General features: G+C 58.2%; 101 protein-coding genes (2 of these 101 cut by a window edge). 52 read left to right on the forward strand and 49 right to left on the reverse strand.

The window, feature by feature from the left end:
• Positions 1–761 carry the 5' portion of a lipid asymmetry maintenance ABC transporter permease subunit MlaE gene (gene mlaE, locus C7436_RS06400; protein ID WP_011786153.1) on the reverse strand. It extends 22 nt beyond the left edge of the window, so 761 of the gene's 783 nt are visible here — the first part of the coding sequence; the start codon lies at positions 759–761; its stop codon lies beyond the left edge, outside the window.
• Positions 758–1,570: an ATP-binding cassette domain-containing protein gene (locus C7436_RS06405; protein WP_011786154.1), complete on the reverse strand. Its 813-nt coding sequence runs from the start codon at positions 1,568–1,570 to the stop codon at positions 758–760. Before C7436_RS06405 ends, mlaE begins: the two co-directional genes overlap by 4 nt.
• Before the next feature lie 174 nt (positions 1,571–1,744).
• Between C7436_RS06405 and C7436_RS06410 the strand changes: the two genes are divergently transcribed.
• From C7436_RS06410 to yjgA, 12 genes are all read left to right on the forward strand, one after another.
• On the forward strand, positions 1,745–2,734 hold the full coding sequence (locus C7436_RS06410) for a KpsF/GutQ family sugar-phosphate isomerase (protein ID WP_011786155.1): 990 nt from the start codon (positions 1,745–1,747) through the stop codon (positions 2,732–2,734).
• Positions 2,734–3,303 carry a KdsC family phosphatase gene (locus tag C7436_RS06415; RefSeq protein WP_014422104.1) on the forward strand — a complete coding sequence of 190 codons (570 nt, stop codon included), beginning with the start codon at positions 2,734–2,736 and terminating at the stop codon, positions 3,301–3,303. The genes C7436_RS06410 and C7436_RS06415 overlap by 1 nt, the downstream gene beginning before the upstream one ends.
• Positions 3,300–3,899: an LPS export ABC transporter periplasmic protein LptC gene (gene lptC, locus C7436_RS06420; protein WP_121207120.1), complete on the forward strand. Its 600-nt coding sequence runs from the start codon at positions 3,300–3,302 to the stop codon at positions 3,897–3,899. Before C7436_RS06415 ends, lptC begins: the two co-directional genes overlap by 4 nt.
• Positions 3,883–4,449 carry a lipopolysaccharide transport periplasmic protein LptA gene (gene lptA, locus C7436_RS06425; protein ID WP_121207121.1) on the forward strand — a complete coding sequence of 189 codons (567 nt, stop codon included), beginning with the start codon at positions 3,883–3,885 and terminating at the stop codon, positions 4,447–4,449. Before lptC ends, lptA begins: the two co-directional genes overlap by 17 nt.
• Positions 4,427–5,152: an LPS export ABC transporter ATP-binding protein gene (lptB, locus tag C7436_RS06430; RefSeq protein WP_014422107.1), complete on the forward strand. Its 726-nt coding sequence runs from the start codon at positions 4,427–4,429 to the stop codon at positions 5,150–5,152. The genes lptA and lptB overlap by 23 nt, the downstream gene beginning before the upstream one ends.
• Before the next feature lie 188 nt (positions 5,153–5,340).
• Complete coding sequence (locus C7436_RS06435) at positions 5,341–6,870, forward strand: RNA polymerase factor sigma-54 (RefSeq protein ID WP_121207893.1); 1,530 nt, start codon at positions 5,341–5,343, stop codon at positions 6,868–6,870.
• 73 nt (positions 6,871–6,943) lie between these two features.
• Positions 6,944–7,252 (forward strand): ribosome hibernation promoting factor, encoded by a 309-nt coding sequence (hpf, locus tag C7436_RS06440; protein WP_011786161.1) that lies wholly within the window; start codon positions 6,944–6,946, stop codon positions 7,250–7,252.
• 88 nt (positions 7,253–7,340) lie between these two features.
• Entirely contained in the window at positions 7,341–7,811 is a 471-nt protein-coding gene (gene ptsN / locus C7436_RS06445) for a PTS IIA-like nitrogen regulatory protein PtsN (protein ID WP_022992011.1), read from the forward strand.
• Between the two features lie 54 nt (positions 7,812–7,865).
• On the forward strand, positions 7,866–8,750 hold the full coding sequence (gene rapZ / locus C7436_RS06450; RefSeq protein ID WP_121207122.1) for an RNase adapter RapZ: 885 nt from the start codon (positions 7,866–7,868) through the stop codon (positions 8,748–8,750).
• Between the two features lie 6 nt (positions 8,751–8,756).
• Entirely contained in the window at positions 8,757–9,026 is a 270-nt protein-coding gene (locus C7436_RS06455) for an HPr family phosphocarrier protein (protein WP_121207123.1), read from the forward strand.
• 91 nt (positions 9,027–9,117) lie between these two features.
• A complete protein-coding gene (gene mgtE, locus C7436_RS06460; protein WP_011786165.1) occupies positions 9,118–10,479 on the forward strand; it encodes a magnesium transporter in 1,362 nt (453 codons plus the stop codon).
• A gap of 17 nt (positions 10,480–10,496) precedes the next feature.
• Positions 10,497–11,021, forward strand: coding sequence for a ribosome biogenesis factor YjgA (gene yjgA / locus C7436_RS06465; protein ID WP_011786166.1), 525 nt, complete (start codon positions 10,497–10,499; stop codon positions 11,019–11,021).
• Here the strand turns inward: yjgA and C7436_RS06470 are convergent, their stop codons facing one another.
• The 7 genes from C7436_RS06470 to C7436_RS06500 are packed head-to-tail and all read right to left on the reverse strand — an operon-like array spanning position 11,022 to position 20,105.
• Positions 11,022–11,846 (reverse strand): carbon-nitrogen hydrolase family protein, encoded by an 825-nt coding sequence (locus C7436_RS06470; RefSeq protein WP_121207124.1) that lies wholly within the window; start codon positions 11,844–11,846, stop codon positions 11,022–11,024.
• 10 nt (positions 11,847–11,856) lie between these two features.
• Entirely contained in the window at positions 11,857–15,567 is a 3,711-nt protein-coding gene (locus C7436_RS06475) for a YhdP family phospholipid transporter (RefSeq protein ID WP_121207125.1), read from the reverse strand.
• A 37-nt stretch (positions 15,568–15,604) separates the two neighbouring features.
• The gene (gene rng, locus C7436_RS06480; protein ID WP_022992016.1) at positions 15,605–17,086 is read right to left on the reverse strand and encodes a ribonuclease G; all 1,482 of its coding nucleotides are present in this window, start codon (positions 17,084–17,086) and stop codon (positions 15,605–15,607) included.
• Positions 17,083–17,685 carry a Maf family protein gene (locus tag C7436_RS06485; protein ID WP_121207126.1) on the reverse strand — a complete coding sequence of 201 codons (603 nt, stop codon included), beginning with the start codon at positions 17,683–17,685 and terminating at the stop codon, positions 17,083–17,085. Before C7436_RS06485 ends, rng begins: the two co-directional genes overlap by 4 nt.
• A gap of 4 nt (positions 17,686–17,689) precedes the next feature.
• Entirely contained in the window at positions 17,690–18,166 is a 477-nt protein-coding gene (gene mreD / locus C7436_RS06490) for a rod shape-determining protein MreD (protein ID WP_011786171.1), read from the reverse strand.
• A complete protein-coding gene (gene mreC / locus C7436_RS06495; RefSeq protein WP_121207127.1) occupies positions 18,166–19,032 on the reverse strand; it encodes a rod shape-determining protein MreC in 867 nt (288 codons plus the stop codon). Before mreC ends, mreD begins: the two co-directional genes overlap by 1 nt.
• 29 nt (positions 19,033–19,061) lie before the next feature.
• The gene (locus tag C7436_RS06500) at positions 19,062–20,105 is read right to left on the reverse strand and encodes a rod shape-determining protein (RefSeq protein ID WP_011786173.1); all 1,044 of its coding nucleotides are present in this window, start codon (positions 20,103–20,105) and stop codon (positions 19,062–19,064) included.
• Positions 20,106–20,497: 392 nt separating this feature from the next.
• Here C7436_RS06500 and gatC point away from each other — a divergent pair, with 392 nt between their 5' ends.
• The 3 genes from gatC to gatB are packed head-to-tail and all read left to right on the forward strand — an operon-like array spanning position 20,498 to position 23,750.
• Positions 20,498–20,785, forward strand: a complete 288-nt coding sequence (gene gatC, locus C7436_RS06510; protein ID WP_014422114.1) for an Asp-tRNA(Asn)/Glu-tRNA(Gln) amidotransferase subunit GatC — start codon at positions 20,498–20,500, stop codon at positions 20,783–20,785.
• 33 nt (positions 20,786–20,818) lie between these two features.
• On the forward strand, positions 20,819–22,276 hold the full coding sequence (gene gatA, locus C7436_RS06515) for an Asp-tRNA(Asn)/Glu-tRNA(Gln) amidotransferase subunit GatA (protein ID WP_121207128.1): 1,458 nt from the start codon (positions 20,819–20,821) through the stop codon (positions 22,274–22,276).
• A 22-nt stretch (positions 22,277–22,298) separates the two neighbouring features.
• Complete coding sequence (gene gatB, locus C7436_RS06520; RefSeq protein ID WP_121207129.1) at positions 22,299–23,750, forward strand: Asp-tRNA(Asn)/Glu-tRNA(Gln) amidotransferase subunit GatB; 1,452 nt, start codon at positions 22,299–22,301, stop codon at positions 23,748–23,750.
• A 291-nt stretch (positions 23,751–24,041) separates the two neighbouring features.
• On the opposite strand, the gene rimO is transcribed toward gatB, so the two are convergent.
• Complete coding sequence (gene rimO, locus C7436_RS06525; protein ID WP_121207130.1) at positions 24,042–25,409, reverse strand: 30S ribosomal protein S12 methylthiotransferase RimO; 1,368 nt, start codon at positions 25,407–25,409, stop codon at positions 24,042–24,044.
• 282 nt (positions 25,410–25,691) lie between these two features.
• Between rimO and C7436_RS06530 the strand changes: the two genes are divergently transcribed.
• From C7436_RS06530 to C7436_RS06545, 4 genes are all read left to right on the forward strand, one after another.
• The gene (locus C7436_RS06530) at positions 25,692–26,114 is read left to right on the forward strand and encodes a PilZ domain-containing protein (RefSeq protein WP_014422121.1); all 423 of its coding nucleotides are present in this window, start codon (positions 25,692–25,694) and stop codon (positions 26,112–26,114) included.
• Positions 26,115–26,282: 168 nt separating this feature from the next.
• Positions 26,283–27,197, forward strand: coding sequence for a sulfate adenylyltransferase subunit CysD (cysD, locus tag C7436_RS06535; RefSeq protein ID WP_014422122.1), 915 nt, complete (start codon positions 26,283–26,285; stop codon positions 27,195–27,197).
• Between the two features lies 1 nt (position 27,198).
• On the forward strand, positions 27,199–28,857 hold the full coding sequence (gene cysN / locus C7436_RS06540; protein WP_121207131.1) for a sulfate adenylyltransferase subunit CysN: 1,659 nt from the start codon (positions 27,199–27,201) through the stop codon (positions 28,855–28,857).
• A 124-nt stretch (positions 28,858–28,981) separates the two neighbouring features.
• A complete protein-coding gene (locus tag C7436_RS06545; protein WP_121207132.1) occupies positions 28,982–29,998 on the forward strand; it encodes a nucleoid-associated protein in 1,017 nt (338 codons plus the stop codon).
• A gap of 7 nt (positions 29,999–30,005) precedes the next feature.
• On the opposite strand, the gene trmH is transcribed toward C7436_RS06545, so the two are convergent.
• Positions 30,006–30,740 carry a tRNA (guanosine(18)-2'-O)-methyltransferase TrmH gene (trmH, locus tag C7436_RS06550; RefSeq protein ID WP_121207133.1) on the reverse strand — a complete coding sequence of 245 codons (735 nt, stop codon included), beginning with the start codon at positions 30,738–30,740 and terminating at the stop codon, positions 30,006–30,008.
• Positions 30,741–31,058: 318 nt separating this feature from the next.
• On the opposite strand from trmH, the gene miaB reads away from it, so the two are divergent.
• The 5 genes from miaB (at position 31,059) to lnt (ending at position 36,687) form a co-directional block, all read left to right on the forward strand.
• On the forward strand, positions 31,059–32,405 hold the full coding sequence (miaB, locus tag C7436_RS06560; RefSeq protein WP_014422125.1) for a tRNA (N6-isopentenyl adenosine(37)-C2)-methylthiotransferase MiaB: 1,347 nt from the start codon (positions 31,059–31,061) through the stop codon (positions 32,403–32,405).
• Between the two features lie 449 nt (positions 32,406–32,854).
• Entirely contained in the window at positions 32,855–33,841 is a 987-nt protein-coding gene (locus C7436_RS06565; RefSeq protein ID WP_011786184.1) for a PhoH family protein, read from the forward strand.
• The gene (ybeY, locus tag C7436_RS06570; RefSeq protein ID WP_121207135.1) at positions 33,838–34,311 is read left to right on the forward strand and encodes an rRNA maturation RNase YbeY; all 474 of its coding nucleotides are present in this window, start codon (positions 33,838–33,840) and stop codon (positions 34,309–34,311) included. The genes C7436_RS06565 and ybeY overlap by 4 nt, the downstream gene beginning before the upstream one ends.
• Positions 34,308–35,153 (forward strand): HlyC/CorC family transporter, encoded by an 846-nt coding sequence (locus tag C7436_RS06575; protein ID WP_011786186.1) that lies wholly within the window; start codon positions 34,308–34,310, stop codon positions 35,151–35,153. Before ybeY ends, C7436_RS06575 begins: the two co-directional genes overlap by 4 nt.
• The gene (gene lnt / locus C7436_RS06580; protein ID WP_121207136.1) at positions 35,143–36,687 is read left to right on the forward strand and encodes an apolipoprotein N-acyltransferase; all 1,545 of its coding nucleotides are present in this window, start codon (positions 35,143–35,145) and stop codon (positions 36,685–36,687) included. Before C7436_RS06575 ends, lnt begins: the two co-directional genes overlap by 11 nt.
• Positions 36,688–36,736: 49 nt before the next feature.
• On the opposite strand, the gene C7436_RS06585 is transcribed toward lnt, so the two are convergent.
• Positions 36,737–37,285, reverse strand: coding sequence for a zinc ribbon-containing protein (locus C7436_RS06585; protein WP_014422128.1), 549 nt, complete (start codon positions 37,283–37,285; stop codon positions 36,737–36,739).
• Positions 37,286–37,436: 151 nt separating this feature from the next.
• Between C7436_RS06585 and leuS the strand changes: the two genes are divergently transcribed.
• The 5 genes from leuS (at position 37,437) to C7436_RS06610 (ending at position 42,801) form a co-directional block, all read left to right on the forward strand.
• Positions 37,437–40,022: a leucine--tRNA ligase gene (leuS, locus tag C7436_RS06590; RefSeq protein WP_121207894.1), complete on the forward strand. Its 2,586-nt coding sequence runs from the start codon at positions 37,437–37,439 to the stop codon at positions 40,020–40,022.
• A gap of 1 nt (position 40,023) precedes the next feature.
• Complete coding sequence (locus C7436_RS06595; protein WP_022991401.1) at positions 40,024–40,599, forward strand: LPS-assembly lipoprotein LptE; 576 nt, start codon at positions 40,024–40,026, stop codon at positions 40,597–40,599.
• A complete protein-coding gene (gene holA, locus C7436_RS06600; protein ID WP_114434187.1) occupies positions 40,596–41,609 on the forward strand; it encodes a DNA polymerase III subunit delta in 1,014 nt (337 codons plus the stop codon). The genes C7436_RS06595 and holA overlap by 4 nt, the downstream gene beginning before the upstream one ends.
• A 103-nt stretch (positions 41,610–41,712) precedes the next feature.
• On the forward strand, positions 41,713–41,976 hold the full coding sequence (locus C7436_RS06605; protein ID WP_014422133.1) for a hypothetical protein: 264 nt from the start codon (positions 41,713–41,715) through the stop codon (positions 41,974–41,976).
• 189 nt (positions 41,977–42,165) lie between these two features.
• Positions 42,166–42,801, forward strand: coding sequence for an endonuclease (locus C7436_RS06610; protein WP_022991403.1), 636 nt, complete (start codon positions 42,166–42,168; stop codon positions 42,799–42,801).
• A gap of 89 nt (positions 42,802–42,890) precedes the next feature.
• On the opposite strand, the gene C7436_RS06615 is transcribed toward C7436_RS06610, so the two are convergent.
• The 8 genes from C7436_RS06615 to bioB all read right to left on the reverse strand — a co-directional run bounded on the left by C7436_RS06615 (position 42,891) and on the right by bioB (position 51,784).
• Complete coding sequence (locus tag C7436_RS06615) at positions 42,891–44,681, reverse strand: acyl-CoA dehydrogenase C-terminal domain-containing protein (protein WP_114434186.1); 1,791 nt, start codon at positions 44,679–44,681, stop codon at positions 42,891–42,893.
• Positions 44,682–44,901: 220 nt separating this feature from the next.
• Positions 44,902–46,701, reverse strand: a complete 1,800-nt coding sequence (locus C7436_RS06620; RefSeq protein WP_014422136.1) for an acyl-CoA dehydrogenase C-terminal domain-containing protein — start codon at positions 46,699–46,701, stop codon at positions 44,902–44,904.
• Positions 46,702–46,950: 249 nt separating this feature from the next.
• Positions 46,951–47,667, reverse strand: a complete 717-nt coding sequence (locus C7436_RS06625) for a putative metalloprotease CJM1_0395 family protein (RefSeq protein WP_022991406.1) — start codon at positions 47,665–47,667, stop codon at positions 46,951–46,953.
• 11 nt (positions 47,668–47,678) lie between these two features.
• Complete coding sequence (locus C7436_RS06630; RefSeq protein WP_011786197.1) at positions 47,679–47,924, reverse strand: flagellar basal body rod C-terminal domain-containing protein; 246 nt, start codon at positions 47,922–47,924, stop codon at positions 47,679–47,681.
• A gap of 51 nt (positions 47,925–47,975) precedes the next feature.
• Positions 47,976–48,680, reverse strand: a complete 705-nt coding sequence (gene bioD, locus C7436_RS06635) for a dethiobiotin synthase (RefSeq protein WP_121207137.1) — start codon at positions 48,678–48,680, stop codon at positions 47,976–47,978.
• A gap of 39 nt (positions 48,681–48,719) precedes the next feature.
• A complete protein-coding gene (bioC, locus tag C7436_RS06640) occupies positions 48,720–49,538 on the reverse strand; it encodes a malonyl-ACP O-methyltransferase BioC (RefSeq protein ID WP_121207138.1) in 819 nt (272 codons plus the stop codon).
• Entirely contained in the window at positions 49,535–50,719 is a 1,185-nt protein-coding gene (gene bioF / locus C7436_RS06645; protein ID WP_121207139.1) for an 8-amino-7-oxononanoate synthase, read from the reverse strand. Before bioF ends, bioC begins: the two co-directional genes overlap by 4 nt.
• 6 nt (positions 50,720–50,725) lie before the next feature.
• Positions 50,726–51,784 (reverse strand): biotin synthase BioB, encoded by a 1,059-nt coding sequence (gene bioB / locus C7436_RS06650; RefSeq protein WP_121207140.1) that lies wholly within the window; start codon positions 51,782–51,784, stop codon positions 50,726–50,728.
• Between the two features lie 51 nt (positions 51,785–51,835).
• On the opposite strand from bioB, the gene C7436_RS06655 reads away from it, so the two are divergent.
• Positions 51,836–52,564 carry a ComF family protein gene (locus tag C7436_RS06655; RefSeq protein WP_114434180.1) on the forward strand — a complete coding sequence of 243 codons (729 nt, stop codon included), beginning with the start codon at positions 51,836–51,838 and terminating at the stop codon, positions 52,562–52,564.
• Here the strand turns inward: C7436_RS06655 and C7436_RS06660 are convergent, their stop codons facing one another.
• On the reverse strand, positions 52,565–53,677 hold the full coding sequence (locus tag C7436_RS06660; RefSeq protein WP_114434179.1) for an NAD(P)/FAD-dependent oxidoreductase: 1,113 nt from the start codon (positions 53,675–53,677) through the stop codon (positions 52,565–52,567). It lies immediately after the preceding gene.
• A gap of 123 nt (positions 53,678–53,800) precedes the next feature.
• Between C7436_RS06660 and C7436_RS06665 the strand changes: the two genes are divergently transcribed.
• From C7436_RS06665 to cmoB, 5 genes are read left to right on the forward strand one after another with little or no spacing between them, the layout of a single operon-like run.
• Positions 53,801–54,223, forward strand: coding sequence for a hypothetical protein (locus tag C7436_RS06665; RefSeq protein ID WP_114434178.1), 423 nt, complete (start codon positions 53,801–53,803; stop codon positions 54,221–54,223).
• Positions 54,224–54,228: 5 nt separating this feature from the next.
• A complete protein-coding gene (locus C7436_RS06670; RefSeq protein WP_114434177.1) occupies positions 54,229–55,248 on the forward strand; it encodes a serine/threonine protein kinase in 1,020 nt (339 codons plus the stop codon).
• 20 nt (positions 55,249–55,268) lie between these two features.
• Positions 55,269–55,649, forward strand: coding sequence for a kinase (locus C7436_RS06675; RefSeq protein ID WP_114434176.1), 381 nt, complete (start codon positions 55,269–55,271; stop codon positions 55,647–55,649).
• Positions 55,642–56,394: a carboxy-S-adenosyl-L-methionine synthase CmoA gene (gene cmoA / locus C7436_RS06680; RefSeq protein WP_114434175.1), complete on the forward strand. Its 753-nt coding sequence runs from the start codon at positions 55,642–55,644 to the stop codon at positions 56,392–56,394. Before C7436_RS06675 ends, cmoA begins: the two co-directional genes overlap by 8 nt.
• 22 nt (positions 56,395–56,416) lie before the next feature.
• The gene (gene cmoB / locus C7436_RS06685; protein ID WP_114434174.1) at positions 56,417–57,409 is read left to right on the forward strand and encodes a tRNA 5-methoxyuridine(34)/uridine 5-oxyacetic acid(34) synthase CmoB; all 993 of its coding nucleotides are present in this window, start codon (positions 56,417–56,419) and stop codon (positions 57,407–57,409) included.
• A 76-nt stretch (positions 57,410–57,485) separates the two neighbouring features.
• Here cmoB and C7436_RS06690 read toward each other — a convergent pair whose 3' ends face one another.
• The 11 genes from C7436_RS06690 to C7436_RS06740 form a co-directional block, all read right to left on the reverse strand.
• Positions 57,486–58,781: an adenylosuccinate synthase gene (locus tag C7436_RS06690; RefSeq protein ID WP_121207141.1), complete on the reverse strand. Its 1,296-nt coding sequence runs from the start codon at positions 58,779–58,781 to the stop codon at positions 57,486–57,488.
• Positions 58,782–58,853: 72 nt separating this feature from the next.
• The gene (locus tag C7436_RS06695) at positions 58,854–60,035 is read right to left on the reverse strand and encodes an ATP phosphoribosyltransferase regulatory subunit (RefSeq protein ID WP_011786210.1); all 1,182 of its coding nucleotides are present in this window, start codon (positions 60,033–60,035) and stop codon (positions 58,854–58,856) included.
• Between the two features lie 191 nt (positions 60,036–60,226).
• Positions 60,227–61,102 (reverse strand): protease modulator HflC, encoded by an 876-nt coding sequence (hflC, locus tag C7436_RS06700; RefSeq protein ID WP_011786211.1) that lies wholly within the window; start codon positions 61,100–61,102, stop codon positions 60,227–60,229.
• Between the two features lie 3 nt (positions 61,103–61,105).
• Positions 61,106–62,290: an FtsH protease activity modulator HflK gene (hflK, locus tag C7436_RS06705; RefSeq protein WP_022991411.1), complete on the reverse strand. Its 1,185-nt coding sequence runs from the start codon at positions 62,288–62,290 to the stop codon at positions 61,106–61,108.
• Between the two features lie 78 nt (positions 62,291–62,368).
• Positions 62,369–63,667: a ribosome rescue GTPase HflX gene (gene hflX / locus C7436_RS06710; protein WP_014422149.1), complete on the reverse strand. Its 1,299-nt coding sequence runs from the start codon at positions 63,665–63,667 to the stop codon at positions 62,369–62,371.
• Positions 63,668–63,761: 94 nt separating this feature from the next.
• A complete protein-coding gene (gene hfq, locus C7436_RS06715) occupies positions 63,762–64,013 on the reverse strand; it encodes an RNA chaperone Hfq (protein ID WP_011786214.1) in 252 nt (83 codons plus the stop codon).
• A gap of 37 nt (positions 64,014–64,050) precedes the next feature.
• Positions 64,051–65,040, reverse strand: a complete 990-nt coding sequence (gene miaA, locus C7436_RS06720; protein ID WP_220150698.1) for a tRNA (adenosine(37)-N6)-dimethylallyltransferase MiaA — start codon at positions 65,038–65,040, stop codon at positions 64,051–64,053.
• Between the two features lie 57 nt (positions 65,041–65,097).
• Positions 65,098–66,987 (reverse strand): DNA mismatch repair endonuclease MutL, encoded by a 1,890-nt coding sequence (mutL, locus tag C7436_RS06725; protein WP_014422152.1) that lies wholly within the window; start codon positions 66,985–66,987, stop codon positions 65,098–65,100.
• Between the two features lie 20 nt (positions 66,988–67,007).
• The gene (locus tag C7436_RS06730) at positions 67,008–68,339 is read right to left on the reverse strand and encodes an N-acetylmuramoyl-L-alanine amidase (protein ID WP_121207142.1); all 1,332 of its coding nucleotides are present in this window, start codon (positions 68,337–68,339) and stop codon (positions 67,008–67,010) included.
• Complete coding sequence (gene tsaE, locus C7436_RS06735; protein ID WP_121207143.1) at positions 68,336–68,833, reverse strand: tRNA (adenosine(37)-N6)-threonylcarbamoyltransferase complex ATPase subunit type 1 TsaE; 498 nt, start codon at positions 68,831–68,833, stop codon at positions 68,336–68,338. Before tsaE ends, C7436_RS06730 begins: the two co-directional genes overlap by 4 nt.
• Positions 68,830–70,392, reverse strand: coding sequence for an NAD(P)H-hydrate dehydratase (locus tag C7436_RS06740; protein ID WP_121207144.1), 1,563 nt, complete (start codon positions 70,390–70,392; stop codon positions 68,830–68,832). Before C7436_RS06740 ends, tsaE begins: the two co-directional genes overlap by 4 nt.
• Before the next feature lie 136 nt (positions 70,393–70,528).
• Here C7436_RS06740 and queG point away from each other — a divergent pair, with 136 nt between their 5' ends.
• Entirely contained in the window at positions 70,529–71,617 is a 1,089-nt protein-coding gene (gene queG, locus C7436_RS06745) for a tRNA epoxyqueuosine(34) reductase QueG (protein ID WP_114434168.1), read from the forward strand.
• Here the strand turns inward: queG and orn are convergent.
• Positions 71,612–72,154: an oligoribonuclease gene (gene orn, locus C7436_RS06750; RefSeq protein ID WP_011786221.1), complete on the reverse strand. Its 543-nt coding sequence runs from the start codon at positions 72,152–72,154 to the stop codon at positions 71,612–71,614. The genes queG and orn overlap by 6 nt on opposite strands.
• A 105-nt stretch (positions 72,155–72,259) precedes the next feature.
• Between orn and rsgA the strand changes: the two genes are divergently transcribed.
• Complete coding sequence (gene rsgA, locus C7436_RS06755) at positions 72,260–73,315, forward strand: small ribosomal subunit biogenesis GTPase RsgA (protein WP_121207145.1); 1,056 nt, start codon at positions 72,260–72,262, stop codon at positions 73,313–73,315.
• Positions 73,316–73,331: 16 nt separating this feature from the next.
• Here rsgA and motB read toward each other — a convergent pair whose 3' ends face one another.
• Positions 73,332–74,291 carry a flagellar motor protein MotB gene (gene motB / locus C7436_RS06760; RefSeq protein WP_121207146.1) on the reverse strand — a complete coding sequence of 320 codons (960 nt, stop codon included), beginning with the start codon at positions 74,289–74,291 and terminating at the stop codon, positions 73,332–73,334.
• 30 nt (positions 74,292–74,321) lie between these two features.
• A complete protein-coding gene (gene motA, locus C7436_RS06765) occupies positions 74,322–75,173 on the reverse strand; it encodes a flagellar motor stator protein MotA (RefSeq protein WP_011786224.1) in 852 nt (283 codons plus the stop codon).
• A 195-nt stretch (positions 75,174–75,368) separates the two neighbouring features.
• On the opposite strand from motA, the gene asd reads away from it, so the two are divergent.
• A complete protein-coding gene (gene asd / locus C7436_RS06770; RefSeq protein WP_121207147.1) occupies positions 75,369–76,229 on the forward strand; it encodes an archaetidylserine decarboxylase in 861 nt (286 codons plus the stop codon).
• 6 nt (positions 76,230–76,235) lie between these two features.
• Here asd and epmA read toward each other — a convergent pair whose 3' ends face one another.
• Both epmA and efp read right to left on the reverse strand, forming a co-directional pair.
• Positions 76,236–77,204 carry an EF-P lysine aminoacylase EpmA gene (gene epmA / locus C7436_RS06775; protein WP_121207148.1) on the reverse strand — a complete coding sequence of 323 codons (969 nt, stop codon included), beginning with the start codon at positions 77,202–77,204 and terminating at the stop codon, positions 76,236–76,238.
• 9 nt (positions 77,205–77,213) lie between these two features.
• Entirely contained in the window at positions 77,214–77,789 is a 576-nt protein-coding gene (gene efp / locus C7436_RS06780) for an elongation factor P (protein ID WP_011786227.1), read from the reverse strand.
• A 45-nt stretch (positions 77,790–77,834) separates the two neighbouring features.
• On the opposite strand from efp, the gene epmB reads away from it, so the two are divergent.
• The 3 genes from epmB (at position 77,835) to C7436_RS06795 (ending at position 83,081) form a co-directional block, all read left to right on the forward strand.
• Positions 77,835–78,902: an EF-P beta-lysylation protein EpmB gene (gene epmB / locus C7436_RS06785; RefSeq protein ID WP_121207149.1), complete on the forward strand. Its 1,068-nt coding sequence runs from the start codon at positions 77,835–77,837 to the stop codon at positions 78,900–78,902.
• Between the two features lie 177 nt (positions 78,903–79,079).
• The gene (locus tag C7436_RS06790; protein WP_011786229.1) at positions 79,080–80,894 is read left to right on the forward strand and encodes a hypothetical protein; all 1,815 of its coding nucleotides are present in this window, start codon (positions 79,080–79,082) and stop codon (positions 80,892–80,894) included.
• Positions 80,895–80,996: 102 nt separating this feature from the next.
• Complete coding sequence (locus C7436_RS06795; protein ID WP_121207150.1) at positions 80,997–83,081, forward strand: EAL domain-containing response regulator; 2,085 nt, start codon at positions 80,997–80,999, stop codon at positions 83,079–83,081.
• A gap of 51 nt (positions 83,082–83,132) precedes the next feature.
• Here the strand turns inward: C7436_RS06795 and serB are convergent, their stop codons facing one another.
• Positions 83,133–84,365: a phosphoserine phosphatase SerB gene (gene serB, locus C7436_RS06800; RefSeq protein ID WP_113879993.1), complete on the reverse strand. Its 1,233-nt coding sequence runs from the start codon at positions 84,363–84,365 to the stop codon at positions 83,133–83,135.
• The gene (gene parC, locus C7436_RS06805) at positions 84,358–86,664 is read right to left on the reverse strand and encodes a DNA topoisomerase IV subunit A (RefSeq protein WP_023011138.1); all 2,307 of its coding nucleotides are present in this window, start codon (positions 86,662–86,664) and stop codon (positions 84,358–84,360) included. Before parC ends, serB begins: the two co-directional genes overlap by 8 nt.
• A gap of 173 nt (positions 86,665–86,837) precedes the next feature.
• Here parC and C7436_RS06810 point away from each other — a divergent pair, with 173 nt between their 5' ends.
• Both C7436_RS06810 and C7436_RS06815 read left to right on the forward strand, forming a co-directional pair.
• Positions 86,838–87,092 carry a hypothetical protein gene (locus C7436_RS06810; protein ID WP_011786233.1) on the forward strand — a complete coding sequence of 85 codons (255 nt, stop codon included), beginning with the start codon at positions 86,838–86,840 and terminating at the stop codon, positions 87,090–87,092.
• 93 nt (positions 87,093–87,185) lie between these two features.
• Positions 87,186–88,823: a methyl-accepting chemotaxis protein gene (locus tag C7436_RS06815; protein ID WP_014422163.1), complete on the forward strand. Its 1,638-nt coding sequence runs from the start codon at positions 87,186–87,188 to the stop codon at positions 88,821–88,823.
• 33 nt (positions 88,824–88,856) lie between these two features.
• Here C7436_RS06815 and C7436_RS06820 read toward each other — a convergent pair whose 3' ends face one another.
• Entirely contained in the window at positions 88,857–89,438 is a 582-nt protein-coding gene (locus C7436_RS06820) for a YceI family protein (RefSeq protein ID WP_011786235.1), read from the reverse strand.
• A gap of 60 nt (positions 89,439–89,498) precedes the next feature.
• The gene (locus C7436_RS06825; protein WP_113879990.1) at positions 89,499–90,047 is read right to left on the reverse strand and encodes a cytochrome b; all 549 of its coding nucleotides are present in this window, start codon (positions 90,045–90,047) and stop codon (positions 89,499–89,501) included.
• A gap of 580 nt (positions 90,048–90,627) precedes the next feature.
• Between C7436_RS06825 and C7436_RS06830 the strand changes: the two genes are divergently transcribed.
• The gene (locus C7436_RS06830; protein WP_011786237.1) at positions 90,628–91,911 is read left to right on the forward strand and encodes an EAL domain-containing protein; all 1,284 of its coding nucleotides are present in this window, start codon (positions 90,628–90,630) and stop codon (positions 91,909–91,911) included.
• Here the strand turns inward: C7436_RS06830 and C7436_RS06835 are convergent.
• The 8 genes from C7436_RS06835 to C7436_RS06870 form a co-directional block, all read right to left on the reverse strand.
• Positions 91,899–93,665, reverse strand: a complete 1,767-nt coding sequence (locus C7436_RS06835; protein ID WP_011786238.1) for an SLC13 family permease — start codon at positions 93,663–93,665, stop codon at positions 91,899–91,901. The two genes, C7436_RS06830 and C7436_RS06835, sit on opposite strands and share 13 nt — an antisense overlap.
• A gap of 96 nt (positions 93,666–93,761) precedes the next feature.
• Positions 93,762–95,657, reverse strand: coding sequence for a DNA topoisomerase IV subunit B (gene parE, locus C7436_RS06840; RefSeq protein WP_114434159.1), 1,896 nt, complete (start codon positions 95,655–95,657; stop codon positions 93,762–93,764).
• A 94-nt stretch (positions 95,658–95,751) separates the two neighbouring features.
• Entirely contained in the window at positions 95,752–96,249 is a 498-nt protein-coding gene (locus C7436_RS06845) for a protease complex subunit PrcB family protein (protein ID WP_114434158.1), read from the reverse strand.
• Entirely contained in the window at positions 96,246–98,855 is a 2,610-nt protein-coding gene (locus tag C7436_RS06850; RefSeq protein WP_228198073.1) for a S8 family serine peptidase, read from the reverse strand. The genes C7436_RS06845 and C7436_RS06850 overlap by 4 nt, the downstream gene beginning before the upstream one ends.
• Before the next feature lie 150 nt (positions 98,856–99,005).
• Positions 99,006–101,057 carry a TRAP transporter large permease subunit gene (locus C7436_RS06855; RefSeq protein ID WP_114434156.1) on the reverse strand — a complete coding sequence of 684 codons (2,052 nt, stop codon included), beginning with the start codon at positions 101,055–101,057 and terminating at the stop codon, positions 99,006–99,008.
• Positions 101,058–101,072: 15 nt separating this feature from the next.
• Positions 101,073–102,083, reverse strand: coding sequence for a putative solute-binding protein (locus C7436_RS06860; protein ID WP_022991428.1), 1,011 nt, complete (start codon positions 102,081–102,083; stop codon positions 101,073–101,075).
• Between the two features lie 63 nt (positions 102,084–102,146).
• The gene (locus C7436_RS06865) at positions 102,147–103,211 is read right to left on the reverse strand and encodes a hypothetical protein (RefSeq protein ID WP_121207152.1); all 1,065 of its coding nucleotides are present in this window, start codon (positions 103,209–103,211) and stop codon (positions 102,147–102,149) included.
• A gap of 294 nt (positions 103,212–103,505) precedes the next feature.
• Positions 103,506–104,135 (reverse strand): TetR/AcrR family transcriptional regulator, encoded by a 630-nt coding sequence (locus C7436_RS06870; RefSeq protein WP_114434154.1) that lies wholly within the window; start codon positions 104,133–104,135, stop codon positions 103,506–103,508.
• 132 nt (positions 104,136–104,267) lie between these two features.
• Here C7436_RS06870 and C7436_RS06875 point away from each other — a divergent pair, with 132 nt between their 5' ends.
• From C7436_RS06875 to C7436_RS06910, 8 genes are all read left to right on the forward strand, one after another.
• On the forward strand, positions 104,268–106,064 hold the full coding sequence (locus tag C7436_RS06875) for an acyclic terpene utilization AtuA family protein (protein WP_121207153.1): 1,797 nt from the start codon (positions 104,268–104,270) through the stop codon (positions 106,062–106,064).
• Between the two features lie 224 nt (positions 106,065–106,288).
• On the forward strand, positions 106,289–107,155 hold the full coding sequence (locus C7436_RS06880; RefSeq protein ID WP_121207154.1) for an SDR family oxidoreductase: 867 nt from the start codon (positions 106,289–106,291) through the stop codon (positions 107,153–107,155).
• 9 nt (positions 107,156–107,164) lie between these two features.
• On the forward strand, positions 107,165–108,781 hold the full coding sequence (locus tag C7436_RS06885) for an acyl-CoA carboxylase subunit beta (protein ID WP_121207155.1): 1,617 nt from the start codon (positions 107,165–107,167) through the stop codon (positions 108,779–108,781).
• Positions 108,782–108,811: 30 nt separating this feature from the next.
• A complete protein-coding gene (locus C7436_RS06890) occupies positions 108,812–109,972 on the forward strand; it encodes an acyl-CoA dehydrogenase family protein (RefSeq protein ID WP_011786249.1) in 1,161 nt (386 codons plus the stop codon).
• A 183-nt stretch (positions 109,973–110,155) separates the two neighbouring features.
• On the forward strand, positions 110,156–110,971 hold the full coding sequence (locus C7436_RS06895; protein ID WP_121207156.1) for an enoyl-CoA hydratase/isomerase family protein: 816 nt from the start codon (positions 110,156–110,158) through the stop codon (positions 110,969–110,971).
• A 227-nt stretch (positions 110,972–111,198) separates the two neighbouring features.
• Positions 111,199–113,157 (forward strand): acetyl/propionyl/methylcrotonyl-CoA carboxylase subunit alpha, encoded by a 1,959-nt coding sequence (locus tag C7436_RS06900; protein ID WP_121207157.1) that lies wholly within the window; start codon positions 111,199–111,201, stop codon positions 113,155–113,157.
• A complete protein-coding gene (locus tag C7436_RS06905) occupies positions 113,154–113,978 on the forward strand; it encodes an SDR family oxidoreductase (RefSeq protein ID WP_011786252.1) in 825 nt (274 codons plus the stop codon). Before C7436_RS06900 ends, C7436_RS06905 begins: the two co-directional genes overlap by 4 nt.
• A 68-nt stretch (positions 113,979–114,046) precedes the next feature.
• A protein-coding gene (locus tag C7436_RS06910) for a long-chain-acyl-CoA synthetase (protein ID WP_121207158.1) crosses the window boundary here: on the forward strand, positions 114,047–115,343 show its 5' portion. Its footprint extends 533 nt past the window's final position; only the first 1,297 of its 1,830 coding nucleotides appear in the window; its start codon is at positions 114,047–114,049; its stop codon lies beyond the right edge, outside the window.

A 115,343-nucleotide genomic window follows, 5' to 3' on the forward strand; every position in this document is an offset into this window, starting at 1 on the left:
GCAGTCAGTACGAAATCGAGACCGAGCACTGCCAGCGATGAGTAGACCACGGTTTTGGTGGTCGCCGAACTGATACCAGCAGAGGTGGGCACGCAGTCATAGCCCTGGTAGACCGCAATCCAGGCACATACGAACCCGAACACCACACTCTTGATAAAGCCGTTAAGCACGTCATCCACAAAATCGACGGAGGACTGCATGTTGCCCCAGAAGGAACCCTCGAACACCCCAAGCCATTCCACGCCAACCAGCATGCCGCCCCAGATCCCCACTACCGAGAAAATCATGGCAAGTACCGGCATGGCGAGAAAACCGGCCCAAAGTCTCGGTGCAACGACCCGGCGCAACGGATCTACCCCCATCATTTCCATACTGGAGAGCTGTTCCGTCGCCTTCATCAGGCCGATTTCTGCCGTCAGGGCGGAGCCCGCGCGACCGGCGAACAGCAGGGCTGTCACTACCGGCCCCAATTCGCGCACCAGCGTGAGCGCGATCATCTGGCCAATCGCCGACTCCGAGCCGTAATCGCTGAGAATGGTATAGCCCTGAAGCCCCAGTACCATCCCGATGAACAATCCAGACACCACCACAATCGCCAGCGACAACACGCCGACTGCGTAAAGCTGTTTGACCAGCAGGGGAAAACCTGTTGCAGGCCTGGGGACACCGGCCAGCACGCCGAAAAGAAACTGCCCGGAACGACCGAAGGAGGCAATGATCGCGATCCCGAGCCGCCCCAGGCCGGCAATACGATCCATCATGAAGACCGCCCTCCCACACCAAAATCAGCCGCCGCATCGCCACTCGGGTAATGGAACGGCACCGGGCCATCAGGCTGCCCTTCAAGAAACTGCTGAACCCGCTCAGACGGATGTGCCCGCAGCTCCTCGGGAGTGCCCTCACCGATCACCTTGCCGTCGGCAATAATGCAGGCGTAATGGCAAATACTCAGGGATTCAGGCACGTCGTGCGACACCAGAACGCTGGTCAGCCCCATGGAACTGTTGAGATCCCGGATCAGCTTGACCAGCACGCCCATGGCAATCGGATCCTGCCCGGCAAAGGGTTCGTCGTACATGATCAACTCCGGGTCGAGTGCGATACTGCGGGCCAGAGCGACGCGCCGGGTCATGCCACCGGACAACTCTGAGGGCATCAGCTCTCTGGCACCACGCAAGCCCACCGCCTCCAGCTTCATCAGAACAATGTCCCGGATCATATCTTCGGGTAACGACGTGTGCACACGCAGCGGGAAAGCGACATTCTCGTAGACACTGAGATCGGTAAACAGCGCGCCACTCTGGAACAGCATGCCCATTTTTTCGCGCAGCTGGTAAAGCGCCTTGCGCTTTAGCCGGGGCACGTCATGGCCTGCCACACTCACCTGGCCGGAATCCGGGCGAAGCTGACCTCCGATGAGCCTGAGGAGCGTGGTTTTTCCGGTACCACTGGGCCCCATGATGGCAGTCACCTTCCCTTTGGGAATATCCAGACTGATTCCATCAAAAATCCGGCGCCCGGAACGGGAAAACACCACATCCCTAAGTGTTATGTACGCAGATGACTCCATAATCCATCCCTTTCAAGGAGCGCCTACATTATGACAAGCTCTCCCAGACCTCAATTAAAGCAACGTAAAATGTCTTGATGGCAATGATCAGAATCCCTGATGCAGGCGAGCCGGGGGCACCAGAAGTGATATACTTCGGCCTCAAATCCCAGATCGAGCAGACAGCCAGCCGACATGACCGAATCAAATACCTTCAACACCCAGGACTTTTGCAACTCGGCCCTACGGGCAATCCGCATCGAGCGCGAAGCCATTGAAGCGCTGGAAAGCCGTATAAACGGTGATTTCAGCCGCGCCTGCGAGGTCATCATGGCCTGCAAAGGCCGGGTTGTGGTGACAGGTATGGGCAAATCGGGGCACATCGGCAACAAGATTGCCGCCACGCTCGCCAGCACGGGCACGCCCGCCTTTTTTGTTCATCCCGGCGAAGCCAGCCATGGCGATCTGGGCATGATAACACCCCAGGATGTGGTCATCGCCATATCCAACAGCGGCAGCACCAGCGAAGTGGTCACCATTCTCCCTCTGATCAAGCGCATGGGCGCGCCATTGATCAGCATGACAGGCAAACCCGATTCCGTACTGGCACAGGAGGCCGTTGCCAACCTGGATGTCAGCGTGGCCATTGAAGCCTGCCCGCTGGGCCTGGCCCCGACCTCCAGCACCACCGCCACCCTGGTCATGGGGGATGCCCTGGCCGTGGCGCTGCTTGAAGCCCGGGGATTCAGCGCCGAGGATTTCGCGTTTTCCCACCCTGGCGGCAGCCTTGGACGACGCCTGCTGCTGCGGGTCTCCGACATCATGCACACCGGTGACCAGATTCCTCAGGTTGCCGAGGGCACAACCCTGAGCGGGGCACTGCTGGAAATAACCCGCAAGGGCCTGGGTATGACCACGGTCGTTAATGCCGCCGGCACCCTGACGGGCATCTTCACCGACGGCGACCTGCGCCGGACCCTGGACAAATCCGTGGATGTGCACACTACCCCCATCCAGGACGTAATGACCCGCAACGGTAAAACCATCCGGGCAGACCACCTGGCGGCAGAAGCCTTGAATATCATGGAAGAAATGAAGATCAACGCCTTGCCGGTTACCGACGCAAACGGCACCCTGGTGGGCGCTATTAATATGCACGACCTGCTGCGGGCCGGAGTGATTTGATGACTCAGACAGCGCATCCGTTACAAACCCACTGGGACGCAGCCCTGAAGGCCAAAGCCTCGGACATTCGCCTGATCGCCCTGGATGTGGACGGCATCATGAGCGATGGCCGCCTCTATTTCAGTGCCAGCGGCGATGAACTCAAGGCCTTCAACATTCTTGACGGCCTGGGCCTGAAACAACTGATGCAGGCAGGCATCACCGTGGCGGTGATTACCGGACGACGCTCTCCGCTTACGGAAAGACGAATGTCGGACTTGGGCATCCCGCACCTGATGCAGGGTCGCGAAGACAAAAAAATTGCATTGCTGGAATTGATCCGGGATATGAACCTTGCGCCGGAGCAGATTGCCTACATGGGCGACGACCTGCCCGACCTGCCCGCGCTGCGTTTTGCCGGCCTTGGCATCACGGTACCCAACGGCTACTGGCTGGTTCAGCAACACGCCGACTACTGTACCCGCAGCCCCGGTGGACAGGGCGCTGTGCGCGAGGCCTGCGATCTCCTGCTCTGGGCGCAAGGGCACCTGGACAACACTCTTGCTCCCTATCTGGACGAGCCAGCATGATCACTGAGCGGCTTTTCGGCGATCATGGCAAACGGCGGATTACAGCGCTGGCCCTTGCCGCCACCGTATCAGCAACCGTTTTTCTGCTGTGGCAAAGTGACGAACCTGTCAGTTCGCGGAATGCCGCCAGCGAACTACGGGGGCCCGCAGAGCCCGACGGCTTTGTGATCGGCGGCCAATACCGCGCCTGGGATGAGCAAGGGAACCTCCAGATTGATCTCAAAAGCCCCAGAATTGAGCAGTTTGAAGCAACCGGCACGGCTCATCTGGATACGCCGAGAGCCCGACTTTTCAGTGAGGGCAGCCCCGACCCTTGGCTCGTCGAGTCCAATGAAGGTAGCCTTCAGCAGAACAATGAAAAGCTGGAACTTACGGGGAACGTCCAATTGACCCGACAGGCCGAAGGCCGCGAAGCCGTTCTGGAGACCGAGGCACTGACCCTGGACAACAGCAACGGCACGGTCTACACCGACCAGCCGGTGACCATCACCGAGCCTTTCGGCGTCACCCGCTCCACCGGCATGAAAGCCTGGATCAACGAACGCATTCTCGAACTCAACTCCCGGGTAGAGGGACAATATGAAACCGTCAGGTAAACGATCTTTCTGCCGGCCAGCGATTCTGGCCATGGCATTGCTGGCCGGACCGGCATCGGCATTCAACCTGGATTCCGATATCCCCATAAAGGTCAGTGCAGATTCGGCCCGCCTGGATGAAAGCGCCGGAACGGCCGTTTACACCGGCGCTGTCGAACTGATTCAGGGCGAAACCCGGCTGGACGCGGATCGGGTGGTACTTTACCGCAACCAACAGGGTGTCAGCCGGATTGAAGCCGCCGGCAACCCCGCCCATTACCGGCAACCCGGCCAGGAAGGCGAAGGCACGACCGACGCCAAGGCCCTGAACATCACCTGGTCTGGCGATGAAAACCTGGTTATTTTTGAACGCCAGGCCGTTATTGAACAAGACGGCAACGTATTCCGGGGCGACGTCATTCACTACGACACCGTTCGCCGCATTGTTACTGCGGAAGGCGGCACGCCATCCGAGGGCGGCTCCGGCCGGGTGGAAATGGTGATTCAGCCTCGTAATTCAGCTCAATCCAGTGACGGGAAAGGTTCGGATGGCAGTTCTCAGGGCCAGTAATCTGGCAAAAAGCTACAAGCAGAAAAAAGTAGTACTGGACGTTTCTCTGGAAATTCGCTCCGGAGAGATTGTCGGCCTGCTCGGCCCCAACGGCGCCGGCAAGACCACCTGCTTCTACATGATCGTGGGCCTGGTGCCTGCGGATCACGGCCGGATCACCATCGACACCCAGGACATCACCCCGCTGCCAATGCATGGGCGCGCCCGCAAGGGCATCGGTTACCTGCCCCAGGAAGCCTCCGTGTTTCGCAAACTGACCGTGCGGGACAACATCATGGCCATCCTCGAAACCCGCAAAGGCATGAGTCGGGCTGAACGGGAGGCCAAGCTGGAAGAGTTGCTGGAAGAGTTTCATATTACTCACATCCGTGACAGCGTGGGTATGGCGCTATCCGGCGGCGAACGCCGCAGAGTTGAAATCGCCCGGGCGCTGGCCATGGAGCCCGCGTTTATCCTGCTGGACGAACCCTTCGCGGGCGTAGACCCTATCTCCGTCAGTGACATCAAGCACATTATCCGGCACCTGCGGGATAAAGGTATTGGCGTATTGATTACCGACCATAACGTTCGGGAAACCCTCGACATCTGCGAGAATGCCTACATCGTTTCCGGCGGCCACATCATCGCCTCCGGCAATGCCGAAGCCATTCTGGCAAACCAGCAGGTGAAAGAAGTATATCTGGGTGATGAGTTCCGGCTCTGACCTGATAAAACTGGGTTTATCCGAGGTCTGATTGTTTTGATGATCTGTAGCAAGTAAACTCGGCAAAAAACTTGCTTATACTGTTCACAGACAATGGCAAGTAACCAGCGTACAACATTTTTTTCGGCCTGTGCGCCGGCAAAGCAACAACCGGGATGCCCACGAGTTATGGATCTTGAGCCATGGTTATGAAAGCCTCATTACAGCTTAAGCTGGGCCAGAGTCTGACCATGACGCCCCAGCTGCAGCAGGCCATACGCCTGCTACAGCTTTCTACCCTCGATCTCCAGCAGGAAATCCAGCAGGCGCTGGAATCCAACCCAATGCTGGAAACCTCAGAGGACGATGAGCACCCTGAAGGCGACGAGCGCGAAGAGCACGAGCACAGTGAAGCTTCCAGCTCTGAGGCCAACCAGGACGACAGCCACCAGGACGCGAGCCCGGACTGGGACGAAACCGAGAACGGCCCTGACTGGTCGTCCGAGAACGATATTCCGGACAACATTCCCGATGATCTGCCAGTGGATACCGCCTGGGACGACATCTACCAGTCTGCCCCGGCTCCGGCCAGCAAAGGCGAAGACGAGCACGAATCGGATTTCGAAACCCGGAACTCGCCTACCGAAACCCTGCAGGATCACCTCGAGTGGCAGTTGAACCTGACGCCTCTGAGCGAGCGGGATCAGGCCATTGCCCACGCGCTGCTGGATGCTGTGGATGAGCGCGGCTACCTGACGTCTGACATTGAGGACATTCACGCAGGCCTGCTGGACGAAACCGAAGAAGACCCGTTGGAACTGGACGAAGTGGAAGCGGTACTCCACCGCCTGCAACACTTCGACCCGCCAGGCGTGTTCGCTCGGGATCTCCAGGAATGCCTGCTGATTCAGCTCAACCAGCTGCCACCAGATACCCCCTGGCTGCGCCAGGCAAGACTGGTGGTTACCCAGTTCCTGCACCTGCTTGGCAACCGGGACTACGCGCAACTGTTACGCCGCAGCCGGCTCAAGGAAGACCAGCTGAAACAGGTACTGGCCCTGATCACCAGCCTGAACCCGCGCCCTGGCGATGTCGTGGACCGGGCCGAACCGGATTACGTTATCCCGGACGTTATCGTACGCAAACACGAAGGCCGATGGCGGGTTGAACTCAACCCGGAAATCGCTCCGCGTATCCGGGTGAATGCCAGCTACGCGTCACTGATCCGCCGGGCTGACAGCAGTGCCGATAACACCTACCTGCGCGACCAGCTGCAAGAAGCGAAATGGTTTATCAAGAGCCTGCAAAGCCGTAATGAAACCCTGCTGAAAGTTGCCACCCGCATCGTTGAACACCAGCAAGGGTTCCTGGATCAGGGCGAAGAAGCCATGAAGCCTCTGATCCTGTCTGACATTGCCCAGGCGGTGGAAATGCACGAGTCCACGATTTCCCGGGTTACCACCCAGAAGTACATGCACACGCCCCGCGGTATTTTCGAGCTGAAGTACTTTTTCTCCAGCCACGTCAGCACCGCCGAGGGCGGCGAATGTTCGTCTACAGCCATCCGGGCAATGATCAAGAAGCTGATTGCCGATGAAACCCCGAAAAAGCCATTGAGCGATAGCAAAATTGCAGCCATGCTAGGGGAACAGGGAATCAACGTGGCGCGGCGTACCGTGGCCAAATACCGGGAGGCCATGCATATTCCTCCCTCGAACGAACGAAAACGCCTGGTTTAAACTTTCGCCGGTGCAAGATGCACTGGCATGCAAGCCGGCAAGCACGCCGGCAGTATGACAACAGGAGACGCCTATGCAACTCAACATTTCAGGCCATCACGTAGAACTGACTCCCGCTCTGAAGGATTACGTCAACACCAAGTTCGAGAAGCTGGAGCGTCACTTCGACCATATCAGTAACTGCCAGGTCACCCTGGAGGTCGAGAAGGTGCGCCAGATGGCGGAAGCCACGCTGCACGTGATTGGTGGTGAGATTCACGCAAAGGCAGAAAATGAGGACATGTACGCCGCAATCGACGCTCTGGTCGACAAGCTGGACCGTCAGATCCTCAAGCACAAGGAAAAGAACGTAGACCGGATGCACGGTAACGGCGGTCGCTGAAGCGCGAACCTTACCGGGTGTTTCATGAAACGAGCTGCGGCGGGGCTAACCGGCCGCAGCCTTTTTTTTACGGACATGCAGTCGATCCATGAGCGAGCCATCCCTGACCATCGACAATATTCTTGCCCCTGAACTGACCCTCTGTAAGGTGCCGGCCTCAAGCAAGAAACGTGTGCTGGAGTTCATCGCTGAACGGATTCACTTTCAGGATGAAATCCTCAGCGACACCCAGATCTTCAACAATCTGGTCTCCCGCGAACGCCTGGGTAGCACCGGTATCGGTGAGGGTATTGCCATCCCCCACTGCCGACTGGAAGGCCTGGACCGCGTCATCGGCGTACTGATGACTCTGGAAGAGCCGGTAGACTTTGATGCTATCGATAACCAGCCGGTAGATCTGGTGTTTGCCCTGATCGTCCCCAAAGAAGCCACCAGTGAACACCTGGAGTTACTGAGCCAACTGGCGGAGCGCTTCAATGACAGCACTTTCTGCGCCCGGCTGCGCCAGAGTGAAGATCCCGCGACCCTTTACCAGCGTATGGCGGAGAGTAATCACTGAGATCAGCCTGATATCTGGACAGGCTGCCAGGCAGATTGAAGGAGAAACAGTCCCATGAAGCTGATTATCGTCAGTGGCCGATCCGGTTCCGGCAAGAGTACGGCCCTGCATGTGCTGGAAGACCTGGGATTCTACTGCATCGACAACCTGCCCATTGGCTTGCTGTTCCCGCTGACCCGGGAGGCGACCACCCAGGAAGCGCCCGGCCGGCTGAAAAAAATGGCCGTCAGTATTGATGCCCGTAACCTGTCCGCCGAGCTGGCCAATTTTGAAACCATTTACCAGCAACTGAAGCAGACCGGTGTCGAGGTTGAAATCATTTTCCTGGATGCCGACGAACAGTCACTGCTGCAACGCTTTCACGCAACCCGCCGCAAGCATCCACTGAGCGATGACAAGACGTCTCTGCGGGAGGCAATCACCAACGAAAAGCAATTGCTGGAACCCCTGTCAAAGCTGGCCGATCTTTACGTCAACACGACCGGGCTCTCCATGTACGAGCTACGCGACATGATCAAGCAGCGCGTGGCCGGCCGCAAGGATCAGGAACTGGCACTGCTGTTCCAGTCCTTTGGTTTCAAACATGGCGTGCCGGTGGATTCAGACTACGTCTTCGACGTACGCTGCCTGCCCAATCCATACTGGGACACCAGCCTGCGCAAACACACCGGCGTTGATCAGCCGGTCATCGAATTTCTGGAACGGGAACCGCTGACCCGTCAGATGGTGGATGACGTCACTGGCTTCCTGAATACCTGGCTGCCCTCGTTTGCCGACAGCAATCGTAGTTACATGACCATTTCCATCGGTTGCACCGGTGGTCAGCACCGCTCCGTTTATGTGTGTGAGCAGCTCGGGCGCTATTTCCGCGATCATTACCGTAATGTGCAGGTGCGCCACACCGAACTGCCACACCTTCAAACCCGCGGAGAAATCTGAGCGCCTATGATTTGCCGCCCCATCACCATCATCAACAAACTCGGCCTGCATGCGCGGGCCACGGCAAAGCTTGTGGCCACCGCATCAGACTTTGACAGCAAGGTGCGAATCCGTGGCAAAGGCCGGGACGTAGACGCCAAGAACATCATGCAGGTGATGATGCTGGCCGCCAGCCAGGGCACCGAAGTGGAACTGGTTGCCGATGGTCCGGACAAACAGGATGCCATCGACGCGCTGGCTGCCCTGATCAACGATTATTTTGGTGAAGGGGAATAACCTCCGGTTTCGTCATTCACCTACAATCCTTTCTCACGTGTGCCACCTAACTCCGCTATAATGCAAAGGTTTTCTGATCGCAGGTGGTTCAATGACCGACATTCTGGAAAAAAGCCAGGCCCGCCAACGCCTTCGCTCACTCAGTGAAGCGCTGGACAGTGGTGCCCTCAAGCAGGTGGCCCGCATTCTGAATGGCGGTCTGAGCCCCAGCGATATTGCTCACCTTCTGGAATCTTCGCCACCACGCCAACGGGCTCTGCTGTGGAATCTGGTCGACAAGCAACTGGAAGGGGAAGTCCTCCAGTACCTTGGCGACGATATTCGTAGCTACTTTCTAAGCCAGCTGAACGCGCAGGAGCTGGCGGACATCCTGGAAGATTTCGAGTCGGATGACCTGGCCGACTTGCTTCAGCAATTGCCGGACACGGTGATCCAGGAAGTCCTGGACACCATGGACGAGCAAGACCGTCAGCGGGTAGAGGAAGTCCTCGCTTACCCGGAGGACACTGCTGGCGGCCTGATGAACACCGACACCATCACGGTTCGGCCGGACATCAGCATCGACGTTGTGTTGCGCTACCTGCGCCGTCACCGCAGCCTGCCCCCGATGACCGACAGCCTGATTGTGGTCAGCCGTCGGGACGAGTTTATCGGCATGCTGCCCATTACCCGGATGCTGGTATCCAATCCCGCGGCTACCGTTCGGGAAGTGATGGACACAGACATTGAACCCATTCCCGTGTCGCTGTCCGATACCAAGGTCGCCACTCTGTTCGAACGCTACGACCTGATTTCTGCCCCTGTGGTGGATGAGACCAACAAGCTGCTGGGCCGGATCACAATCGATGACGTGGTCGACGTTATCCGTGAGGACGCAGACCATTCCCTGATGAGTATGGCTGGTCTGGATGAAGACGAGGACACCTTTGCCCCGGTGATGAAGACCACCCGCCGGCGCGCAGTCTGGCTGGGCATTAATCTGATCACGGCCTTTACCGCATCGGCCGTGATTGGACTGTTTGAAGACACTATTGCCAAAGTCGTTGCACTGGCCGTACTGATGCCAATTGTGGCCAGCATGGGCGGCATTGCCGGTAGCCAGACCCTGACCCTGGTAATCCGGGGCATGGCCGTTGGCCAGATCAGCGGCGCCAACGTGGGCTGGCTGCTGAACCGTGAGTTTCTGTCCGGGGTACTGAACGGCCTGCTGTGGGCGGTGGTGGTTGCCACCGCCGCGGTGGTCTGGTTCCAGGACTGGCTGATTGGCGCCATCATCGCAGCGGCACTGGTTATTAACCTGGTGGCGGCGGCGCTGGTGGGCACCGTCTTACCACTGTTCCTGAAATCCCGGAACATTGACCCGGCCCTGGCCGGCAGTGTGATACTCACCACCGTAACCGACGTTGTCGGCTTCATGGCCTTCCTGGGACTGGCCACCATTTTCTATGCCTGAGCAACCTGTGACCTACCATGACTGACCAATTTGACGACGAATTCCAGGACGACCTTGGCCCCAGCAAATCGCAGCTGAAGCGCGAAATGCACGCGCTTCAGGATCTGGGCAAACGCATGCTGGACCTGAACGACGAACAGCTGGCCACCCTGAGCATCAGCGAGACCCTGAAAGCGGCGATCATTGAATCACGCCGGATTCCCCAGCGTGAGGCCCGCCGGCGACACTTGCAGTACATTGGTAAGGTGTTGCGCCAGGAGGACGACCCCGAAGCTATTGGCCGTGCCATCGACGCCTTCCACGCTGGCAGCGAAGAGCATACCCGCCGACACCATCTGGCCGAGCGCTGGCGCGACCGGATGATTTCCGAAGGTGACAAGGTGGTAGGAGAGTTTATTGATTACTGCCCTTCAGCGGATGTACAGCACCTGCGCAATCTGGTGCGCAATGCCCGCAAGGAAGTCGAAAAAGGCAAGAATACCGGTCAGGCCCGGAAGCTGTTCCGGGCTCTGCGGGAATGGATCGACGACGCCGAGCAGTAATCAGAGCCGCCGGTGCTCCCACACGGGCATACGGCTTCGCAACTGATGCAGCTGCTCCAGGTCCAGATCGGCGCAAGCCATGCCCGGACCTTCGTCGAACTCACTGACGACCTTACCCCAGGGATCGCAGATCAGGCTGTGGCCATAGGTTCTTCGCCGGCTACTGTTCTGCCCCCCTTGCCCCGGCGCCACCACCCAGACCTGGTTTTCAATGGCGCGAGCGCGTATCAGGGCGTGCCAATGGGCATTGCCCGTCTGCCAGGTAAAGGCGCTGGGCAGGCAGACCCATTCGGCGCCCTGCTCTCTCAAGGCCCGGAACAGTTCTGGAAAGCGAAGGTCGTAACAGATCGCCAACCCCAGTCGTCCGGCCCGCGTATCCACCGTAATCGCCTGATCACCCGGCTCAAAGGTATCCGATTCCCGATACTGGCCGTGGGCGTCTTCAACCATGGCGTCAAACAGGTGAATCTTGTCGTAGCGGGCCACTTCTTCACCATGATCGTTGTACACCAGACAGGTGGCCCGTACCCGGTCTGTTAACTCTGAACCATCTCGCCGACTGGCCAACGGCAGGGAACCGCCGACAATCCAGAGCCCCAATGACCAGGCCTGCTCGGCCAGAAAGCGACGGATAACAGGCTCGCTACCCGCCTCCCGGCGGCCGCACTCCAGCATCTGTGCGGTCGCCAGAACGGCGAAGTTCTCGGGCAACACCGCCACCTTCGCCCCTGCGCCTGCCGCTTCAGCCAGCAGTCTGCGGGCCTTTTCAAGGTTGGCATCGATGTCATGGGTACTGACCATTTGTATTGCCGCTACCTGAACCATCATGGCCTCCTTACTCACCGGTATCGAACACGCCCCGCAGATCCACTTCCGGATTGCTCCAGGTTCCTGTGACACTGTACGTGGCACTGGTCAGTTTGCTCAACGGGTCGCCCAGAATTTTATCGAGCACGAACAAGGCGCCGCCGATGGGGGCGCTCGCCCCCATCAGTATGGCAGCCAGGGGCAGATTCTGTGTCACGGGTAGTACCAGTACCAGGCGCATATCCAACGTTTCTTCGGCCATGTTGGTATTGCCACTGAGTTTGAACGCGCCGGACGGACCCACCAGTTGCAGTTCCGGATCCATGGTCACCAGGCCATTTATGATGTTGGCTTTACCGGAAATGGCGTCAAAGGCTACGCCCCGTTCGTACAGATCCGAGAAGTCCAGCCGCAACCTGCGCCAGAGCGTATCAGTGTTCAGCAGGTTGAAGATCCGGAACAATTGCGCCGAATTGCTCTGCTCCATGATCATGCCGTCGTCCAGGCGGGCACTGACCGTGCCGCTTATCTTGCTGAGAGCAATGTTGTTCGGGCTTCCCGGCCAATCCAGATCCAGTTCAACCGCCGTTTCTTCGTTGGTCATCGGAATGGTGCTGCCAGTCAGCGCTTCCAGATCCTTAAGGGCCCCGCCCTCCAGCTTACCAGTAAACCGGGTCGTTTCCCGGTCATCCACAATGCTCCAGGTCATATCGCCGGACAACACCAGGGATCCAAGCCGGCCTTCCACCTCCTGCACACGCAACCGATAGGGTTCAGGGCGCAGCTTGAAACGCCAGCTTCCCGCTGACTCGCCATCCAGCCGGAGATCCGAGATTCTGGCATCAATGTCGGGCCAATTTCCCATATCCAGCTCCCTGAACGCCTGCAACTGCTCCTCAAGAGTCAGAAATTCGTTGTCCTGCTCTGCGGCACTGGTCTCCCGTACCAGGCGCAGGGTTGCAAAGTCGGCCTCTACCGTGCCTCCTTCTCTGGGTAACACCACCCTGCCCCGGGCCCGATCCGAGTCTGTATGAACGACCCACCGGTCCTCCAGCTCAAGCGCATCAATGGCGATATTGGTCAGATGGTGAGCGCCCAGATTCAAATGTTCGAAGACCAGCTCGAAGCCCGTCTCTTTAAAACGGAGTTCAGCGTCCAGACGATCCTGCCATTGCGCAGCGATCGCCACGCCTTCGCTCTGGAACGGATCAACCCGGACCGCCAGGGGGGTTCGCTCGCGCGCGGTCTTTGCCAGTGGTTTGGGCCAATCCACCTGCAGACCTTCAAGGTCTGAAAACAGGGAAATCACCGGCTCGCCGGCACCGCCTAATTCAAGCTCAGCGGTGTAGACAAGTTCTCCGGAAAGCCCGCGCGCCGCATCGTTAGCCAGGCCAAAGGCCGCCAGGGAGCCTGGCAGCTTCAGACCACCTTGCTGGCGTATCAGCATGGCATCGCCGGCCTCCGCGGTGGAAAAAAAGACACTGACCGGTTGATCGAAAAAACGGGCAGTGACCGGTGGCCCGGAAAATCCATCAACACTGTCATAAGTCAGGTCAGCCCGAATATTATGCCAGTGAAGTCCCGCACCCGGTAATTGGAATCCGGCATTGTCGGTTTTTACCTGCGCCGTAACCCGGGTGTCCTGCCCTTGCGATAGCGGTAGCTCCAGCCCAAGGTCCAGCTCAAACTCCCCCTCATAACGGGCCCGGGTGTTACCGTATCCCAACAATTCCCCTAACGGAGTATTGGTCAGCCACCAGGGTATTCTCTCTGCCGGAACCGTCGACGCGGCATCTACGCGCACCAGCGTGCCAGTTTCCCCATCTCCGGGAAGGACCCGAACACTGGCGTTTTCCAGCTCCAACCCACCGATCTCGCCCCGAGCGAGCGCTACCCGGGTGTCGGCATTCTGGATCTCGACCCGCCCGCTGGCCTGCTCCACAGCGGGCCAGCGCTGGTCGTATCGAATCCTGGCGTTATCGAATTCATACCACATGGAGGAAACAAACGATCCAGACGGCGCGGCGGAATCGATACGGCCGTGGCCATAGTACTGCCCCCGAATGCTGGCCTCCGGAATACTGTTGGTGAGCCATTCGTAAAGCCCTTCACCCACAGCATTCGCCGGCACGAAATCCGCCAGCATATCGGCATTGCCGCCGTCTACGCCGACGCTCAAACCAAGATTGTCCTCTCCGTATCGATCCAGCCGCAGGTCAAAGGCGCCGCTTAACCGGGTATCTGAGCGATAGAGAAACTCCAGATCATCGGAGAATACCCTGGTGATCCCTCCTTCCAGGGTCCAGGCGACGGTTCCGGATAGGGAGTCCAGCGTCCAGTCAGTGTTGAACAACTGCGGAAAGCCCAGCATGACGGGTTCTGGTGTATCCAGGGTCACCCTGCCACTGTCTGAATTCATCTGGATAAAGCCATATAGCCCCTCGGCGCGGGGGGCGCCAGACCAGGCCCGCACCCCGAACTCCCGCAATCTGGCACTTAACGAGAACCGGGAGCCCTGCTCTGGCAGAGTAAACAACATATCGTCCAGAAAACCCGCAGGCTGGTAATGCTCCAGCGCCTCACTGGCAGCATCCGGCAGCAGCTCCAGGGCCTGAACCAATCGCCGCAAAGGCTTGAGCGGCAGTGAGTCTGCCACCAGCTTAAGCTCATCCTGACCGTCTTCGATGCGAACACTGAACGGCAGAACCTGATCGCCGATCCAGTCCCAGCGAAGCTTCTGCAAACGTAGGGCCTCCCCCCGCCGCCAACCGAAGTGAGCCTGGATATCTTCAAGAGGCGCCAGAGATTCACGGTTAACACCTAACTGAAGATAGGGAGTGCGAACCTGGCCCTGAACCTGCTGCAGCTCGCCATCCTCAAAGCTTAGCCAGGCACTGCCCCCCAGGTCGAAGCCTTCAACCCGTATGCCTCGCCAGTTCAGATCATCAATCAGGCCGTCGAACAGTCGACCGGAATCCACATCCAGGTAGAGTTGACCGGTAAACTCCCCCCTGAAAAACCGCTGCCCTACCAGAGCAAAACTGGCCAGCTGTGCGGTTGTACCGCTCTGCATGGCCCGGCCTGCGGCCTGGAACAAGCCGCCCTGGTAGGACAGATCAAGCTGTGGAATATCCAGAAAACGCAGGTTCTGCCGGCTTGAGCCCAGCGCCAGGCTGACCCGTGTCACCCGGACTTCCGGATTCGACAACCAGCGGCCCGCCAGGCGAATCCACTCCTGAAGTTCCGGCGCACCCGGCTCGGCCAGCTCCGCAATCTCTTCGACCGGATTGATAAACGGATCCTCGGTAGGGCGCACCACCGTTAACGCCAGACCGTCAGCGTCAAAATTGCGGAACACCAGGCGGAAGCGGAACAGGGAGGCAAAAAAATCGAGCCGCAATTCCAGGTGCTCAAGTTCCGCGGCAATGCGGTCTGAATCCGGAGAATTGATGGTGATGTCTTTGGCGGTAATGGAAGGATCCAGCCAATACCATTGGGAGGATAAACGGCCAACAGACACATCCAGGCCTGTGGCTTCGGAGAGCGAAGCCGCCAGTTCATCAGAAAAGCTGTTGATATCAGAGGTGAGCTGGCGACCGACACCAACATAGAGTGCGAATAACACCAGCAGCGTCAGGATGGACCACCAGACCACACTGGCAAAGACCGCCAACCCGCGGGCAACCAGACCGCGCTCATCCTCGGCTGGTTGCGAACTGTCCGGCTCGCGGATCGACATAAGACTCAGCTCCCTGCAACGCCCTGCTGCTCAGGTGTCAGAGCAAAACAACGTCGTACTGTTCCTGGCTGTAGAAAGGCTCAACCTGGAAGCGAATGGTTTTACTGATAAAGGTTTCAAGGTCCGCAACGTTGTCTGACTCTTCATCCAGCAGGCGGTCCACCACCTTCTGGGACGCCATCACCAGGTAATTCTCGGCCTCATAGGCACGGTTAACGCGCAGGATTTCCCTGAAGATCTCGTAGCATACGGTTTCGGCGGTTTTCAGGAATCCCCGGCCGTCACAGATCGGGCACGGCTCGCACAGAACCTGGCCCAGGCTTTCGGTGGTGCGTTTTCGGGTCATCTCCACAAGGCCCAGCTCGGAAACGCCGGTGATCTTGGTTTTGGCGTGATCCCGTTCCAGCATTTTCTCCAGCATCCTGTGCACCTGGCGCTGGTGTTCGGGATCTTCCATGTCGATAAAGTCGATGATGATGATCCCGCCCAGATTCCGCAGCCGAAGCTGACGACTGATCGACCGGGCGGCTTCCAGATTGGTTTTGAAGATGGTCTCTTCCAGATTGCGGTGGCCCACAAAGGCACCGGTGTTGATGTCGATGGTCGTCATCGCTTCGGTCTGATCGATGATCACATAGCCACCGGATTTGAGCTGCACCTTACGGCTCAGGGCTTTCTGGATTTCATCTTCAACCGAATACAGGTCAAAGATAGGCCGCTCACCCGGGTAGTACTCCACCTTGTCAGCAAACTCAGTGACGAATTCTTTAACAAACTCCATTACCCGCTGATAGCTCTCGCGACTATCAATACGCACTTTTTCCGTTTGCGGTCGGATCAGATCCCGGATGGTGCGAATAAACAACGGCAAGTCCTGATAGACCACCGAGGGTGCCGGCGCTTTGGCAATGCGCTCCTGGATCGACTGGCTGAGCCGGTGCAGGTAGGTCATATCCGCAATCAGATCTTCGGCCGAGGCAGCCTCTGCCGCGGTGCGGATGATATAGCCACCCTGCACATCATCGTGTTCCGCTGCACCTTCCTCGATCAGGGATTTCAGCCGCGCGCGCTCATTATCATCTTCAATACGCTGGGAAATCCCGACATGGCAGACGCCTGGCATGAACACCAGATAACGGGAGGGAATGGAAAGCTGGGTGGTGAGTCGCGCACCCTTGGTACCAATCGGGTCCTTGGTTACCTGCACCACCAGGGACTGCCCCTCTCGCAACAGGGTACGGATATCCGGTACGGTCCTGGGGGCGTCTGACGGTTCGTCGCCAGATGTCTGGCCACTGACGACGTCGGACGCATGAATGAAAGCCGCCCGTTCCAGGCCGATGTCCACGAACGCGGCTTCCATGCCGGGCAGCACCCGAACGACCTTGCCCTTGTAAATGTTGCCGACAATCCCCTTGCGACTGGTGCGCTCGATATAGGCTTCCTGCAACATGCCGTTTTCAACGAGGGCGACCCGGGTTTCCACCGGAGTCACGTTGATCAGGATCTCTTCACTCATGCTTGGCTCTCCTTACTGCATGGCCAGTGGCGCCAGACAGGGTCGCCGGCATCTGCCAATAATTCTGCGGTTTCCTGCAGGGGCAAACCCACCACAGCGCTGTAGCTGCCCTTGAGTTCCCGAACAAAGATACCACCAAGTCCCTGAATTCCGTAGCTTCCCGCCTTGTCCACGGGTTCACCGGTGGCGACGTAGGCGACGATTTCGGCTTCTGAGAGCTCCCGAAAGCTGACATCGGTGACCACCACTAATGATCGACACTTCTGTTCCTGCGCCAGAGCGATCGCGGTCATCACCTGATGGGTTCTCCCAGATAACCGGCGCAACATCTCACAAGCCTGTGTATCGGACTCCGGTTTCCCAAGAATCTCTCCGTCTATAACCACAGAGGTGTCAGACCCCAGTACCCAGGCACCCGGGGCCTCACCGGCAACACAAGAGGCTTTCTCCCGGGCCAGGCGCTCAACATAGTGCTGAGCCCCTTCACCCGGTTGCGGTGTCTCGTCTATCTCTGCAGGCGCCACCTGAAAGTCAGCACCGATCTGTCTCAGCAACTCAGCCCGGCGCGGTGATGCCGAGGCCAAAATGAGGCAGCTCATACAGTTATCCCAGTTTACGGTTGATTGTGTCCAGTACGCCACTGACCACAGGCCAGGCCAGAGCGCTCGTCAAGGCTGGCCACAAGTAGCTGAAACCGGCGCTTTCAGCACCCAGTAACTGTTTCACGAAATGCACCAGCATCTGGTTGATGCCCAATAACAGAAACACCATCAGGCACTGCTGAGGCAGCGGATACATCCGCAACCGCTGGTGAATGGTCAGCACCAGAAAGGCGATCAGGGCCATGCCCATGGCATTCACGCCCAGCGGGGTAGACTCGAGAATATCCAGTAACAACCCCAGGCACCAGGCCATCAAAATGCCAAACTGGGCCGGGGCGCGGAAGGTCCAGTAGAAGACAATCAGTCCGAGCCACTCCGGGCGAAACTGAAACCAGTCCACCGGAAACAGGGAGATACTCAGCACCAACGATAACACCACGGTGATGGCGAACAGCGGATAACTGATGACAGACAACATCAGTTTGCCTCCTCGTTCTCCGGGGCCGTCTGCCCATTTTCGGGCACCGAGCGCTCTTCCGGCTGAAACACGATCAGCACCAGCCGGCTCTGGTTGAGGCGGGCTTTCGGCGCGGCCTGAATGGTCACAAAAGGCTCCCCCGGCTCTTTGACGATGGAACTGACCTCTGCCACCGGGTAGCCTCTGGGGAATCGCCCGCCAAGACCTGAACTGACCAGCATGTCGCCCTCGCGGATGTCAGCAGTATCCGGTACGTGAACCAGATCCAGCTCATCGGTTTCGCCGTTACCCAGCAAAATCGAACGCAGACCATTACGCACTACCTCAACGGGAACGGCGTGACTGCTGTCGGACACCAGGAGGACACGGGAGGTGAACTGGCTGGTCTGGATCACCTGGCCCATCAGGCCCTCTGCGTCCAGTACCGCCTGACCAGTCGTGACACCATCACTCTCGCCCTTGTTAATGATGATCTCGTGGGAGAACGGATCCGGGGAGACCCCCACCACTTCGCCCACAATGACCCGGTCATCCAGTACTTCGGAAGAATTCAGCAGCCGGCGCAGCTCGTTATTCTCCGACGCCAGAGCCGCGTACTTGAGAGCACGACGCTCCAGAATCAGCAGGCGGGTTTTGAGCTCTTCGTTCTCCTGCTGCAGATCATCACGGCTGACAAACAGGCCGGAAAACCAGTCAGTAAAGGAATATGGGGCATTGCCAAGCCAGTACACCGGTGCCAGACCGGTGGCAAGAGTGCTGCGGACGGTGGTGAGCTTGTCAAAACGGGCATCGGCAGCGATTAACGCTGCCGATAACAGAACGACGAGAAACAGCCGGAAACCGGGTACCGGCCCCTGGACGAATATGGTCTTAATGGCTTAGCCCTCCCACGGGGTTATCCCTCCTGGGAGAACATTCCGATGCCACCGCGATCAATCACTTCCAGGGCTTTACCGCCGCCACGGGCTACGCAGGTCAGCGGATCTTCCGCAATAATGACCGGCAGGCCGGTCTCTTCGCTGATGAGCTTGTCCAGGCCGCGCAGCAGCGCACCGCCACCGGTCAGCACAATGCCGCGCTCAGCGATGTCGGAGGCCAGTTCAGGCGGAGACTGCTCCAGGGCGCTCTTCACGGTCTGGACGATCTGGGCCAGGGATTCCTGCAGCGCGTCGAGAATTTCTTCGCTGTTCAGGGTGAAGGCCCGGGGCACACCTTCAGCCAGATTGCGACCACGAACGTCGATTTCGCGCACTTCCAGGCCTTCATAGGCACAGCCGATTTCATGCTTGATACGCTCGGCTGTGGAATCGCCGATCAGGCTGCCGTAGTTGCGACGGACGTAAGTAACGATGGCTTCGTCGAACTTGTCGCCACCAACCCGGACGGATTCGGCATAGACGATGCCATTCAGGGAGATAATGGCGATCTCGGTGGTACCGCCACCGATGTCGACAATCATGGAGCCGCTGGCTTCTTCCACCGGCAGGCCGGCACCAATGGCGGCCGCCATGGGTTCTTCGATCAGGAACACCTCGCGGGCGCCTGCACCCAGGGCCGATTCGCGGATGGCCTTGCGCTCTACCTGGGTAGATTTGCTGGGCACACACACGAGTACGCGGGGGCTCGGGGTAATGAAACTGTTTTCGTGCACTTTGTGAATAAAGTGCTGGAGCATTTTTTCGGTCACGACGAAGTCGGCGATCACACCATCTTTCATGGGACGGATGGCGGTAATATTGCCCGGGGTGCGGCCCAACATGCGTTTGGCTTCGGACCCGACGGCAGCGACCATTTTCTGGGAGTTATTGGTACGGATGGCCACGACAGAGGGTTCGTTAAGTACAATGCCGCGTTCGCGCACGTAGATAAGGGTGTTGGCGGTGCCCAGGTCGATGGACAGGTCGCTTGAGAATAAGCCTCGGAGTCTTTTGATTAACATTCGTGTTGTTTCAACCTGAGAGTTGCGGTTGCAGAAAAGAATGCGGCAACTTTAGCAGTGAGCACCTACTCAGGCAAGGCGCCATCGGGGCTTCGGGGCTTACCATTCTCACATTTTATGGCTTTAGACGGGGCCAATGTTGCGCGCGGTTCTGGTAATATGTCGGGCTTTGTTGTCGCCAGGGTTCCGCGCGCAGTTAACCGTGGAGCATGGCTGCTTGTGAGGATGGCTTTCCAAAACACGCTCCTTCGGCACATCCCTGTGTCGCTTGAGCTCCGCCATCCATGGCTTCGCACAGTTTTGGAAAGCCATCCTCACAAGCATCCCCATACGTTATTCCTGGCTTCTAACCTGACATTAAATTGTTTTCACACACGCTTTTTGGAGGCAACGTGAGCATTTCCCGCGAGGACATCGAGAAAGTTGCCGTGCTCGCCCGCATCAAAGTGGACGGCGAGCAGGTTTCGGCTCTGGAGAAGGATCTGGGCAATATCCTGGACCTGGTGGATCAGTTGAGTGCTGCAGATACCGATTCGGTGGAGCCTATGGCGCATCCGCTGGATGCCGTGCAAAAGCTGCGGCCGGATGTGGTTACCGAGACCAATCAGCGGGAGGCGTTCCAGGCGATTGCGCCGGCTACCGAGGATGGGTTGTATCTGGTGCCCAGGGTTATCGAGTGATTTGGTCGTCCATCAGAGATTTCGGGATTTATCATGCATAACAAGTCTGTAGCAGAGCTTTCCAGAGAGCTGGAGAGTGGCAGGATTTCGAGTGTGGAGCTGACGCAGCAGTTCCTGGACCGTCTGAAGACAGAAGACGGCAAGTACAACAGCTTTATTACCATCTCCGAAGAGCAGGCATTGGCCGAGGCCAGGGCTGCAGACGAGATGCGGGCGGCGGGTAAGGCCACGGTGTGGACCGGGGTGCCCTTTGCTCACAAGGATATCTTCTGCACCAGCGGCATTCGCACCAGTTGCGGGTCGAAAATGCTGGATAATTTTGTACCTCCCTACGACGCGACCGTGACGGCTAACTTCAAGGCGGCTGGCGCGGTGTGCCTGGGCAAGACCAACATGGACGAGTTCGCCATGGGCTCGTCCAACGAGTCCAGTTTTTATGGCGCCGTGACCAACCCCTGGGGCCTGTCCGGTGGTGACAAGCGGGTACCGGGTGGTTCATCTGGTGGTTCTGCGGCTGCGGTAGCGGCACGACTGGTGCCAGCAGCAACGGGCACGGATACCGGTGGCTCAATCCGTCAGCCGGCTGCGTTGTGCGGCATCACCGGTTTGAAGCCGACCTATGGCCGGGTGTCACGGTACGGGATGATTGCCTTTGCCTCTTCCCTGGATCAGGGCGGGCCGATGGCGCGCACGGCAGAAGATGCCGCGCTGATGTTGAATGTGATGGCGGGGCACGATCCGAAGGACTCCACCTGCATTGACCGGGAAGTACCGGATTACACGGCCACCCTGAACGAGCCGCTGAAGGGCCTGAAGATTGGCCTGCCGAAGGAATACTTCAGTGACCAGCTGGCTCCGGCGATGCAAGAGCAGGTTCGTAACGCCATTCGCGAGTATGAAAAGCTGGGAGCGACGGTGAAGGAGGTTTCCCTGCCGAACGCCAAGCTGGCCATCGCAGCGTATTACGTGATCGCTCCCGCTGAGGCGTCCGCCAACCTGTCCAGGTTTGACGGTGTTCGTTACGGCTACCGCTGCGCAGACCCGAAAGATCTGATGGATATGTACACCCGCAGCCGGGCGGAAGGTTTCGGTAACGAGGTGAAGCGCCGGATCCTGGTGGGCTCCTACGCCCTCTCCGCCGGTTATTTCGATGCCTATTACCTGAAGGCCCAGAAGGTTCGCCGGCTGATCCAACAGGATTTCATCAATGCGTTCAGGGAAGTCGACGTGCTGATGAGCCCAGTGTCGCCGACGCCGGCGTTCAAACAGGGCGAGAAGAACACCGATCCGGTGTCCATGTACCTGGAAGACGTGTTCACCATCGCCATCAACCTGGCGGGTATTCCGGCCATGTCGGTGCCGGCCGGGTTTGTTGACGGCTTGCCGGTGGGGCTGCAGATTATCGGGGATTACTTCTCCGAAGCGCGCCTGCTAAACGCTGCCCATCAGTTCCAGCAGGTGACCGACTGGCACCAGCGTGAACCTCAATAAGCCCGGATTAGGAGACGAACACATGCAGTGGGATATCGTGATCGGGCTGGAAATTCACGTTCAGCTCGCCACCCAGACCAAGATTTTCTCCGGCTCCAGCACCGCTTACGGTGCCGAGCCCAACACCCAGGCCAACGCGGTTGACCTGGCGATGCCCGGCACCCTGCCGGTACCCAACGAGCAGGCGTTCCGCTACGCGGTGATGTTCGGCCTGGCCACCAATGCCGAAATCGGCCGGCGCTCCGTCTTCGAGCGCAAGAACTACTTCTACCCGGACCTGCCCAAGGGCTACCAGACCACCCAGCTGGCCCAGCCCATCGTTGGCCCCGGCTATGTCGATATCGACCTGGCCGATGGCAGCACCAAACGCGTGCGCATTCATCACGCCCACCTGGAAGAAGACGCCGGTAAATCCCTGCACGAGGATTATCATGGCATGACTGGCATCGACCTGAACCGCGCCGGCACCCCGCTGATCGAGGTGGTGACCGAGCCGGACATGACCAGTGCCGAGGAAGCCGTGGCTTTTGCCAAAAAGCTGCACAGCATTGTTACCTCGCTGGGTATCTGCGACGGCGATATGTCTCAGGGTTCCATGCGCTTTGACGTCAACATCTCTCTGAAGCCAAAAGGCTCCGACACCCTGGGCACCCGCACCGAGACCAAGAACCTGAACTCGTTCCGGTTCATGGAACAGGCCATCGCCCACGAAGTGGAGCGGCAGATGGATATCCTGGAAGACGGCGGCGTGATTGTGCAGGAAACCCGCCTGTACAACGGTGATCGGGACGAGTCCCGCTCAATGCGCACCAAGGAAGAAGCTAACGACTATCGCTACTTCCCCTGCCCGGACCTGTTGCCGGTGGAAATCGACGATGCCTTCATCGAAGACGCACGCAGCCGCCTGCCGGAACTGCCGGACGCTCGCAGGGCGCGTTTCAAGGAGCAATACGGCCTGAACGACTATGACGCCGGCATCCTGTCTGCCGACGCCAAACTGGCTGCATTCTTCGAAGAAACCGTGGAACACGGCAAAGATGCCAAGCTGGCCGCCAACTGGATTCAGGGCGAGTTCTCCGCGCGCCTGAATGCGGAGGAGAAGTCCGTCGCCGAGGCGCCGATTACCGGCGCACAACTGGGCGCCATGGTGACCCGCATCGCCGATAACACACTGTCCTCCGCCGGTGCCAAGAAGGTGTTCGAGGCGCTATGGACAGGCGAAAACAACGATGTCGATGCCATTATTGAAGCCAAGGGCCTGAAGCAGGTGTCTGATACCGGCGCCCTGGAATCCATGGTTGATGAGGTGTTGGCCGGCATGCCGGATCAGGTGACTCAATACCAGAACGAGGAAGATCCGAAGAAGCGCAAGAAGATGCTTGGCGGCTTCATGGGCCCTCTGATGAAGGCTTCCAAGGGCCAGGGTAATCCCAAGCTGTTCAATGAGATTCTCGTTCGCAAGCTCGGCGGTTAAGTTTTGGCTTTAGTGAGGGCCGTCTTGTTTCGGCCCTAACCTTTTGAGTTTGGGGAGGGGCGGGTTTGGAGCCCCCCCTCCCAAAAAACGCTACAAGCACCCGCAAGCGGGTCCTGCCGGCAATCATGGATTGCTGTCGTTCGTCTGCACATGAAGCTTCGCTTCGTAAACGCTTGCCTCACCCATGTGTGCTTATCTCCGGCCGTCCATGGCCTCCGACATTTTGGGAAGGGGCTCAAAACCCACCCTGCCAGACCATTTAGCGATAGTCCGCTGAGACGATGCCGACAGTCAGATCAAACGCCCCCAGAGATCATGCTCATCCGCATGCTCAACCACGGCCTGAACGATCTGCCCGGGAACCAGGTCGGTTTCGTCGTTCAGGTAGACCATCCCGTCAATCTCAGGCGCGTCGGCTTTTGATCTGCCAATCGCACCTTCCTCGTCCACTTCATCAATCAGCACATCAATGGTCTTGCCAATCTTTGCCTTAAGGCGGGCAGCCGAGATTTCTGCCTGTTTGGCCATAAAGCGAGCCAGGCGATCTTCCTTCACGTCCTCTGGGACCGCACCTTCGAGCTCGTTCGCCGACGCCCCTTCCACCGCGCTATAAGTGAAGGCGCCGACTCGATCCAGCTGAGCCTCGTCCAGCCAGTCCAGCAGGTACTGGAAATCTTCCTCGGTTTCCCCCGGGAAACCCACGATGAAGGTGGAACGAATAGTCAGTTCCGGGCAGATTTCCCGCCACTTCCTGATGCGCTCCAGGGTCTTGCTGTCATGGGCCGGGCGCTTCATGGCTTTGAGTACTCCAGGACTGGCGTGCTGGAACGGGATGTCCAGGTACGGCAGGATCTTGCCTTCGGCCATCAGCGGAATGATGTCGTCCACATGGGGATAGGGATAGACATAGTGCAACCGAACCCACACGCCCATCTCACCCAGCGCTTCACACAACGCCTGCATTTTGGTCTTTACCGGGCGCCCCTGCCAGAAACCGGTGCGGTATTTGATGTCGACGCCGTAGGCGGAGGTGTCCTGGGAAATCACCAGAATCTCTTTCACCCCCGCATCCACCAACCGTTTGGCCTCGTCCATCACGTCGCCAATCGGGCGACTGACAAGGTCGCCCCGCATTGAGGGAATGATGCAGAAGGTGCAACGGTGGTTACAGCCTTCCGAGATTTTCAGGTAGGCATAATGGCGAGGCGTCAGCTTGACGCCCTGCGGCGGCACCAGGTCCACAAACGGGTCATGCTCTTTCCTGGGCGGCACATATTGGTGGACGGCGCCGACCACTTCTTCGTAGGCATGAGGACCGGACACTGCGAGCACGCCCGGATGGGTTTCACGGATCCGGTCGGCCTCAACCCCCATGCAACCGGTGACGATGACCTTGCCATTCTCACTGATTGCCTCACCAATGGCGTCCAGGGATTCCTGCTTGGCGGCATCTATAAAACCACAGGTGTTCACCACCACAATATCGGCGTCGTCGTAGGTGGGCACCACATCGTAGCCGTCCAGGCGCAACTGGGTCAGGATACGTTCAGAATCTACCAGCGCCTTCGGGCAACCAAGGCTGATAAAGCCTACTTTTCCGCTCTGGGGCGCGTTTTGCGTTTTCTCGGTCATAAAAGCCTGCAGGATGTCCGGAGCCATGCTCCCGATGAGTGTAGCGGGCAATTTTACCTCACGACCGGAAGAACTGCAGCAGTAGCACCACCTACTTCGCCACCACAAATCCGCTGACGCAGATCAACTTACCGACTAAAACTGTGACACCGTGTTCAGAATTTTGTAGTAAAAGTGCCACAATTACCGACAGGATTCTTGCTGTTCACTTTTTAAACAGCTAAACTTTCAATCGTTTATGCGTTTTTCTGGAAGGCGTTTATGGGAAAGGCAACTTCTTTTCAAACCACACATGCCAGAAGAGTGAACATGAAACCTCTTGCCGCCAAACCCAATCTGCGAAACCAGCAGCGGGTGGACGTTTCAACCGACATTACCATCGAAAAGCCGGATGGCTGCTGCCTTACCTGCCAGGTATCCAACCTGTCCCGCTCAGGCGTGATGCTCTCCTGTGATCAGGACACCGTCAAACAGCTGGTTCCGGGCCTGAAAACACCGGCCCCCGGCCACTGGATCGAAGTCAAAACCCGTTTTTCGGTGCCCGTCATTGCAAACCAGCCGGTCACGGTGCTTGCCGATGGGAACATCGTACACATGCGTCGCATTGCCCGAGACGAGTTCCAGATTGGTATCCAGTTCTGTGAATTCGAAGGTAACGGCTTTGACTATGTCGATCGTTACGTTGCCAAATTGCTTTCGGACGCACGTAATCCCTCCAGCGAAGCTCACTGACGGAAGCCAGTGGCGACGTCGCTGGCGTTTACACCCGCCTCGAGACACCGGCGAAGGCTATATTATTAGAACCTGAAATTCTTACAGCACTCCTTCTTATACCCTAAGCTGCTCTGATATAGTTGTTCATCTAAATTACAGCCATTACTTCGCCCTCCATGGCAACGGATGAACATGACCACATATAACCTCACCCATCTCAAACAGCTGGAAGCCGAAAGCATCCACATCATTCGGGAAGTGGCCGCCGAGTTCGACAACCCGGTCATGCTTTACTCCATCGGTAAAGATTCTGCCGTGATGCTGCATCTTGCCCTGAAAGCCTTCTACCCGGGCAAGCCACCGTTCCCGTTGCTTCACGTGGATACCACCTGGAAGTTCCGGGACATGATCTCGTTCCGGGACAATGTAGCGGAGAAGTTCGGGCTAGACCTGATCGTGCACATCAATGAAGAAGGCGTAAAGCAAGGCGTCGGCCCCTTTACTCATGGCAGCGCCAAGCACACGGACATCATGAAAACCCAATCCCTGAAGCAGGCCCTGAACAAGTACAAGTTCGACGCCGCCTTCGGGGGCGCCCGCCGGGACGAAGAAAAATCACGCGCCAAGGAGCGGGTATATTCCTTCCGTGACGAACACCACCGCTGGGACCCGAAGAACCAGCGCCCGGAGCTCTGGAATATTTACAACGGCAAAGTCAACAAGGGCGAAAGCATCCGGGTCTTCCCGCTGTCCAACTGGACTGAGCTGGACATCTGGCAATACATCTACCTTGAAAACATTGACATCGTTCCCCTCTATTACGCAGCCGTGCGGCCCGTGGTAGAGCGCGATGGCACCCTGATCATGGTGGACGACGACCGCATGCCCCTGAAAGAAGGTGAAAAGCCGATGATGAAATCGGTACGCTTCCGCACCCTGGGCTGCTATCCGCTGACCGGCGCCATTGAATCCGAGGCCAACACCCTGCCCGACATCATTCAGGAAATGCTGCTAGCCACCAGCTCAGAGCGGCAAGGCCGGGTGATCGACCACGACTCAGCGGGCTCCATGGAACAGAAAAAGCGGGAAGGGTATTTCTAACATGTCACACCAGTCTGATCTGATTGCAGAAGATATTCAGGCTTACCTGAAGCAACACGAGAACAAGGAACTCCTGCGCCTGCTCACCTGCGGCAGTGTGGATGACGGCAAGAGCACGCTGATTGGCCGGCTGTTGCATGACACCAAGATGATCTATGAAGATCACATGGCCAGCCTGAAAACTGACAGCGCAAAAATGGGCACCACCGGCGAAAAACTGGACTTGGCACTGCTGGTGGACGGCCTTCAGGCCGAGCGGGAACAGGGCATTACTATTGATGTCGCTTACCGTTATTTCAGCACCGACAAGCGCAAGTTCATCATCGCGGACACCCCGGGCCATGAGCAGTACACCCGCAACATGGCCACCGGCGCATCCACTGCGCAACTGGCCATCCTGATGATTGATGCCCGCCACGGCGTACTCACTCAGACCCGCCGGCATTCCTACATTGCTTCGCTACTGGGCATCCGGCACATCGTGGTCGCCGTGAACAAAATGGATCTGGTGGACTTCAGCGAAGAGCGCTTCAATGAAATCCGCGACGACTACCTGGCCTTCGCCTCACGACTGGGCCTCAAGGATATCCGATTTGTTCCCATCTCGGCGCTGGACGGAGACAACGTCGTCAACAAGAGCAAGAACACCCCCTGGTTTACCGGCCAGCCGCTGATGGAAATTCTGGAAACGGTGGAGGTGTCCCGTGACAAGAACCTGGAGCATTTCCGCTTCCCGGTGCAGTACGTGACCCGTCCGAACCTGAACTTCCGAGGCTTCTGCGGCACCATCGCCTCCGGCGTGATTCGCCCCGGGGATGCAGTGATGGCCCTACCCTCACGCCGTACCAGCAAAGTGAAGGAAGTCGTGACCTTCGACGGCAACCTGGACGAAGCCTACATCGACCAGGCGGTCACCCTGACCCTGGAAGACGAGATCGACATCAGCCGTGGCGACATGCTGGTGAAAGTGGAGGACGAACCGGAAGTCCACAACCGCTTCAATGCCAACATTGTCTGGATGACCGACGCACCGCTGGAAACCGGCCGGCTGTATGACATCAAGCTGGGCCCCACCTTTACTTCCGGTACCGTGAAGAAAATCCACCATCAGACCGATGTAAACACTCTGGATCAGCAAGCCAATCCCAGCCAACTGGCCCTGAACGAGATCGGCCTGTGCGAACTGACCCTGAACCAACCGGTCGCGTTTGACGCCTATCAGCGTAACCACGCCACCGGCAGCTTCATCGTCATTGACCGCCTGACCAACGTAACCATCGGGGCGGGCATGATCGCTGGCCTGGCCGATGGCCTGGAATCCCTGGACCCGGTCACCGCCGAGGAACGCGAACGACGCCTGGCCCAGAAACCGGCCATCATCGCCTGTAACGGCAAACATGGCCCGGAACTGGCACAGGCCGTTGAGCGAGCTCTGTTCGATCAGGGCAAGACCGCCGTCGTGGTATCCGAAGAAAATGCGGGCGACGCAGACGAACGCCGTCGGGTAGCGCAGTTGCTGACCGCTCACGGGCTGGTAGCCATTGCCGTGAACCTGGGTTCGGACATTGCCAACGCCAGTGCCAACGCAGAGAACGAAGCTGACATTCCCGGCGCCGTCTCGACACTGGTCCAGGAACTGATTCGCAGCAAGCGAATCTGATTTCCATACACGCCCATTGAGAACCCCGGCCCGAACGAAGACGTCGGGACCGGGGTTTCTTTCTCTGCCAACCGTGGCACAATCACGCTCCGCCAAGCCGACTGAATCTGACAGGAGCTGACCCATGGCCATCAAACACCTGCGCACCGCCTTCGCAAGCCAATACCAGCCGGGCCAACCTGCCCGCCTCGTAGCGGGCGAGGCCCTGCAGGAACCGGGCGGCGACTACGAAGCCCTGCACAAGCAGATGAAGCGCCTGTTCAACAGCAAACCCGGCAAGAAATATGGCCGCTTCTCAGACGACATCGGCGAATGCCCCTTCAGCGCCTGGCTCAAAGACTACCTGGAAGACAAACAGACCTTCGCGGCCATGACCGACCGTCTTTTCGGCCAGTGGCAGGAACTGCTTACCGGCAGCCAGGAAGAATTCGACGGCCACCTGATGATCGTACACGACGCCCTGGCCGATGCCGAAGTGGTGTACCTGTTTATCCTGGAAACCGACAGCTCCATGCGCTTCGACGGCAGCCAGAAACTGGACGCCACCGACGTACTCAGCCTGTCGCGCCTGAACCTGGCCGTGCGAATTGAACTGGACGACTGGCGCAACGCCAACGGCAGCGAAAACTACCTGACCCTGATCCACGGCCGCGGCACCGGCGACCCCGGCGAGCTGTTCATCCGCCTGTGCGCCTTCACCAACAGCGTGGACGTGGAAAAGGAAACCATGACCTTTCTGGACGCAGTGGAAGCCTTCGCCAAAACCAGCGAACCGGGAAAAGCCGGCGAAGTGCGCGCCAAGGCCTACGAATTCTGCAAAGACCAGCACGCCCTGGGCGAGCCCGTGGAAATCGAAGCTCTGTCGAATTACCTGGACGAAAGCCAGCCCCAGCGCTTCAAGGAATTCGCCAGCCAGAACGCCGAACTACCGGAAACCGGCGTACTGCACCCGGACCACCGCAAGGTCAAAAAACTCGTGCGCATCGCTGGCTCCGGCGGGGGTATGAGCGTGTCGTTCTCTTCAGACCTGGTGAACCAGGCGGTCTACTACGACCGTGACAAAGACGCCCTCACCATCACCCGCCTGCCCAAAGCGCTGCGAGAACAACTGCAACGGTACCTGGAAGCCCGCGAGGACTGATCTAAACTCAGTTCTCTGCAACATTCTCCGGCTGATCGTCCCACCGGGGGCGATTGGCCCTGAGCTTCCTGACCTCCTGCATCCAGCCCACGCCATCGATCAACTCCCCGGTTTCATGATCAATAGGCGGATACGGCAGGTTGCGATCATCACAGTACCGCTTCACTGTTGGCTGGCACCAACAGAACAGCAGACGGTTGTACTCGTCATCGGGCATCCGTCGCTGATCAAACATACCTGCCAGCTTCCGCTGACGCTGGGCTTCGGAAAGGATAATCGAGCAGGCTGAAGACACATTCAGCGATTCCACCATTCCCATCATCGGAATCACAATATGCTCATCCGCCTGTTCAGCAGTGACCGGATTCACCCCATCCACCTCGTTACCCATGATAATCGTGCACGGCACGGTGTAATCCACCTCCCGAAAATCCACCGCCCGGTCTGACAATTGCGCCGCATACAGCTTGTGCCCCTGGGCCTTCAGCTCCGTTACCGCGTTATCCATGGTCGGATGGGTATGCGTTGTTACCCAATGAAAGCTGCCACCGGCTGTCTTACGAAATGCCCGAAAACCCTCCTTGGGCCAGACCACGTGCATATTGGCCAGACCGAAGGCATCGCAGGACCGAATAATGGCCGACAGGTTTCTGGGTTTGTGCACCTGATCCGTCAGCACCCGCAGGTCTGGTTGGCGAGTGTTGAGGACTTGTTTGATTCGGGCGAGGCGTTCAGGGGTCATGGGTAAAATCCAAGCCTTGTTGATGATGGCACAGCGGTCCGGGAAGGGCTTTGGGGGAGGCTTTCCAAAAATTTGCGGAGCCATGGATGGCGGAGCAGAAGCGCCACAGGGATGTGCCGTAAGGAGCGTTTTTTGGAAAGCCTCCACCAAAGACCTTCATGCACCACAACTCAAAGGCTGCGAATAATAGCACAGAGCCAAATGAGGAATACCGAGACAACGGTGGTTGATGTTTAAGCACCCCGTTATAATGTGCAGTCCATTTTTGCCAGCGCCCCACTCCACCCCGGCGCCAACACACCAAACTACGTGAGACCCATGGCCAAGAAGCTGTACATCAAAACCCACGGCTGCCAAATGAACGAGTACGACTCTGCCCGCATGGCAGACCTGCTCAAAACCGGCGAAGCGGTCGAAGTTACCGACAACGCCGATGACGCCGACATCCTGCTGCTGAACACCTGCTCCATCCGCGAAAAAGCCCAGGAGAAAGTGTTTCACCAGCTTGGCCGCTGGAAAAGTCTCAAAACCAAAAAACCCGACCTGATCATCGGCGTCGGCGGCTGCGTCGCCAGCCAGGAAGGCCAGGCCATCATCGACCGGGCGCCCTACGTGGATATGGTATTCGGCCCGCAAACCCTGCATCGCCTGCCCGACATGATCACCGAAGTACGCACCAAAGGTAACGGCGTTGGCGTGGTCGACGTCAGCTTTCCGGAAATCGAGAAATTCGACAACCTGCCTGAGCCCGGCGCCGACGGCCCCTCTGCGTTTGTCTCCATTATGGAAGGCTGCAGCAAATACTGCACCTTCTGCGTGGTGCCCTACACCCGCGGCGAGGAAGTCAGCCGCCCGGTAGACGATGTCATCGCCGAAGTAGCTCATCTGGCTACCCAGGGAGTGCGGGAAGTGAATCTGCTGGGCCAGAACGTGAACGCATACCGTGGCGAAACCCACGACGGCGATCAAATGGACCTGGCGGAACTGATCGAAGTCATCGCCACCATCGACGGCATTGATCGCATCCGCTACACCACCTCTCACCCGGTGGAATTCAGCGATGCGCTGATTGAAGTCTACGAGCGGGTTCCCGAACTGGTCAGCCACCTGCACCTGCCGGTACAGAGCGGCTCTGATCGCATCCTCGCAGCGATGAAGCGGGGCCACACGGCGCTGGAGTACAAATCCAAGCTGCGCCGCCTGCGCAAGATCCGCCCGGACATCAGCTTTTCTTCGGATTTCATCATCGGCTTCCCGGGTGAAACCGACAAGGATTTCGAGGACACCATGAAGCTGATCAACGACATCGGCTTCGACATGTCCTTCAGCTTCATCTACAGCGCCCGCCCGGGTACACCGGCGTCTGACTTGCCGGACGATACGCCGATGGAGGTGAAGAAGCAGCGGTTGAGCATTCTTCAGGATCGCCTGAATCAAAATGTAATGGATATCAGCCGGAAGATGGTGGGTTCTACTCAGCGTATTCTGGTGACTGGTTTGTCCAAGAAGGATCCTGGTGAGTATGCGGGGCGTACGGAGAACAACCGTATTGTGAATTTCCGCCACGAGAATCCTGAGGTGGTTGGTCATTTCATCGACGTAGAAATCGTCGAGGCCTACCCGAACTCTCTTCGTGGTGTGCCGGTTAGTTCCGAGTTGTTTTAGGCTTCGGCACCCATGTGCTCTTTGTGTGGCGTTGGGAGGCGGGCTGGATCAGCCTCCCAAAAACCGCTACGAGCACATCCGTGTGCGCTTCTCTACGGCCATCCATGGCCTCCGACATTTTTGGGAGGCTGATCCAGCCCGCCTCCGCGTATCATGCAGTAGCATGCCAGTAATACCTGGACAGGCTTTCAAATTATTCCAGAGCGCAGAGAAAACCGACGCCGCTGAAATGTTCCTCCGCTTGTTTTTTCCTTTCGAGCCTGCACATAGTCAGAAAGGACGGTGCGTGGTTATGCTTCCACAGACTGTTGAGGGCCAGGGACGGCCCGAAACAAGCGCACAGGGATGTGCTCGTAGCGTGTCTGTGGAAGCATAACCACGCATCGGCCATACTCCACCCATAGAAATGCTGACTCCCAACCAGGGGAGTCCAACGAAACGGAGCAAGATTGAACACTCACGATACCAGACAATTTGACCTGCACCCGGTGGACCAGCGCCGCCTGGCGACCTTGTGCGGACAGTTTGATGAACACCTGAAAATGATCGAGCAGCGCCTGCAAGTGAAAGTTGGCCGGCGCGGGCATCACTTTCGGGTGGAAGGCAGCACTGAAAACGTAGCCGCGGCCACCGAGGTTATCCGGCATCTGTACCGGGAAACCGAGGCCAGTGATGACATACCGCCCGATACCGTGCACCTGTTCATCCGCGAAACCGGCCTGGAACGGCTGCCGGATGATGTGCCTTACGATGAAGGCCAGGTCACTGTTATCAAGACACCCAAGCTGACCGCCAAACCCCGTGGCCGGAATCAGCAGAAGTATGTGCATAACATTCGCACCCACGACATCAACTTCGGCATCGGGCCCGCGGGTACCGGTAAGACGTGGTTGGCAGTGGCTTGTGCTGTCGAGGCTCTGAAAGACGAGCAGGTGAAGCGTATTCTGCTGGTTCGGCCGGCGGTGGAGGCCGGCGAGAAGCTGGGCTTTTTGCCTGGTGATCTGGCCCAGAAAGTGGACCCGTACCTGCGCCCGCTCTACGACGCACTATACGAAATGCTGGGATTCGATCAGGTAACCCGCCTGATCGAGAAAAGCGTAATCGAGATTGCCCCCCTGGCCTTCATGCGCGGCCGCACCCTGAACAACTCGTTTATTATTCTGGACGAAAGCCAGAACACCACCCGGGAGCAGATGAAGATGTTCCTGACCCGGATAGGCTTTGGCTCTACCGCGGTCATTACCGGCGATACCACCCAGGTGGACCTGCCCCGCGGACAGAATTCCGGGCTGATTCATGCCGCCAGCGTGTTGAGCAAGGTCCCGGGTATTGGCTTTACCCGTTTCGACGCCAAGGATGTGGTGCGTCACCCCCTGGTTCAACGCATTGTTGAAGCCTACGATTCTTTCAACGACGGGAGTGCCACAGGCCAATGAGCAAGGTAACTGTGGACCTTCAGATGGCCTTTGACGGCACGGGCGTACCTACCGAGGCGTTGTTTGAAGCCTGGGCAGAGGCGGCGTGGCAGGATGAGAATCCAACCGAAGTAACCATCCGTATTGTCGACAACGACGAGAGCCGTGAGCTGAATCACCAGTACCGGGACAAGGACAAGCCTACCAATGTTTTGTCCTTCCCATTTGAAGCACCAGCGGGTATAACGGTGCCATTGGCCGGAGATCTCGTGATTTGCGCGCCAGTTGTTGAACAGGAAGCGCGGGAGCAGAGCAAAGACGCTGTCGCTCACTGGGCCCATATGGTGGTGCACGGTATGTTGCATCTCCAGGGCTACGATCATGTTGAAAATAATGAAGCCGAGGTCATGGAAGCCCTCGAGATCCGGCTGCTTGCGCAGCTCGGATTTGCTAACCCTTACGAAGCAGAGGAAACGGAACCAGACTCATGAGCGACGATCAGTCGAGTCGCAGTCAGGGCAACAAGTCCTGGCTGGAGCGTATATCACAGGCCTTTTCCAGCGGGCCTGAGTCCGTCGAGGACGTGCTGGAAATCCTGCGGGATGCCGAATCCCAAAGCATTATTGATGCTGATTCCATGAGCATCATTGAAGGCGCCATGCAGGTGATCGACATGCGGGTGGATGAGATCATGATCCCCCGATCCCAGATGATCACCGTAAAGGCATCTCAGGAACCCAAAGAGTTCCTGCCCGAGATTATGTCCTCCGCCCATAGCCGCTTTCCGGTCATCGGCGAAAGTCAGGATGACGTTATCGGGGTACTGCTGGCGAAAGACCTGCTTCCTCTTGCCCTCAACAACGATCTGAACTGGAACCGCATCCGCGAGATCCTGCGGCCGCCCACCTTTGTTCCCGAAAGCAAGCGTTTGAACCAGTTGCTCAAGGAGTTCAAGGAAAACCGCAACCACATGGCGATTGTGGTGGATGAGTACGGCGGAACCGCTGGCCTTATCACCATCGAAGACGTGCTGGAACAGATCGTCGGTGAAATCGAAGACGAACATGACTTCGATGAGGAGACCCATATAAAGGCCCGGGGCGACGGGACCTTTGCGGTGAAGGCCGTAACGCCCATCGATGATTTCAACGAATTCTTCGAGACAGACATGGATGAAGAAGAGTTCGATACCATTGGCGGCCTGGTACTGAAAGAATTTGGACACCTGCCCAGACGGGGCGAAACGGTTGAATTCGGCGGCTTGCAGTTTACTATTGCCAACGCCGATAACCGAGTCATCCGTCTGTTGCAGGTAACCCGCAGTGAGTCATGATCCACAGCACCCGCCACTGAAACCCCCGTTCACCACCCGAAAATGGCTGGGCGCCGCAATCCTTGTGATTGCCGGCGCTCTGCAAACACTGACCTTCTCGCCATTCTATCTGTGGTGGCTGGGGCCCCTGTCGGTGTTTCTGATCCTGCTGGTCACCGTCCATCAGGCGCCAGACAAGCTGTTCCGCTCCGGCTGGCTGGCCGGGCTTGGTCTGTTCGCCTCCGGTGCCAGCTGGATTTACGTCAGCATCAGCGAGCACGGCAATACTTCGGTACCTCTGGCCATTGTACTCATGGTCCTGTTTATTGCCGGGCTGGCCCTGTTCCATGGGCTGGCGTTCTGGTTCTGGGGCAAACTCGCCAAAGACAGCGCACCACGCCGACTCTTGCTGTTCCCTGCCATCTGGATTCTGGGTGACTGGCTGCGCGGCTGGCTGCTGACCGGTTTTCCATGGCTTTATCTGGGCACCGCCCATACCGACGGCCCCCTGGCCGGGCTGGCGCCGCTGACTGGCGTGCATGGCATTACCTTCTGGATCACCGTTACCGCAGTGGCTGCTTACGGCGCCTGGTGGCTGTTCAAACTTGACAGGAAGGTCACTGCTGGAGCCATTCTGGTAGCAGCCCTGATGCCCTGGTTGATTGCCCCGGCCATGAACAAAGCTGACTGGACCGAGCTCAGCAAAGAACCCGTCAGCTTTGCGGCGATGCAGGGCAACATACCGCAACAGATCAAGTGGGATCCTGATTTTCTGCGCGATCAGATTGTGGCTTATCTGGGCATGACCGAAGCGCACTGGCAAACCGACCTGATTCTCTGGCCAGAAACAGCCATCCCCATTCCGCAGGACCAGGCTGGCAAGGTCATTGATCATATCCGGGAACAGCTAGGGGAAAACAGCACGCTGATCACCGGCATCCCCTGGTATGGCTACAGCGGCCAGATTGAAGACTACACTTTCCACAACAGCATTATGGCCATCGGCAATGGCGAGGGAATGTACCACAAACAGAAGCTGGTGCCCTTTGGCGAATATGTGCCACTTCAGGGTCTGCTGCGGGGGCTGATCGGTTTCTTTGACCTGCCCATGAGTAGCTTCACGCCTGGGCCAGAGCAGCAAGCGCCGCTGGTCGCCAATGGCATGAAAATCACCCCTTACATCTGCTATGAAGTGGCCTACCCCGATTTCGTGGCGTTTAATGCCCGCAACACCGATCTGCTGCTGACAATCAGTAACGACGGCTGGTTCGGTGATTCCATCGGGCCGCTGCAACATCTGCAGCTTGCCCGCATGAGAGCCCTGGAGACCGGCCGCTACATGCTGCGGGGTACCAACAACGGCGTCACTGCAATCATCAATCACAAGGGCAAGATTACCGAGCGCATCCCACAGTTCGAGCGCGCGGTGCTGACCGGTGAGGTATTTACGGCAACCGGGAGCACACCCTACATGCAAACAGGATCCTGGCCGGTGCTGACGTTGGCGATCATCCTGATTGTGTTCATTCGCGAGCGGGTAATCCCGAAAAACTGAGCGCCTTGAGCCTGCTGCTCAGATGGCTTGCAGGCTCGAGACGATGGCTTCAGCTTTCTTTCGGTGGCCACCGGCTGGTAACCCGCTCAAAGTAATGGGAGCCGCAGGCCTCGCAGGGATGCAGGTGGCTGGTCTTGGTCAGACAAAGCATGTGGCTGCAGTTCATGCACCGGAACATACCCGCCGTGGCCACTTCACCGGAGATATAGTGACTGACGTCCTGATTCTCCAGCTTCTGCTTCAGTTCCAGAGTATCAACCAGGGTCTGATCGGCCACCGAGAGAAGCCGGTCTGCCAGGGTGTGTTCCAGTAATGCGATATCCAGTTGCAGCCATTCTCCCAGGCCTTCGCCGGTCTCCTCCACGAAATGCAACAGGTGCTCCAGATCCCGCTGAAGATACGCCCCGAGCAGATCCGCTTCTTCCCGGGTCATTTCCTCGATCTCGTATTCCACTTCTATCGCTTTCTGAACTTCTTCCTCCAGCGTCTGCAACGACGTTTCCTGTAGCTCATGCAGGCGTGTCTGTACCCGCTCAAGCATTCGGTCGTAAACCTCAAGGGCTTTTCCGGAGAGGTGACTGCGTTCTGGCTCGCTCATTTGGGCTCCTTATCTGCACCTTTCACCATACTCTCAGTCTGGCACAAACCCGCAGAATTGGCAGACTACCTGTTAAGCCGCGTGTGCGTTAGAATGTTCGGCCTTTTCTCGAACATCCTTTTCACACAGGGTACTTTTGGCAATGGCAGGAATGGACGAACAATACAACCCACGTGAAGTAGAACAGACCGCCCGCACTTTCTGGGAAACCAACGAGACCTTCAAGGTCAAGGAAGAGCCGGGCAAGCCCAAGTACTACTGCCTGTCCATGTTCCCCTACCCCAGCGGCAAGCTGCATATGGGCCACGTCCGCAACTACACCATCGGTGACGTGATTTCCCGCTACCAGCGTATGCAGGGCAAGAATGTAATGCAGCCCATGGGTTGGGACGCTTTCGGCCTGCCTGCCGAAAATGCCGCGATTGCCAACAAGTCTGCACCGGCCAAGTGGACTCGCTCCAACATTGATTACATGAAGAACCAGCTCAAGCAGCTGGGGTTTGGCTACGACTGGAGCCGCGAACTGGCCACCTGCGACCCGGAATACTACCGCTGGGAACAGTGGTTCTTCGCCCGCCTCTACGAGAAAGGCCTGGTGTACAAGAAGATGTCCACCGTGAACTGGGACCCGGTTGACCAGACCGTACTGGCCAACGAACAGGTGGTTGACGGTCGGGGCTGGCGCTCCGGTGCCCTGGTCGAGCAGAAAAAGATTCCGCAGTGGTTCATCCGCATTACCGACTACGCGGAAGAACTGCTGAACGATCTGGAAGACATGGAGGGCTGGCCCGAGCAGGTCAAGACCATGCAGCGCAACTGGATCGGCAAATCGGTAGGGACCGAGCTGACCTTCCCGCTGAAAGAGCAGGAAGGCGGCCTGACGGTTTACACCACCCGCCCGGACACGCTGATGGGCGTCAGCTACATGGCAGTCGCCGCTGAGCACCCCCTGGCCAAGGCGGCGGCCGAGCGCCACCGCGATGTGGCCGAGTTTGTCGACCAGTGCCGTAACAGCAAGGTGGCCGAAGCCGAGCTGGCGACCATGGAAAAGAAAGGTATAGATACCGGCTTCAAGGCCATTCACCCGCTGACCCAGGAAGAAATCCCGGTCTGGGTCGCCAACTTTGTACTTACGGACTACGGCACTGGTGCGCTGATGGCGGTTCCCGGCCATGATGAACGGGATCACGAATTTGCCGTCAAGTACAAGCTGCCCATCAAACAGGTGATTGCACCGAACGACAGCCGCGATATCGATATCCAGGAGCAGGCCTTCACCGAGAAAGGCGTTCTGGTGTCCTCCGGCAAATACAGCGGCCTGACCAGCGAAGAGGCGTTTGAGGAAATTGCGGATTACCTTGAAGCCCAGGGCATCGGCAAACGTACCGTGAACTACCGTCTGCGTGACTGGGGTGTGTCCCGGCAGCGCTACTGGGGTGCGCCCATCCCGATGATGACGCTGGAAGACGGCACCGAGATGCCGGTACCGGATGACCAGCTCCCGGTTCGTCTGCCCGAAGACGTTGAAATGGACGGCGTCCAGTCGCCGATCAAGGCCGACCCGGAGTGGTGCAAGACCGAATACAACGGCCAGCCAGCCACCCTGGAAACCGATACCTTCGATACCTTCATGGAGTCCTCCTGGTATTACGCCCGTTTCTGCAGCCCGAACTACGACAAGGGCATGCTGGATCCGGCCGCCGCCAATTACTGGCTGCCAGTCGACCAGTACATCGGCGGCATTGAGCACGCGATTCTGCACCTGCTGTATGCCCGGTTCTTCCACAAGCTGCTGCGCGACGTTGGTCTGGTGAACAGTTCCGAGCCATTCAAGCGCCTGCTGACCCAGGGCATGGTTCTGGCCGAGACCTACTACCGCAATGAAGCAAATGGCGGTAAAACCTGGTACAACCCGGCCGATGTAACGGTTGAGCGCGATGGCAAGGGCCAGGTAGTGCGAGCGGTGCTGAAATCGGACGGCGAGCCTGTGGAAATCGGTGGCGTTACCAAGATGTCCAAATCCAAGAACAACGGCATCGACCCCCAGGCCATCATCGATCAACACGGTGCCGACACCGTGCGGCTGTTCATGATGTTTGCGGCACCACCTGAGCAGTCACTGGAGTGGTCCGACAGCGGCGTTGAGGGCGCCCATCGCTTCCTCAAACGCCTGTGGCGGATGGTCAATGAGCATACCGCCGGTGGCGAAGCTCCGGCGGTTGATCCTGCCAGCCTCAATGGTGCTCAGAAAGACCTGCGCCGCAAGACCCATGAAACCATCGCCAAAGTCAGCGATGACATCAGCCGCCGCCTGACCTTCAATACCGCCATCGCGGCTGTCATGGAACTGCTCAACGAAGCGGGCAGGCTCAGCGATGAGGAGCCGCAAACCCGCGCGGTGCGTCAGGAAGCCCTGGATACCGCCGTGCTGGTGCTTTCCCCCATTGTGCCGCACATCTGTCACAACCTGTGGCAGGCCCTCGGCCACTCCGACACGGTGGTCGACGCCTCCTGGCCGGTTGCCGACGAAAGCGCCATGGTTCGTAGCGAAATCGAGGTGGTTCTGCAGGTGAACGGCAAGGTCCGGGCCAAGGAGAACGTACCGGCGGATATTGGCAAGACAGATCTGGAGAAGCTTGCCCTGGAGAACGAAAACGTCATGCGTTTCACCGACGGCAAGACCGTACGAAAAGTGATCGTTGTGCCAGGTAAACTCGTGAACGTGGTGGCTAACTAAGATGCCCTGCCCTGTCCCTGAACTGAAAAAGCTGGGCCTTCTGGCACTGCTTGCCTCGCTGCTCACCCTGACCGGCTGTGGCTTTCAGTTACGGGGCAGCTCCCCCGTTCCGGCTGCCCTGCAACCCCTGGCTATTGACTGCCCGTCCTCCCTGCCCGGACAGTTCTGCCAGTCTCTGCGTGAGCAGCTGGAGCTCGGTGGCATCGAGCTGCGGAATCCGGGCCAGGCAGACTACCTGCTGCGCCTGTCGGACTACCGCCAGGACCGCCGGGCTTCAGCCATTACCGCACAGGCAGCGGCGGCTGAGTACATTCTGCGCCACACGGTCGCCATGGAGCTGGTGACCAAGGACCAGATCCCGCTGATTGCCACCACCGACCTGAACGCCAGTGAAACCTACCGCTACGACGAGACCAATGTACTCGCCAAACAGCGCGAGGAAGACGAATTGCGGCAACAATTGGGCGATCGCCTTGCCCAACAAGTTATCTTCCGGCTGGCGCCTATGTCCCGACAACGAATTGATGCCCTGGTTCAGGAACACACTGCCGATGGTGAGGAGCCTGAATCACCATGAAAACCCAGCCCGGCCAACTCCCGCAACTTCTGAAGAAAGGCCTGGCTTCGGTTTACCTGATCTCCGGCGATGAACCCCTGCTGGTTCAGGAATGCTGTGACCAGATCCGCGCCGCCGCCCGTGAAGCAGGCTATCTGGACCGGCTCACGTTTCACGCAGACAATCAGTTCGACTGGAACACGGTTGCTGACGAATGCAACGCCCTGTCCCTGTTCGCTGAAAAACGTCGCATTGAGATTCATCTGCCCACCGGCAAACTCGGGGATGGCCGCCGGGTTCTGGAGCAGGTACTGCAATCCCCGCCAGAGGACGTCATTCTCCTGCTGATCAGCGCCAGACTGGATGCCGCCGAAACCAAACGCAAATGGTACAAGGAACTTCAGGGCCATGGCGTGCACGTTCCGCTCTGGCCGGTCGAGGGAGACAAGTTTCCCGGATGGTTGCAGCAACGGGCCACCTCAAAAGGCCTCAGCCTGACCCGTGGAGCACTCGGTATTCTTGCAGAGCGCCTGGAGGGCAACCTGCTGGCCGCCAGCCAGGAGCTGGACCGTCTGACGCTGCTCACCAACGGCAAAACCATCGATGAAGAGACGGTGGAGCAGGCCGTACAGGATAGTGCCAGGTTCAACGGCTTTGAGCTGGTCACGGAACTGCTATCCGGCAAGGCTGTTCATGCCTGCCGCATGATCGGGGTGCTGGAGCAGGAGGGCGAAAACCCTCTTGGACTACTCACTGTGCTCGTTCGTGACCTTCATCTGATTGTTGAGCTTAAGACCGCCTTGCCCGGTGGAGAAAACCCCGCGGGCTTTCTGAAAAAGCGCGGCGTTTTCCAGCCAAAGCGCTCGTCCGCCGTCCAGCAAGCGGCTCGAAGACTTTCACTGGCCCAGTTACACCAGGCAATCAACCTTTGTAGTCTGATTGATCGGGCCGCCAAGGGTTTCGATGATCTTTCCCCCTGGCATCACCTGCGGGATCTCTCCCTTATTCTGGCCGGCAAGCGGGCCAGCTGATCTGAATCAAAGCGGGATAGCACCGGCCCGCTCAGGGACTTGACACTTTTTCACGTTCGGGCGCATTGTAGAACTCCCAACTCATCAGGGAAGGAGAAATACCATGAGTCTGCAAGACGATTTCAACAAGCTGTCCGACAAGATCAAGCAATATCGTGACGAGGCGCGCGTTCAATTGCACCTTGCAAGGGAAGATGTAAAAGACGAATGGGACGATCTGGAGCAGGATTGGGATCGGTTCCGGTCAAAGCTGGATCAGATTTTCCATGATGCCGAGAATGCCAGCAATGAGGCGAGGGAAACTGCTCGCAAGCTGGGAGAGGATCTGAAAACCGGTTACCAGAACATCCGTAACAAACTGAAATAAAGCGTTAACTGGTTAACAAATAAACACATCTCTCCGTAAACAGGGGCTTTTGTCTCACCCCCCCTGTGCCATACTTCACAGTAAAGACTGAACAGTTCGTCATAATTTTGTCGAACTGTTCATTTTGCCATCAACCAGTCGTCTGGCTGGCCACGGCGTATGACACGTGCTGTGAGGTATAACGGTCATATGAAAAAAATAATCGCACTCTCCGTCACCCTGACTTTCTCACTTACCGCCGGCATGGTCGTGGGCCAGAATACCCGTTTCAGTGACCCTCAAACGGTCATTGATAATGAATTCTGGAGCAACCTGTATGCCGACGGCGGCTCGTCGTTCTTCTGTGATACTCCCTTCACTGGTAAGGGCTTTGTCATGACCGATGGCTACGTTTATCCACTTGCCGACATTCGCACTGCCCTGGACTGTGGAACAACCTCCCAGTGCCGCCAGGACAATCGCTATAGGCAAATTACGTCTGATCTTCACAACATGGTACCGGTACGAACCCGCGTTGAAATGCGGCGGCGTAACGCCCGGTATGAGAATCTTGGCGAGACCACGGGCGCCGATGATTGCGGGATTCGTGAAAGCGCCCAGTTCTTTGAACCGCCAGAGCGGGTTAAAGGCGACGTTGCCCGCACCATGGCCTATATGGTGGATACTTATGGCCTACCCTGGCTGGGGGCCACGCCGGTGTTCAAAGGCTGGAGCAAACTGGATCCCCCGGATGACCGGGAGTTGAGCCGGCATAAGCGGATTGCCGAAATTCAGGGCAATGAGAATCCGTTTGTGGTGAATCCCGGGCTGATAGAACGCCTATAAACCGCCTGACCCAAACCTGTGTTGATAGCACCCACAAAAAAAGCAGGCCATCGAGGCCTGCTTTTTTCATTTCTGCTTCAGAAATCTGATCAGATTTCGTTAGCAGCCGGCGCCATCATGGCGTCGCTGCCACTGCGAATGCCTTCGGCCAGAGACACGGTCTTTGGCAACAGGCGGTCGAAGTAGAAGCGAGCGGTCTTGACCTTACCGGTATAGAAGCCGGAGGTGTCGCCCTCGGCTTTCGGAGCCGCGGCTTTGACCACTTTGGCCCACATAAACGCCAGTGCGGTGTAGCCGAACATGTCGAGGTAGTCGACGGCAGCGGCACCAATGGCTTCAGGGTTGTTAGCCGCCTGGTTTACCACGTGCTCGGTGACGTCTGACAGGCGCTCCAGGGAGGCCGCCAGCGGCTCAAGGTAGGGGCGCAGAGCTTCGTCGCTGCTGTTGGCTTCGATGAAGGCGGCAACGTCCTGGGCGAACAGTTCGTACAGTTTGCCCTGGCTACCCACCACTTTACGACCCATCAGGTCCATGGCCTGGATGCCGTTGGTACCTTCGTAGATCTGGGTGATGCGGCAGTCTCGGACCAGTTGCTCCTGGCCCCACTCACGGATGAAGCCGTGGCCTCCAAAGACCTGCTGGCCGATGATGGTGGTGTCCAGACCGCGATCGGTCAGGAAGGCTTTGGCGACCGGAGTCAGCAGGGCAACCATGCCTTCAGCGTGCTTGCGCTGTTCGTCGTTGTCGGAGTACTTGGAGATATCCAGCCACTGCGCAACGTAGGTAGAGAAGGCACGACCACCCTCTACGTAGCTCTTCATGGTCATCAGCATGCGGCGCACGTCCGGGTGCACCAGAATCGGGTCAGCGGCCTTTTCAGGCTGCTGGGCACCGGTCGGCGCGCGGCTCTGGATACGCTCGTTGGCGTATTCGCGGGCGCTCTGCAGGGACGCTTCGGCGGCACCAATGCCCTGGATGCCCACACCCAGGCGCTCGTAGTTCATCATGGTGAACATGGCGGCCAGGCCTTTGTTTTCTTCACCAACCAGCCAGCCTTTGGCACCATCAAAGTTCATCACGCAGGTGGCGGAGCCTTTGATACCCATCTTCTTCTCGATGGAACCACAGCTGAACTGGTTACGCTCGCCCAGGGAACCGTCGTCGTTCACCATGAACTTGGGCACCAGGAACAGGGAAATCCCCTTCGGGCCTTTCGGCGCGTCCGGCAGTTTGGCCAGCACCAGGTGGATAATATTCTCCGCCATGTCATGCTCGCCCCAAGTGATGAAAATCTTGGTGCCGGTGATGTTGAAGGAGCCGTCGTCGTTCGGTTCAGCTTTGGTCCGGATAATACCCAGATCGGTTCCGGCGTGAGGCTCAGTCAGGTCCATTGCACCAGACCAGACGCCGGAGTACATATTCGGCAGGTACTTTTCTTTCAGCTCCTGGCTGCCGTGGGCGTCCAGGGCCAGGCAGGCGCCGGCGGTCAGCATCGGAGCCAGACCAAAGGCCATGTTGGCGCCCTGCATCATTTCTTCAAACTGGGCCACCAACGTCTTGGGCATACCCATACCACCGAAGTCCGGGTTACCACCCAGACCGTTCCAGCCACCTTCCACGATGGTCTGGTAGGCTTCTTTGAAGCCTTCCGGAGTGGAAACCTCGCCTTCGTTCCACTTACAGCCCTGTTCGTCGGCTTCACGGTTCAAGGGCGCCAGTACGCCGCTGGTGATCTTGCCCGCTTCTTCAAGGATGGCGTCAGCGGTGTCGGGGTCTACGTTTTCTGCAATCTTTGGCAGTGACGCCCACAGGGAGGGTGCGTCAAACACTTCGTTCAGAACGAAACGCATGTCACGAAGGGGTGCCTGATAATCAGCCATGTAAAACTCTCCAGAAATTCAGTCAGTCACTTGGGGGGCGGTGTTGATGCCTCTTCTGTTGGAGGTCGGAGCCCACCCGCTCGGCTATGTGTCCGAAACAAGGTTGTTGTTCTATGGCGCGCTATTCTACCTCAAAACACGCCGGCAACTCATGAAAAAAGCCCGCCTCCTGCGGGAGAACGGGCTTTCTCTGTGCCATCAACCAGATAGCAACCCCGCCTTAGATGGCGAAGGCTTCTTCCGGCATGTCCAGCAGGCTGTCTGCACCGGCCAGCATGGTTTCTGCGTGAGTCCGGGTGCGCGGCAGCAGACGCTTGAAGTAGAAGCGTGCAGACTGAACCTTGGCGTTGTAGAACATCTCCTCGGAGGTGCCTTCGGCCATCTTGTCCAGAGCTACCTTGGCCATGCGGGCCCACAGGTAAGCGAAGACTGCGTAACCGGAGTACATCAGGTAGTCCACAGCAGCAGCACCGACTTCCTCGCGGTTCTTCATGGCGGTCATACCAACCTTCATGGTCAGATCGCCCCACTCCTTGTTGATCGCAGCCAGCGGCTCGATGAACTCTTTCAGCTGCTCGTTGTCGGCGTTCTCCTTGCAGAAGACGTGAACCTGCTTGGTGAACACTTTCAAAGCTTCGCCCTGGGTCATCAGAACCTTACGGCCCAGCAGATCCAGCGCCTGAATACCCGTGGTACCCTCGTAGATCATGCCGATGCGGGAATCACGAACGTTCTGCTCCATGCCCCACTCGGTGATGAAGCCGTGGCCACCGAAGACCTGCATACCCAGGTTGGCAGACTCGTAACCGATCTCGGTCAGGAATGCCTTGGCGATCGGGGTCAGGAAGCCCAGCAGCGCGTCAGCGTGCTTGCGCTCTTCCTCAGTCTTGCCAGAGTGAACCACGTCCACTTGCTGGCCAGCCAGGTAGATCAGAGCACGGGCGCCTTCGGCCACAACTTTCTGAGTCAGCAGCATGCGGCGTACGTCCGGGTGCACGATGATCGGGTCAGCGATGCCGTCCGGATTCTTCGGACCGCTCAGGGAACGCATAGCCAGACGCTCCTTGGCGTAGGCCAGGGAACCCTGGAAGCCCAGCTCGGCAGAACCCAGGCCCTGGATAGCAGTACCGATACGGGCAGTGTTCATGAAGGTGAACATGCAGTTCAGGCCTTTGTTCTCCGGCCCGATCAGCCAGCCCTTGGCACCGTCGAAGTTCATCACACAGGTCGCGTTACCGTGAATACCCATCTTGTGCTCCAGGGAGCCACAGGAAACCGCGTTGCGCTCACCGGCAGAACCGTCTTCGTTCGGCAACTGCTTGGGCACGATAAACAGGGAGATACCCTTGGTGCCTTCCGGAGCACCCGGCAGACGAGCCAGTACGATGTGAACGATGTTCTCAGCCATGTCGTGCTCGCCGGCAGAGATGAAGATCTTGGTACCGGTGATGCTGTAGCTGCCATCAGCGTTCGGCTCGGCCTTGGTGCGCAGGGTGCCCAGGTCAGAACCACAATGCGGCTCGGTCAGACACATGGTACCGGTCCACTCACCGCTGATCAGCTTGGTCAGGTAGGTCTGCTTCTGCTCTTCAGTGCCGTGGGCTTCGATCGTGTTGGTGGCACCGTGGCTCAGGCCCGGGTACATACCCCAGGACCAGTTAGAGGTGCCAACCATTTCGCTGATAACCAGGCCGATGGAATGCGGCAGGCCCTGGCCACCGTAGTTGGGATCGGCAGTCATGGACGGCCAGCCACCTTCAACGTACTGCTGGTACGCTTCTTTGAAGCCGGTCGGGGTTTTCACGCCGTCTTCGCTCCAGGTACAGCCCTCCTGGTCACCCACCTGGTTCAGCGGAGACAGTACCTGCTCACAGAATTTCGCACCTTCCTGGATAATGGCATCGACCATATCCGGAGTTGCATCTTCGGCACCTTCCAGATTGGCGTAGTGCTGCTCGCTGTTCAGCAGCTCGTTCATTACGAATTTAATGTCACGCAGGGGCGCTTTGTATTCAGGCATGGAATCCACCTCGGTTCTGGGTCTCAGCTGAAACGGGTTTACAGCTTCTGGCCTCGGGTTTGCTCAGACACCATGATGCACCGCATCACGGCCTTAATTAAACACTTGTTTGAAACATACGTTTTGAGGCACAGAATTGTCAATAGCCTTGACTGAAATTTGTGTTGGTTTTGTGTTCGATCAGTAAATTTTCAGGGCAGAAATGCCCGGAGAAAACGGGAAGACAAGGAGAAAGGCCAGACGAAGCGATCAGGCGAACAGGGAAGTCACAGACTCGGAATAGCGGGAGTCGCCAGCCATGGCAGAGACATTGCGGTAGCTCTCTTCCGCCTCGCGGGAACGGGCACTGCGAGCATCACCCTGGCTTCCCTCAACACTGGCAGAGGCTTCCGCCGTCCGGGATTCGCCCTCACCTGCCGCCAGCTCCGACTGTGCCTGCAACATGGTCTGCATGGCCTGGGCGGCAACAGCGCGATCCTGACCGGAGGGCTGGGCAGGCGCCATGGCAGCAGACCGCACCACGCGCATTTTTTCAATGGTGGCCTGAGGATCCCCCGCCACCGGCGAAACATCAATGGGAACTTCACCGCCTACCGCATACTGGGCGCCATCCGGCCCTCGCTGGTAGGTAAACGACATAGCACCCGCGTACTGCCCACCAGCAGCCTGATGCGCCGCCTCGTGAGCACGCACTTCCCTGTCCCGGGCTTTGAGATCAGTCAGCTGCTTCAGCTCTTCATCTGTCAGGCCTTGCGGATTCTCGCGCGCGTCGGAGCGTGATTCGGAAGACTGGTCGGATTTTCGTCCTTCGGAAGACTGCTCAACCGGTTTTGAGGTTGATGAAGTATCGCCAGTGGCAGGCTTTTCACCGGAAGCCTCCGGTGTTCGGCCACTGCCTGCGACCGGCGTGGACGCACCGGTGGGAGAGCCGGAGAAGATGGGAGCGATTGAGGAGAATACGTTCACAGAAACCTGGCTCAGGCGCGAATATCCAGCAGGGTACCCAGCGTTTCATCGGCGGTTTTAACGACCTGAGCAGAGGCCTCGACGCTGCGCTCGTATAGTTTCAGGTCGATCATGGGTTCCACCAGATTTCCAGCGCCCTCCGCTGAGCCCTGAGGACCGTCAACGCCACCTCGGGCAATTTTCCGGGCCGCGTTCTCCATGCCCACCATGCCGTCCTGGATACCCTGAATCCCGATAGCAAGTGTGTTGTTAATCATGAGCAGCCATTCCTGTGACGAACCTTTGACCTGATTAACTCACATTTCTGGTCAATTTTCAATCAGCGGTGTGATGTTCAGATACCGAGACAGGATCGCCGGCATCTCGGCGGTATCGGTATTTTCCAACCAGGGAAGCACACCGAGGCAAGGCGCGCCGAGGTGGGTGGACAGGTAGTTCAGGGTATCCTGTTCGCAACTCATCACCTGTTCTTCGGGATGGTTACCTACCCAGCCTGCAACAACCAGTCCGTCGGCGCGAATCGCTTCGGCGCTGAGCATGGCATGATTGATACACCCCAGTTGCAGCGGCACAACCAGTATCACCGGCAGTTTCAACTCTCCCGGCACCGCTGCGTAGGTTTCCCGATCATTGAGTGGTACTTGCCAGCCACCGGCGCCTTCGATCAGCAGAAGATCGGCGGGGCGGATCTGCATGCCACGACAAAACCCGACGATTCGCTGGGCGGTGACCTGTTTTCCGGCCTGCTGGGCAGCTACGTGGGGGGCAATGGCTGGTTCCAGGGCGATGGGGTTGATGGTGTCGTACGGAAGTTTTTCGGTGATGGCGGCCTGCAACATCAGGGCGTCTTCGTTTCTCAGGCCTTCAGGTGTCTGGTCGCAGCCGGAAGCGATAGGCTTCATGGCCAGGGTACGTTTGCCGGCGGCTTTGGCTGCCTCGAGAATGGCGGCGGAGACAATGGTTTTGCCGACGCCAGTGTCGGTGCCTGTAACGAAATAAGTGTGTTTCGCCATTATTTTTCCTGTGGTTGGTGCAAGGTGAGGATGGAGAATTCACTTTCGCCAGTAGAGCCATCCTGCTACATAACTTGCTGACACCAGGCCATCCGCGCTCGTCGGATAGGCACGACACATCGCCCGAAAGCGCCCCGGCGCCGTCACCGTCCGCCGGCGCTCTTCCCCTTTAAACACCGCCCCGAGTTCTTTCAACTCACGATTGAGGTGCATGGGCGACTGGTACGGCAGTGAGATGGTTTCAGTAACCTGTTTTGCGTTTGGCAGAACCGTCTCCACGAGGGCTTTCCACTGCGTTTCCGGAACAAAGCGGTTTACGTGCGCCTGTCCCGGATCGGCCTCGGCCCAGGCCTGCTTCAATTCAGACAAGGTGCCGTCTAGCAGTGTCGATATGGCCAGTCGTCCGCCAGGCCTGAGAATTCTGCGGCACTCCCGAAGGATCAGTTCCGGCCGGGCGCTCCACTGAATCATCAGATTACTGAAGATCAGGTCAACGCTGTTATCCGCCAACGGAATCTGTTCGGCATCAGCGTGTAGCCAGTAGATTGCTCCCGGGCTCCGATTCGCAGCCTCAGCCAGCATGCCTGGTGAAAGGTCTGCGCCGGTAACTGCGGAATGGGGGTATTGCTCCGCTAACTTCCGGCTAAACCAGCCGGTTCCGCAGCCCAAATCAAGAACCGATTCGGGCACTGGCGTGTCTGCAAGCTCGGCGAGCATGGCGTCGCCCATGATTTTCTGTAGGCGGGATGCACCGTCGTAGGTGGCACTGGCGCCCCCGAACCCCCGGGCGATGGACTGCTTGCTTCCGGTTCCGCCTTCCGCCTGAGCCGCTGGTTCGATTCGGGTATAGATGGTCATAGTGCTGGCTCCCGGGCCACGGCCTCACTCAGGATGGAACGGCTCTTCGCCAGGGCCTGCAGCAAACGGTCAACATCGGCTTCGGTATGGGCGGCGCTGAGCGTAACCCGCAAGCGGGCCTCGCCCTCCGGCACCGTGGGCGGCCGTATCGCCGTTACCAGCAGCCCCTCATCCTCCAGTGCGCGGCTGAGCGCCAACGCGGTCCAATTATTTCCGATCATGATGGGCTGAATGGGCGTTCGGGATGACATCAGCTCATAACCCAGATCCTGAGCACCTGCCCTGAATTGCTGAATCAACGCGTCAAGATGAGCGCGTCGCTCATCACCGCTCTCAACAGCATCCAGGCTGGCGCAGGTTGCCGCGGCCAGTGCAGGCGGCATGGCGGTGGTGTAGATATAGGTCCGCGCCTTCTGTACCAGGTAGTCAATCAACACGTCAGAGCCAGCGACAAAGGCCCCGGAGGTTCCCACGCCCTTGCCCAGAGTACCGATCAACACCGGCACATCCTCCTGGCACAACCCGGCTTCCAGCACGCTCCCCCGGCCCTGTGGCCCGAGAACACCAATGCCATGGGCATCGTCCACCACCAGAAGCGCATCGTGAGCCTTACAGACGCGAGCCAGTTCCGTGAGTGGCGCAATGTCTCCATCCATGCTGAACACGCCATCGGTAACCACCAGTTTGTGGCCGGAGGTTGCTGAGAGCATGGCTTCCAACGCGGCCACATCACCGTGAGCATAGCGGCGCACGCGGGCACGGCTGAGAATGCAGCCGTCAATGATCGAAGCGTGATTCAGTCGATCCGAGAAAATGGTATCGCCACGGCCCGCCAGTGCGGAAATGACACCCATGTTTGCCATGTACCCGGTGGAAAAAAACAGCGCCGAACTCCGCCGAGTGAACGCTGCCAGCCTCTGCTCAAGGCGATGATGGGCCTCGTGGTGGCCGCAAACCAGATGCGAAGCAGCTCCGCCCAGGCCCACTTCCGGCAGCGCTTGCTCCAGCGCCCGCATGTTTTCGCCATGACTGGCCAGGCCCAGATAGTCGTTACTGCAGAACGACAGCAACGACCGGCCATCCGCCGTCAGCGTCGGCTGCTGGGGGCCGGCGATCAGGCGGCGGGTTCTGTACAACCCGGCCTGCTTTCGTTCTTCTATCTCTTTGGCGAAGTCACGCATGCGGAATCACGCAGACTCCCGGGTCGCGTCGTAAAACATGTGCCGTGTGGCCTCATATTCCACCGCCTCGGCAATGGCCTCTTCCTCCTGCTCCTCGGTAACGCACTGCTCCCGCTGCTCCGGCCGGATGCCCAGCTTGCGGAACAACTGCATGTCCGCATCCGCCTCCGGGTTCGAGGTGGTCAGCAGTTTCTCACCGTAGAAAATGGAGTTGGCTCCCGCCATGAAACAGAGTGCCTGCATCTGCTCATTCATCTGCTCACGGCCCGCGGACAAGCGTACATGGGAAGCCGGCATCATGATTCGGGCGACGGCGATAATGCGAATGAAATCAAATGGGTCCAGATCTTCCACATCTTCCAGCGGCGTGCCCTTCACCTTCACCAGCATATTTACCGGTACACTCTCGGGGTGCTGGGGTAGGTTGGCCAGCTGAACCAGAAGACCAACGCGGTCATCCTCATCTTCACCCATACCCATGATGCCGCCGCAACAGACCTTCATGCCGGCCTTGCGCACGTTATCGAGCGTATCAAGACGGTCCTGGTAGGTACGGGTCGTGATGATGTGGTTATAGTATTTCTCGGAGGTATCCAGGTTGTGGTTGTAGTAATCCAGGCCGGCATCTGCCAGCTCCCGGGCTTCCTCTTCTTTGAGCATGCCCAGTGTCATACAGGTTTCCAGGCCCAGGGATTTCACCTGGCGGACCATATCCAGAACGTAGGGCATGTCTTTCTTTGACGGGCTACGCCAGGCGGCACCCATGCAGAACCGGGATGCCCCTTTTTCTCTGGCAACGCGGGCCTCAGCCACCACCTTCTCGATTTCCAGCAGCTTCTCCTTTTCAAGCCCGGTGTTGTAATGACCACTCTGCGGGCAATACTTGCAGTCTTCAGGGCAGGCACCGGTCTTGATCGAGAGCAGCGTGCTCACCTGAACCTCATTCGGGTCAAAGTGCTCCCGGTGGATGCTCTGGGCGCGAAACAGAAGATCATTGAACGGAAGATTGAAAAGCTCGCGAGCTTCCTGAAGCGTCCAGTCGTGGCGGGTAGCGGTGGCAGTCATGTGAGAGTCCTGTTAACCTTTCCGGGATTTTTGGTTTACGGATAAACCGCGATGATAAACGGACTGATCTCGCTGTCAACCTTGACAAAGGTTAAGGTTAACAACTCAAGACGCGCCGGACGCTGCGTCACCTGCCTCGCAGGCGCTGCCCAGGATGGCCTTTGCCAGGACTGCCGGAACGACCTGCCCGCCAACCGCTGGTGCTGCCAGACCTGCGCGCTGCCCTTGCCCTTTCCAACCCCGGATGGACGTTGTGGCGAATGCCAGGCCTCACCACCGTGCTATAGCCGTTCGCTGATCCCCTGGCGTTACCAGTTCCCGGTTGATGGCATGATCGGCCGCTACAAATACCACGGCCAGCACAAATTCGCGCGACCATTACTGGCGGGTTTTACCGACTACATTGAGCATCATCTGGCAACCGAGGGCCGGCCGCAGGTTCTGATCCCCGCCCCCATGCACTGGACCCGGCGCTGGCAACGGGGCTTCAATCAGGCCCAGGATATTGCCGAGGCGGTGGGAAGGCGGCTGGACCTGCCTGTCAACGCCCGTCTGGTGCGACGAACGCGACGAGTTCACGCACAACGGAAACTGAACCGGACAAGCCGACTGGCCAATCTTCAGGGGCTGTTTGAGGTTACCGGACCGGTGCCGGCAAATGTCGCCATTGTCGATGATGTGGTCACCACCGGAGCCACCGTTCGCGAGCTGGCATCGGTGCTGACCAGAGCGGGAGCCAGGGACATCCAGGTCTGGGCACTGGCGCGCACACCCGGCTGATCAATTGTCCAGTTTTGTCAGCACGTGTCCGGCGATGGCCAGACAGGAGGTGAGTCCGGGCGACTCAATCCCGAACAGATTGACCAGGCCACCAACACCATGGTCCTCAGGGCCATCGATGCGGAAATCCGCAAAGCCGCCATCCGGGCCCGCCAGTTTAGGGCGAATGCCCGCATAAGCCGGCTGCAGACGGGCCTCGTCCAGGGACGGCCACCAGCGCCGGATACTGTCGGCAAATCCACGAACACGCTGCGGATCGACCCGATAGCTTTCCTCGTCTATCCATTCCACATCCGGCCCAAACCTGGCCTGGCCAGCCAGATCGAGAGTCAGATGAATGCCGAGTCCACCGGGTTCGGGTATGGGATAGATCAGCGTATTGAATGGATGGCGGCCACTGAAGCTGAAATAAACACCACGGGCCAACCATTTTTTCGGCCGCGCACGCTCTGGCAACCCCGACCACAGCCCCGCAAGTGCCGGGGCACCAAGTCCAGCGGCGTTAATCACCTCCCGAGCCTTCAGTAACAGATCTCCGGCTTCACCCACCTTAAGAACATGCCCCTCAGGACCGGATTCGGCAGACACCACCGGGCTGTTGAACGCAATCTGGCCACCGGCGTCTTCCAGTTCACCCTGCAGCGCCAGCATCAGGCCATGGCTGTCCACAATCCCGGTTTCCGAAGACCAGAGCCCGGCAGTGGCCCGGATTGAGGGCAATTGGCACGCCATCGCGGCGCCCTCATATAACGCCAGGGACACACCGTTTCGGCCCGCCTGCGCCTGAATGCCAACAAGACGTTCGGCCTGCGCGGCATCACTGGCGATGATCCACTTGCCGCATTTTCGGTGCGCCACTTTGTGGCTGGCGCAGTATTCATAGAGCTGTTGTCGGCCTTCCACGCACAGCCGGGCTTTGAGGGAGCGCTCCGGGTAATAGATTCCGGCATGAATGACTTCGCTGTTGCGAGAGGATATGCCTTCACCAATGGCGGCACCGGCTTCCAGCACCAGCACCTCCCGCCCGGAACGGGCCAGCGCCCGCGCAATGGCAAGCCCGACCACGCCGGCACCGATCACCACGGTCTGTATACTGAACTGCTCCTGGGCCACTCTGCTTTCCTCTACCCGGTTCTCTGGTCGGGAAATTACCGCAGATCAACGCCGGTTGCATTACCTGCCCGCCAAGAACCGTTATACTTGCCCCAAGACAGAACGAACGCAGGGAGCCTGGCGATGTCTGATCGAAAACAGTTTATTACCGTTATGGTGGTTGCCGCGCTTTTTGTCGGCTGGATTGGCTGGCGCGGCTTTGAAGTGACCCACCTGAACGCGCAACTGAAAGAAGACAGAACCGTCGCCAGTTACCCGTACCAGCACCGGGTATTGCGGGTAGAGGGAGATACTGCCGTCATCAGTTCTCTTCGATCCCACTCGGTATCGACCCAGAAGGCCCTGACCGCCGTGTTCCCGGGCATGCGCCATCTGGCGGATACCCATCGTGAATGGCAGAAAGCTGAACGGGAGCTTGCTCAGGTTCAGGCCAGAGCCGGGGATCTTGTCCTGGCCACCGGGCGGGTCAACCGCATTCGCTGGGAGCTGGACGAAAACTGGTACCATCTGCAATCCATGAAAACCCGATACGACACCACATTCTGAGCCCTATGCAGACTGAACCTCCGGCGATCACCCCGTCCTCGCATCCCTACGATGCCCTCACCCCGGAAGTCATTCTGGATGCCATTGAGGCGGAGGGATTCGAGGTCAACGGCCGGCTCTTTGCCCTGAACAGCTATGAGAACCGCGTCTATCAGGTCGGCATTGAAGACCAGCCACCGGTAATTGCCAAATTCTACCGTCCAGACCGCTGGCCGGATTCGGCGATTCTGGAAGAACACGAATTCACCCTGTCACTGCAGGAGGCCGGAGTTCCAGTGGTTGCCCCTTTGGTGCTGCCGGGCGGGCATTCCCTCGGCCAGTATGGGGATTTCAGATTCGCGGTATTTCCGCAGCGCGGCGGCCAGGCCCCGGATACCAGTGTGACCGACACCCTGTATCGACTTGGCCAGTGGCTGGGGCAGATTCACAACATTGGTGCCCTTAAACCCTTTGAGCACAGGCCCGGGTTTGATCTGTTGGCGGGGCTGGAACAGAACAACCAGGTGCTGGTGGAAGGTAACTGGATTCCCGATGATCTCAAACCGGCCTGGAACTCCCTGATTCCGGACCTGATCGCCAACTGCCGCGAACGGATAGCCGAAGCCGGCCCGGTAGACACCTTACGTATTCACGGTGATTGTCACGCCGGCAACATACTGTGCCGGGATGAAACCATGCTGTTTGTGGATCTGGACGACTGCCGCACGGGTCCGGCGGTTCAGGACATGTGGCTGCTTCTGAACGGAGACGCCAGTGAACGGGGCGCCCAGCTTGGCGAATTGCTTGAAGGCTATGAAATGTTCCGGGATTTCAATCGTCGCGAACGCCACCTGATTGAACCCTTGCGATGCTACCGGCAGATCACCCACTGCGCCTGGCTGGCAAGGCGCTGGGAAGATCCGGCGTTTCCGAGATTCTTCCCCTGGTTTTCACAGCCGCGTTTCTGGTCAGACCAGATCCTGTCTTTACGGGAACAGCTGGCCGCGTTACAGGAACCGGCCATCAGCCTGCCGGGCCAATTCTGATTTTCCGACACGAGGTACCCATGAGCGATAACGAACAGCGTTTCACAGCCAAGAGCCTGATTGTGACCGGAGTTGCTGCCATCGTCGGCACGGTACTGGTGCTGGAAGCGTCTGGCCGGATTGATCACTCCGACAACAAGGACCACGCTCCGGTGGGTGAATTTACCGCCATCCACGTCAAACCCGGCGAAACCTTCCGTATGTCCCGAAAATCCTCGGAGCTGCATGCCGTTTGTGAAAACGGTTACCTGGCCATTGCCGCTGACGTCGACCCATCCTTCCGGGGCATCCTGGTCGATTACAAGAACCGGGGGGTTCGCTGCGCACGGCCGTCCCCTACCGACAAGGATCTGGCGACACCTCGCCCCGATGAGCGCGAGGCCGGAGCGGGCGATGAGTAATCGTACGCCCCCGGAGCAACTGACCGACCGGTTATTTGCCACTGAGCGCAATCCCGAGGATTTTCGCTTTGACGCGTCCGTCGCCCGGGTGTTTCCGGACATGATCCGCCGCTCTGTCCCCGGCTACACCACCATCATCCCGATGATTGAGGTGATCACGGAACAGTACGTTCAGCCGGGCTCACATTGTTACGACCTGGGCTGCTCGCTCGGCGCGTCCACGCTTGCCATGCGCCATGGCATCCCCTACCCGGACTGCACCCTGGTGGGCGTGGATAACTCCGAGGCCATGATTGAGCGCTGCGAGCATTATGTCGCCCTGGATGACCACGACCTGCCGGTAACACTACTCTGCGAGGACATCCTGAGCACCGAACTGAGCAATGCCTCAGTCACCACCCTGAACTTCACGCTGCAGTTCGTGCCGCCCGAGCAGCGGTTGGCCCTGCTGACCCGTATCGGCGACGCCACCCTGCCCGGCGGCGTGCTGGTTCTGTCCGAGAAGATCCGATTTGAATCCGACGCGGAACAGGCCATCCAGACCCGCCTTCATCACGAGTTCAAGCGGGCCAACGGCTATTCGGACCTGGAAATCAGCCAGAAGCGTGCCGCCATCGAGAAAGTACTGATCCCGGAAACCCTGGCAGACCACCGGGATCGATTGCAGCGCGCCGGCTTTGACCAGGTACTGGTGTGGTACCAGTGCTTCAACTTTGTCTCGATGCTGGCCATCAAGAACTCCTGACTTATCCACCGAAAGACATACCATGGCACTGTTTGACTGGCACAAGCACTTTGATCCCGTTCTTTCCTACCTGAACGAAACCGGTAACACCCGGTGGACCACAGCCCTGAAAGAACAACTCACTCGACGGTTTGAGGACAACCCCCACGGCGATATGGCACGCTGGCACAACGCACTGCAGTCCTTGCCAGACGTTGCCGATGCCAGGGTCGACCTGAATCAGTCTGCAATCACGTTGACCAGCCCCGGCGGCCTGGATCCAGACGCCATGACCCGCCTTGAGAACGGATTACGGGGACTGATGCCCTGGCGTAAGGGCCCGTTCGATTTCTTCGGCACCTACATTGACACCGAATGGCGCTCAGACTGGAAATGGGACCGGGTAGCACCGCATCTGGCGGATCTGGCGGGGCGTACCATTCTGGATGTGGGCTGCGGCTCCGGCTACCATTGCTGGCGCATGGCTGGAGCGGGGGCCAGGCAGGTGATCGGCATCGACCCGGGGCTGTTGTTCATGTTCCAGTTCCTGGCGGTCAAAGGGTATCTGGGCCAGGCTCCGGTCGATCTGCTCCCGGTGCGCATGGAAGACCTCCCGGCCGACATGGAATGCTTTGACACCACCTTCTCCATGGGCGTGCTGTATCATCGTCGTTCACCGCTGGATCATCTGCTGGAACTCAAGGGCACGCTGCGTCGCGGCGGCGAACTGGTGCTGGAAACCCTGGTTGTAGACGGCCCGGAGGGCTACAGCCTGATGCCCGAAGACCGTTACGGCCAGATGCGCAACGTCTGGTTCTTGCCGAGCTGCCCGACCCTGCTCCGGTGGCTGGACAGAACCGGGTTCCGCAACGCCCGGGTGGTAGACGTCAGTGAGACCACCACCGATGAGCAGCGCCAGACCGACTGGATGCGTTTCAATTCGCTGGCGGACTTTCTGGACCCAGACAATCCCTCGAAAACCATTGAGGGCTACCCGGGCCCCAAGCGGGCGACACTGATCGCGGAAAAGCCCTGACCCCCTGCACCGGAAAACCGGCACAAAAAAACCGCCTGGGGCATCCACCACAGGCGGTTTTTATTAGCTTCTGAACTTACTCTCCGAACGGATGCCGCAGAGTAATGGTTTCCACACGATCCGGACCGGTGGAAATAATATCAATCGGCGCCTCGATCTGCTCTTCCAGGAAGCGGATATAGGCCTTGGCATTCTCCGGCAGCTGATCCACGCTGGTCAGGCCAACCGTGCTCTCGCTCCAGCCCGGCAGCTCCTCATACACCGGCTCGATATCACTGTAGCTGTCGCAGCCGATGGGGGGACGGGTGATTTCGCCGTTCGGAGTCTTGTAGCCAATACACACCTTCACCGTTTCCAGACCGTCCAGAACGTCCAGCTTAGTCAGGCAGATACCGGACACACTGTTGATCTGGATAGCATGGCGCAGAGCGACCGCATCAAACCAGCCACAACGGCGGGAACGACCTGTGGTGGTGCCCACTTCGTTGCCCTTGACGGCGAGGTGCTTGCCCATGTCGTCAAACAGTTCGGTCGGGAACGGGCCGGAACCTACCCGGGTCGTGTAGGCCTTGGTGATACCCAGCACATAGTCCAGATACAGCGGACCAAAACCGGAGCCTGTAGCGGTGCCGCCAGCGGTGGTATTGGAGGACGTCACGTACGGATAGGTACCCAGGTCGATATCCAGCAACGAGCCCTGAGCGCCTTCGAACAGGATGTGCTCTCCGCGCTTGCGGTAGTCGTGCAAAATATCGGTTACGTCTGCGGCCATGGGCAGGATTTCCTCGCCCATCTGCTTGAGCTCTTCCAGGGCCGCATCGATATCCTCGGCCTCTTCCTTGAAGTACTCGGTGAGAACGAAGTTGTGGTACGACATGATTTCCCGCAGCTTGATCTCGAAATCGGCGGGGTTGCACAGGTCACCCAACCGAACACCCCGGCGGGAAACCTTATCCTCATACGCAGGGCCAATTCCCCGGCCGGTGGTACCAATCTTGTCATTGCCACGGGCACGTTCGCGGGCCTGATCAATACGCACGTGGGTGCGCAGGATAATCGGGCACGCCAGGCTGATTTTCAGGCGGTCACGAACGGCAACACCGTTAGCCTCCAGCTCCCGCACTTCTTTCAGCAGGGCTTCCGGCGAGAGCACCACACCGTTACCGATGAGGCACTGGACATCCTGCCGCAGTATGCCGGACGGAATCAGGTGCAGAGCCGTCTTCTTACCTTCGATCACCAGTGTGTGACCGGCATTATGCCCGCCCTGAAAGCGGACAACGGCAGCCACCTTGTCTGTCAGAAGGTCAACAATCTTGCCCTTGCCTTCATCACCCCACTGGGTGCCCAGCACAACTACGTTTTTACCCATGATTCTCTCTCAATTCAGACGGGCCAGAAGCACACGCCCTGAAGATTTACCCCGGAAATTAAACAAAACGGCTCAGGCGATGGTTTCTACCACCCATTGGCCATCACGATTCACCAGTTGACGGTCACACCCCCGCTCCGAAGGATCCGTCTCACGATCATCCGGCAATGCCCGGATCACCGTTTCAGTCATTCTCAAGCCGGAAATCACGCCTTCCAGCCTGGCATCGTTGTCCGCTGGCGCCCATATGGCTCCGGCTTTACGGAACGGGCGTTCGCCCAGCGACACCAGTGCACGGATATCCAGACTGAACCCGGTGGCAGGCCGCGCGCGACCAAAGTCACTGCCAATAGCGTCATATCGGCCACCTTTCGCCACAGCATCGCCATGGCCCGGCACATAGGCCGCAAAGACCAAACCGGTGTGATAGTTGTATCCGCGCAATTCACAAAAGTCGAAGCCCAGGCTGACTTCCGGAAAATCGCGGTTCAACATGTCCGCCACTCGGGCAAGTTGATCCAGCGCCGCATCAATAGCACCGGAGGCGCCACTGAGAATTTCCCGGGCATCGGCCAGGGATTCTACCCCACCGCTGACCCTGGCCAACTGGCGCAACCTGAAACCGGCAGAGCCCGGCACACACTCACCCAGCAGGCGATCCAGCTCGGGTACGGACTTGCGTGCCATGGCATCAAACACCGCCGCTTCGGTATCACGATCAAATCCGGCGTCAGAAACCAGGCTTTCATAAATCGAAACGTGAGCCAGGTCCAGATGCAGTCTGGGCAAACCGGCCACGCGCAGGGTTTCCAGCATCAGACTGATCACTTCCATATCGGCAGCTTCGGAGCCACTGCCAAACAGCTCACAACCGGCCTGTATCGGTGTCCGTCCGGTCAGCATGTGGCGAGGTCGGGTATGCAGCACATGTCCGGCATAGCAGAGCCGGGTAATGCCGTCCTGGCCCAGGGTATGGGCGTCTATGCGGGCAGCCTGGGGCGTCATATCGGCGCGAACACCCATCATCCGACCGGTCAGCTGATCGGTCAGTTTGAACGTCTGCAGTTCCAGGTCGTGGCCTGTACCGGTAAAGAGGGATTCGAGATATTCAATCAGCGGAGGAATAACCAGCTGGTAGCCCCAGCGCTGGCAGGTATCCATAACATCCCGGCGCAGGGACTCGATCCGCCCGGCCAGCGGCGGCAGAATGTCCTCTACCCCGTCAGGCAGTAACCAGCGATCAGATACAGTCATGAGATTCTGTTGTCCGTTTCTCCCACGCTGGCCATAGGACCAGGGGGTAACTCAGGATTTAGGCGCTCGGGCTCAGAAAACCCGACACAAAACCGCCAGAATTTTACACGGTTGGCAGGCACAAAAAAACCGGAATCCAGGGGTTCAGTAAAAATTCCCCGCAGATTCCGGCTTGGCTGGTGTCAGCCGGCTCAGTTAGCGCCGGCAGGACTCTTCAGGAACTTCATAAAGTCACTGTCGGAATCAATCACCATGATGTCGTCCTTGCTGGAGAAGGTATTCTGGTACGCCTGCAGGCTGCGGTAGAAGCTGTAGAACTCCTCGTTGGCACCGTAGGCCTGAGCGTAAATGGCGGCCGCTTCCCCGTCACCTTCACCGCGTGTGGTTTCGGCTTCTGCAAAGGCGTTGGCCAGGATCACCGTTTGCTGACGGTCGGCATCAGCACGGATACCCTCGGCCAGCTCCTGCCCCCGGGAACGGAATTCCTGGGCCAGCTTCTGGCGCTCCGTGGCCATCCGCCGATAGACGTTCTCGCTCACCTGTCCGGGGAACTCGATGGCTTTCACCCGAATATCCAGGACTTCGATACCAAACTCCTTGATGGAGGTCTCGTTGACCCGATCACGTAGCGTGTGCATCAGCTCGTCCCGCTGACCGGACACCACCTCATGCATGGTACGGATACCGAATTCATCCCGGAGACCGTTGTCCACGCGAGACAGGATCAGGGTCTGCGCACGGAACTCATCGCCACCCGTGGCGCGATAGAACTGATCCACGTTAAGGATCTTCCAGGCAACATAGGAATCCACATCCAGCGGCTTCTTCTCAACCGTCAGGTACTGGCGGGAAGGCAGATCCATCGTCAGCACCCGGATATCAAACTCCCTGATCTGGTCAATAACCGGCACTTTGAAATGCAGGCCAGCCTGAATATTGGTTTCAACCAGCTCCCCGAAGCGAAGTTTCACGCCCCGATGGGTCTCAGGAATGATGTAAACACTGGACAGCACGAGCAGGACAACAATAAGGGCGCCTGCAAGGCCCACTACACCTTTAGGTCCCATAACTTATCTGCTCCTCCGGGTATTGGTGTCCTGGCGGGTGCGCAGCTCCTGCAACACCTGATCGGTCAGGGTCTGGATATCCACCTGTTGGCCACTGCTGCCGGACATCCGGCTGCCAGATGACGAAAGCGAACCCTGCGTCAGACGATCCAGGGGCAGATACATCATGTTGCCGCTGCTCTCGGTATCGACAAGGATTTTGCTGCTGTTACCCAGCACCTGCTCCAGTGCCTGGATATACATGCGCTCACGGGTAACGACCGGGGCCTGCTCATACACGGCCAGCAGCTGGTTAAAGCGTGCAGTTTCACCGCGTGCCCGCTCGATTACTTCCTGCTTGTACGCGTTGGCTTCCTCAATCATGCGCTGTGCCTGACCTCGGGCCTCGGGAACAATCTTGTTGCGGTAGGTTTCCGCTTCTTCCTTCAGACGCTGCTCATCCTCGCGAGCACGCTGAACCTCACGGAACGCGTCCTGTACCGGCGCTGGAGGCTGGGTGCTCTCGACGTTGACCCGGACAATCTCGAGGCCGGTTCCGTAATCTCTCAGGAAGCTTTGCAGGCGCTGCTCAACCCGCACGGCGAGTTCCGCCCGACCTTCAGTCAGTACGTCGTCCAGTGAAGAACTACCGACCTCATGACGCAGGGCACTATCGGTGGCAAAAGCCAGGGCCTGGTTGGAATCCCGTACATTCAGCACGTACGCCCGGGCATCACCCACGCGATACTGGACCTGAAGATCCACGGTCACCAGGTTTTCATCCTGGGTCAGCATCTGGCCGGAGGACTCGGCAGTACGGATGCTGGTAACGCGAACCTTGTTGACGGTGTCAATCAAGGGCACCTTGAAGCGGAGACCCGGCTCCTCGGTACGGTTGTATTCACCGAAGCGCAGCACCACCGCCCGCTCCTGTTCGTCAACCGTATAGAACGACTGGTAGATGACATAGCCCGCGACCAGGATGGCCGCAATGGCCAGAATGGCACCAAAACCACCTGCGCTGCCACCGGAGCTGCTGCCACCTCCAGAATTACCGCCTTTGCCGCCAAGCATGCGATTGAGCTTGTCGAGCCCTTTTTTCAGCGCTTCGTCGAGGTCTGGCGGCCCCTGATCATTGCCGCGACGACCACCACCGGTTCCCCAGGGATCGTTGTCGTTACGGTTTCCACCCGGTTCATTCCAGGCCATAGTTCTCTCCGTTCGTGTTTAATCGAATGGCTGCAAATACTAGGGATTTATCAAGGCCCCGGCAATAGCAGGGGCCGTTCAGACCGGCCGGCTTTCCAACCGGATCACGTCTTCACGCACACCGGCACGGCTCAAAAGCTGCAGCCAGTCCCGGTTCTGCAGCCGGACTTCCAGTACCTGATCGCCGTTATCGCAATGCTCTTCGCTCAGAACCGAACCCGCCTCGTGCAGCAGCGCTCTGAGCTTGCCATCGGCCGGACCCAGACGCACAAAGTGGTGCACGACATCCTCTGCCAGACGCTCGACGATGGCGTCAAACAGCAGCGGCAGGCCTTCACCGCTTACGGCCGACACCCAGGCTCGCACCGGCAATCCTTCTTCGTTGCGATCAATGCGGGGCTCAAAACCATCAAGCAGGTCAATCTTGTTGAACACCTGTAGCATCGGAATCTCATCGGCTCCGATTTCGGCCAGCACATTTTCCACCTGCTCGATGTTTTCATCCCGGCGGCTGTCGTGACAGTCGATCACATGCAACAGCAACGTGGCCTGCGTGGTTTCTTCCAGCGTCGCCCGGAAGGCCTCCACCAGCTTGTGCGGCAAATGCCGGATGAAGCCCACGGTGTCGGCCATTACGACCGGCCCGATGTCGGGAAGTTCCAGACGGCGCAGGGTCGGATCCAGGGTCGCGAACAACTGGTCTGCTGCATATACGCTGGAAGTGGTAATTCGGTTGAACAGCGTGGACTTGCCCGCGTTGGTGTAACCCACCAGCGACAACGTGGGTATGTCGGCACGCTTGCGTGCGCGACGGCCCTGATCCCGTTGCTTGCGGACTTTTTCCAGGCGCCGGTGAATGGATTTGATGCGTTCGCGCAGCAGCCGGCGGTCGGTTTCGAGCTGGGTTTCACCCGGCCCCCGCAAGCCGATACCCCCTTTCTGGCGCTCCAGGTGAGTCCAGCCCCGCACCAGCCGGGTAGACATATGCTCCAGCTGCGCCAGTTCCACCTGCAGCTTGCCCTCGTGGGTCCGGGCCCGCTGCGCAAAGATATCCAAGATCACGCCCGTGCGATCAAGCACCCGGCACTTGAGCTCGCGCTCAATGTTACGTTCCTGGCTCGGGCTCAGGGCATGATTGAACAGCACCACATCGGCCTCGGAAGCGGCCACGGCATCCCGGATTTCCTCAAGCTTGCCCTCTCCCACAAAAAAACGCGGGCTGGGCTGCTTCCGGGTGCCGGTTACCGTAGCAACCGGCTCTACGCCGGCGGATGTCACCAGTTCCCGGAACTCTCCCGGATCTTCGGTATCGTCGTGGGCGGTAAAATCAATGTGAACGAGAACCGCCCGTTCTCCGACATCTGGACGCTCAAACAAGTTTCATCAACTCCATAAACACAAACACCCGCGACCATTCAAGCACATAGGCTGTCCTGGAGCGCGGGTGTGAAAGCGGGAAAAGCAGGCGTTATCAGTCTTCAGACTCACCTTCACCTGCCGGGTTCTGCTGCGGTAGCCGGACGTTACGAGCAGGAACCACAGTGGAAATAGCGTGCTTGTAAACCATCTGGCTCACCGTGTTCTTGAGAAGAATCACGAACTGGTCAAAAGACTCAATCTGGCCCTGAAGCTTGATACCATTGACCAGAAAGATGGAAACCGGAATGCGTTCCTTGCGCAAGGCATTGAGGTAAGGGTCTTGTAAAGAGTGCCCTTTTGACATGTGTTTTCTCCTGTTTATAAGTAAATGCAGATCGTCATTATTCAACGTTAAATGTGGTGTGAAGCCCGGATTTTTTCAAGGTATCCAGCACCACTTGCGGGTCGGCGGAGTCCAGCCAGTGCACATCTCGCCATTTTCGCAACCAGGTAAGCTGCCGTTTCGCCAACTGACGGGTGGCGGCAACGCCCTTGGCAACAAAGCTGTCGTAATCCTCGTTGCCTGACAGGTAATCCCAGGCCTGTCGATAACCCACGCAACGCATCGAGGGAAGATCGGGGCTGAGATCACCCCGCGCCATCAAGGCACGGACTTCATCAAGGAAGCCTGCTTCCAGCATTGCCAGAAACCGTTTCTGTATCCGCGAATGCAGCACAGAGCGCTCGGCAGGCGCCAGGGCAAACTGAAAAACAGTATACGGCAGGCCAGCGCTTTCGTCTGCCTGCCAGCTGGTAAAATACGTGTAATCCTCAATACCAGACTGCGGATGTTGCCCGGAAGTTCCCGATTCTGACTGCCAGAACGAGGAGATCGGCTTATCTGTAAGCCGGATCACCTCAATGGCCCGCATCAGTCGCTGGCGATTGTTGGGATGGATCAGGCGCGCAGCCTCGGGATCTTTTTCTGCCAACTCCTCATGAAGGGCGCCCCAGCCATCGCGTTCGGCTTCCCGCTCAATTTCTGCCCGCAGCGCCTGATTTGCCGAAGGCAGATTCGACATGCCATGCAGCAACGCCTTGAAGTACATCATGGTGCCACCCACCAGCAACGGGATCCGGCCACGGCCAGATATATCGCTCATGGCCGCCAACGCATCGCGGCGAAAATCCGCCGCGGAATAGGTCTCCGCCGGATCACAGATATCGATCAATCGATGTGGTGCCAGGGCGAGTTCTTCAGGCGAAGGTTTGGCAGTGCCAATGTCCATGCCACGATAAACCATCGCGGAATCCACACTGATGATTTCACAGGGCAACGTACGGCAGAGCTCAATGGCAAGATCGGTCTTGCCCGACGCAGTCGGCCCCATCAGAAAGATCGTTGGCGGCAATGAACCCTGCTGGGAGCGGTTATCGGGAATCACCGCTTAGCGCCCCCGCAGAAACAGCTTGTCCAGTTCAGACAGGGTGACCAGGGTCCAGGTGGGACGGCCATGGTTGCACTGTCCGCTGCGCTCCGTTGCTTCCATATCGCGAAGCAACGAATTCATTTCTGGAATCGTGAGCTGCCGGTTTGCCCGCACCGACCCATGGCAGGCCATGGTGCCGAGCAATTCATGGGTGACCGCTTCAACGCGATCACTCTGGCCGTGCTCAATCAGATCTGCCAGCACATCGCGCACCAGCTGCTCAGTGTCTGCCCCTCGGAGCAATGCCGGGATCTGCCGCACTGCCAACGTCTCTGGCCCGATACGCTCAATCTGCAGACCAAGGTGCTGCAGCTCTTCTCCATGGCTCTCCGCAAGCGCCGCCTCTTTCTGGCTCACAGCCAGTGACAGGGGCACCAGCAAAGGCTGGCTCTTAAGATCCTGTTCGACCAGTGCCCGCTTCATGCGCTCATAAGTAATACGCTCATGGGCGGCATGCATATCCACCACGATCAGGCCGGCACGGCTCTGGGCCAGAATGTAGATTCCGTGCAGCTGGGCAATCGCATAACCCAGTGGCGGCTCTTCCGCATCATCCCTGGGCGGCGTAACCGAAGCTGACGCCGCTGGCATTTCTGCCCGGGCAACGGGTGTTGAAACACCGCCACCCTCATTCAACGACTGGTAAAACGCCATCTGATCACTGGCCCGCCACTCCTGCTGGGGTGACTGCCCGGGCGACGACGGATAAGCCTCAGTGCGCGACTGTGTGGGCCAGGGTCCCGATGTACCCGGGGCACTGAAACCGCCAGCCGAATGCTCGGGTTCAACAACCGCAGACTCACGACCAAAGGATTGGGCCGCCGCCCCACGGAGATGATCGTCCGGGCGTACATCCGCCAGGGCTCGATGCAGAGTCCGGAAAATAAAATCGTGAACCAGCCGGCCGTCGCGGAACCGAACCTCATGCTTGGTTGGGTGAACGTTGACATCCACCGTAGCCGGATCTACCTCCAGGTACAGCACAAATGCAGGGTGACGGTTGTTGTACAGAACGTCCCGGTAGGCCTGGCGAACTGCATGGGCGACCAGTTTGTCCCGGATCACCCGGCCATTCACAAAAAAGTACTGCAGATCTGCCTGACTGCGGGAAAAGGTCGGCAGCGCCACCCAACCCCAAAGGCGCAACCCGGTGGCCTCGGCATCAATAACCACCGCATTGTCGATAAACTGCTGGCCACACAGCGAACCAATCCGACGCTCCTTGTCCAGATCCGTCTCAGCAGGGCGCAGGCTTTGCACCACTCTCTGGTTATGACGCAGGGTAAAACCGGTATCGAATCGACTCAGAGCCTGACGGCGAACACACTCTTCAACGTGGTTGAATTCGGTTTTTTCCGTGCGCAGGAATTTGCGGCGGGCAGGAGTATTGAAGAACAGATCCCTCACTTCAACGGTGGTACCCACGGGATGGGCCGCCGGTGAGATGCGAGCATCCATGTCGCGACCTTCCACCTCAACACGGGCCGCCGCTTCCTGCAACTCGGTACGGGAGGTGAGGGTCAGGCGTGACACGGAGCTGATACTGGCCAATGCCTCACCCCGGAATCCCAGAGAGGCCACGGCCTCAAGATCATCCAGAGTCAGGATTTTGCTGGTGGCATGCCGGCTCAGGGCCAGAGGCAGGTCCGCCTCTTCAATACCGGAGCCGTCGTCACGCACCCGGATAAGTTTTGCCCCACCCTGCTCGATCTCCACATCGACGCGCGAGGCCCCGGCATCCAGGGCATTTTCAACCAGCTCTTTAACAACAGAAGCAGGACGTTCTACCACCTCCCCGGCAGCAATCTGGTTGGCAAGCCGGGGGGACAGTAACTGGATGTGGGGCATATCCGGGGACTACCTCTTGATCAGGATGAGGGGATGCGAATGGTTTGCCCTACCATAACACGATCATCGTTCATCCCGTTAAAGCGCATCAGCTCGCTGACGGTGGTCTGATTCTCCCGGGCAACGCCCGAGAGAGTATCACCTCGCTGTATCCGGTACTGGCTGACGTCGGTGCCACCCCGGTTTTGCTGTTTTTCCCAGGCCAGCAACGTGCCGGGAGGTGGTGTGCGACGAAAATACTGCTCGATGCCATCGAAAATGGCGTTGGCCAGCTTGTTGCGGTACCACTCGGACGCAAGATTCTTCTCTTCGGTCGGATTCGAGATGAAACCGGCCTCCACCAGAATCGAGGGGATGTCCGGCGACTTCAAAACCACAAATGCCGCCTGCTCCACCCCCTGTTTGTGAAGCTTGGCCACACGGCCCAACCGGCCCAGCACGGAATCTCCAACCCCCAGACTGGCGTTGATACTTGCGGTCATGGAGAGATCCAGCAATACCCCGGCCAGCATGTCATCACGGCCATCCAGAGAGACACCGCCGGCACCACCGATCAAATCTGAACGGTTCTCGCTCTGGGCGAGCCATCGAGCCGTTTCACTGGTGGCACCGCGCTGAGACAGCGCGAAGACGGATGCTCCCCGTGGCTGCGGCGTTCTGAAGGCATCGGCGTGCACCGACACGAACAGATCCGCGTTGTACTTGCGGGCCAGCAAGGTGCGGTTCCGCAAGCCCACGTAATAATCGCCTGTCCGAGTAAGCTTGGCAGTGAACCCTTTCTGCTGGTTGATCAGATCGGCCAGACGCTTTGCCATTCTCAGCACGACATCCTTTTCCCGGGTCCCCCGGGGCCCGATTGCGCCCGGATCTTCGCCGCCATGACCGGCGTCGATAACCACGATAATGTCACGCTTACCGGCAGAATCCTGGGTCACCGTCGGGCTCGTCGCCCGATCGAGACGGCTGCCCTGTTCGTCAATCAAATCGACCACCAGACGATGGCCATACTGCTGATTCGGCTCCAGCACAAAGCTGCGAGGCTTGATATCACTTTTCAGATCCAGCACCACCCGCAAATCGTTACCATTCCTTGGCGCGCTGCGAATACGCTGAATGGGGCTGCCGGAAAGGTCAACCTTGCTGAAATCCGTGCCGAGAGCAGCATCCTTCAGATCAATAACCAGCCGGGACGGTCCACTCAGAGAGAATACGTTGTGCTCAACCAGACCGGCGGTGTCCAGCACCAGGCGGGTATGATCCGGAGCCGGCCACAAACGCACCCCCTCGACACGGGTACCGGCCAAAGCTGTACTGGCTGAAAGCAACAGCGCCATAATCACCAAGATTTTCATGAATCCGGCCCTATCAGTTCTATTTCATTAAGCAAGGAAGCCCCAAGCTCCGAACGGGCGCGCAATACCACAGAGCGCCCCTGACCTTCCCGTTCAAGATGAATTTCCAGATCCGGATCAGGCAAGACTCCCTGACCACGCTCCGGCCACTCAATAATCCGGATGCTCTGGCTGGCAAAATAATCCCGGATTCCCATGTATTCCAGTTCCTCGGGGTCACCCAGCCGGTACAGATCAAAATGGTACACCGGTGGTTCCAGGTGTTCGTAGGGTTCAACCAGTGTATAGGTCGGGCTCTTGACGGCACCCTCGTGGCCAAGCCCTCTCATAACACCACGGCTCAGGGTCGTCTTGCCCATCCCCAATTCGCCGTCGAGAAAAACGGTGAGGCCTTCCCGGGCATGGCCGGCCAACCGGGCCAGCTCACCACCAAGTTTTTCCGTCTCGGCCTCATCTTCCAGAAACAACCGGCGTTCATTTCCAAAAATACTCATCGATTCCCCCGGCCATTGAAACATTCAGGCCGCTCCGACCTTGCCAGCACCTGCGGTATGGCTGCGATCACATCAGTCGGGAGCAGCCCCATATAGCCTTTATTCTGCCCCGCCTCATCCGCGGCCGCCAGATGTAAAGCCGCTGAAGCCATTACCGCCTGGCGGGCGGACGGAATTTGCCCAAGAAACGCCCCCAGGATGCCCGACAGCACATCGCCCATGCCCCCTGTCGCCATCCCCGGATTACCGCCCGGTATTATGCCGGGCACTCCGCTGCCGGTGGCAACAACCGTACCCGCACCTTTGAGCAGGACAATGCCATGCCACAGCTTCTGTATGCGTGCTGCCGCTCCCATCCTGTCCGCCTCGACTTCCTGAACACTACAGCCCAGCAGCCTGGCCGCTTCTCCCGGGTGAGGCGTCAGCACATGGTTGTCCGCCGGCGCCGGGGCGCGGTCGGCCATGATGTTGAGTGCATCTGCATCCAACACTCTGGGCTTGCCACTGGCAATAACCTGCTGCAGCATTTGCTGTCCCCAGGAGGACTGGCCGATCCCGGGTCCGCAGACCACGACATCGGGTTTCTCCAGTAAAGCCGGCAACTCAGACCCGTGGGTTACACCCCTGACCATCAACGACGGACAACGAGCCAGCGCAGCGGTAACGTATTCCGGCCGGGTGGCCAATGACACCAACCCGGCTCCGGCCCTGGAGGCCGCCTCTGCAGCCATGATGCCCGCCCCGCCGAAACCGTGATCTCCCGCCACCACCAGGACATGACCGAACATGCCCTTGTGGGCGTTAGCAGGGCGTTCCGGCAACCAGGACTGGCATCGCGCCCAGGGATAAAGCTTGGCCAGGGGCATTTCCCCGCTCTGCTGACCGGCGTTAATCGCCCCCAGCGCTTCAAACATTACCTGACCACAGACACCCGCGCCTGCGCCGGTGAAAAGGCCAGTCTTGGCGCCGATGAAAGTAACCGTCACATCGGCATGCACCACATCCCCTGTCGCGGCACCGGTTGTGGCATCCAGGCCGGACGGCAAATCCACTGCCAATACAGGCTTTCCGGAATGGTTCAACTGACCAATAACCTTGGCAAAGGGCTCCCTGGGCGCTCCGGTTACTCCGGTACCGAGCATGGCATCTACCACCACCGCAGCGCTATCCATCCGCGCATGCAAATCGGCATCGGACAGGGCACTGCCTTCAAGAATCTCGACACCATCGGCCCGGGCTTTCTGGCACGCAGACCGGGCGTCGCCCGTGAGCTTTTCCGTCGGCGCCACGGCAACACACGCCACATCAATGCCATGACGCTTAGCGTTGGCGGCCACCAGGTAACCATCACCGCCATTATTGCCAGCTCCGCACAACACAAGCACAGGCTGCGCACCAGGCCAGAATGCCACCAGATGGCGGAACGCCGATCTGGCTGCCGTTTGCATCAATTCGAAGCCATCCACCCCCTGCTGTTCAATCAGATAGCGATCCATCGCCCGCACCGAGTCGGCGGAATAGAGCGCTTCTGGTAGACTGTGCTCGGAAACAGAGGGCATTTGCCGGGAACTCCCAGATACAGAAACCGGTTTAAGAAAATTGGCCAGATACCTGTAAAGCATAGCAAAACAGGAAAAAAGGTCATAACTTAATCAAATTAAATCTTCGCAGGGCCGCACCTGCAAGCAGTCCACTATGGCCGTTACTCCAGAACACCCAGCTTCAGAAACGCTCCATACAGAGCTCGCGGACCTGCCCGCACAGATCCGCCGGTGGGCACGGGAGCTGGGCTTTTCCGATGCCGGGATTACCCAGGCGGAGACGGGGCCTCACGCTGAACGCCTGCAGCGCTGGCTGGCAGCAGGTTACCACGGCCAGATGGCCTACATGGCCGACCATGGCGACAAACGTTACACACCCGACTCCCTGGTACCCGGGACCACCCGGGTCATTTCCGTCCGACTGGATTACCTGCCAGCACCTGACAACCCGAAACAAGTGCTTACTGACCGGGAACGGGCCTACGTTACTCGCTACGCCCTGGGGCGCGACTACCACAAACTGATGCGCAAACGCCTGGCCACGCTGGCAAAATGGATTGACGAGGCTGTCAGCGGCTATGACTACCGAGCATTTGTCGACAGCGCGCCGGTACTTGAGCGCGGACTGGCTCAACGAGCCGGACTGGGTTGGATTGGCAAAAACAACATGCTGATTCACCCCAAAGCCGGTTCGTTCTTTTTTCTGGGAGAAATCTTCACCAATGCGCCTCTGCCCCTGGATGCACCGTTCGACAGCCAACACTGCGGCTCTTGCGCTGCCTGCCTGGACGTATGCCCGACCGACGCCTTTGTAGGCCCTCACTTACTGGATGCCCGGCGCTGCATCAGCTATCTCACTATTGAACTGAAAGGACCGATCCCGGAGGAGCTGCGTTCACAAATGGGCAACCGGGTATTCGGCTGCGACGATTGTCAGCTGGTCTGCCCCTGGAACAAGTTCAACAAGCCCACCGACGAGGAAGACTTCAAACCGAGGCATGGTCTGGACAATTCATCCCTGGCGGAGCTGTTCCTGTGGACCGAACAGGAGTTTCTGAAGCGCACGGAAGGGTCAGCAATACGGCGCACCGGCTATGAAAACTGGCTCAGGAATCTGGCGGTGGGACTGGGCAACGCCCCCAGCACCATTCCGGTGGTGGAGGCACTCAAAGCCCGGGCCGACCACCCGTCGGAACTGGTCCGCGAGCACGTGGCCTGGGCCCTGAAACAGCACGGACTATAGCTTGAAGAAATGGTCCCGGTAGTGGCGCAGTTCATTGATGGAGTCACGGATATCGTCCAGAGCCAGATGACTGCCCTGTTTCTTGACTCCTTCCAGCACGTCCGGGCGCCAGCGGCGGGCCAGCTCCTTTACCGTTGAGACATCGAGATTGCGGTAGTGGAAGAAGGCTTCCAGTTTGGGCATGTATTTCACCAGAAACCGCCGATCCTGACCAATACTGTTGCCACAGAGCGGAGATTGTCCTGGCTCCAGATGTTTGCCCAGAAACTCAAGGGTTTGCTGCTCGGCCTCTGCCTCGCTGATGGTACTCTCTTTGACCCGTTGGGTCAGACCACTGGCACCATGGGTGCGGGTGCACCATTCATCCATCTGCTCCAGCAGGCTGTCAGGCTGGTGAATTGCAATCACCGGCCCCTCTGCCACGATATTCAGCTGGGAGTCGGTGATGATGCTGGCCATCTCGATAATGCGTTCTTGCTCGGGATCCAGACCGGTCATTTCCAAGTCAATCCAGATCAGGCGGTCGCCGTTACTCATCTCGCTGTTACCTATGCTGTTTTGTCGGGTAGATGAAGTTCTGTGTATTGTCCACGATTCACGTATGATGTGATACCCAAACGCCGGTTAACCGATTGAACGCAGATGGCAAAACGACGATTGAACAAACGCCAGCAATGGCGCATCGAAAAGATCCAGAAAGAACGGACGGTGAGAGCTGCACGCAAGGAAAAAGCGGTGGAAGAACAGGCTGCCGCCGGTGAGCTTGGCCCTGAGCAGAATGGACTGGTGATTGCCCACTACGGCCAGCAACTGGATATCGAGGCGATTGAAGGCCCGGAATCCGGGCAGGTGTTCCGCTGTTTCGTCAGAGCCAACATTGACAGCCTGGTGACCGGAGACCGGGTGGTCTGGCGCCCGGGCAAAAGCAAAACCGGCGTGATTGTTGCCCGCTGTGAACGGGAAAACCTGCTGCAGCGCCCGGACAACTTTGGCGCGCTAAAACCAGTGGCCGCCAATATCGACCATATCATTCTGGTCATTGCCCCCGAGCCCGAGCCCCACGACAACCTGATCGATCGTTATCTGGTGGCGTCTGAAAGCTCTGACATTCCGGCGGTAATCCTGCTGAACAAGACAGATCTGATTAACGACGACAACCGGGATCAGATCGAAGCCCTGCTGGCCAGATATCAGGCGCTGGGCTATGAGGTGGCGCGCACTTCAGCCGCAGAAACCGCAGGCACGCCAGCCCCGGAAGTGGAAGCTCTGGTGCGGAATCAGACCAGTGTCTTTGTGGGGCAGTCCGGCGTGGGCAAGTCTTCCATCATCCAGACGCTGTTACCGGATGAGCTGCTGCGAGTGGGCGCGGTCTCCGAGAGCACCGGCAAAGGCGTGCATACCACCACCACCGCAAAACTGTTTCACCTGCCCGGCGGGGGTGATTTGATCGATTCTCCGGGCATCCGGGAGTTCGGTCTCTGGCACATGACGCCGCAGGAAGTGGAATACGGCTTTCGGGAAATCCGGCCGCTGATCGGGCTCTGCAAGTTCCGCAATTGCCGGCACATGGGAGATCCGGGCTGCGCTCTGGACGCAGCTGCCGAGGCTGGCGAGATTTCAGCGGAACGCCTGAAGAGCTTTCATCGCATCCTTCAGGATATGACCGATCAGCAGGCTCGTGGTCTCAAGCTCACCTGAACCCACAGAACCAACGCTACCAATTCAGCTCACCCGGAGCGGGCTCTTCTTTCGGTTGGAACCAGTCGCCACCTTCCAGCTTTTCCAGAGCCTGCTGCTCCTGCTCCTCCGTCGGGCGAGTAAGATCAATCAGCGGCTGATCGGAGCGCCCTGCTCCGGTCTCGATACTGTCGGCAGTCTTTTTGTTCAGAACAATAATGGAAATGCGACGGTTTACCGGAGCCGTGGGATTACTCCTGTCGAACAGCACCGAATCACTCAATCCCACCACCCGGGCGATCTGCTCCAGCCGGACGCCGCCAGCCACCAGCGCTCGACGCGCTGTGTTGGCGCGATCTGCAGACAACTCCCAGTTGGTGTAACCAGGTCGGCCACTAAACGGCGTGGCGTCGGTATGACCTGTAATGCTGAGCTTGTTGTTGACTGACCCCAGGGTCTTGGCCAACTCAAACAGAATGTCCTGAGAGTAGTACTTCAACTCTGCCCGACCACTGTCGAACATGGGCCGACCGGACCGGTCTACAATCTGAATTCTCAAACCTTCATCAGTAATGTCGATCAGCAACTGATCCTTGAACTCCTGCAGGGTCTGATTCTGTTCGATCCGTTCCTGCAACTCCTGGAAAAGCTCCTGCATTCGGCGCTGCTCCAGAGTGTCCGCCAGTTCATCCACCACCTCGTCTTCAATCTGGATGGTACTGGCTTCCTGATCCTGGGTAGATTCCTCGATGACCGAGGCACTGCCCTCAAGGTCTACCGGGTTGGGCGAGCCGCCTTCGGTAAAGCCAACAGGATCCTTGAAGTAGCCTTCGACTGCCCTTTTCTGTTCGGGGCTCGCCGTGGCGGTGAGCCAGAGCACCAGAAAAAACGCCATCATCGCGGTCGCAAAATCGGCAAACGCAACTTTCCAGGAGCCGCCGTGATGCCCGCCGACAACCTTTTTCTTGCGTTTGATGATGATCGGCTGTTCTTCCAAGATACTCTCCGAGGCTAACCAGGCTTTTTGTTACTTTGAGCGAACGTGGTCATTGAGCTCCTGAAATCCCGGTCGCTTTTCAGTAGGGAGTGCCTTGCGCCCAAATTCGATTGCCATTTGGGGAGCCTGTCCTGACACCGTCGCGACAATGGCCGATTTAACACACTCGTAGGCTTTCAGCTCATATTTGGCGGCATGCTCAAGCGCAATCGAGGTTGGCCCGACAAAACCATACCCCATCCAGATGCCGAGAAAGGTACCAACAAGTGCTGCCGCAACGCTCAAGCCGATTTTCTCCGGCCCTTCCGTGAGGAACCCCATGGTGATAACGATCCCGAGCACGGCGGCGACAATACCCAGCCCTGGCAGAGCATCAGCAATCTTGTTGACCGCATGAGCAGGCTCTTCAAGCTCGTGCTGTCGATTTTCGATTTCGTTTTCCATCATGCCTTCCAGCTCATGCGGCGCCATGTTTCCAGAGCTGATGATACGCAGGTAATCGGTGATGAAATCCAACAGGTGTTTGGATTTCATAATCGCCGGATAACGACTGAAGATCTGGCTCGACTCCGGATTATCGATGTCCTCCTCAATGGCCATGACGCCCTGCTTGCGGGACTTGTCGAACACCTCATAGAGCAGACTTAACAAATCCATGTAATAGGATTTATTGAAAGGAGACCCGGTCAGCAACCGGATACACGCCTGAAACACCTCTTTTACCGTGTGTAACGGGTTGGCGATGATAAATGAACCAACGGCCGCTCCGCCGATAATCAGGATCTCTGTCGGCTGCCACAAAACCGCCAGATTGCCGCCGTGCAGAACGTACCCACCAAGAACGCACGCAACAACGACCACAGCTCCAATGATCAATAACATGGTGACTATGCACGCCTTTTGTCTGGTTAACGGCCGGGGCCGGTTACTACCCGAAGCTGGCTCAGCCGGGAACACCCAAAATGTGATCTGATAATAGCAAGCATCAACCGTAACAGCGAAGCTGTGAAACAATTTCTATACACTGCGCCGGGTTTGGTAGACTACCGCGCTTTATGATCGCAAGAGTCTCCCGGAATGCTTGATAAACTGTTTGTTCTTAGCCAATACGTCACACCCCAGCTGGCGGTTTCCCGCCTGGCAGGCCGTCTGGCCGACAGCGAGAGCACTCCAGCCCTGAAAAACCGTGTGATCAAATGGTTTATCGGCCGCTATGGCGTGAACATGAGCGAGGCCGCTGAGCCAGACTTTACCGCCTACCCCACGTTCAACGCGTTTTTTACCCGTGCACTCAAGCCGGGCGCTCGCACCATAGACCCCGCACCGGAAACCCTCACCAGCCCGGTGGACGGCGCCATCAGCCAGATTGGCCAGATCAGCACAGACCGTGTATTCCAGGCCAAGGGACAGTCATTCAGTCTCACTGAACTGCTCGGCGGCGATGACGAACGGGCCGAGCCCTTCCGGGAAGGCGAGTTCGCCACTATTTACCTGTCGCCCAAGGATTACCACCGTATTCACATGCCCATGGCTGGCACCCTGAAAGAAATGGTCTACGTACCCGGGAAGCTGTTCTCAGTCAATCCGGTAACCGCCGAAAATGTGCCGAACCTGTTCGCCCGAAACGAACGGGTGGCCTGCCTGTTCGACACCGAGGCGGGCCCCATGGCTATGGTATTGGTCGGCGCGATGATTGTAGGCAGCGTGGAAACCACCTGGGCCGGCGTGGTAGCCCCCAATTCCGGCAAAGTTACGCAATGGCAGTACCGCGGAGACGATGCCCCTCAGTTTGAAAAGGGTCAGGAAATGGGCCGTTTCCGCCTGGGCTCAACCGTCGTGCTGGTGATGCCCAAGGGTGCAGTTAAATGGCAACCGAACCAGGTGGCCGAGAAAACGGTACAGCTGGGTGAAGCCTTCGGCAAACTGAACGTCAAATAGCAGGGCTCAGGCCCGCTCAATCGGAAACGCAATAACGTCCTGAATGTTGCGACTGCCCAGCTTGAGCATCAACAGGCGGTCAAGGCCCATGGCCACACCGGCGCATTCCGGCAGGCCTGTCTCCAGCGCTGCCAGAAAAGACTCGTCCAGCGCCATCTCCGGCTTGCCACTGGCACGCCGGAGATGGTTATCGGCGGCAAAACGGGCCCGCTGCTCGGCCGGATCGGTCAACTCCCAGTAACCATTACATATCTCCAGGCCATGAATGTAGAGCTCAAACCGGTGCGCCACTCTGAAGCCCTGATGCTCAGAGATGCGTGCCAGAGCGGCCTGGGAGGCGGGATAGCGGGTAATGAAAACCGGTTGCTCACAGCCCAGCTTCGGCTCCACCACGAAACTCATGACCAGATCCAGGCAGCCATCCCGGCCGAGGCCGGCCAGCTGTTCCGGCTCCAGCCACTGCTCACAGTAGCGTTCAAGGTCCCGGTCGGTGATGGTCATCGGGTCGATACCCGCAATGGACTGCATTGCCTCACGGTAGCTGAGGGTTACCGGCGGCGAGCACTCCAGCCAGCCACAGACCAGATCTGCGACTTCCCGCATCAGCTGTTGATCGTCAAAGCCAACGCGGTACCACTCCAGCATGGAGAATTCCGGATTGTGACGTTTGCCGCGCTCACCGTTACGAAACACCCGGGCAATCTGGAATATTGATCCTGAACCTGCGGCCAGCAGCCGCTTCATGTGATACTCAGGGGAGGTCTGCAACCAGCCCCCCTGAACGCCGCCAGCGTCGACCGCAGAGGGAATGCCGTCGAGATTGACGTCGGTTACGCCGTGGCGTCCCAGTACCGGGGTTTCTACCTCCAGCACCCGCCGCTCAGAAAAAAAGCCGCGCACGTGGGCCAGAAGCTGTGCGCGGCTTTCCAGAGCGGCCCGGGAGGCAGAGGGCTGCCAGACAGGGCGATCAGTCATGATCGATGATTAGCTGCTTTTGACGCGGTTGACGTATTCACCGGAGCGGGTATCAACCTTCAGCACCTCACCAATGGTGATGAACAGGGGCACGTTCACAACGGCACCTGTGGACAGGGTCGCGGGCTTGGAGCCACCCTGGGCAGTGTCGCCTTTCATGCCGGGATCGGTATCAACCACTTCCAGCTCGACAAAGTTCGGCGGGGTCACGGTCAGCGGCGCGCCGTTGTACAGAGTCACGGTGTAAACGTCCTGCTCTTTCAGCCACTTGACGGTATCGCCAACCGCCTTGGCATCAGCCGCGTACTGCTCGAATGAGCCATCAGTCAGCATGAAGTGCCAGAACTCGCCATCGGTATACAGGTATTCCATATCCTGCTCGACAACGTCGGCCGCTTCCAGAGACTCTCCGGATTTGAAGGTACGCTCCCACACCCGGTTGGTCATGAGGTTGCGCAGCTTGACCCGGTTGAATGCCTGGCCCTTGCCCGGCTTGACGAATTCATTCTCGAGCATGATACAAGGGTCGCCATCCAGCAAAACCTTGAGACCGCTGCGAAATTCGTTGGTAGAATATGAAGCCATGAAATGTCCACCTGACAGACTGTCGTTAAAATTTCAAAGGTCGCTATGATACAGCGAACCCCCGCCCGTATAGAAGCCCGCGATGCCAGCCATCCACCCGGTGTCCGGGTTGAACCTGGCAACACACCGGACTGGCAACAGATACTGAGCCAATCGGTTACTACGCCGGAACAACTACTGGAACGTCTGGGGCTCGCTCCGGAGGACTGGTACAGAGGCGCCGCCTGCGGCCACAGACTGTTTCCGATCCGGGTGCCCGAGCCCTACCTGGCACGGATTGAGCCAGGCAACCCGGATGACCCCTTGCTGCGGCAAGTACTTCCTGTCGCCCAGGAGGCGGAGGTTCATCCCGATTTCGTATCGGACCCGCTGGAAGAGGCGTCGGCCATCCAGACCACCGGCCTTATTCGCAAATACACCAGCCGTGCCTTGCTCATGATCACGGGACAATGCGCTATCAATTGCCGCTACTGTTTTCGTCGGCATTTTCCCTACGGCGATCACCGTCTTGGGCCGGAAGACCGACGCCAGGTCATCGACAGCCTGTCCGCCAGCCCGGAAATCAACGAAGTGATTTTCAGTGGTGGTGACCCACTGGCAGTGAACGACCGCCTGCTCTCGCAATGGGCCGAACTGCTTGGTGACATCCCCCATCTTCGCCGGTTGCGCATTCATTCCCGCCTGCCCGTGGTGATACCACAGCGGGTATGCGACAGCCTGATTGACTGGCTGTCCCGAACCCGACTGCAAAAGGTCCTGGTGGTGCACGTGAATCACCCGGCAGAAATAGACCAGGCCACCCGCCAGGCATTCCGACGTCTGAGCGAGGCCGGGGTTACCCTGCTGAACCAGAGCGTAATCCTCAGAGGTGTCAACAATAGCAGCGCCACACTCTCAGCCTTGAGCGAGACGCTGTTCGAAGCGGGGGTTATGCCCTATTACCTGCACGCCTTTGATCCCGTCTCCGGTGCCCGGCACTTCTCCGTGAGCGACACCGACGCCATCCGGATAGTTAACGAAATGCTGGAAAATCTGCCCGGCTTCCTGGTTCCAAAGCTGGTTCGGGAGCTTCCCGGCCGCGCCAGCAAGACCCCGCTGGACCTGGGCTCGTGAGACCTGTCGCAAAAGATGGCCCATTTTCACTTGTCAAAGATTGTCAACTCGTGATTTTCTCGCTTTTTGTCGTTGCTTTGCTATCTTAAAGTGCAAGATCCATAAACAATAACGACCTGTATTTTCGGCGTTTTCGCTGAGTTACAACTACCGCGGTCCCGACATTGGCGTGAGAACATGGATGGTAAGATCCTGAAACCAGAGCTCAAGGTTCCTGAACAGAAAACAGCCAGCCTGTCGTTTTGCGACACCAGCCCCAAGGCCTTTCGCGCCTGGGCGGATCAGTTGCCGATGGCCAATACCGGTGAGGCATCTCGTCAGCTATATCACGCGATCATTGAGCTGAACCATCTGTTCCTGTCGCCGCTCCAGCGCCTGCAATTTCTGGAAATCGTACGGGACAAGATTCATTTTGTCTGTAATGAGCTATCGCGACACTTCCTCGGGCTCGCCATCGCGCTGCCTGAAAAGCAACGAAAGATTGCCAATCTGACCCAGGCACTTCAGCTGCATCTGGCCGCCGGGTACAAGCTTTGTCTGCTTGAATACGTCGACAATGGCGGAGTAGACAAACACCGGCGCCAAATTGCCACGGCAATCCATAGGGCAATGTCGGAGCTGGCCGCCACCATACTTCGGTCCCATCAACTGTATTGTCCGAGCCCGGCCAGCAGCTGGCTGGAATGCCATCGCATGTTCCGTTTTGCGCACCGGAACAAACTGGCCAACATGGAGGTGGATGACGACACCCTCACGCACCGACGAGCCAGTACGGTTGTCGACAGCTACAAACGTATTCTTCTGCTTGGCTGTGCGCGGCCTAACCAACTGCGTCAGGCCGAATTGACACAGGTATATGACCTGTTCGAATCCTGGACCGAGCACTGCCAGTGTGCCCCGGATCTGGGCCCCGACAGCCTGTTCGTCATCAATATGGAAAAAGACAATCCGCCGGTCTACCGCAGCCTGCTCGAAAATACACCGGGCAATGAAAGCTTCAGCTTCGACACCCGCGATCTGTCCACCCTGCTGGCAGAGACCCTGCACGCCAGGCGCCAAGACGGCCATGGAGGCGAAGCTCTCAAGATTCCCTCCACGGTGAGCGATACCTTACTTACGCACCTGAGCCAGGCACTCGGCATTCTGGCCAAGCGCAACTTTAACCGCATCGCCAGCCAGGGCACGCTGGAAGTGTGCGTAGGTCTCACCGCTGCGCACTACTTCGTAGCCGGCCAGAAAGCGTTCTCGGAGTTCCTGGATGGCAACGAAAGCAGTCATCTCGAATCCGATAACCTGTTTATCCGGAATGCCAATCGCAAGGCAGATGCCTGGTCCGGCGCACACGATGCCGGCCCGAACGAAGACCGGCTGCATTCTGCCGATGCCCCGATCAACTTCCGTACCAGTGGTGGCAGTCATCAGCCCTCCGGCAGCCAGGACAAAAACCGGCCGCGATCGCACCATGCGCTACTGGTCAACACCAGCCCGGGCGGCTACTGCGTAGCTTGGGAGAGCAATGTCCCGGCATCACTCCAGGCCGGTGAAATTCTGGGTGTACGAGAACAGAGCTCGCACCCCTGGAGCATTGCCGTTGTGCGCTGGCTGCGCCAGATCCGCAACCAGGGCACTCAGGTGGGCATTGAGCTACTGGCGCCGAGCGCCGCGCCCTGTGCCGTGCGACTTATCCAGAAAGTCGGCAACAGCAGCGAGTACCTCAGGGGCCTGCTGCTGCCCGAAATCAGCGTGGTCAATCAGGCCGCGACACTGATTACCCCGCGACTGCCGTTCCAGACCGGCAGCCGGATCTCGCTGCTGCAAGATGGCCGGGAAGACCAGGGACAGCTACTGAAAAAGGTCTCGGCCACTGGCAGCATCAGCCAGTTCGAGCTGAAACTCCAGAATCCCATCACCCCAACTGCCGGCCGTGGTGCTCCCCCATCAACGCCAGGCACTACGGAAGACGAATTTGACTCACTGTGGCCGTCGCTTTAAATAGTGCGGCCCGTCAACTGCCGGCATGGCCAGGGTTGTTATTGCTGGCCAACCCCTGCATCATTCATCCGTGAATATCCGGCACCACGAGACGTCTGACGAATGCAGAAGAAAAACACGACCGTACACCTGCTGATTCTTGACCCATCACAAAACGATGCGGAATCCATGGTCAGCTTGCTCCGCAACTCCGGCAAGGCTACCCGCGCTCACCGGATTACCTCGGAAGAAGATCTGGAAGAAGCGCTCAAGACCTCCAACTGGGACTTGCTGCTGGCACGCGACCTGGAACAGGAATTCGGGGCAGACGATGCTCTGGCCATGGTCAAGCGCATGGACAAGGACATCCCCTTCGTTCTGCTGACCGAGGAATACAGCCGCGAGCGTACCGTCAACATCATCCGTGCCGGTGCCCAGGATGCCGTACCCTTTCAGTATACCGACCAGCTCGTTCTGGTGGTCAAGCGGGAGCTGGCAGCTCTTGATGAGCGCCGCAAACGCCGGGTACTGGAATCTCATCTGCGTGAGGCCGAGCAGCGTTGCCAGTTGCTGCTGGAAAGTTCCAAGGATGCCATTGCCTACATCAACGATGGCATGCACATCTATGCCAACCAGTCCTACATGGAATTCCTGGGCTACGACGACATCGACGAGCTGATTTGTATTCCGGTGCTCGATACCCTTACGCCGGAAAGCCAGGAGAAATACAAGGAGTTCATGAAAGCGTTCGCCGAAGAGCGCAAAGATGGCATGACTCTGAACTGCACCGCGCGCCGCAGTGACGACCACGAATTGAATGTCACCATGTCGGTGTCCGCAGCCACTTACGACGGAGAGGCCTGCACCCAGATCGTTCTGCAACCGGAACACAGTGATGCCGAGCTGGAGGAAAAGCTGAAACAGATCAGCAGCCAGGATTTGCTGACCGGCCTGTACAATCGTCAGTACCTGATGGATGCCCTGGCCCAGGCTATCGCCACGGCTGGCAAGGACAACAAGACCGGCGCCCTTGCCTACATTGCCCTGGATAATTTCCTGAGCATGAAGAGCCAGGTCGGCATCTCCGGCGCGGATCTGTTGTTGGGCGATCTCGCCACCCTGCTTCGGGAACAGGCCGGCGACGAGGCTACCCTGGCCCGCCTGAGCGACGATGCCTTCTGCCTCATGTGCCTGCCCTGTGATGAAGCCAGCATGGAAAGTCTGTGCGAGCGCATCCGTAAAGCGGTCGAGGACCACTTGTTCGACATCAACGGCCGGACGGTTCCGCTGACCGTGTCCATCGGTATCGCCGCGATCACGGAAAACTCACCAAAGGCCGAAGAACTCATGGGCCGGGCCCATACTGCCTCGGCCGATGTAAAAAAACAGGAAGGCCACGAGCGTGGCAACGGCATCCTGGTCTATAACCCGGCTGAATACGAGAGCCTCGATGAAACCAACTCGGTGGAGGCCATTCTCAAGGCTCTGGACGATAACCGTTTCCGGCTGCTGTTCCAGCCCATCATCAACCTGCGCGGTGAGGGTGAGGAGCATTACGAGGCCTTTGTCCGGATGCTCAACAAAGACAACGAAGAAGTATCGCCGTATGACTTCCTGCCGCCGATGGGACCCAGCGATACCGCCATCAAGATCGACCGCTGGGTTATCCTGCAAACCATCAAGCAGCTATCGAGCCACCGCTCAAGGGGCCACGACACTCGCCTGTTCCTGAACATCACAGCCGAGACGCTGCAGGACAAGACCTTCACGCCCTGGCTCAGCGTTGCCCTCAAAGCTGCCCGCTTGCCGGGAGATTCGCTGATCTTCCAGATCCGCGAAGGCGATGCCAACAACTACATGAAGCAGGCCAAGGACTTCACCAAGGCGGTGCACGAACTGCACAGCAAGGTATCCATTTCCCAGTTCGGCTGCGCACTCAATCCGTTCAACACCCTCAAGCACATTGAGGCGGATTACGTGAAGATTGATGGTTCGTTCACGGAAGAGATTCAGAAGAGTGACGAGGCCAAAGAGCAGGTCAAGGAAATGGTCAAGAGCCTGCAGAATGCCGGCAAGCTGACCATCATCCCGCTGGTGGAAAACGCCGGCGTTCTTGCGACGCTCTGGCAGGCAGGCGTGAACTACATTCAGGGCTACTACCTGCAGGCGCCGGTACCGGAGATGAACTACGACTTCGGCGACAACTGATCAACGGCCGCTTAACCAAAAAGGGCGAGATCATTCTCGCCCTTTTTGGTTTCAGAGGTGGGTATTCTGAAGCGTTTGATTGGTCTCGCTTTCCCGGAACCCGATCAGGTACAGGATGGCATCCAGACCTAAGGTGGAGATGGAGTGGCGTGCCGACTCCTTGACCAGTGGCTTGGCCCGGAAAGCAACTCCCAGGCCCGCCTGACTGAGCATTGGCAGATCATTGGCGCCGTCCCCAACGGCAATCACCTGTTCCCGGGAAATGTGCTCTTTCTCAGCTATTTCCAGCAACAACTCCGCCTTTCGCTTACCATCTACAATCTGACCTTTCACCTCACCGGTTACTTTGCCGTCGATAATCTCCAGCTCGTTGGCGTAGATATAGTCAATGCCCAGCTTACCCTGAAGATGACGAGCAAAATAGGTGAAGCCGCCAGACAGGATGGCGGTCCGATAGCCCAGCGCCTTCAGACTGCGAATCAGGTGCTCGGCCCCTTCGGTCATTCGCAGCCTGTTGGCGATCCCTTCAAGCACCGACTCGTCCAGCCCCTTCAACAGGGCCAGGCGCTCGGCAAAGCTCTGACTGAAATCCAGCTCACCCTGCATGGCACGCTCGGTGATCTCAGCGACCTGCTCACCGACTCCCGCTTCATGGGCCAGCTCATCGATCACCTCAGCTTCAATCAGCGTGGAGTCCATATCGAACACCACCAGCCTGCGGTTGCGTCGGAAGATCGAATCTTCCTGGAAGGCGATATCCACATTCATCTCGCCGGCAATGTGCAGGAAATCGGCCCGAAGCTGTTCAAGATCCGAGGGCGTCCCCCTTACCGAGAACTCGACACAGGCAATACGGTTTTCCGAGGTGTTCAGCGACGGCCTTGCCGACAGCCGGGTAATATTGTCAATGTTCAGGCCATGGCGGGCCGTAATCGCCGACACTCTGGCGATCTGCTCAGCCTTGATGTCGCGGGAAAGCAGGGTCACGATGTAACAGGCCCGGTTGCGGCCCTCAGCCCAGGCCTGATATTCCTGCTCGGTAATCGGCGCAAAATGCACCTGCAGATCCAGCGCGTGCAGCCGGAACAGCAAATCCCGGATTACCGGAGAGGATTTTGACTCATCCGGGATCTCGATCAGAATGCCCCAGGTCAGATGGTCATGAATGACCGCCTGGCCTATATCCAGAATGCGGACATCGTAACGCCCCATGATTCCGGTGATTTCCGAGGTCAGGCCGGGTTTGTCCCGGCCCGATACGTTTACCAGCACCAGCTCACTCACTGTCTGTATTCTCCCCGCTCTGGGCTTCTTCCTCGGCCCGCGCAGCCGAAGGAATCACATCAATACCATCCACACGCTGCAGGCCCCGTGGCAGCTTGTGACCACGACGGCCCCGCTCACCCAGATAGTGCTCAAGATCGCCAAACCGCAGGCCAAGCTTGCGCTTGCCCGCTTTCACTTCCAACTGATCCTCTTCACCGAACACGGCGACAGCAACCACGTATTCCTCGCGATTCTGCACCCGGGCGGAGGGAATACTGATGATCTTGTTACCTTTACCCTTGGCCAGCTCCGGCAGCTCGCTGAGCGGGAACACCAGCATGCGGCCCTCATTGGATATGGCCGCCAGGTACAGGGTCGATGCCGTTTCCGGAATCATCACCGGTGGCATGATTCTGGCGCCTTTGGGTACGCTGACCACGGCCTTGCCCGCGCGATTCTTGCTGATCATGTCGTTCAGCGACGTGACGAAACCATAGCCACCGTCGGTGACCAGCAGTGTCTTACGTTCGGGATTACCCATCAACAAACCGGAGAAAGTAGCTCCGGAGGGGGGATTGATCCGCCCGGTCAGGGGCTCGCCCTGCCCCCTGGCAGACGGCAGACTGTGGGCCATTAATGAATAGGCCCGGCCGGTGGAATCCAGGAAAATCGCCTGCTGGTTGTTGCGCCCCTTCGCCGCCAGAGCAAAACGGTCGCCAGACTTGTAGCTGAGACCAGCGGGGTCAATGTCGTGACCCTTGGCCGCGCGAACCCAACCCTTATCGGACAGCACCACCGTCACCGGATCGTTGGATACCAGATCGGTTTCGCTGAAGGCGCGGGCTTCCTCCCGCTCGACAATCGGCGAACGGCGGTCATCACCAAAGGTCTCGGCATCCTGCTCGAGTTCGGTCTTGATCAGTTCGCGAAGCCGATCTTCTGAGCCCAGAATGGCCTGCAGCTCATCGCGCTCGGCGGAGAGCTCATCCTGTTCGCCGCGAATTTTCATTTCTTCGAGCTTGGCCAAATGCCGGAGTTTCAGCTCCAGAATGGCCTCGGCCTGCTCCGCCGACAAACCAAAGCGCGCCATCAGTTCGGCCTTGGGCTTGTCTTCGGTGCGGATAATCTCGATTACCTCATCAATATTGAGGTAGGCAATCAACAAGCCTTCCAGAAGATGCAGCCGGGCCAGCACCTTGTCCAGGCGATGCTGCAAACGGCGTGTTACCGTTGTTTTCCGGAATGCCAGCCACTCGGTCAGAATGGTGTACAAGCCTTTTACGCCTGGCCGGCCATCGTTGCCAATCACGTTGATGTTGACCCGATAGGTCTTCTCCAGATCGGTACTGGCAAACAAGTGAGCCATCAGCCCGTCCAGATCAACCCGATTGGAGCGGGGCACAATCACCAGACGGGTCGGATTTTCATGATCCGATTCATCGCGCAGGTCTGCCACCATGGGCAGCTTCTTGGTCTGCATCTGCTGGGCAATCTGCTCCAGCACCCGGTTTCCGGAGACCTGGTGGGGCAAATCAGTGATCACCACTTCGCCATTCTCGCGCATCCAGCGTGCGCGCATCCGCAGCGAACCTCGCCCGGTCTCGTACATCTGGCGCAAGTCTTTGCGGGGAGTGATGATTTCAGCCCTGGTTGGGAAATCCGGCCCCTTGATGTGCTCACACAGCTCATCTACGGACGCATCGGGCTGATCCAGCAAGCGAATACAGGCGGCTGTAACTTCCCGAACATTATGGGGTGGAATATCCGTCGCCATACCAACGGCAATACCCGTGGTACCGTTGAGCAGCACGTGCGGAAGCCGGGCCGGAAGCACCGAGGGTTCTTCCATGGTGCCATCAAAGTTTGGCACCCAATCCACGGTGCCCTGCCCGAGCTCACTGAGCAGCACTTCCGCAAAGGGTGCCAGCCGCGATTCGGTATATCGCATGGCGGCAAAGGATTTGGGATCATCCGGAGACCCCCAGTTACCCTGCCCGTCTACCAGCGGGTAGCGGTAAGAAAACGGCTGGGCCATGAGCACCATGGCCTCGTAACAGGCACTGTCGCCGTGCGGGTGGAACTTACCAAGCACATCACCCACGGTACGAGCCGATTTCTTGTACTTGGAGGTGGACTTCAGCCCCAGCTCCGACATGGCGTATACAATCCGCCGCTGTACGGGCTTGAGCCCGTCCCCTACGTTGGGCAGAGCCCGGTCCAGAATGACATACATGGAATAGTCCAGGTACGCCTTCTCGGTGTAGTCCCGGAGTGATACCCGCTCGAAACCTTCATCCGTTGTCTGAAACTCTGGCATGGACGCCTCTTTGCCTTGGATGCCTATCAATGTTGTGGCGCACATTATATGGACGCCAGCCCCGATACACCAATTTCCAATAGCGGAATTCCCGCATGGAGACTCTGTAAGGTGAGCCGTATTCTCGCCACAGTGATTAGAACGCCGTTTACTCTCTGAACAAGCGGAAACCTATGAAACCCAATCTCAAAGCCTGCGGGCAAGCCATGGTTACGGCCATGGTCAATGCGGTTCTGGCCGTTGCCCTGATGCTCCTGGTGGAGTTTGCCATCAGTGGTACCTTCCAGGTTCCCGAGCCCTATATCTGGGCGGGGGTACTGATATGGGCCGTTATTTTCGCCGCCCAGTTCCTCCGTCAACGGCATCTTTGCCGTGCCTGTGAACAGACTGACGAACCTTCATCCGCCGAAACCGTCGGCAAATCCTGACCCATATCAAGGGCCTGGCATCTCAAATGTGACAAATCTGCCCCCCCTGCTACGCTTTGGATAAGACATTAACGTCGAAGCCTGGGGGGTTAGATGACCGCTCTGAAGAAACTCGGATTACGCACCAAAATCGCACTTCCTTTTGCCATCACGGCGCTTGCCTTGGTCATCGTCGGTGTCTTCAGCGTTCTGACGGCACGTAATCTGGTTTCCGATACCGACGACATAGCCGCCACCTACCTGCCTTCGGTCAGCCAGATCCTCAATGGTGACCGCGATCTCTATCAGGCACTGGTGGCCCAAATGACACTGCTGGACCAGGCCTTCAACAATGAAGACACCTCCGGAGCTCTGGAGGATTTCAATGAAAACACCGAGCAAGCCAGGCAGCGCTTCCTGGAAAGCTCTCAACGCCTTGCAGGAACGGGCATTTCGGATGTCAGCGACGGATTCGAAGGGGCATTTGATCGCTGGGAACAATCCGCTCGGAGGGTGATGGAGCTGGCCTCAAACGGCAATCCGGAACAAGCCCGGAGTCTCGCTGCCACAGAAACAGCCCCATTGTTTGACCAACTCCGGGATTATTACGACAACGCCGGTGCTCACGCTGACGAGCAGGCTCAACAACGTTCCGCTGAAGCCTCCGCCGAAGGCACTTCCAGTTCGGCCACCGTTCTTGCGATCACCGTGATTGCCATCATTATCGCCATTGCGTTGTTCTTTGTATTCATGAAACTGATCATCTCTTCGATCAGCGCCCTCCGGGATCAGCTCGACAACATTGCCCAGGGCGAAGGCGACCTGACTCAGCGGGTTCCGGTAACGGTCGAGGATGATCTCGGCAAACTGGCCAGAAGTTTCAACCAGGTACTGGAAAACCTGCAGGGCATGATCGGGTCCATTCAGAATCTGAGTCGCGATCTCGGTGCGGGTGCCACCGAGCTGGCCACTGCCGCCCGGGACAACAACGATGGTGTGACCCGCCAGACCGACTCCATTTCCATGGTGGCCACCGCTATCAACGAAATGCAGAGTGCGATTGAAGAAGTAGCCGGGAACGCCTCCCGCGCCGCAGAGATCACTCGCGAAGCGGAAACCAAGGGGAACAACAGCGCCCAGATCATCCGCAACTCGTCGAAACAGGTGCACCGCCTGGCCGCCCAGATTTCCAAAGCGGTTGAGGTTATCCGCAAACTTTCTGCGGATTCCGACAACATTACTTCGGTGCTGGATGTCATTCGCGGCATTGCCGAGCAGACCAACCTGCTGGCTCTGAACGCCGCCATTGAGGCTGCCCGGGCCGGTGAGCAAGGCCGTGGGTTCGCCGTGGTGGCGGATGAAGTCCGTACTCTGGCGCAACGCACCGGCCAGTCGACAGAAGATATTCAGACCATGATAACCGCGCTGCAGACCGGTGTTTCGGACGTCGTGAGCGTGATGGAGACCGGCAGCAAGGAGGCCACCGAAACCGAACGGCTGGCAACGGAAGCGGAACAGGAACTCCAGGCCATTCTGGAAGCGATCTCCAGTATCACCGACGTCAACACCAGTGTGGCGTCCGCCACCGAAGAGCAGACTCAGGTGGTAGATGAAATTAACCGGAGCATTACTGATATCAATGATCTGGCTGCGGCCAGTGCCGATCGGTCCAAAGCCATCGATGGCATTGCCAAATCGCTGGAGAGCTATGTCAGGGAGCTGGAACAACAGACAGGGCGGTTCCGGGTTTAACCGGACCGCCGCGTCATCGCCGGAAGGATCCGATTACTGGCGAATGCCTTCTACCGAGATTTCGATTTCCACGGTTTCGGAGGCTTTGCCAAGATCCATGGGAATGCCGAAATCCTTCAGGCGCAACTCGGTTTCAGCCTCAAAACCCATGCGATAGCCTCCCCAGGGGTCTTCACCGTGGCCAACCAGCTCCGCATCCAGGGTGATTTCCCGGGTAACGCCACGCAGAGTCAGATCACCAATGATGTCCGCCTCACCGGCCTCGTCAACCACTACGCGCTTGCTTTTGAACGTGGCTTCCGGGAACTCACTCACATACAGGAAGTCTTCGCTGCGCAAATGCTTGTCGCGCTCGGCATGGTTGCTGTCAACGCTGGAGGTATCGATCGTTACTGATACAGAGCTGTTTTCGGGATTGTCCGCATCGTAGGTGAACTCACCATCAAAATCGTTGAATCGACCGTACAGCCAGCTGTAGCCCAGATGGGAAATCTTGAAGGTTACGAACTGGTGCGTGCCCTGGGTATCGAAGGCGTAAGTACCGCTGTGCTCGTTTGCCTGCACAGAGGCAACCATCGCGGCTGAAATGGCTGAAGCCAGAAGAATCTTCTTCATTATTCACTCCTTTTGAGTCTGTTTTGCGTTGCGTTAAGAGAGTTAGCTGTCCCGGAACTGTCAGGCCAACCCAAGCATTCTGCGAAGCGTACTGTCCCGGTCGATCAAGTGATGCTTCAACGCCCCCAGCGCATGAACGCCGGCCAGGACGACAATCGCCCAGGTGCTCCAGTAATGGATGGCTCCCGCCGTATCTTCGAGGCCTTTCACCTGGCCTGTCACCGATGGCACCTGAAACCAGCCGAACACATGGATCGCAGAGCCGTCAGCCGTTGAAATCAGATAGCCACTGATCATGGCGACAAAGATCAACAGATACAGCGCCACATGCGCCAGGTGAGCAGAAACCACCTCCCAGCGCTGGTGATTGGGCAAAGGCCTGGGCAGCGGGCTTAACAGCCGCCAGACCAGTCTGAGCACCATCGCCATGAACAGGAGAATACCCACGCTGCGGTGGATGTCCGGCCCCTGTCGGTACCAGGGATCATAATAAGAGAGATCGACCATCCAGAAGCCCAGGGCAAACAGGCCGATAATGGTGACGGCCACCAGCCAATGCAGCAGGATTGCCACCCACCCGTATGCGTCTTCTGAATTCTTTGCCTGCATAAAAACAATCGCCTCCGTTGCTGATGTGGACCCAAACGGCTTTTCCACGTCCTCCAGATAAGATCAGCATAGTCTAGAAGGACAGAGAGCTGACCAAAATCAAAATGTTTTGCTGGCCTGCATCAGATTTTCTGACCATAGCATCCACGATCCGCAAACACTTGACAGCAACCACTTTGGTCGTATGCGGTTTTACGGATTGTTGAAAATTATGACAGCGATAAACTTTAACCATACTTTTAATCCGCCCCGTCCGGGGCCTCAGTGACCGAGAGGAAACGACATGGAACTTGAATTTGACGAGTCTGTGGTAGTACCCAGCAACAACTGATTTGATACAGACCCGGCTACTGCCGGGTTTTCTTTACCACCGTTTTAATGCCTGAAAGATACAAACTGTTTCGTCTTTTATGCATTAAGTAGTGGTAATGGTTCTTGTTTTTTGGCAACCTTCGACGAATTGATGAGGTAACGCCTGAATTTCAGGCGTCCATGCCAGGGACACAGGCACAGTGGCTAACAGATTGGCGTGTACTTCAGTACTGCGCCAATGTATTCGTTGAAGGGTACAGACCTGCCTATGTCCCACAATCTTCCCGATTCGCTACCCGCGCCGGAAGTAGACCTGCTTTCCCCCATGCTTAATCAGCAGGGTCAGGTGTGGACAGCGGATTTTCGCGGGCTCAAACTGCGCACCGCCCTTCAGCCGATTTACAGCATTTCCCACAAACGTACCGTCGGTTATGAAGCCCTGATCCGGGCCTTCGATAACGACAATTCAGCTGTTCTGCCTTTGCACCTGTTCGAGCTGCCCGCATCCGAAGCCGAAAATCTGTTGCTGGACAGACTCTGCCGGTACCTGCACATTCGCAACTACAGCGAGATCAAGGATCAGGTCAACTGGCTGTTCCTGAACGTCTCCCCGAGGGTGGTCACCTCCGGCTCTCAATCCGATTCCTTTTTTGGACAATTGCTTGAGAAAACCGGGCTGCCGCCACATCGAATCGTAATGGAAATCGTTGAACAGCCAACCGACGATGCTGAACGGCTACGGGATACCGTTGCCTACTACCGCAAACTGGGGTGTCTGACCGCCATTGACGATTTTGGTGCCGGGCACTCCAATTTCGAGCGCATCTGGAATCTGTCACCGGACATCGTCAAGCTGGACCGTACCCTGCTGACCCGGGCAACCGAAGATCGCCGCGCCAGGCAGATACTGAACGGCATGGTATCCCTGCTGCATCAATCTGGCTGCCTGGTGTTGCTGGAAGGAGTGGAAACCCGGGATCAGGCCATGATTGCCATTGATGCCGGTGTCGACTTTGTACAGGGCTTCTACTTTCGCCGACCCTGCCTGGAACTGGACGAACTGCCCCAAAGCACAATGAATTTCGAGGATTTGCTCGAAGAGTACAAAAGCAGCAAGCAGATTAGCCACGACCCGACCCAACTGGTCGTCAACCATTTCAGCGGGCCTTTCCGGCGGGTGATCGAACGCCTGCAGAAGGGTCTGTCCATGGATCAGGCCTGCTTTGAGCTGCTCAGCCACCACACGGTTTCCCGCTGCTATCTGGTGGACGATCAGGGCGTTCAGCTGGAAGACACTCTGGTTTCCGAGTCCGCCGTTAAAAAGCAGGACCCAAGATTCCGACCACTGGAAAACACCAGCAGTGCAGACTGGTTTCGCCAGCAGTATCTCCGCCAGGCGCTGGCCCAGCCAGAGAACATTCATGTGACCACTCCCTATCTGTGCGTCACTGGCGCCTACATGTGCGTGACCCTGTCACTGGCCTTCCGTCAGGACGGCAAACTGCGGGTACTCTGCTGCGATATTCTTGCCAACGCGGATCACAACCCGTAAACCACCGCAATCACCGCGACCGTTACCAACCCCACCAGCACATTCATGGGCAACCCCACTTTCACGAAATCGGAAAACCGGTAGCCACCAGGACCAAACACCATCATATTGGTCTGATACCCCAATGGCGTGGCGAAGCTGGCGGAGGCTGCCATCATCACTGCAATAACAAAGGGTTCTGCAGGCACCCCCATGCTCCCGGTCATCGACAGCACAACCGGAATCACCAGTACAGCTGCGGCATTGTTCGTGATGACCTCGGTCAGAAACGACACAGCGCAGTATACGAGAAACAGTGTTAGCAGCACCTGGCCTGCACTGAAAGCCAGAATACCCTCGGCCATAAACGCCGCTGCTCCGGTTTCCTCCAATGCCGCTCCCAGCGCAAAGGACGCTGCGATGGTGAGGATGACCGGCACATCCACCGATTTCTGAGCCTGCCCCACCGAGCAGCAGCCGGACAGGATCATCAGAGCGGCTCCCAGTAAGGCGGCGTTGAGCATACTCATCACCCCGCAGGCCGCCAGGCTCACCAACACAAGCAGGATCCCCCAGGAAAGCCAGGCCCGGTCATGTCGGGGCGTTTCCGTTTCCAGGTCGTTGATGAGCAGAAAATCCTTGTTGTAGCGCTGACGGCTGACGAAGGCCGGACGCGCCTCAAGCAGCAGGACGTCGCCAGGTTTCAGGCGAATGTTGCCGAGGTTGCCTGACACACGCTCGCCGCCCCGGGCCACCGCCAGCACCACGGCGCCGTAACGGTCCCGGAACCTTGCGTCCCGGATGGTCAGGCCCAGCACATCCGATTGCGGAGACAAAGCGGCTTCCACTAACCGCCGCTCGGCACGATCCTGACTGAGACTGGGCTCATCGTCGTGCACCGACGGCACGATGCCATTGATGCGCAACAGGTCAGAGATCGCCTGGGTATCGCCCGCAAACACCAGCCGATCGCCGCCGCGCAGCCGTTCTTCCGAGGGAACGGCAGTGACCACACTGCCATCCCGCTCGATTTCCACCAGATACAATCGCTCCAGTTCCCGCAAGCCAGCTTCACCTACGGTCCGACCCACCAGCGGACCTTCAAAGGACACCGCCACTTCCAGCGTGAACTCCCTCATGGAGCCAAACTTCTGCTGATCCTTACGGTCTGGCAGCACCCGCGGCATGACCAGAAGCATGACCGCCAGACCGATAATGGCCACCGGTAAACCAACCGCCGTAATGGAAAAGATCGAGAACCCGGCCTCACCGGTCAGCTGCTGATACTGACCATTCACAACCAGATTGGTGCTGGTGCCAATCAGTGTCAGTGTGCCGCCCAGAATCGCTGAGTAACTCAGCGGAATCATCAACTTGGAGGGTGAAATACCGATCTTCCGGGACCAGGCATGGACGGCGGGAATCATGGTGGCAACCACCGGTGTATTGTTGAGGAAGCCACTCAGCAGGGAAACCGGCAGCGCTATGCGAGCCTGCGCGGAACGGACCGATTTGGGATTGCGAAGCAGATGGTTAACCAGCAGATCGACACCGCCGGAATGATGAATGCCTGCGGCCACCACAAACATGGCCACCACGGTGATCAAGCCGCTGTTACTGAATCCGGCCAGCGCCTGATCGGCGGAGATGATGCCACTGGCACTGAGCACCACAAGCACCGCCATCATCACCAGATGCGGTGCAAAGCGGCCTGAACTCATCAATAGCAGGGCGGTAAGCGCCAACCCCAGGGAAAACCATCCTTGCCAGTCCATAACTCGGTCTTTTCCGGTTTGAAAACTGGCAGGATAGCGAGGCAAAGCAATTCTGAGAAAGAATAACTATCGATTTTTATAGCTGATTATGGAATATCAAACCGCCACGTCGGCCATGTTTCCGTAAGCTTCCAGCCAGGCCCGGCGATCCGAAGCGCGCTTCTTGCCCAGCAGCATGTCCATCCGCTCGTCGGTGTCATCCCCTTCTTCCAGAGTGAGCATAACCAGACGGCGGGTGTCCGGTGCCATGGTGGTTTCTCTCAACTGCAACGGGTTCATCTCGCCCAGTCCCTTGAAGCGCGTTACCTGAATCTTGCCTTTGCGATTTTCCGCGGCCAGGCGGTCGATGATGCCCTGTTTCTCGTGTTCGTCGAGGGCATAGAAGGTTTCTTTGCCAAGATCCACGCGGTACAGAGGGGGCATCGCCACGAACACGTGCCCGGCCGCCACCAGCGGCCGGAAGTGTTTCACAAACAAAGCGCACAGCAGCGTGGCGATGTGCAGGCCGTCCGAATCCGCATCAGCCAGGATACAGATCTTGTTATAGCGCAGGCCGGCAAGGTCGTCAGAGCTCGGATCCACACCAATAGCAACGGCAATATCGTGTACTTCCTGGGACGCCAGGATTTCACCCGAGTCCACTTCCCAGGTGTTCAGAATTTTACCCCGCAACGGCATGACTGCCTGGAATTCCCGATCCCTGGCCTGCTTGGCGGAACCTCCGGCGGAATCACCTTCCACCAGGAACAACTCCGATCTCGCGGTATCACCGCCGGAACAGTCCGCCAGCTTGCCAGGCAACGCCGGGCCAGAGGTCACCTTCTTTCTGGCCACTTTTTTGCTCGCCCTCAACCGGCGCTGGGCATTACTGATAAACAGTTCCGCCAAGGCTTCGGCAATGTCGGTGTGCTGGTTCAGCCACAGGCTGAAGGCATCTTTCACCACGCCGGATACAAAGGCTGCGGCTTCCCTAGAAGACAACCGTTCCTTGGTCTGGCCGGAGAACTGGGGCTCCTGCATCTTGAACGACAGCACATAGGCCACCCGTTCCCAGATGTCCTCGGGCGACAACTTTACCCCCCGGGGCAGCAGGTTTCTGAATTCACAAAACTCCCGCATGGCTTCCAGCAGGCCGGTGCGCAAACCATTGACGTGGGTACCGCCCTGAGCAGTGGGAATCAGGTTGACATAACTTTCCAGTACCGCATCACCGCCCTCCGGCAGCCACTGGATAGCCCAGTCCACGGCTTCCTTGTTGCCGGAGAAACTGCCGGTGAAGGGTTCCAGCGGCACCGCTTCAATATCGGCCAGAGCCGTTCTCAGGTAATCCCGAAGACCGTCCTCGTAGAACCACTCGTCTTTCTCGCCGGTCTTCTCCTGCAGAAAGGTCACCGTCAGTCCCGGGCAAAGAACCGCCTTGGCACGAAGGTTGTGGCGCAAGCGGCTGACCGAAAAATTGGGACTGTCAAAATATTTGGGGTCGGGCGTGAACTTCAGGCGGGTACCGGTGTTGCGCTTGCCTACGGTATCAACCACTTCCAGCTCGGAGGCTTTGTCACCGTTGGCGAACGTCATCCGATGCACCTGACCATCCCGCTTGATGGTCACTTCCAGATGCGTGGACAGGGCATTGACCACGGAAACACCCACACCGTGCAGACCACCGGAGAAGTTGTAGTTGCCCTGGGAGAATTTACCACCGGCGTGCAACCGGGAAAGGATAAGCTCCACCCCGGGCAGCCCTTCTTCCTTGTGCAGATCGACCGGCATGCCCCGGCCGTCGTCCTCCACACTCAGGGAATTGTCGCTGTGCAGCACCACATCAATCCGCCGGGCGTGGCCGGCGAGGGCCTCGTCAACGCTGTTATCAATGACTTCCTGGGCCAGGTGGTTGGGCCGCGACGTGTCGGTATACATCCCCGGGCGCTTGCGCACCGGATCAAGACCGCTCAGGACTTCAATGGCATCGGCGTTGTACTGTTGCTCGCTCATAGGAATGGCACGGCTCCGCAAATGATCGTTGCGCCATAGCTTAGGGATTCAGGCTGAAAGATCAACGGTTGTTTTGTGGCGGCGCCAAGTGGTTTCAGTTTTCAAGCGTCCGAACCAGTGGCTGCTCAGTCAGACCCTGCACACGAATCTGCTGCCAGCCCCGAGGCTCAACCGCAAGTACCGCACAGGGCGAGGTGATCACCTGGGCCACCATCATGTCCGGCGCCGGTTCATTCACCCGCATGTCGAGCACCAGACTCTCGCCTTGCGCCAGCGCAGACTGGAGCCCGACGCTGTAACCGGCGGTTGGTTTCTGGCCGAGCGTGACCATCACCAGTGCCTCCCGGGCCAGATCAACCTTGCGCACCACATCCGTGGCCATATTCTGGCCACTGACATCCAGGAGTGCTTCGCGACCGGCCTCCGAACGCACAAACGCCACCCCCGGCCCCGTCAGGCCGCAATAAGCGGACTGGGTAATCTGCCGCACCATGACACCCTCACCCTCGCCGGGACCGCCCGTGGCGCTGCACGCCGCCAGAAACAGCATCGCAGCGGAGGTGATAAATGATCGAACCAGAGTCCTGTTCATTGAACTGCTTTTGCTCCGTCGTTGGTCGAGGGCGCCCGGTCAGGCTCCAGTAATCTGTAACCTTTAAACCCGGGCCTGGGAAGGATATCAGGGTTGGAGGTAGAAATGGTTGGACGCGAGAAACTGGTGGTCATGCGGATATCAGACAGGCTTTGGCCGTCTTCTATGGTGATCACTTCTCGCAAGCCTGAAACAGGATACTCCGCACAGGCTTCACCCGCCTGACAAATCAATCCATCTCCATCTAGATCTGTTCCAGCAACCAGAAAGTACTCACCAGGGGTAACTTCAGAAAGCCGTCTCGGTTCTTCTCCATCGTCCGGCTCAAACCTGAAGCGATACTGACCGTTCTCGACATCTGCAACGACCTGAGACTGCGCAAGATAAAAGCCGCCATCAGTCGGCTCTTTGCTTACAAGCAAGACGAAATGTCGCCCGGCATCTCGAGCACGCTCATCGCTGAGCAGCTGCCCGATGACGGGGATGCTCAATGTGTTCGGGGATAGATCGACCTCGTATGCAATATCAACGGCCCCTCTGGCTGGCTCATCGGGGTCCAGGAGATCTGGTTTGAGTGTCAGCATTAATTCCAGATCACCACTTTCTGCACTCCCGGATAGTTCAGCGCCCAGCCATTCCGGCTGACTCGCGACCATTTCGGCGGAAACCGAGGCGTCTCCGAATTTCTGAATCTCAACCAACTGTGTTGATATACCTTCATTGCTAAGGCTAACCACGGCGGGTGAAGCAGAAAGGACAGTGACAGGTTCACCGTCGATAGCCTTGGCCACAGCTTTGCCTGCATCGATAATCCCCCACCCCAGGCGATCAGTTCTGCCATCCTGAGGCTGTGTTAGCAGTCCCGATTCTAACCACCCCCTAACGGTTACTGTGTTCAGGTTCGGCATTTCCGACTTCATCAAGGCCAAAACACCAGCTACATGCGGCGATGCCATGGAGGTGCCCTGCAGCCCACGATAACCCGGCACAGAAACACTTCCACGACGCTCTCCGCTGGTCGACCAGACCACGTCGGCCAGGCCATCAAGATTGCCATCCCGGCTCGCATCGCCCCCAGGAGCCGCAAGGTCAATCCAGCTACCGAAATTGGAATAAGAGGCGGGGCGGCCTCCAGCGTCAACGGCACTGACTGAAAGCACATGACTGGATGCCGCCGGATACGACGGTACTGACGTAGCCGAATTTCCGGCGGCTGCCACAAATAGCAGACCTTCACTCACTCCATATCGCAGCGCGCTTTCCAGCGCTTCGATCTGGGGCAGCCCACCCAGACTCATATTAACGACCTGAGCTTTTGGCGATCCACCGCTGGTTTCACCTGTTACCCAGCGAATCCCGGCTATGAGCTGATCCGACGTACCAACGCCACCCTCACCAAGCACACGCACCGGAACAATCTTGCTTTCAAAAGCAATTCCGCCAATCCCCTCATTGTTGAGGGCGGCCCCGATAGTGCCTGCTACGTGGGTGCCATGATAAACATCTCCGCCAACGCTACTTCCGGGATCAACCGGCTCACCACCATCGATAAAATCTCGACCTTCCGGGGCGACATTCTGCTGAAGATCCGGATGCCAATGACCTTCACTGTCTTGCAGAAGGCCGCTATCCAACACAGCAACGTGAACGGGCGTCAAGCCAGCGTTACCGATCTGCCAGGCGATCGGCGCATTAACGAGGTCGTAGTGCCAGTTCAGGGAATAATCTGGTTCATCAATCGGCGTAGCCTGGGTGCGAAAGAAATAATTAGGAACCACCGACTTGTATTCCGGCCGCTTTCTCAGCTCTCTGATCCATTCAAGCGTGATCTGTTGGCCAGCAATCCCACTATTTGCCGCTGATGAAGTCGCCACTACAGGCATTGATACCAGCCAGTCCGCACCGCCCAAATGCCGCCCTGAGACTCCAGCATTTACGGCGAAACTACTGGTCTTTCCCTCCGCCATGGAGACCAACGCCTCGCCCTGAACAAAGTCATAGTCAGGCCAATCAAAATTCAGTTGTGTTGCGGTTCCGACGGAGTTCTTGGATATAACGTAACGGGCAGGCCCACTACCGAGAGTACGCACTGTCAGGCTGTATTCCCCTTCCGCTTCATCCCCCAACTCGACAACAACACGAGACCCGGCACTTCCAGTCTCCGCGCTATCGACTATTCTTCCGTTATCCGTCAGTTCAATCCTTAGTGCCGGATTACCTGCCCGACTACCAAAAGCCTCGAGTACAATCGCCTGGCCTTTTGCCATAGGCACGTTGTAGAGGTCCTCAGCATCGCTCTCGTAGCTAAAAATAACGCCTTGATCCGTGAGCGTCGGATAGCTCCCACCACTGCCTGCCAGGTAACCGGCCAGCACAAAGTTGTCCGGCAGTCCCAGTGAAACGGTCGCAGGTCTCGCCCCATCCAGCCCCAACTGGTCCATCGTGTCCTGATCAACCCGGCTGTTGGCTTCAATACTGATAACCCCGGAAAGCGGACTGGGCGGCGCTATCGGTGCAACGGCATCGGAACCGCCCGAACCACCGCCACAACCGGTGAGCAATGCCATCCCTGGCACCACAACAAAAGCAAGACTCGACAATCTCACGGCGTCTCTCTTATTCTTTGTTGAAACTGTTCACAGAGTATACGGCCAGACATCCCTGATCGACCTGTGTCAGACCTTCACGGGCCCCATGAAAAAACCCGCGGGCCTTGGCATCGCGGGTTCTTTCATAGTACTTCGCTTCTCCTGGCCTTACAAAGCGTAGAAAAGCATGGGCACAAAGGCCACCAGCAGAAGCGTGGGAATCATCACAACCAGCGGCAGCAACAATCTCTCATAGCGGTGCCAGAAGGTGCCGGTACGTTCCGCTGCCAGCACTTCGGTTTCACCCACCACCTGCCGGGTCAGCAGGTGATTCAGGGCAACCGGCGGGCTGAGATAGCCAAGTTCAAATGCCACCAGGCAGACGATCCAGAAATGCAGTGGATCAATGCCAATCTGTAGGGCCGGTTGGGCAATAGTGGCGGAAACCAGTATGACGGCACCGAACGGATCCATCACCATCCCGATCACCGTCAGCATGACCACGATTACCAGCATGGCAATCCAGGGGCTGGTCAGATCCTCCGGGAACAGGGCATGAACAATATCAGAACGCTCAAGAATACCGCCCAGGCAAATCGAGAAACCAATCAGCGCCAGTAGTGCGCCAATGTGCACAGCCGAATCGCTGGCAGCCGCTGTGCTTCGGGAGAAAAACGCACTGGTACGGCTCTGGCCTTCGTCACGGCTATTCCGGCCGGCGTCCAGGGCAACCAGCGCCAGCATTACCAGCGGCAAAATCAAAGGCGCACTGTACTCGTTGAATTGAAGCCCCAGGATCGCCCAGATGGCCAGGATCACTGCCGTTGCCGTCAGTGCATAAGGCAACAACGGTCGCAGCTCCATGACGGCCGCGCGGAATGCACCCGGGGCCGGCCTTGGTCTCCAGTTGCCTTCGGTCTTACACACCACAAAGGAGAACAGGGTGGCCGACATGATGAACACCCAGAACCCCCATCCATACATTTCGGTGGTGGTCACTTCCTTGTTCAGTGCGGCAACCACCACAATCAGCAGGCAGGGATTGAGCACCACCCCAAGGCTGCCCGACATGGCGGTCGTGGCCAGTGACAATTGACGCCCTGCCCCGGCCCGCCGAAGCTCGTCGTAGACAACCCCGCCCACGGCCAGAATGAAAATGCCGGAGGCTCCGGTAAATGCTGTCGGGAAGGCAGTGGCAAAGATGATTACCGAAGCCAGCAAGGGTGCAGGCAGATTGAAGGGCTTCACCAAGTTCAGCAACAGCTCTGGAACCCGGGTCTGTTTGAGCATCATGCCCACCAGCACGTACAGTCCGATGTTGATGAACATGGAGGACAGGTTCGACATCATGCCGAAGTAGATTGCCAGCCCGGAGGAGTAGCCATCCACAAAGAAAAAATAGCTCATGGCAATGAAGCCCATGGTGCAATACAGCGGCACCACAAGGCCGGAAGCCAGCGCCAGACTGCCCGCCCTCATTCGCTCCGGCACATAGACGAAGCGAAAAGCATTGATGATCATGAACAGCCCGAACACGCCTGCCCAGGCGTACTGCAGGACAATGTTCGCCTCAGACCCCGGAGACTGAGCCAGCCGGCCCATGTAAGCGTTCAATGACAGCACCATCAGGCCGTTGATGACGAACTGCACGCCCTGGCTTAAACGCCACTCCGCCCGATTGCGGGGCAGACGCAAAGCAATGTGGTCGGCATCCATTGCGGCAATGGCGGCAGCCAGAGCAAACATGCCGATAAACAGGAACTTGGTCAGGTCTATGTTATCGAGCAGGAAGTCGGCCAAACCCTGCTCTACAGCCTTGTAGACACCGAGCGCCCAGGTGGCGTGTTTCTGGTTTTCGGCAAACTGCAGGTGGCGCTGCTCACACAGCGCCAGGTTACTCTGCAGGGACTGCCGGATAGCCTGGGGATCCGGCGGCGAACTGAACAGGTCGTCCGGGTCTGGCTTATAGGCCTGGACCCGTCGCTCTACCTCTTTATCAATGTCCATGAAAAGGTTGCAGGTAGGCTCTGTTGCATCCGGATTGAGCAGGTAATAGTTAGGCCATACCTGCTCGCCGACCCATAGCAACCGGGAGTGGAGCGAGTTGCCCATCCCCAGCAGCAGGGTGGCCAGAAGCAACAGCAGCAGAATCATCCCATGCAGTCTGTGCATGGGATACAACGTTCTTACGCCGGTTGCAGTCATTGCGCGCCAGTTCATGGTCAGGCTCTCCGCTTATTCCCGGTTTTCCGCTGTACACTCGGAGGCGCCGGGATTGCTGGCACATCGGATCTTGCTGAGCAGGCTCAGCATTTTCGGGTGATAAACGTTGGGAGCTCCGTCAACCCCATCGCGCATTTCCAGACGGTTCTGGCGGAACATCTCCTGGTAACCAACGATGTCCTTTTCCGGGATCCGTATCCACTGCTCGTCAGGAATCCCGTTTTCCTGGCTTTTAATCAGATTCATTGCCTGTGGGTACATGCCCCAGGCAACTTCCCGGGCCTTCTGGGCCGTGTCGTCTTCGATCACGCCATCACGGGCAATGATCTGAATGGTCAGCTGGGCAAGCGGATAGTCGACAATGCCACCCTTGTCGCCGATCCCTTTGTACAGCTCCAGAGCCTGGTAGGCGAACGCAGGCGCATAGGCAGTATCGACCGACCCATTGTTGAACTTGCCAGCAAAGTTGGTGATATCAGAGGGAACCACCGTCGCTTTTACATAGTTCACCATGTGAATGGCGTCTTTCTGGTAGTCCAGGGTGGCAATACGCTTTCCGGCCAGCTCGCCCGCTGTATCAATGCTGCGATCATTCACAAACAGATAACCGGCACCCGCCGGTACAATGCCCAGCACCTCATAGCCACCGTCCTTCATGAGGGACGCTGCCTTGGGCTGTGCCAGGGTGGCCAGCAGGGTTTTCAGGTCGTCGTAACTTGGCAGGGCACCGACGGCACTGATGCTTCCGGTAAAACGATTGAATGGACGAATACGGATGTCGGTCGCGGCGACGGCATCGCACTGGCCCGCGTTGAAGTCGCCAATGGCCACGCCTTCATCAGTGTAGGGCTTGAGTTGGAAATCGACCCCATGGGCTTTCATTTCCAGAGCGTAGTCCTTGACCATGTTGTAGACGTCGCCGTTAGCGCCGATGACATCAAACACACACATGGAAACCGACTGGGCAGATGCCAGTGGTGCGACAATGGCAAGAGACAAGGCTGCAAGGGATTTGCGAATCATGACGACCTCCGGGTCATTCTTGTGTTTTTGATCTTTAAGTCATAGATAACTGAAAGGCCAGCCTCAGAGCAGGCCTTCCAGATCCATGGTTTCAACGTTCTCGGTATTGCGCTCCGGACTCATCTTGCCGAAGAAGGTCCGTGGTGTGCGGTGGCCGTAGTTGGCGCTCCAGTGTTTGTCCGATGCGAACTGGACAATCCTGCGGGCCACTTCGTCCACAAGCCGATATTCTTCCCAAACCTCGATGCGCTCTTCAGCCTCTGCGAATTCCGAAATGGCCTGTGCCAGCACCTGCGGTCGCCCAAAGGTTTCCGCAGCGACTACCTGAACGGCGTAAGAGGCACGGATACCGGACTCAACACTCAGCTCTGCGCTGTTTTCCATCACCTGCCAGGGGTCTGGAGACAGGTCCGGTCGGGTGTCAGGCAACAGTAACCAGACGAGGGCGCGAACGGCGTTGGGCAAACCGCCCCATTTTTCATTATCCACGCACTGGGCGGCACGCTCGGCCTGGGGCGCAATGTTGCGAGGCACACCCGCCAGGGCGCCGGAGTTGGAGTCGTTCACAATGGCCTGCATCCCCGTTAGCAGCCCGAGCAGGAACGTGAGTTCGTCCTGATCACTGAAAAGGAACGGGCATTCCAGAGGTTCGGCTGCCGGGTCAAAATCGTAGGCGGCCATGGCACGCTTGAAGGCTTCGTAGCGGCGCTCAGCGGTGCGCGCGTAGAGTCTTTTGGAGACTTCCCGGGCATCTTTGGCGGCGGGAACATCGCCACGGTATTCCGCCCGCAGATAAGCCAGTTCAGCCTCCCAGGCCCGGTATTCCATGCAATTCGCCGCCAGCAGCATGAGCAGGGAACCGGTTGAGTCCGGTGAATCAGTGACTCTCGAAAACGAGTAAACCAGCGGATCCGTGCCCTCACCCAGCGCACAGGCCATGCCCGGATCGGACATCTGCATAACGTAGGGGGTTGCCTCGGACTCCGAGTAGTTCGACAACACGATGCCGGTGGTGGTGTAGATAGGGTTGGCAGAACATCCGGCCAGCAGCAGTACCGAACTTCCCAGCATTGCCTGGCGAACACGAGCCGAGAACCGACGCGCTTGAGAGACCATTGAGGAGATCATAATTCGACCTGTCTGACATTGTTTTTGTATGTAAGGGAGTGCGAGAAATTCTTATCACATTTAATTCTCGTCAACCCGTGAACCAGCTCCGGATACCTCTGGCCAGAGCTCGAACGAGAGCAAGAATGCGAGGAATATTGTCAGACAGAAATGGCTTTATTGCCGAAACCGACATGCCGATCAGGCCAATGGCCCGGGATGAATCGAATTTTTTTATTATTTATTGTTTTATAACAATGAGTTAAATATGTAGCGCATTTCGGAACAAGCGTGCCACTTTGTGACTTGTGCACATTAACATTGATCAAGACCCAGCATCGCCATCACCTGATCGGTCAGTCCATCGAGGGTCAGACCACCCCGTTCCGGGCGATACCAGGTGACCGTCCAGCTCAGGGCGCCGGTCAACATTCTTCGGGTAATGAAAGGGTCCGCTCCAAGCTGGTGTTCCTTCGACAGCTGTTGGAGCGTAGACAACCACAGGTCTTCATAGATATCCCGCAACTCCAGCACTTCAGCCTGGGAGCTTTCCGAAAGACTGCGCCACTCATACACCAACACCGCCATGGCCTCTCCGGTCTGGCCGTTAATCGACTCCAGTTCTGCCCTGATCAGCGCCCGCAGTTTTTCTCTCGCTGAATCCGCCTGGTCGGCAGCGGCCTGCATCAAGGCGGTATTCAGCCGAATGGTCTCGACCATCACCGCCTTGAGAATTTCCTCCTTGGTGCGGAAATGGTGGAACAAGCTCCCTGACTGAATACCCACAGCCGCCGCCAGATCCCGCACCGTCGTGCGCTCGTAGCCTTTATCCCTGAACAGTCTTGCTGCTTCGTTTAACAGACGCCCGCGGGCGCTGGCGGGATCAGATACAAGTTGCTCGGCAATGAGGGATTGCAGGATTGGGTTCTGGTTCACAAAGGCCATCCGGTTGTCTTGCTGGGACTTTTTATTCTACCCGAGATTTGCCTGTTTACAAACCAAGCGCTTGCTTGGTATTGTCGTTTCGATCGTTGGATAACCTCTCGCCAGTGCGGGTATCAGAACAAGGCCAAGAACATGTCAGACGCCAGCAAAACCATCCGTATCGGTTGCTCCGCCGCTTTCTGGGGCGATACCGAAACCGCCGCAGCCCAACTGGTACGCCAGGGCAATATTGATTACCTGGTCGCCGATTACCTGGCCGAGATCACCATGTCGATCATGGCCGGCCAGAAGATGAAAGACCCGACTCAGGGCTACGCCCGGGATTTTGTGCAGACGGTGATGGCGCCTCTGCTCGGCGAGATAAAGGATAAAGGCATCCGGGTTCTGGCCAATGCCGGTGGAGTAAACCCGGTGGCTTGCCGCGATGCTCTGCAGGCCCTGTGTGAAAAGGCCGGCGTCGATCTGAAGATTGCGCTGGTGCTCGGCGATGATCTGTTGATGAAAAAGAAAAAGCTGGGCGATGCCGACATTACTGAAATGACCACCGGTCAGCCCTTCCCCGCCATGATGGTGAGCCTGAACGCCTATCTGGGTGCGCCCGGCCTGGTGGCGGCCCTGGAACAGGGTGCCGACGTCATTATCACCGGCCGTGTCGCAGACAGTGCGCTGGTGCTGGCGCCGCTGGTGCATGAATTCGGCTGGCGCTGGAACGACTACGACAAACTGGCCCAGGGCAGCCTGGCCGGGCATTTGCTGGAATGCGGCGCCCAGTCTACCGGCGGTAATTTCACCGACTGGGAACAGGTGGCTGATGGCTACGCCAATATGGGCTTTCCCATCGCCGAGGTCAGCGCCTCTGGCGATTTTGTGATGACCAAGCCCGAGGGCACCGGCGGCATGGTCAGCAGGGGCACTGTGGGCGAGCAGCTGGTGTATGAGATTGGCGACCCACGGGCTTACCTGCTGCCAGATGTAACCTGCGATTTCACTCAGGTGACACTGGAGGAAATCGACAAGGACCAGGTCCGGGTGTCCGGTGCCAGGGGACTGCCGCCGACAGACAGCTACAAGGTGTCAGGCACCTGGCCAGATGGATTCAAGTGCACAGTGACGTTCCTGCTGGCCGGCCTTGATGCCCGCGCCAAAGCACAACGAGTGGCGCAGGCTATTCTGGCCAGGACGTCAGCGATGTTTGCCGAGCGCGGCCTGCCGGATTATTCCGAAACCAGTATCGAATTGCTGGGCACCGAGACTACCTATGGCCCCCATGGCAAGGGCGACCAATGCCGGGAAGTGGTGGTGAAGATTGCCACCGCCCATCCGAAGAAAGAAGCCCTGGTGCTGTTTTCCAGGGAAATTGCCCAGGCCGCTACCGGTATGGCGCCTGGCATCACCGGTATTGTCGGCGGTCGGCCAACCGTGTGGCCGAAGATTCGTTTGTATTCCTGTCTGGTACCGAAATCGGAGGTGGCGGTTTCGGTGGATCTGGCAAGTGAGAAGTCTGAGGTGGAGGTAGCGACCGAAGGTGGTTTCAATCCGGGCGATCTCGCGGCTGAGCCGGAGTCCCGGATGGAGGTGGCAACGGATACCACAGTGCCGCTGCTCAAGCTGGCTTGGGCGCGGTCCGGGGATAAGGGCGATCACAGCAATATTGGGGTGATCGCGCGGGATCGAGAGTATGTTCCTTATATTGAGGCTGCGTTAACGGAACAGGCGGTGGCCGAGTGGATGGCTCATACGCTGAATCCTGAGTCCGGCAAGGTGACTCGCTGGTCTATGCCTGGGTTGCATGCGTTCAATTTCTTGCTGGAGCACAGTCTAGGTGGCGGCGGTGTGGCGTCGCTTCGGATTGATCCGCAGGGTAAGGCGTTTGCTCAGCAGTTGCTGGAGTTTCCGGTGCCTGTGCCTTCGAATCTGGTTCCTCAATGAATGTATTAACCCCGGTTCTGGGGCAAGAGCCCCGACAGGGCATTACTTCCCTGAGCTTGGGTGCAAGCGCCCCACCGGGGTACAGCCTTCCGGGACACGCCGTAAATGCGTCCGTGTAGGCTTGAGCGCAGCTTCCCTGCTGCGCACAGTCCCGGAAGGCTGTACCCCGGCGGAGCGCCCGAACGTTTTTCGTGGATTCTTTGGATTGGAATAGGGAATTTTGTATGAGTTATCAGTCTGTTCTTCGCCCGGGCTTGTTTGAAGGCCAGGTTTTTATTGTCACCGGTGGCGGTTCGGGGATTGGCCGCTGCACGGCTCACGAACTGGCGGCGCTCGGTGCCCGGGTTGCGCTGGTGGGTCGTAAGCAGGAGAAGGTAGACGCGGTTAAGGCCGAAATTGAGGAAGACGGCGGTATTGCCAGCGCCCATGCCTGCGATATTCGCGAGGAGGAGTCGGTCAAGACCACGGTGAAGGCCATTATTGAGACCCACGGCGGTCTGAACGGGGTGGTGAACAATGCCGGCGGGCAGTTTGCGTCTCCGTTAACAGGCATTAACCAGAAGGGGTGGGAAACCGTGGTGCGCACGAACCTGACCGGCGGTTTTCTGATTTCCCGGGAGGCCTATACCCAGGCCTTGAGTAAAACCGGCGGTTCGATTGTGAACATTGTGGCGGATATGTGGGGTGGTATGCCTGGCATGGGCCACTCAGGGGCCGCACGGGCCGGGATGGTGAATTTTACCCAGACGGCCGCGGTCGAATGGGCGCCGTCCGGGGTTCGGGTGAATGCGGTGGCGCCGGGGTGGATTGCGTCCAGCGGGATGGACAACTACCCGACCCATATGAAGTCGTGGATTCGCAGCCTGGCGGATGCGGTGCCGATCAAGCGGATGGGTACAGAATCAGAGGTGAGTTCGGCGATCTGTTTCCTGCTTAGCCCGGGCGCGGCGTTTATCAGTGGTGATTGTCTGCGGATTGACGGCGCGGCGTCCCAGGGTGGGCGTGTGTGGCCGATGCCGAAGGCGCAGAATAACGAGCCCTATAACGGTTTCCATCGGGCGGTAACGCCGAAAGTGTTGAGTGACGACTGAGGATTTCCCATGCAGGTACTGGAAACAACAATAAGCCCCCAGTCCGACGAGTTCCGGGCCAATGTCGAGGCCATGGAAGCGCATATCTCGACTTTCCGGGATGTGGAGCAAAAGGTTCTGGACCTGGCGGAATCGGCCCGGGAGAAGTTTACCAAGCGAGGCAAGCTGCTACCGCGGGATCGCATCAATCGGTTGCTGGATCGTGGCAGTGAGTTTCTGGAGCTGTGCTCCCTGGCCGGTTACAAGATGCATGATGACAAAGACGGTTCCATGGCCGGAGGCGGGATTATTGCCGGCATCGGCAGAGTAGCCGGAGTACGCTGCCTGGTGGTCGCAAGCAACAGTGCCATCAAGGGCGGAACCATTACTCCCGCCGGTCTGGACAAAACCCTGCGACTGCAGCAGATCGCCATGGAGAACAAATTGCCGGTGGTATCGCTGTCAGAATCCGGCGGCGCCAACCTGAACTATGCCACCGATATCTTCGTGCTGGGCGCCCGGGGCTTTGCGAACCAGGCCCGGATGTCTGCAGCCGGTATTCCACAGGTAACCGTCGTCCATGGCAACGCCACTGCCGGCGGGGCCTATCAGCCGGGCCTGTCGGATTACGTAATTACCGTACGCGAGCAGGCGAAGATGTTCCTGGCCGGCCCGCCGCTTTTAAAAGCCGCGACCGGTGAGGTCGCCACCGATGAGGAACTGGGTGGAGCAGAAATGCACGCCACCGTTGCCGGCACCGCCGAATACCTGGCGGAAGACGATGCGGATGGCATCCGCCAGGCCCGGGAGATTCTGGGCGCCCTGCCCTGGAACGAAAACCTGCCACTACGCCAGGAACCACAGTGGGATGAGCCGCTGTATCCGGCGGAAGAGCTGCTGGGCGCAATTCCTTCCGATGCCAAGAAACCCTACGACGTGCGCGAGATCCTCGCCCGCATCGCCGACGGCTCTCGATTCCTGGATTTCAAGAACGATTACGACAGCCAGACGGTGTGCGGCACCATCCGGATTCACGGCCACAGTGTAGGTATTATCGGCAACAACGGCCCGATCACCCCTGCCGGCTCCACCAAGGCTGCGCAGTTTATCCAGCTTTGCGATCAGGCAGGCACGCCTATTCTGTTTCTGCATAACACCACCGGATTCATGGTCGGCACCCACTCCGAACAGAACGGCATCATCAAACACGGGTCGAAGATGATTCAGGCCGTGGCGAACTGCCGGGTACCAAAACTCGCCGTGGTGGTGGGCGGTTCCTACGGCGCCGGCAACTACGCCATGTGCGGCCGGGGCCTGGACCCGAGATTCATCTTCGCCTGGCCCAACAGCCGCACCGCCGTCATGGGCCCCGCGCAGGCCGGGAAAGTCATGCGCATCGTGGCTGAAGAAAAACAACGCAAAAGCGGTATCGAGCCGGACGAAAAGACCCTGTCGTTCCTGGAACAGGCGACCGCCAAAAAGCTGGAAGACGGTTCCACCGCCCTTTACGGCACGGCCAGGCTCTGGGACGACGGCCTGATCGATCCGCGGGATACCCGCCGTGTCCTGGCCATGGTGCTTTCCGTTTGCCGTGAAGCCGAACAACGACCACTGCGACCCAACGTTTACGGCGTCGCCCGTTTCTGATTTCCACACTGATTTACCGGGAGAACAACAATGAAATTCACAGCCGAACACGAAGCCCTCAGAAAGACCGTCCGCGATTTTGTCGAAAAGGAAATCAATCCTCACTGCGATGAATGGGAAGAGGCCGGCGAATTTCCCATTCACGACCTGTTCAAGAAACTCGGCAACCTGGGCCTGCTGGGCATCCAGAAGCCGGAGGAATACGGCGGCATGGGCCTGGATTACAGCTACAACCTCGTGGCTGCTGAAGAACTGGGCATGGCCAAGTGCGGCGGTGTTCCGCTAGCCGTGGGCGTACAGACCGACATGTGTACCCCCGCGATTGCGCGCTTCGGTTCCGATGAATTGAAACGGGATTTCCTGGCCCCGGCTATTGCCGGCGATATGGTGGGCTGTATCGGTGTGAGTGAAGTGGGCGCAGGCTCCGATGTGGCCGGCCTGAAAACCACGGCTAAGAAAGACGGCGATGACTACGTCATCAACGGCTCCAAGATGTGGATCACCAACTCCCCGAAAGCGGATTTCATGTGTCTGCTGGCCAACACCAGCGACGACAAACCCCACAAGAATAAAACCCTTATGATCGTGCCCATGAACACACCGGGCATCACCTTCAGCCCGCACCTGAACAAGCTGGGCATGCGCTCATCAGAAACCGCCCAGGTGTTTCTGGACGACGTGCGAATTCCCCAACGCAACCGCATCGGCGCAGAAGGCACCGGCTTTATGATGCAGATGCTGCAGTTCCAGGAGGAGCGCATGTGGGGGGCCGCCAACGTAATCAAGGCCCTGGAAAACTGTGTCACGCAGACCATTGAATACTGCCGCGAGCGCAAGACCTTTGGCCAGCCGCTGATCGACAACCAGTACATTCATTTCCGCCTGGCGGAGTTACAGACCGAAATCGAAGCGCTGCGCGCGCTGACCTATCAGGCCTGTGAGCTGCACATTGAGGGCAAAGATGTCACCAAGCTGGCGTCGATGGCGAAACTGAAGGCCGGGCGTCTGGGTCGAGAAGTGACCGATGCTTGCCTTCAGTTCTGGGGTGGCAACGGTTACATGTGGGACAACCCCCTGTCACGGGCTTACCGCGATGTGCGGTTGGTCTCCATCGGCGGCGGTGCCGACGAAATCATGCTGGGCATCATCTGCAAGCTGATGGGCACCTTACCTGGCAAGAAACGCGACTAACGTTTGGAGTTTGGAGTCAGGCCTCGCGGTCAGGTAGGGCTTTCCGGGACACGCTGTGAATACATCCATGTACGCTTGACTGCAGCATCCCTGCTGCAGACAGTCCCGGAAAGCCCTACCTGCCCCCAAGGCCCCGAACATTGCGACTGGTACCCGATTGCCGCCCGAAAACGGAGCCTTTTTATGGAACAGCTACCCCAGTGCGAAACCCTGATTCTTGAAAAACAGGGCCCCACCCTGTTCATCACCATCAACCGCCCCGACGTCCGCAACGCCATGAGCCTGCAAATGGTGGCTGAACTGTCCACCATCTTCAGCGAGATCGAAAACGACACCAGCATTCGCGCCGCCGTCATCCGCGGCGCAGGTGGACACTTCTGCGCCGGCGGCGATATCAAAGACATGGCCGGCGCCCGGGGCCAGAAAGCCGGCGAAGGCCGCGACGACCCGTTCTACAAACTCAACCGCGCCTTCGGCCAGATGATCCAGCAAGTCAACGAATCCTCCAAAGTCGTCATCGCCATCACCGAAGGCGCCGTCATGGGCGGCGGCTTCGGCCTGGCCTGCGTCTCCGACCTGGCCATCGCCGGCCCGACTGCCAAATTCGGTATGCCGGAAACCACCCTCGGCGTCATCCCGGCCCAGATCGCCCCGTTCGTTGTCGAACGCATCGGCCTGACCCAGGCCCGTCAACTGGCCTTGCTGGGTTTGAGAATCGACGCAACGGAAGCCTGCAAACTCGGCATCGTTCACCAGGTTGCGGAATCCGAAGAACAGCTAAGCGACATGCTGAACCAGGCTCTGGAACGGGTACGCCTGTGCGCCCCCGATGCCACGGCAGAAACCAAGGCCCTACTGCACCGAGTGGGACATGAAGCCATGGCCGGTTTGCTGGATGACGCCGCTGAAAAATTCGCGGCCGCCATCCGCGGGCCCGAGGGCATGGAAGGCACTATGGCGTTCATGCAAAAGCGTGAGCCAAAGTGGGCCGAGAGTTAACGAATACAAATATTAAACAAGCCACTGAACAATCATTGGGCAGGCAAACACCCAAGGTCGCGGGAGCGCCACTGGCGGGATAAGCCTCCGGAAAATTTCGAAGGCCAAGGATGGCCTGAGAGAAGCGCACAGGGATGTGCTCGTAGCGGTTTTCCGGAGGCTTATCCCGCCAGTGGTGCGGACGAACACCAACCTGGGGCGGTCCAGTAACAAGGTAGATAACGCTTATGCTAAAAAAACTACTAATCGCTAACCGAGGCGAAATCGCCGTCAGGGTCATCCGCACAGCCAAAGCGCTGGGCTACCGAACCGTTGCCGTCTACTCCGAAGCCGACGCCAACACCCTGCACGTTGAACAAGCCGACGAAGCCGTCTGCATCGGCCCGGCACAGGTTGCCGCCTCCTACCTCAACGCCGACGCCATCCTCGATGCCGCAAAGAAAACCGGCGCCGACTGCATCCACCCGGGCTACGGCTTCCTCTCTGAAAACTCCGGCTTCGCCAAAGCCGTCAAACAGGCCGGCCTCACCTTTGTAGGCCCTCCCGAAAACGCCATTGAACTCATGGGCAGCAAACGCCGCTCGAAAATCGCCATGCAGGAAGCCGGCGTGCCCGTAGTCCCTGGCTACGAAGGCAACAACGCTAGTGATGATGAACTCATCGCCGCAGCCCAGGACATCGGCTACCCCCTCATGCTCAAAGCCTCCGCAGGTGGCGGTGGCCGGGGCATGCGCCTGGTCGAGAGCGAGAGCGAGTTGGCCGACAACATTAAAAGGGCCCGCTCAGAAGCCAAACAGGCCTTCGGTGACGACGAACTGATCATCGAAAAAGCGGTCATCGAACCCCGGCACGTGGAAATCCAGGTTTTCGCAGACCACCACGGCAACGCCGTTTACCTGGGCGAGCGGGACTGCTCCGTACAGCGCCGGCACCAGAAAGTGGTTGAAGAAGCGCCCTCACCTTTTGTCACCCCGGAACTGCGTAAGGCCATGGGCGAAGCTGCTGTCAAAGCGGCCCTGGCCTGCGGTTACGAGGGCGCCGGTACCGTGGAATTCCTGGTCGACAAAGACCGCAATTTCTACTTCCTGGAAATGAACACTCGCCTGCAGGTAGAACATCCGGTCACCGAACTGATTACCGGCCAGGATCTGGTGGCCTGGCAGTTGATGGTCGCTGAAGGCCGCCCGCTGCCTCTGGCCCAGGATGACATCCAACTCAATGGCCACGCCATCGAAGTGCGACTTTACGCCGAAGACCCGGCCAGTGGTTTCACCCCGCAAACCGGTACCCTGCACCAGTTCACCCCGGCCGAAGGCGAAGGCCTGCGGTTTGATACCGGCGTGCGCTCCGGTGACGTGGTCAGCCCCCACTACGATCCCATGCTGGCGAAAGTCATCGCCTGGGGCCAGAACCGGGACGAAGCCCGTCGCCGCCTGATCCGGGCGCTGGAAGACACCACAGTCTTTGGTGTGACCACCAACCGCCATTTCCTCAGCCGCATCATCGCCGATGACACCTTTGGTGCCGGTGAAGCCACCACGGCCTTCCTGCAGCAGGCCTTCAAGAATGATCCGTCACTGGCGCCCCAGCCGCTCACCATCCGCGAGCTGGCCCTGAGCGCCTGCGCATTGAGCCTCGGCCAATCCGCCCAGAAAGGCTGGAGTAACGCCCCCGCCACCGTCATGCCGATGAAGCTTGAGGCCCGGGACGAAACCGTGGAACTGCTGGTTCGGCACAGTGGCCACAAACTGCTGGTGGCCCACGGCGAAGAACACTATGAATTGCAACTGCAAAGCCAGGAACCAGGCCTGCTGTGCATTATCGACAACGGGGTTCGTCAGCGGTGCCAATACTACCGGAGCGGAGATTCCCTATATTTGCAGGCGTTCGGCCGTTCCTGGTGCGTTCGGGATATTACGCACCAACCCGCCCAAGGTGCCCTGGGCACCGGCAGCGGCAAGGTCCAGGCCACTATGGACGGTGCCATTATTGATGTACTGGTGGCAGAGGGAGATCAGGTGGAACAGGGCCAGACCCTGGTGATTCTGGAAGCCATGAAAATGGAGCATCCGGTTAAGGCGGATCGCAGGGGCACCGTTGGCCAGTTGCTCGCCCGCAAAGGAGACCAGGTCAAGCGTGGCCAACTTCTGGCAGACGTGCAGTCCACTGAGGAGGCAGCATCATGAGCCGGCTACAGCAGCGCACAGTGTTTATAACCGGCGGCAGCCGGGGAATCGGCCGGGCCATTGCCCTGGCCTGTGCCCGGGAAGGCGCCAACGTGGTCATTGCAGCGAAAACCGATACCCCGCATCCGAAACTACCCGGCACCATCCACACGGTCGCTGAGGAAATTCGCAACGCCGGAGGCCAGGCGCTACCGCTGGTACTGGACGTGCGGGATGAACGACAGGTCCGCCAGCGAATAGACGAAGCCGCCGGTTATTTTGGCGGTATCGATGCCCTGGTGAACAACGCCGGGGCGATACGCCTGACCGGTGTCGAAAACCTGAAAGTGAGCCGATACGACCTGATGCATCAGGTCAACGCCCGGGCCGTATTCACCTGCAGTCAGGCGGCCCTGCCCTGGCTGAAGGAATCCGGTGGCCACATTCTCAGCCTGTCGCCGCCGCTGAACCTGAATACCCGGTGGTTTTCCCAGTACGGGCCATACACCACCACAAAATACGGAATGACCATGCTCAGCATGGGCATGGCCGAGGAGTTCCGACGCTATGGCATTGCCGTGAACTGCCTGTGGCCAAAGACTCTGATTGCCACTGCCGCCATAGAACACGAAGTGGGCGGACCTCAATTGATGGCGCAGGGACGAAAGCCGGAAATCATGGCCGATGCTGCGGTCAGCATACTGTCCCGCAGTGCGGACGAACTGACCGGGCAAGCGCTGATTGACGAGGATGTACTTCGTCAGGATGGCGTGAAGGACTTCGAACACTACCGGTATGCCGCAGGCGACAAGCCACTGCTGCCGGATCTGTTCCTGGATTAGCCGCGGAGCAATGGGTTGGTCCGCGGTTCAAAACCTACAAAGACAATGACGACTGAAACGGACGCACCATGAGCCAAGACATCGTAACCGCACGCGACATCATGCGCAGCCTGCCCACGGTTCTGAAAAAATTTCCCTTCGTGGCAAAAGGGCTTTACTACTACCGGGTAAAGGACGACAAAAAAGAGCTGACCCTTGGCAAGCTGGTAGAGCGCAACGCTGACAAACACCCCACGCGCCCTGCCATTCTCTTCGATGATCGCAGCATTACCTGGGCAGAACTGGATGCCTGGAGCAATCGAATTGCCCATTACCTGAAAGATCAGGGGCTGGTAAAGGGCGATGCCATTGCGGTACTGCTGGAAAACCGACCGGAACTACTGGCGACCGTGGTTGGCGCAGCCAAGGTCGGCGTGGCCTGCGCCATGCTGAACACCTCCCAGAAAGGCAAAGTGCTGGCCCACAGTATCAACCTGATCGAGCCACGACTGCTGGTGGTTGGTAGCGAACTGATCGACAATGCCGAGTCGGTTCGTGGAGAGGTTCAGCTCCGGCACACGCATCCCCTGCTCTACCTGCACGACGGCAACACTCTGAACACCTTTGGTGACGCACCGGAGGGCTACGTCAATCTGGCCCTGGAAGTCAGCCGCCGGCCCTCAACCCGACCGGTCCTGAGCAACGCGGTAACCATGGGCGATACCGCCGTGTATCTTTACACCTCAGGCACCACCGGCCTGCCCAAGGCGGCGCCCGGTTCACATCGCAAATTTATCAAAGCCTACGGCGGCTTTGGCATGCTCTCCCTGGCCATGGAACCGGAAGACGTCCTGTACTGTACGCTGCCGCTGTATCATGGCACCGCCCTGCTGGTGTGCTGGGGCTCGGTCCTCGCCGGTGGCTCTGCCATCGCCCTGCGCCGAAAATTCTCCGCCAGCGCCTTCTGGGACGACGTCCGCCGCTACAACGCCACCACTTTCGGCTACGTGGGCGAGCTGTGCCGCTACCTGCTGAATCAACCTCCCGGCAGCCAGGACCGCAACCACGGCCTGACCAAAATGATCGGCAACGGCCTGCGCCCCTCCATCTGGAAAGAATTCAAGGAACGCTTTGGCATCGACAAGGTGGCTGAACTGTATGCCTCATCAGAAGGCAATATCGGCTTCAGCAACTTTTTCAACATGGACAACACCGTGGGCTTCTCCACCGCGCCCTACAAACTGGTCAAGTACCACGAAGGCACCCGGGACCCGATCCGCAACGACAAGGGCCGTCTGGAGGAAGTGGAAAAAGGCCAGCCCGGCCTGTTGATCGGGGAGATCAACAAGAAGTGGGCATTCGAGGGCTACACCCAGAAGGAAGCCA

Origin of the sequence: Marinobacter nauticus (assembly GCF_003634635.1) — a bacterium.
In the GTDB taxonomy this organism is placed as follows: Bacteria; Pseudomonadota; Gammaproteobacteria; order Pseudomonadales; family Oleiphilaceae; genus Marinobacter; species Marinobacter nauticus.

What these genes read in the sequence shown, in the direction of transcription:
- C7436_RS06405 (WP_011786154.1), bottom strand. Translation starts at nt 1,570, where the DNA reads ATGGAGTCATCTGCGTACATAACACTTAGGGATGTGGTGTTTTCCCGT.
- C7436_RS06410 (WP_011786155.1), top strand. Translation starts at nt 1,745, where the DNA reads ATGACCGAATCAAATACCTTCAACACCCAGGACTTTTGCAACTCGGCC.
- C7436_RS06415 (WP_014422104.1), top strand. Translation starts at nt 2,734, where the DNA reads ATGACTCAGACAGCGCATCCGTTACAAACCCACTGGGACGCAGCCCTG.
- lptC (WP_121207120.1), top strand. Translation starts at nt 3,300, where the DNA reads ATGATCACTGAGCGGCTTTTCGGCGATCATGGCAAACGGCGGATTACA.
- lptA (WP_121207121.1), top strand. Translation starts at nt 3,883, where the DNA reads ATGAAACCGTCAGGTAAACGATCTTTCTGCCGGCCAGCGATTCTGGCC.
- lptB (WP_014422107.1), top strand. Translation starts at nt 4,427, where the DNA reads ATGGCAGTTCTCAGGGCCAGTAATCTGGCAAAAAGCTACAAGCAGAAA.
- C7436_RS06435 (WP_121207893.1), top strand. Translation starts at nt 5,341, where the DNA reads ATGAAAGCCTCATTACAGCTTAAGCTGGGCCAGAGTCTGACCATGACG.
- hpf (WP_011786161.1), top strand. Translation starts at nt 6,944, where the DNA reads ATGCAACTCAACATTTCAGGCCATCACGTAGAACTGACTCCCGCTCTG.
- ptsN (WP_022992011.1), top strand. Translation starts at nt 7,341, where the DNA reads ATGAGCGAGCCATCCCTGACCATCGACAATATTCTTGCCCCTGAACTG.
- rapZ (WP_121207122.1), top strand. Translation starts at nt 7,866, where the DNA reads ATGAAGCTGATTATCGTCAGTGGCCGATCCGGTTCCGGCAAGAGTACG.
- C7436_RS06455 (WP_121207123.1), top strand. Translation starts at nt 8,757, where the DNA reads ATGATTTGCCGCCCCATCACCATCATCAACAAACTCGGCCTGCATGCG.
- mgtE (WP_011786165.1), top strand. Translation starts at nt 9,118, where the DNA reads ATGACCGACATTCTGGAAAAAAGCCAGGCCCGCCAACGCCTTCGCTCA.
- yjgA (WP_011786166.1), top strand. Translation starts at nt 10,497, where the DNA reads ATGACTGACCAATTTGACGACGAATTCCAGGACGACCTTGGCCCCAGC.
- C7436_RS06470 (WP_121207124.1), bottom strand. Translation starts at nt 11,846, where the DNA reads ATGGTTCAGGTAGCGGCAATACAAATGGTCAGTACCCATGACATCGAT.
- C7436_RS06475 (WP_121207125.1), bottom strand. Translation starts at nt 15,567, where the DNA reads ATGTCGATCCGCGAGCCGGACAGTTCGCAACCAGCCGAGGATGAGCGC.
- rng (WP_022992016.1), bottom strand. Translation starts at nt 17,086, where the DNA reads ATGAGTGAAGAGATCCTGATCAACGTGACTCCGGTGGAAACCCGGGTC.
- C7436_RS06485 (WP_121207126.1), bottom strand. Translation starts at nt 17,685, where the DNA reads ATGAGCTGCCTCATTTTGGCCTCGGCATCACCGCGCCGGGCTGAGTTG.
- mreD (WP_011786171.1), bottom strand. Translation starts at nt 18,166, where the DNA reads ATGTTGTCTGTCATCAGTTATCCGCTGTTCGCCATCACCGTGGTGTTA.
- C7436_RS06500 (WP_011786173.1), bottom strand. Translation starts at nt 20,105, where the DNA reads ATGTTAATCAAAAGACTCCGAGGCTTATTCTCAAGCGACCTGTCCATC.
- gatA (WP_121207128.1), top strand. Translation starts at nt 20,819, where the DNA reads ATGCATAACAAGTCTGTAGCAGAGCTTTCCAGAGAGCTGGAGAGTGGC.
- gatB (WP_121207129.1), top strand. Translation starts at nt 22,299, where the DNA reads ATGCAGTGGGATATCGTGATCGGGCTGGAAATTCACGTTCAGCTCGCC.
- rimO (WP_121207130.1), bottom strand. Translation starts at nt 25,409, where the DNA reads ATGGCTCCGGACATCCTGCAGGCTTTTATGACCGAGAAAACGCAAAAC.
- C7436_RS06530 (WP_014422121.1), top strand. Translation starts at nt 25,692, where the DNA reads ATGAAACCTCTTGCCGCCAAACCCAATCTGCGAAACCAGCAGCGGGTG.
- cysD (WP_014422122.1), top strand. Translation starts at nt 26,283, where the DNA reads ATGAACATGACCACATATAACCTCACCCATCTCAAACAGCTGGAAGCC.
- cysN (WP_121207131.1), top strand. Translation starts at nt 27,199, where the DNA reads ATGTCACACCAGTCTGATCTGATTGCAGAAGATATTCAGGCTTACCTG.
- C7436_RS06545 (WP_121207132.1), top strand. Translation starts at nt 28,982, where the DNA reads ATGGCCATCAAACACCTGCGCACCGCCTTCGCAAGCCAATACCAGCCG.
- trmH (WP_121207133.1), bottom strand. Translation starts at nt 30,740, where the DNA reads ATGACCCCTGAACGCCTCGCCCGAATCAAACAAGTCCTCAACACTCGC.
- miaB (WP_014422125.1), top strand. Translation starts at nt 31,059, where the DNA reads ATGGCCAAGAAGCTGTACATCAAAACCCACGGCTGCCAAATGAACGAG.
- ybeY (WP_121207135.1), top strand. Translation starts at nt 33,838, where the DNA reads ATGAGCAAGGTAACTGTGGACCTTCAGATGGCCTTTGACGGCACGGGC.
- C7436_RS06575 (WP_011786186.1), top strand. Translation starts at nt 34,308, where the DNA reads ATGAGCGACGATCAGTCGAGTCGCAGTCAGGGCAACAAGTCCTGGCTG.
- C7436_RS06585 (WP_014422128.1), bottom strand. Translation starts at nt 37,285, where the DNA reads ATGAGCGAGCCAGAACGCAGTCACCTCTCCGGAAAAGCCCTTGAGGTT.
- leuS (WP_121207894.1), top strand. Translation starts at nt 37,437, where the DNA reads ATGGACGAACAATACAACCCACGTGAAGTAGAACAGACCGCCCGCACT.
- C7436_RS06595 (WP_022991401.1), top strand. Translation starts at nt 40,024, where the DNA reads ATGCCCTGCCCTGTCCCTGAACTGAAAAAGCTGGGCCTTCTGGCACTG.
- holA (WP_114434187.1), top strand. Translation starts at nt 40,596, where the DNA reads ATGAAAACCCAGCCCGGCCAACTCCCGCAACTTCTGAAGAAAGGCCTG.
- C7436_RS06605 (WP_014422133.1), top strand. Translation starts at nt 41,713, where the DNA reads ATGAGTCTGCAAGACGATTTCAACAAGCTGTCCGACAAGATCAAGCAA.
- C7436_RS06610 (WP_022991403.1), top strand. Translation starts at nt 42,166, where the DNA reads ATGAAAAAAATAATCGCACTCTCCGTCACCCTGACTTTCTCACTTACC.
- C7436_RS06615 (WP_114434186.1), bottom strand. Translation starts at nt 44,681, where the DNA reads ATGGCTGATTATCAGGCACCCCTTCGTGACATGCGTTTCGTTCTGAAC.
- C7436_RS06620 (WP_014422136.1), bottom strand. Translation starts at nt 46,701, where the DNA reads ATGCCTGAATACAAAGCGCCCCTGCGTGACATTAAATTCGTAATGAAC.
- C7436_RS06630 (WP_011786197.1), bottom strand. Translation starts at nt 47,924, where the DNA reads ATGATTAACAACACACTTGCTATCGGGATTCAGGGTATCCAGGACGGC.
- bioD (WP_121207137.1), bottom strand. Translation starts at nt 48,680, where the DNA reads ATGGCGAAACACACTTATTTCGTTACAGGCACCGACACTGGCGTCGGC.
- bioC (WP_121207138.1), bottom strand. Translation starts at nt 49,538, where the DNA reads ATGACCATCTATACCCGAATCGAACCAGCGGCTCAGGCGGAAGGCGGA.
- bioF (WP_121207139.1), bottom strand. Translation starts at nt 50,719, where the DNA reads ATGCGTGACTTCGCCAAAGAGATAGAAGAACGAAAGCAGGCCGGGTTG.
- bioB (WP_121207140.1), bottom strand. Translation starts at nt 51,784, where the DNA reads ATGACTGCCACCGCTACCCGCCACGACTGGACGCTTCAGGAAGCTCGC.
- C7436_RS06655 (WP_114434180.1), top strand. Translation starts at nt 51,836, where the DNA reads ATGATAAACGGACTGATCTCGCTGTCAACCTTGACAAAGGTTAAGGTT.
- C7436_RS06665 (WP_114434178.1), top strand. Translation starts at nt 53,801, where the DNA reads ATGTCTGATCGAAAACAGTTTATTACCGTTATGGTGGTTGCCGCGCTT.
- C7436_RS06670 (WP_114434177.1), top strand. Translation starts at nt 54,229, where the DNA reads ATGCAGACTGAACCTCCGGCGATCACCCCGTCCTCGCATCCCTACGAT.
- C7436_RS06675 (WP_114434176.1), top strand. Translation starts at nt 55,269, where the DNA reads ATGAGCGATAACGAACAGCGTTTCACAGCCAAGAGCCTGATTGTGACC.
- cmoA (WP_114434175.1), top strand. Translation starts at nt 55,642, where the DNA reads ATGAGTAATCGTACGCCCCCGGAGCAACTGACCGACCGGTTATTTGCC.
- cmoB (WP_114434174.1), top strand. Translation starts at nt 56,417, where the DNA reads ATGGCACTGTTTGACTGGCACAAGCACTTTGATCCCGTTCTTTCCTAC.
- C7436_RS06690 (WP_121207141.1), bottom strand. Translation starts at nt 58,781, where the DNA reads ATGGGTAAAAACGTAGTTGTGCTGGGCACCCAGTGGGGTGATGAAGGC.
- C7436_RS06695 (WP_011786210.1), bottom strand. Translation starts at nt 60,035, where the DNA reads ATGACTGTATCTGATCGCTGGTTACTGCCTGACGGGGTAGAGGACATT.
- hflC (WP_011786211.1), bottom strand. Translation starts at nt 61,102, where the DNA reads ATGGGACCTAAAGGTGTAGTGGGCCTTGCAGGCGCCCTTATTGTTGTC.
- hflK (WP_022991411.1), bottom strand. Translation starts at nt 62,290, where the DNA reads ATGGCCTGGAATGAACCGGGTGGAAACCGTAACGACAACGATCCCTGG.
- hfq (WP_011786214.1), bottom strand. Translation starts at nt 64,013, where the DNA reads ATGTCAAAAGGGCACTCTTTACAAGACCCTTACCTCAATGCCTTGCGC.
- miaA (WP_220150698.1), bottom strand. Translation starts at nt 65,040, where the DNA reads ATGGGGCCGACTGCGTCGGGCAAGACCGATCTTGCCATTGAGCTCTGC.
- mutL (WP_014422152.1), bottom strand. Translation starts at nt 66,987, where the DNA reads ATGCCCCACATCCAGTTACTGTCCCCCCGGCTTGCCAACCAGATTGCT.
- C7436_RS06730 (WP_121207142.1), bottom strand. Translation starts at nt 68,339, where the DNA reads ATGAAAATCTTGGTGATTATGGCGCTGTTGCTTTCAGCCAGTACAGCT.
- tsaE (WP_121207143.1), bottom strand. Translation starts at nt 68,833, where the DNA reads ATGAGTATTTTTGGAAATGAACGCCGGTTGTTTCTGGAAGATGAGGCC.
- C7436_RS06740 (WP_121207144.1), bottom strand. Translation starts at nt 70,392, where the DNA reads ATGCCCTCTGTTTCCGAGCACAGTCTACCAGAAGCGCTCTATTCCGCC.
- queG (WP_114434168.1), top strand. Translation starts at nt 70,529, where the DNA reads ATGGCCGTTACTCCAGAACACCCAGCTTCAGAAACGCTCCATACAGAG.
- orn (WP_011786221.1), bottom strand. Translation starts at nt 72,154, where the DNA reads ATGAGTAACGGCGACCGCCTGATCTGGATTGACTTGGAAATGACCGGT.
- rsgA (WP_121207145.1), top strand. Translation starts at nt 72,260, where the DNA reads ATGGCAAAACGACGATTGAACAAACGCCAGCAATGGCGCATCGAAAAG.
- motA (WP_011786224.1), bottom strand. Translation starts at nt 75,173, where the DNA reads ATGTTATTGATCATTGGAGCTGTGGTCGTTGTTGCGTGCGTTCTTGGT.
- asd (WP_121207147.1), top strand. Translation starts at nt 75,369, where the DNA reads ATGCTTGATAAACTGTTTGTTCTTAGCCAATACGTCACACCCCAGCTG.
- epmA (WP_121207148.1), bottom strand. Translation starts at nt 77,204, where the DNA reads ATGACTGATCGCCCTGTCTGGCAGCCCTCTGCCTCCCGGGCCGCTCTG.
- efp (WP_011786227.1), bottom strand. Translation starts at nt 77,789, where the DNA reads ATGGCTTCATATTCTACCAACGAATTTCGCAGCGGTCTCAAGGTTTTG.
- epmB (WP_121207149.1), top strand. Translation starts at nt 77,835, where the DNA reads ATGATACAGCGAACCCCCGCCCGTATAGAAGCCCGCGATGCCAGCCAT.
- C7436_RS06790 (WP_011786229.1), top strand. Translation starts at nt 79,080, where the DNA reads ATGGATGGTAAGATCCTGAAACCAGAGCTCAAGGTTCCTGAACAGAAA.
- C7436_RS06795 (WP_121207150.1), top strand. Translation starts at nt 80,997, where the DNA reads ATGCAGAAGAAAAACACGACCGTACACCTGCTGATTCTTGACCCATCA.
- parC (WP_023011138.1), bottom strand. Translation starts at nt 86,664, where the DNA reads ATGCCAGAGTTTCAGACAACGGATGAAGGTTTCGAGCGGGTATCACTC.
- C7436_RS06810 (WP_011786233.1), top strand. Translation starts at nt 86,838, where the DNA reads ATGAAACCCAATCTCAAAGCCTGCGGGCAAGCCATGGTTACGGCCATG.
- C7436_RS06815 (WP_014422163.1), top strand. Translation starts at nt 87,186, where the DNA reads ATGACCGCTCTGAAGAAACTCGGATTACGCACCAAAATCGCACTTCCT.
- C7436_RS06820 (WP_011786235.1), bottom strand. Translation starts at nt 89,438, where the DNA reads ATGAAGAAGATTCTTCTGGCTTCAGCCATTTCAGCCGCGATGGTTGCC.
- C7436_RS06825 (WP_113879990.1), bottom strand. Translation starts at nt 90,047, where the DNA reads ATGCAGGCAAAGAATTCAGAAGACGCATACGGGTGGGTGGCAATCCTG.
- C7436_RS06830 (WP_011786237.1), top strand. Translation starts at nt 90,628, where the DNA reads ATGTCCCACAATCTTCCCGATTCGCTACCCGCGCCGGAAGTAGACCTG.
- C7436_RS06835 (WP_011786238.1), bottom strand. Translation starts at nt 93,665, where the DNA reads ATGGACTGGCAAGGATGGTTTTCCCTGGGGTTGGCGCTTACCGCCCTG.
- parE (WP_114434159.1), bottom strand. Translation starts at nt 95,657, where the DNA reads ATGAGCGAGCAACAGTACAACGCCGATGCCATTGAAGTCCTGAGCGGT.
- C7436_RS06845 (WP_114434158.1), bottom strand. Translation starts at nt 96,249, where the DNA reads ATGAACAGGACTCTGGTTCGATCATTTATCACCTCCGCTGCGATGCTG.
- C7436_RS06855 (WP_114434156.1), bottom strand. Translation starts at nt 101,057, where the DNA reads ATGAACTGGCGCGCAATGACTGCAACCGGCGTAAGAACGTTGTATCCC.
- C7436_RS06860 (WP_022991428.1), bottom strand. Translation starts at nt 102,083, where the DNA reads ATGATTCGCAAATCCCTTGCAGCCTTGTCTCTTGCCATTGTCGCACCA.
- C7436_RS06865 (WP_121207152.1), bottom strand. Translation starts at nt 103,211, where the DNA reads ATGATCTCCTCAATGGTCTCTCAAGCGCGTCGGTTCTCGGCTCGTGTT.
- C7436_RS06870 (WP_114434154.1), bottom strand. Translation starts at nt 104,135, where the DNA reads ATGGCCTTTGTGAACCAGAACCCAATCCTGCAATCCCTCATTGCCGAG.
- C7436_RS06875 (WP_121207153.1), top strand. Translation starts at nt 104,268, where the DNA reads ATGTCAGACGCCAGCAAAACCATCCGTATCGGTTGCTCCGCCGCTTTC.
- C7436_RS06880 (WP_121207154.1), top strand. Translation starts at nt 106,289, where the DNA reads ATGAGTTATCAGTCTGTTCTTCGCCCGGGCTTGTTTGAAGGCCAGGTT.
- C7436_RS06885 (WP_121207155.1), top strand. Translation starts at nt 107,165, where the DNA reads ATGCAGGTACTGGAAACAACAATAAGCCCCCAGTCCGACGAGTTCCGG.
- C7436_RS06890 (WP_011786249.1), top strand. Translation starts at nt 108,812, where the DNA reads ATGAAATTCACAGCCGAACACGAAGCCCTCAGAAAGACCGTCCGCGAT.
- C7436_RS06895 (WP_121207156.1), top strand. Translation starts at nt 110,156, where the DNA reads ATGGAACAGCTACCCCAGTGCGAAACCCTGATTCTTGAAAAACAGGGC.
- C7436_RS06900 (WP_121207157.1), top strand. Translation starts at nt 111,199, where the DNA reads ATGCTAAAAAAACTACTAATCGCTAACCGAGGCGAAATCGCCGTCAGG.
- C7436_RS06905 (WP_011786252.1), top strand. Translation starts at nt 113,154, where the DNA reads ATGAGCCGGCTACAGCAGCGCACAGTGTTTATAACCGGCGGCAGCCGG.